Source organism: Shewanella sp. SG41-3 (assembly GCF_014164545.1).
Classification (GTDB): Bacteria; Pseudomonadota; Gammaproteobacteria; order Enterobacterales; family Shewanellaceae; genus Shewanella; species Shewanella vesiculosa.
The window spans coordinates 392626-507968 of sequence record NZ_JACJFJ010000003.1 but is presented as its reverse complement, the minus strand read 5'-3'; the positions used below and the strand labels follow the sequence as shown (position 1 = coordinate 507968).

At 42.3% G+C, this 115343-nt stretch carries 94 protein-coding genes (2 of these 94 only partly in view); 53 read left to right on the top strand and 41 right to left on the bottom strand.

From position 1 onward, the window contains the following. The 7 genes from H5164_RS08230 to H5164_RS08200 form a co-directional block, all read left to right on the top strand. Positions 1 to 2040: the 3' end of a YhdP family protein gene (locus tag H5164_RS08230; RefSeq protein ID WP_182755554.1), read on the top strand. The gene continues 2241 nt to the left of window position 1, outside the view; 2040 of the gene's 4281 nt are visible here — the last part of the coding sequence; the start codon falls outside the window, past its left edge; it ends in the stop codon at positions 2038 to 2040. Continuing rightward, positions 1964 to 2794 carry a carbon-nitrogen hydrolase family protein gene (locus H5164_RS08225; RefSeq protein ID WP_182755551.1) on the top strand — a complete coding sequence of 277 codons (831 nt, stop codon included), beginning with the start codon at positions 1964 to 1966 and terminating at the stop codon, positions 2792 to 2794. The genes H5164_RS08230 and H5164_RS08225 overlap by 77 nt, the downstream gene beginning before the upstream one ends. 66 nt (positions 2795 to 2860) lie before the next feature. Further along, complete coding sequence (gene tldD / locus H5164_RS08220) at positions 2861 to 4309, top strand: metalloprotease TldD (protein WP_124015307.1); 1449 nt, start codon at positions 2861 to 2863, stop codon at positions 4307 to 4309. A 199-nt stretch (positions 4310 to 4508) separates the two neighbouring features. Beyond that, complete coding sequence (locus H5164_RS08215) at positions 4509 to 5942, top strand: TolC family protein (RefSeq protein ID WP_259396770.1); 1434 nt, start codon at positions 4509 to 4511, stop codon at positions 5940 to 5942. Then, positions 5932 to 6921 carry an HlyD family secretion protein gene (locus tag H5164_RS08210; protein WP_124015306.1) on the top strand — a complete coding sequence of 330 codons (990 nt, stop codon included), beginning with the start codon at positions 5932 to 5934 and terminating at the stop codon, positions 6919 to 6921. Before H5164_RS08215 ends, H5164_RS08210 begins: the two co-directional genes overlap by 11 nt. Before the next feature lie 12 nt (positions 6922 to 6933). Continuing rightward, positions 6934 to 8103, top strand: coding sequence for an ABC transporter permease (locus H5164_RS08205; protein ID WP_182755549.1), 1170 nt, complete (start codon positions 6934 to 6936; stop codon positions 8101 to 8103). Beyond that, positions 8103 to 9248 (top strand): ABC transporter permease, encoded by a 1146-nt coding sequence (locus H5164_RS08200; RefSeq protein ID WP_182755547.1) that lies wholly within the window; start codon positions 8103 to 8105, stop codon positions 9246 to 9248. The genes H5164_RS08205 and H5164_RS08200 overlap by 1 nt, the downstream gene beginning before the upstream one ends. Positions 9249 to 9449: 201 nt before the next feature. On the opposite strand, the gene H5164_RS08195 is transcribed toward H5164_RS08200, so the two are convergent. Next, positions 9450 to 9962 carry a hypothetical protein gene (locus H5164_RS08195; RefSeq protein ID WP_124015303.1) on the bottom strand — a complete coding sequence of 171 codons (513 nt, stop codon included), beginning with the start codon at positions 9960 to 9962 and terminating at the stop codon, positions 9450 to 9452. A gap of 533 nt (positions 9963 to 10495) precedes the next feature. Between H5164_RS08195 and H5164_RS08190 the strand changes: the two genes are divergently transcribed. Then, the gene (locus H5164_RS08190) at positions 10496 to 10849 is read left to right on the top strand and encodes a hypothetical protein (RefSeq protein ID WP_182755545.1); all 354 of its coding nucleotides are present in this window, start codon (positions 10496 to 10498) and stop codon (positions 10847 to 10849) included. A gap of 172 nt (positions 10850 to 11021) precedes the next feature. Here H5164_RS08190 and H5164_RS08185 read toward each other — a convergent pair whose 3' ends face one another. From H5164_RS08185 to yjgA, 4 genes are all read right to left on the bottom strand, one after another. Next, complete coding sequence (locus H5164_RS08185; protein WP_124015301.1) at positions 11022 to 11912, bottom strand: LysR substrate-binding domain-containing protein; 891 nt, start codon at positions 11910 to 11912, stop codon at positions 11022 to 11024. 267 nt (positions 11913 to 12179) lie between these two features. Continuing rightward, positions 12180 to 12581, bottom strand: a complete 402-nt coding sequence (locus tag H5164_RS08180; protein ID WP_124015300.1) for a hypothetical protein — start codon at positions 12579 to 12581, stop codon at positions 12180 to 12182. A 203-nt stretch (positions 12582 to 12784) separates the two neighbouring features. Next, positions 12785 to 15265 (bottom strand): Ig-like domain-containing protein, encoded by a 2481-nt coding sequence (locus H5164_RS08175; RefSeq protein ID WP_182755543.1) that lies wholly within the window; start codon positions 15263 to 15265, stop codon positions 12785 to 12787. A gap of 45 nt (positions 15266 to 15310) precedes the next feature. Further along, positions 15311 to 15844: a ribosome biogenesis factor YjgA gene (yjgA, locus tag H5164_RS08170; protein ID WP_182741193.1), complete on the bottom strand. Its 534-nt coding sequence runs from the start codon at positions 15842 to 15844 to the stop codon at positions 15311 to 15313. Between the two features lie 159 nt (positions 15845 to 16003). On the opposite strand from yjgA, the gene pmbA reads away from it, so the two are divergent. Then, complete coding sequence (gene pmbA / locus H5164_RS08165) at positions 16004 to 17383, top strand: metalloprotease PmbA (RefSeq protein ID WP_182723529.1); 1380 nt, start codon at positions 16004 to 16006, stop codon at positions 17381 to 17383. 381 nt (positions 17384 to 17764) lie between these two features. Here the strand turns inward: pmbA and rimO are convergent, their stop codons facing one another. Both rimO and H5164_RS08155 read right to left on the bottom strand, forming a co-directional pair. Continuing rightward, positions 17765 to 19171 carry a 30S ribosomal protein S12 methylthiotransferase RimO gene (gene rimO / locus H5164_RS08160; RefSeq protein WP_182755541.1) on the bottom strand — a complete coding sequence of 469 codons (1407 nt, stop codon included), beginning with the start codon at positions 19169 to 19171 and terminating at the stop codon, positions 17765 to 17767. A gap of 241 nt (positions 19172 to 19412) precedes the next feature. Beyond that, positions 19413 to 20852, bottom strand: coding sequence for a methyl-accepting chemotaxis protein (locus tag H5164_RS08155; protein ID WP_182755539.1), 1440 nt, complete (start codon positions 20850 to 20852; stop codon positions 19413 to 19415). Between the two features lie 572 nt (positions 20853 to 21424). Between H5164_RS08155 and exeM the strand changes: the two genes are divergently transcribed. Then, positions 21425 to 24040 (top strand): extracellular exonuclease ExeM, encoded by a 2616-nt coding sequence (gene exeM, locus H5164_RS08150; protein WP_182755537.1) that lies wholly within the window; start codon positions 21425 to 21427, stop codon positions 24038 to 24040. A gap of 170 nt (positions 24041 to 24210) precedes the next feature. Here the strand turns inward: exeM and H5164_RS08145 are convergent, their stop codons facing one another. After that, positions 24211 to 25320 (bottom strand): phosphoribosylaminoimidazolesuccinocarboxamide synthase, encoded by a 1110-nt coding sequence (locus tag H5164_RS08145; RefSeq protein ID WP_182696882.1) that lies wholly within the window; start codon positions 25318 to 25320, stop codon positions 24211 to 24213. 210 nt (positions 25321 to 25530) lie between these two features. Between H5164_RS08145 and H5164_RS08140 the strand changes: the two genes are divergently transcribed. Further along, positions 25531 to 26499 (top strand): DMT family transporter, encoded by a 969-nt coding sequence (locus H5164_RS08140; RefSeq protein ID WP_182755535.1) that lies wholly within the window; start codon positions 25531 to 25533, stop codon positions 26497 to 26499. Between the two features lie 344 nt (positions 26500 to 26843). Here the strand turns inward: H5164_RS08140 and H5164_RS08135 are convergent, their stop codons facing one another. The 3 genes from H5164_RS08135 to uvrA all read right to left on the bottom strand — a co-directional run bounded on the left by H5164_RS08135 (position 26844) and on the right by uvrA (position 32864). Continuing rightward, positions 26844 to 28733: a DEAD/DEAH box helicase gene (locus tag H5164_RS08135; protein ID WP_124015291.1), complete on the bottom strand. Its 1890-nt coding sequence runs from the start codon at positions 28731 to 28733 to the stop codon at positions 26844 to 26846. A gap of 254 nt (positions 28734 to 28987) precedes the next feature. Beyond that, positions 28988 to 29971, bottom strand: a complete 984-nt coding sequence (locus H5164_RS08130) for a M20/M25/M40 family metallo-hydrolase (RefSeq protein WP_182755533.1) — start codon at positions 29969 to 29971, stop codon at positions 28988 to 28990. A gap of 40 nt (positions 29972 to 30011) precedes the next feature. Further along, on the bottom strand, positions 30012 to 32864 hold the full coding sequence (gene uvrA, locus H5164_RS08125; protein WP_182741186.1) for an excinuclease ABC subunit UvrA: 2853 nt from the start codon (positions 32862 to 32864) through the stop codon (positions 30012 to 30014). 255 nt (positions 32865 to 33119) lie between these two features. Between uvrA and H5164_RS08120 the strand changes: the two genes are divergently transcribed. Together H5164_RS08120 and ssb are read left to right on the top strand one after the other, a co-directional pair. Beyond that, entirely contained in the window at positions 33120 to 34487 is a 1368-nt protein-coding gene (locus H5164_RS08120; protein WP_124015288.1) for an MFS transporter, read from the top strand. 65 nt (positions 34488 to 34552) lie between these two features. Beyond that, positions 34553 to 35263, top strand: a complete 711-nt coding sequence (ssb, locus tag H5164_RS08115) for a single-stranded DNA-binding protein (protein ID WP_124015287.1) — start codon at positions 34553 to 34555, stop codon at positions 35261 to 35263. Positions 35264 to 35400: 137 nt separating this feature from the next. Here ssb and H5164_RS08110 read toward each other — a convergent pair whose 3' ends face one another. After that, positions 35401 to 36147, bottom strand: a complete 747-nt coding sequence (locus H5164_RS08110) for a phosphatase (protein WP_182741185.1) — start codon at positions 36145 to 36147, stop codon at positions 35401 to 35403. Between the two features lie 317 nt (positions 36148 to 36464). On the opposite strand from H5164_RS08110, the gene H5164_RS08105 reads away from it, so the two are divergent. The 9 genes from H5164_RS08105 (at position 36465) to H5164_RS08065 (ending at position 42281) form a co-directional block, all read left to right on the top strand. Next, entirely contained in the window at positions 36465 to 36683 is a 219-nt protein-coding gene (locus tag H5164_RS08105) for a DUF6500 family protein (protein ID WP_182755531.1), read from the top strand. A gap of 279 nt (positions 36684 to 36962) precedes the next feature. Further along, complete coding sequence (locus H5164_RS08100; RefSeq protein WP_182755529.1) at positions 36963 to 37751, top strand: VacJ family lipoprotein; 789 nt, start codon at positions 36963 to 36965, stop codon at positions 37749 to 37751. Between the two features lie 3 nt (positions 37752 to 37754). Next, entirely contained in the window at positions 37755 to 38156 is a 402-nt protein-coding gene (locus H5164_RS08095) for an ATP-binding protein (RefSeq protein ID WP_124015283.1), read from the top strand. Positions 38157 to 38162: 6 nt separating this feature from the next. Next, positions 38163 to 38492 carry an STAS domain-containing protein gene (locus tag H5164_RS08090; protein ID WP_124015282.1) on the top strand — a complete coding sequence of 110 codons (330 nt, stop codon included), beginning with the start codon at positions 38163 to 38165 and terminating at the stop codon, positions 38490 to 38492. Then, positions 38485 to 39282, top strand: coding sequence for an ABC transporter ATP-binding protein (locus tag H5164_RS08085; protein ID WP_182755527.1), 798 nt, complete (start codon positions 38485 to 38487; stop codon positions 39280 to 39282). Before H5164_RS08090 ends, H5164_RS08085 begins: the two co-directional genes overlap by 8 nt. Continuing rightward, the gene (locus H5164_RS08080) at positions 39282 to 40076 is read left to right on the top strand and encodes an ABC transporter permease (RefSeq protein WP_182696872.1); all 795 of its coding nucleotides are present in this window, start codon (positions 39282 to 39284) and stop codon (positions 40074 to 40076) included. The genes H5164_RS08085 and H5164_RS08080 overlap by 1 nt, the downstream gene beginning before the upstream one ends. A gap of 12 nt (positions 40077 to 40088) precedes the next feature. Next, positions 40089 to 40538 carry an outer membrane lipid asymmetry maintenance protein MlaD gene (mlaD, locus tag H5164_RS08075; protein WP_124015279.1) on the top strand — a complete coding sequence of 150 codons (450 nt, stop codon included), beginning with the start codon at positions 40089 to 40091 and terminating at the stop codon, positions 40536 to 40538. After that, complete coding sequence (locus tag H5164_RS08070; RefSeq protein WP_124015278.1) at positions 40538 to 41113, top strand: phospholipid-binding protein MlaC; 576 nt, start codon at positions 40538 to 40540, stop codon at positions 41111 to 41113. Before mlaD ends, H5164_RS08070 begins: the two co-directional genes overlap by 1 nt. Positions 41114 to 41123: 10 nt before the next feature. After that, entirely contained in the window at positions 41124 to 42281 is a 1158-nt protein-coding gene (locus H5164_RS08065) for a PP2C family protein-serine/threonine phosphatase (RefSeq protein ID WP_182696870.1), read from the top strand. 157 nt (positions 42282 to 42438) lie between these two features. Here the strand turns inward: H5164_RS08065 and hmpA are convergent, their stop codons facing one another. Further along, positions 42439 to 43620, bottom strand: a complete 1182-nt coding sequence (gene hmpA / locus H5164_RS08060) for an NO-inducible flavohemoprotein (RefSeq protein ID WP_182755525.1) — start codon at positions 43618 to 43620, stop codon at positions 42439 to 42441. 186 nt (positions 43621 to 43806) lie between these two features. Between hmpA and norR the strand changes: the two genes are divergently transcribed. Both norR and H5164_RS08050 read left to right on the top strand, forming a co-directional pair. Continuing rightward, entirely contained in the window at positions 43807 to 45387 is a 1581-nt protein-coding gene (gene norR, locus H5164_RS08055) for a nitric oxide reductase transcriptional regulator NorR (RefSeq protein ID WP_182755523.1), read from the top strand. 150 nt (positions 45388 to 45537) lie between these two features. Continuing rightward, positions 45538 to 46284 carry a DUF1499 domain-containing protein gene (locus H5164_RS08050; RefSeq protein ID WP_259396769.1) on the top strand — a complete coding sequence of 249 codons (747 nt, stop codon included), beginning with the start codon at positions 45538 to 45540 and terminating at the stop codon, positions 46282 to 46284. Positions 46285 to 46428: 144 nt separating this feature from the next. Here the strand turns inward: H5164_RS08050 and H5164_RS08045 are convergent, their stop codons facing one another. Continuing rightward, the gene (locus H5164_RS08045; RefSeq protein WP_182755518.1) at positions 46429 to 48165 is read right to left on the bottom strand and encodes a tannase/feruloyl esterase family alpha/beta hydrolase; all 1737 of its coding nucleotides are present in this window, start codon (positions 48163 to 48165) and stop codon (positions 46429 to 46431) included. Between the two features lie 335 nt (positions 48166 to 48500). Further along, positions 48501 to 49220 (bottom strand): FadR/GntR family transcriptional regulator, encoded by a 720-nt coding sequence (locus H5164_RS08040; protein WP_310736175.1) that lies wholly within the window; start codon positions 49218 to 49220, stop codon positions 48501 to 48503. 481 nt (positions 49221 to 49701) lie between these two features. Here H5164_RS08040 and H5164_RS08035 point away from each other — a divergent pair, with 481 nt between their 5' ends. From H5164_RS08035 to H5164_RS08025, 3 genes are all read left to right on the top strand, one after another. Then, positions 49702 to 51381, top strand: coding sequence for an FAD-binding protein (locus H5164_RS08035; RefSeq protein WP_124015271.1), 1680 nt, complete (start codon positions 49702 to 49704; stop codon positions 51379 to 51381). A 67-nt stretch (positions 51382 to 51448) separates the two neighbouring features. Further along, positions 51449 to 51805, top strand: a complete 357-nt coding sequence (locus tag H5164_RS08030) for a cytochrome c3 family protein (RefSeq protein WP_124015270.1) — start codon at positions 51449 to 51451, stop codon at positions 51803 to 51805. Positions 51806 to 51870: 65 nt separating this feature from the next. Further along, positions 51871 to 53124 (top strand): OprD family outer membrane porin, encoded by a 1254-nt coding sequence (locus H5164_RS08025; RefSeq protein WP_124015269.1) that lies wholly within the window; start codon positions 51871 to 51873, stop codon positions 53122 to 53124. Between the two features lie 204 nt (positions 53125 to 53328). On the opposite strand, the gene H5164_RS08020 is transcribed toward H5164_RS08025, so the two are convergent. After that, entirely contained in the window at positions 53329 to 53736 is a 408-nt protein-coding gene (locus H5164_RS08020) for a VOC family protein (protein WP_124015268.1), read from the bottom strand. A 289-nt stretch (positions 53737 to 54025) separates the two neighbouring features. Beyond that, on the bottom strand, positions 54026 to 55816 hold the full coding sequence (locus tag H5164_RS08015; protein WP_124015267.1) for a flavocytochrome c: 1791 nt from the start codon (positions 55814 to 55816) through the stop codon (positions 54026 to 54028). Between the two features lie 401 nt (positions 55817 to 56217). Between H5164_RS08015 and H5164_RS08010 the strand changes: the two genes are divergently transcribed. From H5164_RS08010 to dauA, 8 genes are all read left to right on the top strand, one after another. Next, the gene (locus H5164_RS08010) at positions 56218 to 58185 is read left to right on the top strand and encodes an ATP-binding protein (RefSeq protein WP_182755516.1); all 1968 of its coding nucleotides are present in this window, start codon (positions 56218 to 56220) and stop codon (positions 58183 to 58185) included. Beyond that, positions 58182 to 59561 (top strand): sigma-54 dependent transcriptional regulator, encoded by a 1380-nt coding sequence (locus tag H5164_RS08005; protein ID WP_182755514.1) that lies wholly within the window; start codon positions 58182 to 58184, stop codon positions 59559 to 59561. The genes H5164_RS08010 and H5164_RS08005 overlap by 4 nt, the downstream gene beginning before the upstream one ends. 175 nt (positions 59562 to 59736) lie before the next feature. Next, positions 59737 to 61140 (top strand): TolC family protein, encoded by a 1404-nt coding sequence (locus tag H5164_RS08000; protein ID WP_182755512.1) that lies wholly within the window; start codon positions 59737 to 59739, stop codon positions 61138 to 61140. Beyond that, positions 61130 to 62338 (top strand): efflux RND transporter periplasmic adaptor subunit, encoded by a 1209-nt coding sequence (locus H5164_RS07995; RefSeq protein ID WP_182755509.1) that lies wholly within the window; start codon positions 61130 to 61132, stop codon positions 62336 to 62338. Before H5164_RS08000 ends, H5164_RS07995 begins: the two co-directional genes overlap by 11 nt. 3 nt (positions 62339 to 62341) lie before the next feature. Continuing rightward, a complete protein-coding gene (locus H5164_RS07990; protein ID WP_182755507.1) occupies positions 62342 to 65503 on the top strand; it encodes an efflux RND transporter permease subunit in 3162 nt (1053 codons plus the stop codon). Between the two features lie 17 nt (positions 65504 to 65520). After that, the gene (locus H5164_RS07985) at positions 65521 to 66204 is read left to right on the top strand and encodes a response regulator transcription factor (protein WP_182755505.1); all 684 of its coding nucleotides are present in this window, start codon (positions 65521 to 65523) and stop codon (positions 66202 to 66204) included. Between the two features lie 12 nt (positions 66205 to 66216). Beyond that, the gene (locus H5164_RS07980; protein ID WP_182755503.1) at positions 66217 to 67473 is read left to right on the top strand and encodes a HAMP domain-containing sensor histidine kinase; all 1257 of its coding nucleotides are present in this window, start codon (positions 66217 to 66219) and stop codon (positions 67471 to 67473) included. A 270-nt stretch (positions 67474 to 67743) separates the two neighbouring features. Next, positions 67744 to 69465, top strand: coding sequence for a C4-dicarboxylic acid transporter DauA (gene dauA, locus H5164_RS07975; RefSeq protein WP_124015260.1), 1722 nt, complete (start codon positions 67744 to 67746; stop codon positions 69463 to 69465). Positions 69466 to 69528: 63 nt separating this feature from the next. Here dauA and H5164_RS07970 read toward each other — a convergent pair whose 3' ends face one another. The 3 genes from H5164_RS07970 to H5164_RS07960 form a co-directional block, all read right to left on the bottom strand. Continuing rightward, positions 69529 to 70044 (bottom strand): DUF6702 family protein, encoded by a 516-nt coding sequence (locus tag H5164_RS07970; RefSeq protein ID WP_182755501.1) that lies wholly within the window; start codon positions 70042 to 70044, stop codon positions 69529 to 69531. Then, positions 70044 to 72500, bottom strand: a complete 2457-nt coding sequence (locus H5164_RS07965; RefSeq protein ID WP_182755499.1) for a M1 family metallopeptidase — start codon at positions 72498 to 72500, stop codon at positions 70044 to 70046. The genes H5164_RS07970 and H5164_RS07965 overlap by 1 nt, the downstream gene beginning before the upstream one ends. 169 nt (positions 72501 to 72669) lie before the next feature. Next, entirely contained in the window at positions 72670 to 73461 is a 792-nt protein-coding gene (locus tag H5164_RS07960) for an ABC transporter substrate-binding protein (protein WP_182755497.1), read from the bottom strand. Between the two features lie 196 nt (positions 73462 to 73657). Here H5164_RS07960 and H5164_RS07955 point away from each other — a divergent pair, with 196 nt between their 5' ends. Together H5164_RS07955 and H5164_RS07950 are read left to right on the top strand one after the other, a co-directional pair. Next, the gene (locus H5164_RS07955) at positions 73658 to 74662 is read left to right on the top strand and encodes an NAD(P)H-quinone oxidoreductase (RefSeq protein WP_182755495.1); all 1005 of its coding nucleotides are present in this window, start codon (positions 73658 to 73660) and stop codon (positions 74660 to 74662) included. A 371-nt stretch (positions 74663 to 75033) separates the two neighbouring features. Then, on the top strand, positions 75034 to 75471 hold the full coding sequence (locus H5164_RS07950) for a hypothetical protein (RefSeq protein WP_124015255.1): 438 nt from the start codon (positions 75034 to 75036) through the stop codon (positions 75469 to 75471). 118 nt (positions 75472 to 75589) lie between these two features. Here the strand turns inward: H5164_RS07950 and H5164_RS07945 are convergent, their stop codons facing one another. From H5164_RS07945 to cutA, 6 genes are all read right to left on the bottom strand, one after another. Beyond that, positions 75590 to 76003, bottom strand: coding sequence for a DUF2391 family protein (locus H5164_RS07945; RefSeq protein ID WP_124015254.1), 414 nt, complete (start codon positions 76001 to 76003; stop codon positions 75590 to 75592). Further along, the gene (locus H5164_RS07940; RefSeq protein WP_124015253.1) at positions 75993 to 77027 is read right to left on the bottom strand and encodes an aldose epimerase family protein; all 1035 of its coding nucleotides are present in this window, start codon (positions 77025 to 77027) and stop codon (positions 75993 to 75995) included. Before H5164_RS07940 ends, H5164_RS07945 begins: the two co-directional genes overlap by 11 nt. Positions 77028 to 77052: 25 nt before the next feature. Continuing rightward, positions 77053 to 78195, bottom strand: coding sequence for a galactokinase (galK, locus tag H5164_RS07935; protein WP_182755493.1), 1143 nt, complete (start codon positions 78193 to 78195; stop codon positions 77053 to 77055). Between the two features lie 184 nt (positions 78196 to 78379). After that, positions 78380 to 80050 (bottom strand): cation:proton antiporter family protein, encoded by a 1671-nt coding sequence (locus tag H5164_RS07930; protein ID WP_182755491.1) that lies wholly within the window; start codon positions 80048 to 80050, stop codon positions 78380 to 78382. A 306-nt stretch (positions 80051 to 80356) separates the two neighbouring features. After that, on the bottom strand, positions 80357 to 82225 hold the full coding sequence (locus tag H5164_RS07925) for a protein-disulfide reductase DsbD (RefSeq protein WP_182755489.1): 1869 nt from the start codon (positions 82223 to 82225) through the stop codon (positions 80357 to 80359). Continuing rightward, positions 82222 to 82548, bottom strand: coding sequence for a divalent-cation tolerance protein CutA (gene cutA, locus H5164_RS07920; RefSeq protein ID WP_124015249.1), 327 nt, complete (start codon positions 82546 to 82548; stop codon positions 82222 to 82224). The genes H5164_RS07925 and cutA overlap by 4 nt, the downstream gene beginning before the upstream one ends. Positions 82549 to 82750: 202 nt before the next feature. Here cutA and H5164_RS07915 point away from each other — a divergent pair, with 202 nt between their 5' ends. After that, complete coding sequence (locus tag H5164_RS07915) at positions 82751 to 83398, top strand: FxsA family protein (protein WP_124015248.1); 648 nt, start codon at positions 82751 to 82753, stop codon at positions 83396 to 83398. A gap of 140 nt (positions 83399 to 83538) precedes the next feature. Here H5164_RS07915 and H5164_RS07910 read toward each other — a convergent pair whose 3' ends face one another. Further along, positions 83539 to 83898, bottom strand: a complete 360-nt coding sequence (locus tag H5164_RS07910) for a hypothetical protein (protein ID WP_124015247.1) — start codon at positions 83896 to 83898, stop codon at positions 83539 to 83541. 90 nt (positions 83899 to 83988) lie between these two features. Continuing rightward, on the bottom strand, positions 83989 to 85440 hold the full coding sequence (locus tag H5164_RS07905; RefSeq protein WP_182755487.1) for an MATE family efflux transporter: 1452 nt from the start codon (positions 85438 to 85440) through the stop codon (positions 83989 to 83991). A gap of 212 nt (positions 85441 to 85652) precedes the next feature. Here H5164_RS07905 and H5164_RS07900 point away from each other — a divergent pair, with 212 nt between their 5' ends. The 3 genes from H5164_RS07900 (at position 85653) to H5164_RS07890 (ending at position 90073) form a co-directional block, all read left to right on the top strand. After that, entirely contained in the window at positions 85653 to 85943 is a 291-nt protein-coding gene (locus H5164_RS07900) for a co-chaperone GroES (RefSeq protein ID WP_124015245.1), read from the top strand. A 57-nt stretch (positions 85944 to 86000) separates the two neighbouring features. Continuing rightward, a complete protein-coding gene (gene groL, locus H5164_RS07895) occupies positions 86001 to 87638 on the top strand; it encodes a chaperonin GroEL (protein WP_124015244.1) in 1638 nt (545 codons plus the stop codon). A 431-nt stretch (positions 87639 to 88069) separates the two neighbouring features. Next, positions 88070 to 90073, top strand: coding sequence for an ATP-binding protein (locus H5164_RS07890; protein ID WP_011639074.1), 2004 nt, complete (start codon positions 88070 to 88072; stop codon positions 90071 to 90073). 250 nt (positions 90074 to 90323) lie between these two features. On the opposite strand, the gene H5164_RS07885 is transcribed toward H5164_RS07890, so the two are convergent. Continuing rightward, the gene (locus tag H5164_RS07885) at positions 90324 to 91052 is read right to left on the bottom strand and encodes an NYN domain-containing protein (RefSeq protein WP_182696841.1); all 729 of its coding nucleotides are present in this window, start codon (positions 91050 to 91052) and stop codon (positions 90324 to 90326) included. Between the two features lie 34 nt (positions 91053 to 91086). Continuing rightward, on the bottom strand, positions 91087 to 92136 hold the full coding sequence (locus H5164_RS07880; RefSeq protein WP_182755485.1) for a nuclease-related domain-containing protein: 1050 nt from the start codon (positions 92134 to 92136) through the stop codon (positions 91087 to 91089). 289 nt (positions 92137 to 92425) lie between these two features. On the opposite strand from H5164_RS07880, the gene H5164_RS07875 reads away from it, so the two are divergent. After that, complete coding sequence (locus H5164_RS07875) at positions 92426 to 92662, top strand: helix-turn-helix domain-containing protein (RefSeq protein WP_124015241.1); 237 nt, start codon at positions 92426 to 92428, stop codon at positions 92660 to 92662. A 64-nt stretch (positions 92663 to 92726) separates the two neighbouring features. On the opposite strand, the gene H5164_RS07870 is transcribed toward H5164_RS07875, so the two are convergent. Continuing rightward, complete coding sequence (locus H5164_RS07870; protein ID WP_124015240.1) at positions 92727 to 93215, bottom strand: TIGR00645 family protein; 489 nt, start codon at positions 93213 to 93215, stop codon at positions 92727 to 92729. Between the two features lie 434 nt (positions 93216 to 93649). Between H5164_RS07870 and H5164_RS07865 the strand changes: the two genes are divergently transcribed. The 4 genes from H5164_RS07865 (at position 93650) to H5164_RS07850 (ending at position 97413) form a co-directional block, all read left to right on the top strand. Continuing rightward, on the top strand, positions 93650 to 94075 hold the full coding sequence (locus H5164_RS07865) for a hypothetical protein (protein ID WP_182741723.1): 426 nt from the start codon (positions 93650 to 93652) through the stop codon (positions 94073 to 94075). A 255-nt stretch (positions 94076 to 94330) separates the two neighbouring features. Next, positions 94331 to 95692 carry a malectin domain-containing carbohydrate-binding protein gene (locus H5164_RS07860; RefSeq protein ID WP_182755483.1) on the top strand — a complete coding sequence of 454 codons (1362 nt, stop codon included), beginning with the start codon at positions 94331 to 94333 and terminating at the stop codon, positions 95690 to 95692. A gap of 319 nt (positions 95693 to 96011) precedes the next feature. Next, positions 96012 to 96416, top strand: coding sequence for a hypothetical protein (locus H5164_RS07855; RefSeq protein WP_124015237.1), 405 nt, complete (start codon positions 96012 to 96014; stop codon positions 96414 to 96416). A 244-nt stretch (positions 96417 to 96660) separates the two neighbouring features. Continuing rightward, a complete protein-coding gene (locus tag H5164_RS07850; protein ID WP_182755482.1) occupies positions 96661 to 97413 on the top strand; it encodes a class I SAM-dependent methyltransferase in 753 nt (250 codons plus the stop codon). A gap of 141 nt (positions 97414 to 97554) precedes the next feature. On the opposite strand, the gene H5164_RS07845 is transcribed toward H5164_RS07850, so the two are convergent. From H5164_RS07845 to H5164_RS07825, 5 genes are all read right to left on the bottom strand, one after another. Then, the gene (locus H5164_RS07845) at positions 97555 to 98436 is read right to left on the bottom strand and encodes a hypothetical protein (protein WP_182755480.1); all 882 of its coding nucleotides are present in this window, start codon (positions 98434 to 98436) and stop codon (positions 97555 to 97557) included. A 362-nt stretch (positions 98437 to 98798) separates the two neighbouring features. Next, the gene (locus tag H5164_RS07840) at positions 98799 to 99077 is read right to left on the bottom strand and encodes a DNA polymerase III subunit epsilon (protein WP_124015235.1); all 279 of its coding nucleotides are present in this window, start codon (positions 99075 to 99077) and stop codon (positions 98799 to 98801) included. Positions 99078 to 99271: 194 nt separating this feature from the next. After that, positions 99272 to 100324 carry an alpha/beta hydrolase gene (locus H5164_RS07835; protein WP_182755478.1) on the bottom strand — a complete coding sequence of 351 codons (1053 nt, stop codon included), beginning with the start codon at positions 100322 to 100324 and terminating at the stop codon, positions 99272 to 99274. A 44-nt stretch (positions 100325 to 100368) separates the two neighbouring features. Further along, on the bottom strand, positions 100369 to 101139 hold the full coding sequence (locus tag H5164_RS07830; protein ID WP_182755476.1) for an SDR family oxidoreductase: 771 nt from the start codon (positions 101137 to 101139) through the stop codon (positions 100369 to 100371). Between the two features lie 62 nt (positions 101140 to 101201). After that, entirely contained in the window at positions 101202 to 102668 is a 1467-nt protein-coding gene (locus tag H5164_RS07825; RefSeq protein WP_182755474.1) for an NAD(P)/FAD-dependent oxidoreductase, read from the bottom strand. A gap of 176 nt (positions 102669 to 102844) precedes the next feature. Here H5164_RS07825 and H5164_RS07820 point away from each other — a divergent pair, with 176 nt between their 5' ends. After that, positions 102845 to 103852: an AraC family transcriptional regulator gene (locus H5164_RS07820; protein WP_182755472.1), complete on the top strand. Its 1008-nt coding sequence runs from the start codon at positions 102845 to 102847 to the stop codon at positions 103850 to 103852. A gap of 154 nt (positions 103853 to 104006) precedes the next feature. Here the strand turns inward: H5164_RS07820 and H5164_RS07815 are convergent, their stop codons facing one another. After that, the gene (locus tag H5164_RS07815; RefSeq protein WP_182755470.1) at positions 104007 to 104612 is read right to left on the bottom strand and encodes an excalibur calcium-binding domain-containing protein; all 606 of its coding nucleotides are present in this window, start codon (positions 104610 to 104612) and stop codon (positions 104007 to 104009) included. Between the two features lie 581 nt (positions 104613 to 105193). Here H5164_RS07815 and H5164_RS07810 point away from each other — a divergent pair. The 3 genes from H5164_RS07810 (at position 105194) to H5164_RS07800 (ending at position 107039) form a co-directional block, all read left to right on the top strand. Beyond that, on the top strand, positions 105194 to 105580 hold the full coding sequence (locus H5164_RS07810; protein ID WP_124015229.1) for a carboxymuconolactone decarboxylase family protein: 387 nt from the start codon (positions 105194 to 105196) through the stop codon (positions 105578 to 105580). 111 nt (positions 105581 to 105691) lie between these two features. Continuing rightward, positions 105692 to 106207, top strand: a complete 516-nt coding sequence (locus tag H5164_RS07805; RefSeq protein ID WP_124015228.1) for a hypothetical protein — start codon at positions 105692 to 105694, stop codon at positions 106205 to 106207. Positions 106208 to 106517: 310 nt separating this feature from the next. Continuing rightward, positions 106518 to 107039 (top strand): DUF1993 family protein, encoded by a 522-nt coding sequence (locus H5164_RS07800; RefSeq protein WP_124015227.1) that lies wholly within the window; start codon positions 106518 to 106520, stop codon positions 107037 to 107039. A gap of 113 nt (positions 107040 to 107152) precedes the next feature. Here H5164_RS07800 and H5164_RS07795 read toward each other — a convergent pair whose 3' ends face one another. Continuing rightward, positions 107153 to 108112 carry a DMT family transporter gene (locus H5164_RS07795; RefSeq protein ID WP_259396766.1) on the bottom strand — a complete coding sequence of 320 codons (960 nt, stop codon included), beginning with the start codon at positions 108110 to 108112 and terminating at the stop codon, positions 107153 to 107155. A 145-nt stretch (positions 108113 to 108257) separates the two neighbouring features. On the opposite strand from H5164_RS07795, the gene H5164_RS07790 reads away from it, so the two are divergent. Both H5164_RS07790 and H5164_RS07785 read left to right on the top strand, forming a co-directional pair. Continuing rightward, a complete protein-coding gene (locus H5164_RS07790; RefSeq protein WP_124015226.1) occupies positions 108258 to 108746 on the top strand; it encodes a MarR family winged helix-turn-helix transcriptional regulator in 489 nt (162 codons plus the stop codon). 615 nt (positions 108747 to 109361) lie between these two features. Next, positions 109362 to 112466, top strand: a complete 3105-nt coding sequence (locus H5164_RS07785; RefSeq protein ID WP_182755468.1) for a putative Ig domain-containing protein — start codon at positions 109362 to 109364, stop codon at positions 112464 to 112466. A 557-nt stretch (positions 112467 to 113023) separates the two neighbouring features. Here H5164_RS07785 and H5164_RS07780 read toward each other — a convergent pair. After that, the gene (locus H5164_RS07780; protein WP_124015225.1) at positions 113024 to 113275 is read right to left on the bottom strand and encodes a DUF2999 family protein; all 252 of its coding nucleotides are present in this window, start codon (positions 113273 to 113275) and stop codon (positions 113024 to 113026) included. A 279-nt stretch (positions 113276 to 113554) separates the two neighbouring features. Between H5164_RS07780 and H5164_RS07775 the strand changes: the two genes are divergently transcribed. Next, entirely contained in the window at positions 113555 to 114292 is a 738-nt protein-coding gene (locus tag H5164_RS07775) for a hypothetical protein (protein WP_124015224.1), read from the top strand. Positions 114293 to 114440: 148 nt separating this feature from the next. On the opposite strand, the gene H5164_RS07770 is transcribed toward H5164_RS07775, so the two are convergent. Then, positions 114441 to 114827 (bottom strand): hypothetical protein, encoded by a 387-nt coding sequence (locus tag H5164_RS07770; protein WP_182696824.1) that lies wholly within the window; start codon positions 114825 to 114827, stop codon positions 114441 to 114443. Next, a protein-coding gene (locus tag H5164_RS07765; RefSeq protein WP_182696823.1) for a S41 family peptidase crosses the window boundary here: on the bottom strand, positions 114827 to 115343 show its final stretch. 1055 nt of this gene lie beyond the right edge of the window; 517 of the gene's 1572 nt are visible here — the last part of the coding sequence; the start codon falls outside the window, past its right edge; the stop codon is at positions 114827 to 114829. Before H5164_RS07765 ends, H5164_RS07770 begins: the two co-directional genes overlap by 1 nt.

Here is a 115343-nt window from a genome sequence, read left to right as displayed (position 1 = left end):
AAAGGACGCTGGGATCTTGATGCCCTACCTGACAGTTTAGACAATCCACTGACTGAAACCTATCACGGAAACATGGACTGGAATGGCCAGTTAACTATGATTTTTGATCCTAGTGGCTACAGTTTACAAGTTTCTGCAAATTCCGATCTTGTTGGAACATCATTAGATTTACCTATCCCTTATGAAAAATCGGCCGCGGAACCGAAAACGCTCAGTGCAGAACTGATTGGCGATAACAAACAATCATCACTGAGCATTAAACTGGGTAATGATGTGGAGTTTTGGGGAGGATTTAATGCCGATAATGGCAGTCAACTGGCTTTTTATGATGTGATGATAGGTCGCCATTTTAGACTGGGTGACAGATTAAATAAGCAGTATGGGCACATACATGTAGATCTGCCTAAAGTTGACTTAGCGCAGTGGCTACCACTGATTAATCGCTTTAGTGCGACAGCAGAACCTGAAGTCGTGACCTCTTTGATACGAGACCGTATTTTAACTGTCGCCGAGTTGCCTGACACTGAGTTGCAACAACCCATTTCGCCTGCGGTTGATGCTAACCTTGCGACTCCGGCATTTCCGCCATTAGCGGGAATTCATGCCAATATTGGCCAATTAACCGTACTTGGGCAATCATTCGATAAATTGCATTTCGATGCTAAGCCAACCGAACATGTATGGCGCTTTGATGCTCAGTCACAACAGTTTGATGGCCGTATCGATTTTTATGCTAATTGGCGCGATCAAGGCATTAAAGTTGTCGCAAGCAAACTGCATTTATTGCCAACAGCCAGTGCAACAAAAAGTGATGATTTATCCCCGACTGTTATGCTACAAAATCTGCCTACGTTAGCGATAGATGTGGATGATTTTAGTGTAAATAATTTATCGCTCGGTCATTTAGTATTGCAAGGATTGCCCGTAGAACAAGGCTACCAATTCCAGACTCTTTCACTGACTAAGCCAACGGTAACATTGCAGGCAAATGGCTTATGGTCAGTTGATAATGGCACTGAAAAAACCTCGTTTGAGGTCAATTTACAGGCCGATAAGTTTGATGACCTCTCGACGATATTGAACATCAACCCTGGGCTAGAAGATGCGCCATTAGATCTCAATGGTCAGTTATCATGGCAAGGTGCACCTTATCATTTCATGCTCGATACACTTAACGGCCAGCTAAAATTTGAGTTAGGTAAAGGCCATTTATCTGAAATAAGCGATAAAGGTGCACGGGTATTTTCATTATTTAGTTTAGATTCATTATTACGCAAATTATCATTAGATTTCTCGGATGTGTTCGGTGAAGGCTTATACTTTAATCGCTTCAACGGCAACCTTGCGATTGATGATGGTGTAGTGAAAACCACAGATTCAGAAATGGATGCTATTGCGGGCAATATGCGCATACGCGGTTATACCGATCTCACCAGTCAAAGCTTAAATTATGATATTCGGTTTGTGCCGCAGCTTGCGTCGAGTGTACCAACCGTGGTGTTATTGAGTACCAGTGCATGGACTTTAGGTTTAGGGGCATTTGCCCTGACAAAAGTGTTAGAGCCCGTGATTGAAGTCATTTCTGAAATTCGTTTTCGAGTGACCGGCACCATGGACAATCCACAACTTGAAGAGCTTGAGCGTAAGAGTAAAGAAATTGAAATTCCACAAGCTATTTTACCGCAAGCCAATGAGTCGAGTGTTGAAACTCAGATTAAAACTGGAGTTGATTCTAATATCGAGCCCAAGCTTAAAAGTGATACCAAGGGCGAAAATGAAACTCAAGCCCCAGAGCAGAATAGGCAAGATAATGTACCGCCCAATACCACAGGGGCAATTAGCTCAATACCAACGAATCAGGTTTCTCGAATGATAAAGGCGCAAATGTACACCGACGCTTTATCAAGGGGCCAACACGCAGGCGACCCATTGGCTCATGTCGTTTCGCTACCAGGAGTGAGAGATGCAAATCAGCTTATTACAATGCCAAAGCAGTCGCGATGTCCAAGCCAATCTCGCGTTTGTCGACTCGCAGCTTAAAGACTTACCTCGAGAAGCCAATGAACCACAATTAGTGGTGTTACCTGAGTGTTGTTTATTGTTTGGTAGTCACGAAAGCCAGCAGCTTGAATATGCAGGTAGCCAGCATCAAAGCGAACTTAAAAACGCGTTAGCTTCGATGGCTAAAAAGTATCAAGTGTATTTTATTGCCGGCACTATTCCTATGCGTGCCGATGATGGTCGAGTCTTCAGCCGTTGTTATTTTTTTGATGATCATGGCGTCACCCTAGGTCATTACGATAAACTGCATTTATTCGACGTTGAGGTGAGTGATAACACCAAAACCTATCGTGAAAGTGATACCTTTCATCCAGGCGATCATATTAGTGTGATTGATACTCCGTTTGGCAAAGTCGGCTTAGCCATTTGTTATGATATTCGCTTTGGCGACATGTTTCGGGCTTTACGTTTAGCTGGAGCAGATTATATTGCTCTACCTTCTGCATTTACCAAAGTGACTGGGGAAGCGCATTGGCAAGTGTTATTGCAAGCCAGAGCGATTGAAACTCAATGTTATTTATTGGGCGCAGGCCAATGGGGACAGCATAATCAAGGCAGTCGAGAAACATGGGGGCACAGTATGATTGTTGATCCATGGGGCAGAGTTATTGCTGAACGAGCGACGGAATGTGGCTGGGTACAGGCTAAAGTCGATTTAGCGGAATTACAGCGCATTCGTCAACAAATGCCGCTGATGGGCCATAATCGATTTAGAGAGCCACAGCTGAAATAATACTGGCTGAGCCACGACTAACACTGAATTCGCAGTACGCGTTACCAATTAATAAAGAGAATTTTAATGCCATTTTTAACCCAAGTAGAGCAGAGTTTATTGCAAGATGGATTAACCTTAGACGGATTGCAAGGTTACTTAAATACCATTCATCAACACAATATCGATTTTTCAGACCTGTATTTCCAAGGTAGCCGTCATGAGTCTTGGGTTTTAGAAGATGGCATAGTCAAAGAAGGCAGTTTCCACATTGAGCGTGGTGTGGGTGTACGTGCTATTAGCGGTGAAAAAACCGGTTTTGCTTATGCCGACGAGATTACTCCAGCCGCTCTTGATGCCGCAGCGAAAGCCGCCCGTGGCATTGCCAGTGCCGGTGAGCAGCACAAGGTACAAGCCTTTAAGCGTCAAGCGGCACATAAACTCTATGACAGTGCCGATCCAATTGCGGCTATGGACGAAGTGAAGAAAATCGACTTGTTAAAGCAAGCCGATGCGTATATTCGTAGTTTAGACAGTCGTATTATTCAGGTTGTGGTGAGTTTATCTGGCGTGCATGAGGAAATATTGATCGCTGCCAGTGACGGTACATTGGCCGCAGATATTCGTCCATTAGTGCGTTTTAACTGTAGTGTTATTTTAGAAGATAACGGCAAGCGTGAACGCGGTAGTGCCGGTGGTGGTGGTCGTCACGATTACAGTGCCTTCTTAGCCACAGATGAAACTGGCTTACCACAGAGTTTTGAATTTGCTCGTGAAGCAGTGCGCCAAGCTCAAGTGAATGTTAATGCCATTGATGCTCCAGCAGGTGAAATGACCGTAGTGTTAGGTAACGGTTGGCCTGGTGTGTTATTGCACGAAGCGGTAGGTCATGGCTTAGAGGGTGACTTTAATCGCAAAGGCAGCAGCGCCTTTAGCGGTAAAATGGGCCAGCAAGTGGCATCGACATTAGTCACCATAGTCGATGATGGTACATTGGAAAATCGTCGTGGTTCATTAAGTATCGATGATGAAGGCGTGCCAACTCAAAAAACCACTTTGATTGAAAATGGTATTTTAACCGGCTACATGCAAGATAAGTTAAATGCGCGCTTAATGGGACAATTGCCTACGGGTAATGGTCGCCGCGAATCATATGCTCATTTACCTATGCCACGAATGACGAATACCTATATGAATGCCGGTGAATCAGACCCTGCAGACATTATCAAGTCAGTGAAGAAAGGCATCTATGCGCCCAACTTTGGTGGCGGCCAAGTCGATATCACTTCAGGTAAGTTTGTGTTCTCAGCTTCTGAAGCTTATTTGATTGAAGACGGTGAGGTAACTCAGGCAATTAAAGGTGCAACCTTAATTGGTAATGGCCCTGAAGCCATGGGATTAATTTCCATGGTTGGTAATGACTTAGCTCTAGATAAAGGCGTAGGCGTGTGCGGTAAAGACGGACAAAGCGTACCTGTTGGCGTGGGGCAACCAACATTGAAAATTGATCGTCTAACGGTTGGCGGTACCGCTTAAACGTTAGCCTATTTAGGCGTAAGTAGCCGGCTTACTGAGTGTTATGACTTGGTAAGCCGTTGTATATTTAAGGCTTATTTTGATAGTCTTGTTTATTTAAGGATATGTATAGTCAGGTTAATAATCTATGTGGCTGTGAAAATAACTGTTTTAAGTTATACTTCATCAAGGAATTAGAGTATTAACTCTAGAGGTGTTTATGGTTGCAAAGCGTCATAGTAGTCCACATAGCCAGAGGCGATTGAGCTTGGTGTTGTGTTCGAGTGTTTTTTTTGTTCATCTTAGTGTTTTCGCTGAGCCCATTACGTTTAGCAATGCTTGGCAGCAATTAACCCAAGTAAGCGATCATCTGCAAGCCAAAACCCAGCATGTTAACCGCGCCAAAGCCGAAGAAGACGCTGGTGATGCACTGAATTTCCCATCCTTGAATATTGCCGGTAGTTATACCCGTCTTGAAAAACCGATTGAACTTGACCTCAATGATCTTAATCCACTTGCCTCGTTTGATAGCAGTACCTTACCGCCAGCGCTTGGCGGTGCCCTAGCCAGTATTCCTAGTTCATTGTTTGTTACCCCTTTTACTGAGCAAGATGTATTTCGTGCCAGTTTGCAAGCCATGTGGCCGATTTACACTGGTGGTAAAATTACTGCTGCGCAAGGGATACATGCAGCACAAGTTTCTGAAACTGAACAAGAGTTGGCCCTAGCTCGGCGGGAGTTATTTCTGCAGTTAGTTGATCGTTACTATGCGGTGTCGGTGACAAAAACCTTAGTTGATACTCAAAATCAGTTGGTAGATTCGTTAGCGTTACATGTCAGCCATGCACAAAAATTGGAGCAACAAGGGCAAATAGCCAAAGTTGAACGCTTAAATGCCCAAGTCGCGTTAGAAAATGCCAAGGTCAATAGGGGTAAAAGCCAGCGTCAATATGAGATGGCCGAAATAGCTTTAGCGCGGATGTTGCATATTCCCTCAGTCGATCCTATTTCAGCGCTGTTTTTACTGGAACAGCAACCGTCATTGCCACAACTTAGCCAGCTGACGTTAACTCAGCATCCGGCATTAAAACTGCTTGAGGCTAAAGAAGCTCAAGCCAATGGCTTAGTGGACCTAGAAAAGGGCAGTTATTACCCCACAGTGTATTTATACGGTAACTATACCTTGTATGAAGATGACAGCTTATTTTCACAAGTGGAACCTGATTGGATGGTAGGTGTGGGTATGAGCATACCGCTGATAAGCCGTGATGGGCGCAGTGGTAAAGTACAAGCCGCCAAAAGTGCTTTATTGCAAGCTCGATACACTAAAGCACAAACAAAACAGGATTTAAGTTTACTGATCGATCAAAGTTATCGGCAAATGCTGCAAGCTAAAGAAGAAGCCGATGCGCTGAATACGTCGTTAGCGTTAGCGACTGAAAATTTACGTTTACGAGAGTTATCTTTCAATCAAGGCTTATCCACATCAATTGATAGGATCGATGCAGAGTTAAGCTTAACGGCGGTTAAAACTCAGCAATTAGGGGCTAAATATCGCTATATTCAAGCCTATGCCAAAGTGATGGCCATTAGTGGTCAAGTCGATGAATTTATTAACCGAACTCAACTTCAGGGGGCTGCTTATGCGGGCTAACAAGATCATCGCGGTCATTGCATTCGTGTTACTTATATTACTGTTGGGCTATGGCGTCATGCTGGCCTTTACGCCGCAACCTAGCGTGTTACAAGGGCAAATAGAAGCTCGTGAATACAACATCTCTTCTAAAGTGCCAGGGCGGGTAGAGCAGGTCTTAGTGCGCAAAGGCGATCAGGTTGATGTGGGCGATATTTTGTTTGCCATCAGCAGTCCTGAATTGGATGCTAAGCTAGTGCAGGCTCAAGGTGGTCTAGAAGCCGCAACCGCAATGCAGCAACAAGCGAATAATGGCGCAAGACAACAACAAGTCACAGCCGCTAAAGAGCAATGGTTAAAAGCTCAAGCTGCCACCGAGCTTAGTCTAAAAACATATCAGCGCATTGAAAATCTATTTGATGAAGGTGTTGTCGCAAGGCAAAAGCGCGATGAAGCTTATACCCAATGGCAGGCCGCTAAATATACTGAACAGGCAGCCTATGCCATGTATCAAATGACCGACGAAGGCGCACGCGATGAAACCAAAGCGGCTGCGGCAGGCAAGACTCGTATGGCAGAAGGTGCAGTTAACGAGGTGAATGCAATTTTAGCTGATAGCCAAATGCGTTCACCTAAAAAAGCTGAGGTGAGTGAAGTACTGTTACAAGCGGGTGAGTTAGCACCGAGTGGCTTTCCGGTAGTGAGCATTATTGATATGAGTGATGCTTGGGCTGTATTACAAGTGCGAGAAGATCAATTATTGCAATTTAAACAAGATCAAAGCGTGATGTTAGATATCCCCGCATTGCAGCAGCAAGTTGAATTTACCGTGTCGCACATCAGTGTGATGGGCAATTTTGCCACTTGGCGCTCCACTGAAAGTGGCCATGATTTTGATATGCGTACATTCGAGGTGGAACTGACACCTAAGCAGAAAATAGCCGATTTACGTGTTGGGATGTCGGTATTATTTCGCGCCGACAAGCTCAACGAACATTAATAAGGCTTGCTGATGAGGCATCTATTTCGGCGTGAATGGACAGTGTTATGGCATTCGCCTTGGCAACTCGCCTTGGTGAGCTATATTCCGCTCATCGGCGTACTTGCGCTGTGGTGGTTGTTCAGTGCAGGCTTGCCAAGACAGCTTCCGGTTGCCGTGGTTGACTTAGATAATAGCCAAATTAGTCGTATGCTTACCCGGCAATTATCGGCAAACGCCGTGGTTGCTCCTCGCGCATATGCTAATGAAGCATCAGCGATTGACGCTATGCGTAAAGTGGAAGTTTATGGTTTAGTTATTTTGCCTTATCAGCTTAACAAAGACCTATTAACATCCAAACAACCCACGATTGATATTCGCTATAACAGTCAATTTTTATTAGTTGGCAAGTTACTCTCTAGCCAACTACAACTCAGCCTTGCTGAGGGCTTAACGCATATTGGTGAAGTAAATTTATTGCTCAAAGGAGCCAATAAAGCCACAGTCGATGTGAGTTTAACGCCTATTAGTAATCAAACCACGGCACTATTTAATCGCAATAATAACTATGTCGGATTTCTGGTTCCTCCTATATTGATTGCATTGTGGCAGTTGCTGTCGATGCTGGTTTTTGTCAATAGTGTTAATGCGGAGCTGCTCCCGCAGGGTGAGCGTAACTATTTAGCCAAAGATTTTTGGGCTAAGGTGTGGGTTAAAATCCTGTTCTACAGTCCCATTATGCTTATTCATGGTGGCTTTATTCTGCTGTGGTTATACCATTATTTGGCGATGCCGATAGCGGGTTCGTTATGGCTTTTGGTATTGGCGCAGATGTTCATGCTCATGGCGTTGTGGTTGATCGTGTTATTTATTTTTATGCTGATGCGTGACAGTGCACGGGTGGTCAGCTTTTGTACTGCCTTATTTGCTCCTGCGTTTGCGTTTATGGGGATCACCTTTCCAGTTAATGATATGCCTTTATTGGCTAAATGGTGGCGCTTGATTATGCCATCAAGTCACTATATCGACTCTCATGTCAGTGTGGTGAGCTACGGGGTGAACTTGCCACAAGTGTTACTGCAAATCAGTTCATATTGGGGCTTTTTACTCTTAATCCCTTTGCTTTATGTGTTGGGGCGTCATGCTCAGAAAATACCGCCTCAAGTTCCCGTGAGCAAGTCAATTAGTCTGGGAGCCAAGTGATGAACTTCTGGCAGTTAATGGTTGCAGAATGCAAAGCGATACTGGCTGATAAAGCCATAGTCGTGACCTTATTTGGTGGCGTATTATTTTACTCAGTGCTTTATCCGTTACCGTATCTGCATCAGGTGCCGACAGAGCAGCAGATTGTGGTCGTTGATCATGATAATTCATCTCTCAGCCGATTGGTGACACGTCATGCCGATGCCAGTGCCAAGATAAAAGTGCTCGCTAATGTAAACAGTATTGACCAAGCCCAAGCTTGGATTGATGCTGGTAAAGCGCACGGTTTATTGGTTATCCCAGCGGATTTTAGGCGTAATTTGTTATTGGGCAAAGGCGCGACATTAAGTTACGGCGGTGATGCGAGTTACTTTTTAATTTATTCTGCGATTGTTGAAGGCTTAGTTTCTGCAGGTATTGATGCCAGTAAACACGTGCAAATGATAGGTTTGCTCGCCCGTGGACAAAACCCAGAGTTAGCGCAGCAAGCTGTTAATTCTATCCATATTAATTCGGTGCCGGCTTTTAACCCCAGTTTGGGTTATACCCCCTATGTGGTACCGGGTTTATTTTTATTAATTTTGCATCAAACCTTATTAATTGGCACAGGTATTTTGGGCGCAGGCCAATGGGGTAAACAGGGCTACTGGCAGCAAGTCCGGCCGGTGACCTTAGTGCTTGCAAGACTTAGTGTGTTTATGATGATTTATGCACTATTTAGTAGTTTCTACTTAGGCGCTTGTTTTTATTGGTATAAAGTCAGCGTGGTTGCCTCTGTGATTGAAGTAGGCTTATTTATGTTGCCCTTTTTATTGGCTACGGGGTCGTTAGGTATTTATCTCAGTAGTTTGTTCCGCCGGCGTGAATTACCCACCCAATTGTATTTACTGGTCTCTATGCCAATTTTATTTGTGTCAGGATTTGTGTGGCCAATTGCGTTGATTCCACAGCCATTGGTAGTGGCATCGCAAGTTATTCCTGCTGTGCCAGCGATTATGGGGATGCTTGAGTTAAATCAATTAGGGGCAGGTTGGTCGGCCGTGTTGCCTAAATGGCTGCAATTATGGGGCCTATTCGCCGTTTTTATCACTATGGCAATAGTGGCCATTGCACGTAAACAGCAAGATGTTAATACTCCATCATAGTATCGAGTGTAAATTAGTATCGAGTGTAAATGACAAAAAGGCTGTAGCAGTTTCACGTTCTGTCAATCAATTCTGCTAACAAAAATAGACAGGTATCGTATTGATTGACCTGTCTATTACTGCACATTCAGCAAGATGTACTAACAAAAAACTGTTTGGCTGATTGCATTGAACCGTGACGGTTTTTTGGTCTGGGTCCAATTACATCATTCCGTCTTGTGTGCTGGTTAATGATGCTTGTAAACGTTCAACGTTATGCTGATAAATACTGCTGTTATCCACTTTTGCCGCATATTTAAAATCAGCTAATGCACCTAATTTGTCATTATTGATTAACTTCATTATGCCGCGATTATTGTAGGCATAAGCACGCTCTACCATTGATGCAATTGCGACTTGAGTACGGGCACTTTTCACTGCAGCATCACAGGCTTTTTCGGCATTTTCCATGTCAGATAATTGCACGTAACCTGCACATAAGTTCACATTGCGAGAATAGTCATCCACTGTGTATTTACTTGCAGACAATGTTGCTGTGAGCCCTTGCTGAACATCACCAGATTGCAATGCGTTAACACCTGGTACATCTTCAATTAATACCATTTTGTAGGCATTGCTATTGATGTGATGGCCTTGTTCGTCAGCCATAACACTTGTCGATGCTGTCAGTATTAATGTGGCACTCATTAGGCCGTTAACTATGCTTTTTTTCATGATGTCGCTCCCTTAAACGTTTACGTAGCGCCGCGCTACAGATGAACTTTAGTCAAAAGGACTAAAGCCGACAAACGATAAAAAACGCATTAATAGATTAAAAAAATTCACTTATATCGACAAGTTAATCAAGCTTAGTGCAGTGATGGTGAGCGACTTAGGTATTTTATCGTGTTTATCTTGATTGATTGTTGCGATGCTTTATTTAACATCACTCAATAGATACTGCTGATCGGTGGCCCGTACTTTTGTTTATGACTTGATGTCACAGTTAAGTTGTTGGCAAAAAGAGTCATTTATGCTGAGGTTTGCTTTTTTGGAGTGAATCTTAGATTATCAAACTAGACATGTTGCTCCTCTCGCTTTCTTTTTGCGCTGACCATTTTTAAATATCAAGCATGATATTGACCGCCAAAAAATTGCTAGACTTTGCCATATAAAAGAAAGACAAGAAGGACGAGACAGACGATGTTCGCTGCCTCTTCACTATATTTAGCCACTGCATACAGCGGTATTTTATCAGCGGAAACATAATGAAACTTTTGTATAAAATTGTATTTTCGGTAACTGTTTTTTTGGTTGTGCTCTATTACTCGAGTTTTTATATTTTACCGAGTATCACAATAGTAAATAATTCGGGAGCCGAGATCACTCTGGCTGAAATTGATTTACCCAGTACTCATTTGGATTTTGGCTCAATTGAACAAGGCACGAGTAATACGCTTCATTATGCTCTAACGCAACAACGAGATGGGGTCTATACCTATAGAATCGACGCTAAAGATTTAGCGGTGTATCACGGTAGTTGTGGTTACGTTACCAATAACGAACTTCATAAGCGTGTTGTGATTTATATCGCCAGTGATGCGCAAGTTGTGTGTAAATAGGTATAAAAAAGTCACATTACTGCGAGTTTTAATCGCTAGGATTGCTTAATTCAACCTATGACAAGCCGTTATTTTAGCTGCACCACGATTTTTAATCATTTTCATGGCTCATGTGAAAACTGCTTTTATCTCAATCTGAGCCAGATATCCTAAGCCCTTCAACTTTTGACACCTAACGGCTTTCATCGTGAAAGCTTTTAAGGATCCAGTCTATTAGCAATTGCACTTCTGGGCGCTGCTGTTCATTGGAATGGCGGGTGAGATAATAGCGGTCATGACTATAAAGTGGCTGGGGGAATAATGGAATCAGGATTTTGTTATCAAACCACGCTTGGCTGATAGGCAGGGGGATTAATGCTACACCAAGCCCTTGCTCTGCCGCTCGCGCGACACTGAACATACTGTCTAATTGAATAATTTGTTTGGGTTTGAATTGCTCAAAGCCGATATTGTCAGCCCATTGATGCCATGCGTAGGGTCTGGCTTTATGCAATATCAACGGCACCTTGGTTAACGCTTTAAAGCCTTGTGATGATAGCTCAGAGTGGAGCTGTGCATTACATGCTGGCATATACGTTATTGGAAATAGGTCATATACATTGTCGCTAGGCTGCTGTTTACCCGAGAGCATAATCGATACATCAGTGTGTTTTATCACATCACTGCGCGATTTAATCGTTTCGAGTTTAAGGTTGATATTGGGGTATTTGGATGACCAGCCAATAAGTTTAGGCATAAACAGCTCGCTAGCGAAAAACTCAGGCATTGAAATACTGACTTCGAGCATTCTGTCTGATTGATTAAATTCACTGACAGTGTTGACCAGTTGCTGCATCACTGGCTCGATCGCTTGGTAAAACCGTGCACCAACTTCAGTTAATGCAACCGAGCGGGTTTGACGGATAAACAAGCTTAGATTGAGGGTTTCTTCCAATTGCTTAATTTGGTGGCTAACGGCAGATGGTGTGAGGTACAGCTTTTTAGCCGTCTCTTTAAAACTTAAGCATTCAGCTGCGACGCAAAAGCAACGTAGGCCACGCATTGAGGTGTGTAAAGGAAGCATTTAATTCTCAGCAAGGACTAATTAAGTCATTTAATGGAGTAACAGTGTCGACTAAGCAGTAGTGCATTTTTATTATCATTATTGTGAAAGCAAAGATCAGACCATGCTTTAAAGTCTTATTTAAACAAAGTACTAACACATGTGGTATTTATATTTTGAGTTGCTTTAGTGCTTAAACTAATAAACATCGCACCATCTCAGTGCAATGTTTTTAGCACTTTGGTCATCAGGAGGTAAGCAGGGCTAGGGCTTATGGCTGCTACTCGATTAGAAGTACAATGTTTCTAGCTTAGTGCCATCAATAAAGATATCGCACTTATCAGCGGTGCTTGATTTTGCAGATTGGATAATACTCGCTACCACGCCAAAGCTACCGCCTTGATCGCCTAATACCGAACCGAAATAGCAATCACCTTTTACAGCCATGCCTTTGAACTTAGCGTTAAGATGCTGGGTTGGGGTCATTGGTGGGAATCGACCTTGCATGATCGTGTCACCATTAGCGATTAACTGTAGCTTGTTTTTTTCTTTGTCGTATATGCCACCAAAAATGATGGTTTGGTCATTCACTACCACAGTTTTGTTTTGTGCAACGATAGGGGGTTTAGCGGCACAAGCGCTAAGAAGCACGCCTGCGGTCAAAGTAGAAAGTATAAAAAGTTTGCGCATTATTATTCCTTAGTATGCGTCGAGAGGCGTATTCTGGCCCTCGAATGAGTAAACTAGCCCTGTTTACCTATTTGGATTCAACGTTATGCACAGTGGAGTTCCATAGTGCACAACGTGCTTATTGTAACAACTTATCAACGAATTCCAATAATAAAAACAGCCTGCTAAAAGAGCAGGCTGTTTAGTCACTCTAGAGCAGTCTTTTATAACAAGCTGACATAAAACTTCAGTTCAGTGACCACACCTTTAGGCGTCGTTGCTGTCAGTGTTACTTGGCTGGTGCCAGGTGTACCGATATTTTTGAGGGTAAAGGTGGTTGATGTTCCCCCCGCCGATGTTGCGTTCGGTACGCTGTAGCCAGAGAACTGCAACTCACCTTCAGTGCTGGCAACGGTTAAGATGGTACCTGAAGGTAATATTTGCTTGGCACTATCTGTTAACACCACAGTAAACGTCGATATTGCATTTAATCCGATAGGTTGAATATCACTGGTGTAATCGTTAATCACAGCGTCATCTTGACTCACAACAAACGTCGCATTAGAGCCTGACATAGTTAACACCAATGCTTTACGAATATAGGTGGTCGTGGCAGTGCTATCACATAAGCTGCCTTCACACTGAGGGCCGTTAAATTTACCATCAGCCGCTTGATACGCAGTACTGGCTTGAATATTAAAATATGGCTCACCTAAGTCATGGGTGCGAGACTCATTGTCATCCCTAAAAGCATCAGGTAAATCAACAAAACCACCATTATGGTAAGTTTCAACATCCATACCATCACCACTACACGCAATTGACGTTGTGCCATTTAAACAACCATTAACCACGCCGCCATCAGCAGCATCAAACACATTGTTACCGTTGGTATCGAAAAAAGTTTCGTGCCCTAAGGCATAAGCCATAATTGTGACACGGTGATCGCTTACTCGTGGCGATGCCGATGTCCAAATAACTGAACAGCGGCCATCTGCAATAGTACACGATGGCTCAATTTGTCCACCTTCAGCGGTGAAGTTGATGGTCGTGTCATCTGGTGCCGGGTTACCAAAACTGTCAGAGGCATAAGCGGTAATGGTCACTTGCTCGCCATTGTAGTCACCCGCTTCAGGATTGCCGTTTGACCTTGAAATACTAAATCCTAGCTGCTGTGGTATTCCGGTATTGACGGTGAGTTGCTCTGATTGGCTGGTAATGGTTTTATTCGTGTCAGCATCAGTTGTTGATGCCATTACCCGGACAGGTGTTGGAATCGTACCGGCTTGAACGCGAACGCTGACCAAGCCCTGAGCGTTAGTAATACTGCTATCTGTTACTGCGCCATTAGCAAATTGTAAACCGCCAACTGTAGTATCTAGACTAAAGTTTACTTGTTGTTGAGCAGCAGGTTGACCATTCGCACTAGAAACTAAAAAGGTGACTAAGGATGATTCAGTTGAGCCTGTGCCGCCTGAACCTTTGATACGGATTTGGCTTGGGTCAGCTGACACAAAACTCACGTTAGATAAGGTCTGACGGGCTAAAATAAAAGGTAAGCTTGCGTTTAAGCTACTGCCATTCACAGTAGTGGTCGCGATGATAGTGTCATTGCGTTCACTATTACCACTGCAACTAACATCAGAAAATGTTGAGCTTGCTGAGCCAGATAAGCTGGTGATAGGTGAGTCGAGTGAGGCATTATCATTGAAGGAACAGTCTGAGCTAAAGCTAATACTGGTCGGGCTTTGTAGGCGAGTCATATTGCCAACTGTGTCTTCGCTGACGAGCGTCGCGGTAACCCCAAAAGTGCCACCGGCGCTAATGGTATAACTACCATCCGCTGCTGCCGTTAGTGTTGTGGCTAATTCTCCTTCGACAAACTCACCATTAGCATCAATGGATCCCATTTTTACGATGCCAGCAGTGGCAATGTCGTCAGTCGCTAACACTTCATAAGCGCTAGTACTGCTGAGGGTTACCCCTTGATATTCTGTTGTGGCTGTTAATAAACTGGCGCCTAACTCTGATGCTGACGGAGTATAATTAAGAGTGGCGATACCTGAAGCTTTAGTCAGAGCAGTCGCGGGCGTTAACGTCGCACTACCGGCATTGAATGTGACAATTTGGTTAGCAATACCTTGGTTATTACTGTCGGTAAGTAACGCGCTGAGTTGCACTGTTTTATCAAGATTAAAGCGGGTAATTGGACCTGTAGCATCTGTAATTGAAGCTGTTAATTGAATCGCTTCAGCAGGAATACTTGTGGTGTATTCTTTAAATTGATAATTGCGACTCGCGCTAACTGAGTCAGCATCGCTTGGTGAATAAGTTGCGCTAAGAATACCAGCCTCGATGCCGCCAGATGTGACAATCGTAGTCGCAAGGCCGGAAGATAATGTTAATGCGCTAGCGGGTGTGACTGTGGCAGTGCTAGTACTGAATGTAATCAGGGCTCCGCTGACGTTAGCATTACCGAGTTTGAGATGTGCAACGGCACAAAAACTGCCATCGATATCAAAAATCAGAGATTCAGTACTGGCATCACATTGGCCATTGACGACATTTTGATAGCTTACAGTAATACTGTAACTGCCATTTGACGTGTCAGCATCGGTGCCATCCGCAGCACCGTTGCAACCTGTAAATAGCAACACTGAAGTTAATAGTAACATTAGTGTGCGAGTCATCATTTTTAGCCGCATTAGCAATATCCTTATTCTATTAAACAGACTATTTTTGAAATGGCCCTAGTCTTTGATTTCAGCTCTTAAATACTTATATAGCTCTTTAGACGATTTTGATTCTGGGCCTTTAGCCAGTTCTTTATTCGCTTGGCGGATCAGTTGACGCAGTTTTTGACGATCAAGTTGTGGATGTAAATCCAGAAGTACTTGAACCTCGTCATCACCATTTGCTAATAAACGCTCGCGCATCTTTTCAAAAATCTGTATTTGAGCAGCTTCATTATTGTTTTTGTTCAACACTTTATCGAGTGCTGCTTCAATAGGTTCATGCTCGTATCCACGCATCAATTTACCAATGTATTGCAAATGGCGGCGATAGGCTTCGGTTTTTTGCTTAATCAGTTTTGATTTTAGAATCGCATCATATAAGAATTCATCTAAACCCATTTTGTCTAATTGAGTTTTGCTCAGGGCCACTAAACGCATGCCAAGTGCTTGAGCATCCTCACTTTCTTTTTTAACGCCTGTTCTGCTGACATAGTTGTCATCATTATCATAGGGCTGCTGAAACAGTTCAGAATCGCCAACAATTTTCATAGTCATAAACCTCAAGTCAATATGCGTTAATGATAGCATTTATTTGGCCTAGAATATGCAGAATTTATTGATGATAGTGAGCGATATAAATGCACGGTTATCAATCGCCAATTGAATTTGATATGCTAGCGGCAACTAGACTAATCAAAGAGTAATTTTGTGGCTTCTCATCCTTCTTCAGCGCCTAGCGCAACTGAACCAACACCTAGAATTGATTCTGAATTATCTGCGTTAAAAGATGCTGTCGCTGTCGCGTTAGAATACGCAAAAGTGTTAGGCACTTCGGCCGCTGAAGTGGCTATTAGTAAGCAGCAAGGTTTGTCGGTTTCTACCCGTGAAAAAGAAGTTGAAACCGTTGAGTTTAATAAAGACGGTGCGTTAGGCATTACCATTTACCGCGATGGTCGCAAAGGCAGCTCATCTACCTCGGACTTAAGCCCAGAGGCGATTCGCCAAGCGGTAAAAGCCGCCGATGGTATTGCAAAATATACCTCAGAGGATCCTTTTAGTGGCTTGGCTGATCCCGCTTTGATGGCGCAAGATATTCGCGATTTAGAGTTATACCATCCACACGATATCGATGCAGAAGAGCTGGCACAGCTGGCTATTCGCGCTGAAGAAGCCAGTTTATCAGTTGATAGTCGTATTCGAAATTCAGACGGCGCCAGCGCTAATGCGCATACAGCTGCCAGAGTGTATGGCAATAGCCATGGGTTTCTTAATGGCTATTGCAGCTCTCGTTACAGTTTGAGCTGTGTGGTGATAGGCGAAGAATCTGATGGCAATTTACAGCGTGACTATGACTATACCGTTGCGCGTAAGTACAGTGATTTATTGTCTCCAGAAGCCGTTGGTTTACAAGCGGCAAACAAAACTTTAAGCCGTTTAGATGCACGTAAAATTGCCACCGCGAAAATGCCGGTGCTATTTGCGCCAGAAATTGCTACTGGCCTGATGGGCCATTTAATTGGTGCGATCAGTGGCAGCAGTATTTACCGTAAGTCGAGCTTCTTAATGGAGGCATTGAATACCCAAATATTCCCAGACTGGTTTAGCATCGAAGAGCAGCCACATTTGTTAGGTGCTTTAGCCAGCGCTAATTATGACAGCGAAGGTGTCGCTACCCAAGATCGGCGTATTATTGATCGCGGCCAATTAGAAACTTACTTATTAACCAGTTATTCTGCACGTAAGCTAGGTATGACCAATACAGGTCATGCTGGTGGTATTTATAACTGGACCTTAAGCCATTCAAACCAAACATTTGATGACTTGGTCAAAACCATGAATACTGGCTTAATTGTTACCGAAGTAATGGGCCAAGGCGTTAATGGCGTTACGGGTGATTATTCTCGCGGCGCGGCCGGCTTCTATGTTGAAAATGGCGAAGTGCTATACCCAGTAGAAGAGATCACCATAGCGGGTAATTTAAAAGACATGTTTATGGGAATACAAGGTGTAGGTAAAGATCGCGATTTACGTTCATCAATCCGTACCGGCGGAATTTTACTGAGCGAGATGAAAATCGCGGGGAATTAACCCCTTTTGCTGAACAACGCATTTATGGTTTAAATGCAAACAATGAAAGCCTCTTATCTAATTGATTAAGAGGCTTTTTTTAGCTTTAATTTGGCTCTTGAGCTTTATCACTCTACTTTACCTTTCTTGACAGTCGTTTACAGGCAAGGGGTGTCATAACTCTTGCAAATGTAACTAGATGGTTAATGGAGTAAATATGTTTCACAAAAAAATAAGTCGATTGATGATAATGTCTGCAATGGGAGTCTTGTTATTAGGCTGTGGCTCAGGCAGTGAAGAGAGTAGTGATGATGTTGCTTGATGAGTAAATAAGCTCAAACAAAAAGCCGATATCAATGATATCGGCTTTTTATGTAGAGCATGCATTACAACTGAGGAGGATTAATCTTCGACTTTCACGCCCCACACGTCGTGCTCATCGGCATGAATAATCTGTACCCATACTTGATCACCTGGCTGGACGTCAAACTCGTCGGTTAAATAGACCTTTCCGTCAATTTCTGGCGCGTCCATGTATGAGCGGCCAACTGCGCCTTCGGTGTTTACTTCATCAATTAGAATGAGATATTCTTGCCCAATTCGAGCTTGCAATTTGTCGGCACTAATTTGTGCTTGCGCAGCCATAAAGCGCTGTAATCTGTCTTCCATAACATCATCAGGGACATGGTCTGGTAAGTCGTTGGCCTTAGCACCTTTAACCGGCGAGTATTTAAAACAACCGACGCGATCAAGTTGTGCGGCTTCTAAAAAGTCGAGTAACTCTTCAAACTCTGCTTCAGTTTCACCCGGGAAGCCAACAATAAAGGTCGAACGAATCACTAATTCTGGGCAAATCTCGCGCCATTTAGCAATGCGTTCTAATACTTTGTCTGAACTACCAGGACGTTTCATTAGTTTCAGTATGCGTTTATTGGCATGCTGAAACGGAATGTCTAAATACGGTAAAATACTACCTTGTGCCATTAATGGAATGATGTCATCCACATGTGGGTAAGGGTAAACATAATGCAAACGTACCCACACACCTTGTTTGGCTAACTGCTCACAAAGCTGCTGCATATGGGTTTTAACTGGCATACCATCCCAAAAAGCGGTTTTATGTTTTACATCAACGCCATAAGCAGAGGTGTCTTGCGAAATAATCAGTAATTCTTTCACGCCAGCATTCACGAGACGTTGTGCTTCACCTAATACGTCACCAATAGGGCGAGAGTCTAGATCACCGCGCATTGAAGGGATAATGCAGAAAGTACAGCGGTGATTACAGCCTTCGGATATTTTCAAATAGGCGTAATGTTTAGGGGTCAGTTTGATGCCGTGATCAGGCACTAAATCAATTAATGGATTATGTTTTGGTTTCTCAACATGCAGGTGAACTTGCTTTAACACTTCATCATAAGCATGAGGGCCAGTCACCCCTAAAACATTAGGATGAAGTTCGATAATTTCGTCTTTCTTTACCCCTAAACAACCCGTCACTAACACTTTACCGTTTGCCGCTAATGCTTCACCTATGGTCTCTAAAGACTCTTGTACTGCACTATCGATAAAGCCACATGTATTGACAATTACCAGATCGGCATTATCGTAACTGTTGGTGACATCATAACCTTCAGTGCGCAACTGTGTCAGGATCCGTTCAGAGTCGACAAGGTTTTTGGGGCAACCCAATGAAACAAATCCAATACGATTACCGGTGGTTTCTGTGTTCAGGCTATTGGCCTTAAGTGTTTTTACCGGAATGTCTAACGTGGTGGTTTGCTTGGGTTTAAAAGTTTCAACTGTCATATGATCTCACACATAAAGTTAACGATATTGGTGGGGATGTCAAAGTGGGCGGATTATACCTGAACGGGCTAAAAGGTATAGATCCATTTAGCGTGAAAAGTATACTCATAAACAGTATGTAAAGTATAGGTGATCGCGGATGTTAGCTGATGGCAAAATACAAAAACGACGGATAATGTTAACCATTACCCGTCGTTTTTAATCTTGCATAGATATAGGAGTAAACCTATTTGTAAATAAGTTAATTTGTGCGGTATTGGCTTAAAATCTTACCTAAATCAGTTGATGCTTTTGATAGTTCTTTAACACCGCTTGAAGACTGTTGCGATAAACCTCTAATAATATTTGATTTCTGTCTTATTTCAGTCAGTTCTTTAGCAATATCATTGGCTACGGCACTTTGTTCTTCTGATGACGTTGAAATTTGGAAGCTCATGTCCATAATCGATTTCGATGATTCTGAAATGGCATTAATATCGGTACCAATATTGGCAATTAGATCGCTACTGGTCTGTGCTTGCTTGACGGTATCGCGAGTAATACTGTCGATATTGAGTGTTTCACTTTGCAGTAATTCAATCATTTTATGAATTTCAACCGTTGCTGCTTGAGTACGACCGGCAAGGGTTCTTACTTCGTCTGCAACCACAGCAAAACCACGACCCATCTCACCAGCACGCGCCGCTTCAATGGCTGCGTTTAATGCCAGTAAGTTGGTTTGATCTGAAATGGCATTAATCGTGGTAATGACTTCATTAATATTGGTGGCATTGACTTTTAAGGTAGTGACCGAGTTTGAAGTTTGTTCAATGTAGCTAGATAACTGCTTAATCTCATTAATGGCACGTTTTGCTCGGTCATAACTCTGGCGTGTGTATTCTGAATCTTGTTCCACTCTTTGGGTCGAATTACGGGCAATATTCGACACTTCTGCCGCAGATGCGGTCATTTCTTCCATTGCCGTAGCGACTGAGTCGAGCGAAGCATACTGTAAGTCAATTTGTTCAGCACTTTGTACTGCATCATTGGCAAATGAGCTGGAAGTGGTTTGCAATGTTCCGGCACTTTTTTTCACAGCAACAACAAGTTCAGTTAATGTGTCCATGGCTTTGTCTAGTGCGCAGCCAATGGTACCGAACTCATCACGACCAGGATGGAAACCTAAACGAGAGGTTAAATCACCTTTGGCAATTTTTTCTGTGGTACTCCACAACACCCATAGGGCACCACCAATAAAGGTGGCATTCCAGTAAATCACCAATGCAAACGGTAGCACCCACAAGAATGATAGCAATAACGAAACTAATGCAGCTTGCTTAGCCGTGGCTTCTTGGCCATAGACTGATTCACTCATCGCATAATATTGGTTATTTAATGTATAAACGGCAGTAACAGTATCTTGTTGGCGTGAGCTGGTTTGCAAACGACCCGATACTTGTAAGCCGAGACTTGAGGCTTGATCTAGCTGATTGGTCGCATCAAGTGCTTGTACTGTAGCGGCCGTTTTTTGCTCTAAAACATGCAGAGATTGCTGCTCAATGTTGTCTATTTTACTAAAGTAACTGCTAAACGATACGCTTGATAAAATGATGAGGAATAGTCCGAAAATCGTCCAAAACTTATCGTTAATGGACATTTTGATGAAGAGTTTATCGATATTTCTGAAATCAACTTCTTTCATGGTTTTAGTACCTAAACCTGTAAATACAATAAATTTGAATACTAGATGAGCCGTTAGTGTTTTGATACTAATAGTCAGCGTGGCAGTATTTTTTTGTGACCAATATGGCATTGGTTCATGTTCAATATCGACAATAACACGAATAACTTAAATGAATTATCTATGTCGACAGCTCATCCGGTGTCTGCCATGTCAATCAGCCAATATTAGCGTAATAGTTAGCTAAAAGCCTTACATTTTCAAGCTGATGTTACGCCAAAAAATCCAATATGAAACAAATAATTCTATTTTTAATTTTATTTTCAACAGAATTGTTACAAAACTTATCTTGTTAAGTTGTCATTATGTCTAGTCGTGTTCTGAGTCTAGTTATTGTTTTATTTGATGTATTTCTTTTATTCGCAGATGTCGTTTTTCTGTAAGGATAAAATTACTTGTTAATCAATCAGATATCAAATTTATTTACCTCATTAATGTGATCTATGTTCTTTTTTCTGTAAACAAACTTTGGGACAATCGCGCCGCATATTACAAAAAAATAGCATTTATATTACAAAATATGGGGTTACAAAATGAAAGGACTGACTAAACTAACGGCGGTTTCACTCGCAGTTGCTGCAGCATTGCCTATGATGGCAAATGCAGATGTATTGATAAGTGAATACGTTGAGGGTAGTGCAAATAATAAAGCGATTGAACTGTACAACAACAGTGATGTTGCGGTTGATTTAACAGGTTACAAATTAGTTCGTTATAAAGACGGCGATACAGCAGCGCTAGATATGGTTGAGTTAACCGATTCGATAGCCGCAAAAAGTGTCAAAGTGATTTTGCACACAAGTGCAGCGATTACCTTACCGGCAGCCACAGACTCTATGACCGGCAACTTGTACTTTAATGGTGGCGATGCTGTTGGTCTATTAAAAGACGGTGTGTTAGTTGATGTAATTGGTGAAATACCAACGCCAAGTGGCTGGGGGTTAGATGCCACCTTCCAACGTAATTTAGATAACTTAACGGCTAGCACTACCTATGATGCTACCCAGTGGGTTGAATTAGAAAAAGACACTTTCAGTGGTTTAGGTTCGCTTGATGCTGCGGTTGCGCCAGAGCCATCTACATTTACCTGTAATGGTGCAACGCTAACTAATATTTATGACGTTCAAGGTGCTGGAGATGCAAGTCCTTTACTTGCCGAGGGGAGTTTTTCATCCGCTAACGAAGTAACCGTAAAAGGGATAGTTACTGCCAGAAGTGACAGTTTATACAAAGGTTTCTTTATTCAAGACATGCAAGGTGATAACTCACCTTATACTTCTGACGGTATTTTTGTTTTCATGAACCAAGCGGCACCAGACACGATTCAGCCCGGCGCTGAAGTGTGTGTGCAAGGTAAAGTCAGTGAGTATTACGGCTCAACTCAGATAGACATTAAAGACGATCAAAAATTTGAAGTGGGAGCAATGGGTGACGTACCTGCTGCCAGTGCATTTTATGTTGCCGATGGTGAAACGCTTGCACAAGCATTAGAACGTGTTGAAGGCATGAAAGTGAAGCTAGATGCAGGTAGCGAGATGAAAATTTCTCGTACCTTTAGTTTCGATTATGATTCATACCGCAATAATATGATGTTGTCTCATAAAGCGCCATTAATGAAGCCTACTCAAGTGTTTGAACCAAATTCAGCCGATGCAATCGCACTCGGTAAAGCGAATGCGGTAAATCAGTTATTTGTAGAGTCTGACTTCAAAGCAAAAGACGGTGAAGTGCCTTACTTCCCTGACTTTAATGCTGAGACCGGTTATATCCGTGTGGGCGATCAGCTCACAAACCTTGAAGGTGTGATTGGTTATAGCTACAACTCATACCGAATTTTAGCGACCAACACCATTACAGCGGGTGATTTTATCCGTGTAAATGATCGCACTGATGCGCCGACTGTGGCAGACATGGGTGACATTCGCGTCGCTAGCTTTAACGTATTGAATTTCTTTAACGATGCTGTTGGCGGTGATGCCAATCCATCAAACAGTAACCGTGGCGCGCTAACGGAAGAGGAAATGGTTCTGCAACGCACTAAGATTGTGTCTGCGCTAGTGGCCATGAATGCTGATGTTGTTGGCTTAATGGAAATCGCTAACAATGGCTTTGGTGAGCTAAGTGCTGTGCAAAATTTAGTTGATGCACTGAATGCTGAATTAACCGATGAGCAAGCATATCGCTTTATCGAAATTGCAGATGCGGACAAATACGACGGTAAGTTTATTGGTACTGATGCCATTACCGTTGGTATGTTATATCGCCCAGCGCGCATCACTTTAGACGGCGCAGCAAAAGTTATTGCAACGCCTGAGCAACATGCTGCAGAAGGCGCTCAAACTCGCGAGAAAGATGGTGTGGTTGAGAAAAGCCCTAGTTCTGATAAGTTCCAACGTCACAGCTTAGTGCAAACGTTTAGTATTAATGATGAAAAACTGACCGTCGTTGTTAACCACCTAAAATCGAAAGGTTCAGGTTGTATCGAAGACTGGGCTGAGTTTAATGAAAATGCTGAGCCAGCAGACATGCAAGGCAAGTGTAATGCTTTCCGTGTATCAGCGGCTAAAGTATTGGGTGAGTCATTAAAAGATGTCGAAGGCGATATACTGGTTATTGGTGATTTAAATGCTTATGGCAAAGAAGATCCAGTTGCAGTATTGACTAACTATGATGCGTCAACCACAGATCATGTTATCCGCACCGCGTCTTGGACCACTTTAAACGGTAAAGTGTACGAGCGTGAAGGCAGTGTAATTGATAAAGGTTATGGGTTAATTAACTTAAACACTCAAGCTCATGGTGCAACGACTTACTCATACAGCTACAACGGTGAGTTAGGTAACTTAGACCATGCACTAGGTAATGCGAGCTTAGCAGCTAAGTTAGTCGATATTGACGACTGGCACATCAACTCAGTTGAATCTAACCTGTTTGAATATGGTAGTAAATACACTGGTGATTTGGTTAAGTCTGAAAGTGCATTCTCAGCTTCTGACCATGACCCTGTGATCATTGCACTAAGCTACCCTGCGCCAGTAACACCAACGCCTACGCCAACACCAGAGCCTGTTCAAGACAGTGACGGTGGTAGTTTAGGTTACTTCGCATTGATGTTATTAGGTGCACTAGGCTTACGCCGTCGTAGTTAATAATGATGTGTTAATCGGTATCGTAGTTAATTGATGATAAATAAAAAAGGATGACAGCTGTCATCCTTTTTTTATGAGCCATGGTGTATAAACCCGTTACGGCTATTGCGTGCTATGTGCAGATTCGCACACATAAAAAAGGCGCCTAAGCGCCTTTTTGTTAAGCAAACTCAGATTGATTCAATTAAATCATACTGTTCACGTAACACTTTAATAATGTCAGCTTTTGGATTCGCAGGTAATGGAATCGTGGCTCCAGTTACTTTTTCAGCCACACCAATATAAGTGCGTGATACGCTCATCATAGCCTCTAACGGCAAGTCGTTGTCACGGGCAAGCGCTTCACGTTCTGGCATTCTGTCTTTGTTTAATAAAATGTCGGCATCGTCAAAATGGTTTAACAAGAATTGACGGAAACCTTCTTTGGAATTTTCAACAATCTTACCTTCGCGATAAGCTGCGCCATCCCAAATACGTGATGAATCAGGGGTGCCAACTTCATCCATGTAAATGAGTTTAGCGTTGCCGTCTTTATCGTTGACATAGCCAAACTCGAATTTGGTATCGACAAACACTTGGTCAAGTTTGGCTAGCGCATCAGATATTACCTTAAAGCCTTGCTTGAGCAGAACTTCATACAGGTCGATATCTTGTGGTTTTTCAAAGCCAAATGCTTGGTAGTTGGCTTCAATATCACTGCGACTAATATTAACGTCATCCTGTGCTGGCACACCAGGAATACCGGTTAAAATACCTTTGGTAGACGGGGTGATTAGCAGTTCAGGTAGCTTTTGATCTTTGCTTAAGCCTTCTGGCAGGGTGATGCCACAAAAGACTCGTTCACCTTTTGAATAAGCACGCCACATTGAACCCGTTATGTACTGACGGCAAATCGCTTCCACTTTAATCGGGCGAGCTTTTTGAACGATCCACACAAAAGGGTGTGGAATGTCTAAAATGTGGCTATCGGCTAGACCATTTTCAGCGAACAAGCCAAACCAATGATTAGAAATGGCATTGAGTGCTGCTCCTTTACCCGGGATCCCCTGCAAGTTACCTTCGCCATGAAAAATGCAGTCAAATGCAGAAATGCGATCACTGATCACCATAATCGCCAGTGGAGTATCTTCAGGTACATCGTAACCTTTGTCGCGAATTAAGCGGCGGCTATCAGCATCTGTTAACCAGTAAACACTGCGAACTTTGCCACTGTGAACAGGCTTGTCGGTACGAATAGGTAAATCATTGTTAACTGCAAGAACGGAATCAGCAAGACTCATGCGAGTGTTCCTTAGGTTGAAGGGCGTATAGGGTTTTTATGGCGGCTATTTTACCTGCATTAAACGGGTTTGCCACGGGAAAGGGTGAGTTGAAATAGGCTTTTTTGTTATGCGAACAATCTTTGGGTAGTTTAGCAATATCTTGTTCAAGACTTTGTGAGGTTAATCAGGCAAAATTCATTTCCTAAATAGTGTTTGGAATAACAACAATTGAACAGCGAACAAGAAAATATTAATAACCGTTTGGGGCTGATATTCGTGTCTATTGCGGTATTTTTCTGGGGTATTTTGCCGATTGCGTTAAAGCTATCCGGTGGTTTTATTACCCCAGTTACCCTGACTTGGTTTCGGTTTGTTATGGCATTAGTGGTGACCTTGTTAATTCAATGGCGCTTAGGTGCATTACGCCAATTTGCAGGACTGCCGGCAGCGATATGGATGAAATTGGTATTAGCTGGGGTATTGTTGATGTGCAACTACGTATCGTTTGTGTATTCATTAGGCTATTTAGCCCCAGGCACTGCGCAGCTTAATTTTCAAACCGCACCGTTTTTTTTAGCCTTTGGCGGGGTGCTGTTTTTTAAAGAACGCTTTAACGCATTTCAACTGAGTTGTTTTGCCACCCTAGGATTGGGGATGTTGATGTTTTTCCATCCACAGCTCGATTTAAACCAAGCCAGCGATCATCAAGTATTGATTGGCATTATGATTGTGCAATTTTCGGTGATGTCGTGGACCAGTTATGCATTATTGCAGAAATCGGTAAGTCAGCGGTTATCACCCAGTAATGTGCTGTTATTTATTTACGCATTAGGCATTGTGCTTATGGCGCCATTTAGTGATTTTAGTCAGTTTGAAGCAATGACATTAAACCAATGGTGGATCGTCCTGTTTTGTGGTGCCAACACCTTGATTGCATATGGCTGTTTTGGTCAAGCAATGCAATATTGGCCCACGGCACAAGTCAGTGCCATGTTGGCATTAACACCGGTATTGAGTTTTACTGCGACAGAAGTTGTGGTCAATCTTGGTTGGTGGAGCGGGGTATTTGCCGGTGCCGATATTGATGTGTTGTCATTTGCTGGCATCGTTATGATTGTGTGCTCGGTGTTTGCCGTGCAAATTGTCCCCTTGTATCAAAAGCGTAAGCAGGCCAAAGCGTTAATGACTGTACTGTAAATAGTCGCTAGGCATTAACTATGTTGCGCGAGGTAATAAAGCATTAAACCAAATGCGCTAAATAGTGTGCCGCCAATTATCATCATTCATAGCAAGGTTTTATCTTGCTTGGCTGATTTTGTAGCGTCAAGGAATGTCGAGCCAAATATCTGTGCAACGACGAGTAAAAAATCCATTTAGATTACCTATCGGGTTAATTCATTCGAGAATGATAATATTGCCTACATTCCTGTTGTAGCCAAATTAATTAGTGTTAACTGTTAGTTTTTTTGAACCAAGACTATGTTGTAGAAAACAAAAATGGAGCCCTTAGGCTCCATTTTTTGTGTCATTCAACTGAATGATTAACCGTTGTCACGTGGCTTACGTGGACGACGTTCTGCACTTGCAGGGCGGTCACTAGCCGGACGATCACCCGCTGGGCGGTCAGTACGTGGACGGTCACTACGAGCACGATCACTACGTGGACGACGTGGAGCGCCTGCGCCGCGAGTCGTGTCAGCGAACACTTCATCACCCGCTTCACGAATGTTTAAAGGACGACCACAAACACGCACTTTTCTTAGGTGTGAAAGGATGTCTTTAGGCATTCCGTCTGGTAAATCAACTGTTGTGACTTGATCAAACAATTGGATTTGACCAATGAAACGGCTGTCGATGTTTGCTTCGTTAGCAATTGCACCAACGATGTTACCTACACCAACACCATTTTCACGACCTACATCGATAACATAACGATTCATTTTCACGTCTGGGTTATCTTTTAAGCCTTCTGCATCACCAAAGCTGTTTGGTGCTGGTCGGCTGCTACGCTCGCCACGGTCACTGCGTTCACGACGTGGACGATCGCCACGGTCGCTATTGCGGTCACCACGGTCGCTACTACCACGTTCGTCACGTGAATCACGTTGACGCTCGGTAATAGTCGGTAACTGTAGTGGACGTTCTTGCTGTACTTGTTGTAACAAAGCAGCAGCCAGTAAATCGGTATCAACTTCAAGTTGTTGACATAATTCTGCGACAGCGTTTTTCATGAAATCTAAGTCACCGTTGATGGTTTCTTGGATTTGCTCGCCTAAACGAGATAAACGACGCTCTGCAACTGATTCAGGGCTAGGTACTTTCATTGGCGAAATACGGCTGTTTGTAGCACGTTCGATAGTGCGTAACATGCGCATTTCACGATTGGTTACAAATAGAATTGCCATACCAGTACGACCAGCACGACCAGTACGACCGATACGGTGTACATAGGCTTCTGAATCATAAGGAATATCGTAGTTTACTACGTGACCAATACGTTCAACGTCTAGACCACGTGCCGCAACGTCAGTCGCGATTAAAATATCTAACTTGCCGCGCTTAAGCTGCTCTACAGCACGCTCACGAGCTTGCTGATTCATGTCACCATGCAATGGCGATGAAGCATAACCACGGGCTTCTAATTTTTCTGCTAATTCAACACAGCTGTTACGGGTACGAACGAAGATGATAATACCTTCAGTATTTTCAACTTCTAAAACACGTACTAACGCTTCTAGTTTATTGTGTTGTGATACTTGCACATAACGTTGGTCAATAGACTCAACCGTTGTCTGGCTAGACGCGATGCTGATATTTACTGGGTTAGATAAGTGCTTAGCTGCAACGCGCTTAATTTGCTCAGGCATAGTCGCTGAGAATAATGCAAGTTGGCTATCAGCAGGCTTGTGCTCTAATACCCATTCGATATCGTCGATGAAGCCCATTTTTAGCATTTCATCGGCTTCGTCTAATACTAATGCTTTTAAGCTATCTAGTTTTAATGTGCCACGACGCATGTGATCCATTACACGACCTGGAGTACCAACAATCACTTGTGGTCCACGCTTGAGGGCGTTTAATTGTTGTTGCATGCTTTGACCACCGTAAATCGGTAGTACGTGGAAGCCTTTCATGAATTTGGCATAACTACCAAATGCTTCGGCAACTTGAACCGCTAATTCGCGGGTTGGAGCTAACACCAAAATCTGTGGAGCATTGATTTTCATGTCGATTTTGTTTAGTAAGGGCAGGGCAAATGCGCCTGTTTTACCAGTACCAGTTTGTGCTTGACCGATAATATCTTTACCAGCCATAAGCGGGTCGATACTCGCAGCTTGAATTGGAGTTGGGTTTTCATAACCTAACTCGTCAAGCGAACGCAACAAAGACTCAGACAGGCCGAGTTCGCGGAAAGTTCTTTCAGATGACATTGAGTTGTAGCCTTGTGGATGCGCACGAAGTTCGGAAGCTCGTGCTAAAGTTTCACAGACAGAAAATCAACCCCGTGTCGATTTCCCGCGCCGATAAGGGGGCGTATTATAGCAGCAAGATTGCAAGTTGACCACGTAAAAACTGAAAATAAACATTAATTTGGCCATTAAAGCTGAAGATTGGCCTGATTCTTGATTTTTAAAATCTGTTAATTGGTTGAAAAGTGAACACTTGTTGTCGCAGGTTAAGCGATTTATGGGGCTTTGGTCAGCTTATCGATACTGATCATTTGATACACTGTTTCAGCAACCGCCACGATAAAGTCTATGTCTAAAGTATCGATTGTGTCTTCGGGTGTATGGTATTGAGCATGCGGTGGCACCCCAAAGTACACCCAAGGATAACCCGCTTGGTGAAATGGATAATGATCAGATGCCCTAAGCCAGTCGGTTTTATTCATCCTTCCACTTAACAAATTGCTGCGATGAGTCTTAATGCATAATTGAGTTTTTTGCATTAATTCTTGCTCAATCGATTCAAAATCAACTAGGTTTTTCTGGCCTTCCATGTAAATGGCTTTGCGACGATCGGGATGACCTATCATGTCTAAATTGATGCTCAGTTCAATTTCCATTTGTGGATATTGTTGTAATAAGGCAACTAAAGCATAGCTACCATATAGGCCGGGCTCTTCTGCGTCAGTAGCCACTAGCATTAAGTTCACATCATCTAACGGCGGATCACCTTGCCATTGGGCTGCAATCGCCATCATTCCTGCAATACCTGATGCATTATCATCGGCTCCTGGATAGCGTTTGCTGGCTGTTTGACCTAAGTGATCGAAGTGGGCAGTAATGACTCGCCATCGGTTGGAATTGGTTTTTGCCGCAATAGTGGCAATGATATTGACTCCTGAGGCGGTCGAAAATTGATAATCATAACTAAATGGTACGGCAAATGTTGCTTGCCAGGGTTGTAATCCCATTTCAGTAAAGCGTTTGATTAAGAACTCTTGCGTGAGGCGAGCACCTTGCGTGGCGGTTTTGCGCCCTTGAAATTCTGCAGTGGTTAAGATTGAGATATCTTGGGTGATTTGTTGATGAGCATCGGGCCAGCTGCTTAGCATAGCTGATGAGCATTCGCGCGGCGTTTGACTACAGCCGCTGAGTAAGGCTATTGATAAGCCACACCATAAGCCAAAGCTAACCACCTTAAAACAAGTTTGAGCAGTAAACATGGGTGTTATCTCCTCTTATTTGCTTAAGGTGGCGGCTTGGTTATTTCATTTTTGCACGTTGTTTGTGAAGCGCCAACATTGGCTTTAAAAATCTAGCGGTATGCGATTGAGGATGTTCAGCTACATCTTCTGGAGTGCCAGCAGCTAAAATCATGCCGCCGCCAGCGCCACCTTCAGGGCCTAAATCAATAATCCAATCTGCGGTTTTTATCACATCTAAATTATGTTCAATCACTACCACAGTGTTGCCATGAGATTTCAAGCGATGCAGTACATCTAACAATAGTTGAATGTCGGCAAAGTGCAGCCCTGTAGTGGGTTCATCCAAAATATACAAGGTTTTTCCGGTATCGCGTTTAGACAACTCTTTAGCCAGTTTTACTCGTTGAGCTTCACCCCCAGACAAGGTCGTTGCACTTTGGCCTAAGCGAATATACGCCAAGCCGACATCGATTAAGGTTTGCAGTTTACGTGCAATAGAGGGGATGGCATCAAAATAGACGCGAGCATCTTCAACGGTCATCTGCAGTACTTCGTGAATGTTTTTGCCTTTGTATTTTACTTCTAAGGTTTCACGGTTATAACGCTTACCTTTACACGAATCGCAAGGCACATAAACATCAGGTAGAAAGTGCATTTCGACTTTAATTAAACCATCACCTTGGCAGGCTTCACAACGACCGCCTTTGACGTTAAACGAGAAGCGCCCCACTTGATAACCCCGGGTACGTGATTCTTGCGTGCCAGCAAACAGCTCACGGATTGGGGTAAAAATACCGGTATAGGTAGCAGGGTTTGAACGCGGTGTGCGACCAATGGGGCTTTGGTCAATATCAACGACTTTGTCACAATGCTCCATGCCTTCAATGCTTCTATAAGGCGCAGGTTCATCGACGGTAGCGCCATTGAGCATCCTATGGGCTATTTTAAAGAAGGTGTCGTTAATCAGTGTCGATTTACCTGAGCCAGATACCCCGGTAATACAGGTAAATAAGCCAACAGGTATGGTTAAATCAACATCTCTTAGGTTATTACCCGATGCGCCAAATAGTTCAATCACTTGTTTTGGGTTCATCGGCGTGCGCTCGTCACTAATGTGAATTTGCTTTTTACCGGAAATATACTGACCCGTGACCGATGCTTCACAGTTAAGAATGTCTTCTAAGGTACCGTCACAAATGACTTCGCCGCCATGCACGCCAGCACCTGGGCCGATATCAATAACATGGTCTGCAAGGCGAATAGCATCTTCGTCGTGTTCAACCACAATGACGGTATTGCCCAAATCACGTAGGTGAATAAGAGTTTGCAGTAAGCGTTCATTATCGCGTTGATGCAAACCAATTGACGGTTCGTCCAGCACGTACATTACGCCTACTAGCCCGGCACCGATTTGGCTGGCTAAGCGAATGCGTTGCGCTTCGCCACCTGATAAGGTTTCTGCTGATCGCGATAAGCTCAAATAGTTAAGGCCAACATTAACCAAAAAGCCTAAACGTTGGCTGATCTCTTTTAATATTTTTTCGGCAATCTGTGCACGTTGCCCTGCAAACTCAACTGTGTCGAAATACTGTTTGGCTTCGCCAATTGACCAAGTGGTGAGCTGCGGTAGATTTAGTTCGCCAATAAACACGTTACGGGCTTCTTCACGTAAGCGCGAACCACTACAGCTGTTACACGGTTGCATATTAATAAATTTAGACAACTCATCGCGCACCGAATTACTTTCGGTTTCGCGGTAGCGGCGATCCATATTATTTAAAATGCCTTCAAACGGATGGTTACGCACCACCACATCACCGCGATCGTTGATGTATTTAAAGGCAATACTTTGTTTGCCTGAACCGTATAGAACAATCTTTTTGATTTTGTCACTCAGCTCGGCATAGGGTTTTTCAACGTCGAACTTATAATGCTCGGCGAGTGAGCTGAGCATTTGAAAATAATAAAAGTTGCGTCTGTCCCAACCTCTAATGGCGCCACCGGCTAAGGATAATTCATCGTTAGCGATCACTCGGTCGGGATCAAAAAACTGCTGTACACCTAAACCGTCACAGGTTTGGCAAGCCCCAGCGGGATTGTTAAACGAAAAGATCCGCGGCTCAAGTTCTGCCATCGAATAGCCACAGTGCGGACAGGCAAAGTTAGCCGAAAAAATCAGTTCTTCTTTACTGCTATCTTCCATACTGGCTATTTTGGCAATACCGCCAGACAGCTCTAATGCAGTTTCAAATGACTCCGCTAAACGCTGTTTCATGTCTTCACGTACTTTGAAGCGGTCAACGACCACTTCAATAGTGTGTTTAATGTGTAAATCTAATGTTGGTGGATCGGTTAAGTCACACACCTCGCCATCAATACGCGCACGGATATATCCCTGAGCTGATAAGCTTTCCAGCAGTTTAACGTGTTCGCCTTTACGATCATTAACCACAGGCGCGAGCAGCATTTGGCGACTGTCTGCTGGCATGGCCAACACTTTATCAACCATTTGGCTAACCGTTTGCGCCGACAAAGGCTGATTATGTGTTGGACAGCGTGGTTCGCCCACTCGGGCAAACAGCAAGCGTAAGTAGTCATAGATTTCGGTAATAGTACCGACCGTTGAACGCGGATTATGTGAAGTGGATTTTTGTTCAATTGAAATGGCGGGGCTTAAGCCTTCAATATGATCGACATCAGGTTTTTCCATTAAGCTCAAGAATTGACGTGCATAGGCCGACAGCGATTCAACATAGCGACGTTGGCCTTCTGCATACAAGGTATCGAAGGCTAATGATGATTTTCCTGAACCGGATAACCCAGTTATCACAATAAGTTTGTCACGGGGAATGGTTAGATTGATATTTTTAAGATTGTGGGTTCGGGCACCGCGTATTTCAATTTTATCCATCGTTTCACTCTATGACTTATGTAAATAAAACAGCGATCAGTATCGCATAGTTTGTTAGCTGACTTCATATCAATTTTGATTAAGTCGATTTTATGGTACGCATCGAACCGCGCTAAAGTTCAGGACTAAAATTTAACATGTACAAATAAAAGACCTTATATACAAAACTGTGATTTCCTTTTGAGCTAATTTATGGCGCTGTGATAATATGCGCATCTTATAATATTGTTGAATGACTTATCGAAGGGCAACAGCATGGCCAGTAATGGACTGTCGGGTATGGAGAAAAAGGTCGCATTTTCGTTAGCCAGTGTGTTTGGCTTACGCATGATGGGCTTGTTTATGATTATGCCTGTCTTCGCGCTGTATGGTCAGCATTTAGAAGGTTTCTCGCCGCTTTGGGTTGGTATTGCCATTGGTGCCTACGGATTAACTCAAGCTTTTTTACAGATCCCTATGGGGATTTTGTCCGACAAATACGGACGAAAGCCAATTATTCTTGGTGGTTTAGTCTTGTTTGCCATTGGGAGTTTAATTGCTGCATCGTCTGACCATATTTACGGTGTGGTGTTTGGCCGCGCAGTACAAGGTATGGGCGCCATTGCTGCGGCAGTGCTAGCACTTGCAGCCGACTTAACCCGAGACGAACAACGTACCAAAGTCATGGCCATTATCGGCATGTGCATTGGTTTTTCATTCGCCTTGTCGTTATTAGTTGGACCGATTGTAGCGCAATACATGGGCTTAACTGGGCTATTTTTGTTAACAGCGGTGTTAGCGGTATTGGGGATGTTGATAGTGCAGTTTTTTGTGCCTAATCCTATTCGCCATGCGCCTAAAGGCGATACCGTCGCGACACCGACAAAACTTAAACGTATGTTGCAAGACCCGCAGCTGTTTCGCTTAGATGCTGGGATTTTTATTCTGCATTTAGTGCTCACCGCTGTGTTTGTTGCATTGCCGCTCGATTTAGTTGATGCCGGCTTAGTGAAAGAAAAACATTGGATGCTATATTTCCCCGCTTTTGTTGGTGCCTTTTTCTTAATGGTGCCATTAATCATTATTGGGGTTAAACGCAACAATACTAAAACCATGTTTCAAATCGCGTTGATCATCATGATGGTATCACTGGCGGCGATGGGGCTTTATGCCAACAACCTCTGGGTGTTAAGTGGCGCCGTGGTATTATTTTTTACCGGTTTTAATTACCTTGAAGCATCATTGCCGAGTTTAATTGCTAAGTTTTGTCCTGTCGGCGATAAAGGGTCGGCTATGGGCGTGTATTCAACCAGCCAGTTTTTAGGTGCATTCTGTGGCGGCATGTTAGGCGGCGGAGCCTATCAACTTGTTGGCGCTTCTGGGGTATTTTTTGTCGCATTAGGGCTAATGTGCGTGTGGTTATTGTTAACTATAGGCATGCAAAAACCTGTGTTATTGAAAAGCTATACGCTTGAAGCAACAGTAAAAGATAAATCCGACGCACAAAATATGGCCAGTAGTTTGTCGCAGCTAATCGGTGTTGTCGAGGCCATAGTCGTGCTTGAAGATAAAGTGGCTTATTTAAAGGTCGATGATAAATTCAATTTAAGCGAAGCGCGAGCTGTGTTAGGCTCTGTGAATTAGATCGTGTTGATCGTACAGCTTAGTATTCAGATAAAGTAAACAGATAAAAATCTCAGGAGATTTCGATGGCCAGTCGTGGTGTGAATAAAGTAATTTTGGTAGGTAACTTAGGTAAAGATCCTGAGGTTCGTTACATGCCAAACGGCAACGCCGTAGCCAACTTTACTATAGCGACAAGTGAGTCGTGGAAAGACCAGCAAGGTCAAATGCAAGAACGTACTGAGTGGCATAACATTGTGATGTATCGCCGTCTTGCAGAAATTGCTGGCGAGTACTTAAAAAAAGGTTCTAAAGTTTATTTAGAAGGCAAATTGCAAACCAGTAAATGGCAAGATCAGGCTACCGGTCAAGACCGGTACAAGACTGAAATTAACGCCATGGAAATGCAAATGTTAGACAGCCGCAACTCTGGTGATAACAGCGGTGGTGGTCAATATCAGGGACAAGGTCAAAGCTCGGGACAAAACATGGGACAACAACAGTCTCGTCCTGCACCGGCTCCTCAAGCTCGTCCGCCACAAGCACAATACAATCAAGCAGCACCTGCCACAGGTAATGCAGCTTACCAAGCTCAGCCAAATGCCGGTCAGCAAGGCGGTTATCAGCAACAGGCTGCGCCAGCACAACAAGCTGCACCAGCTTACGCACCAAAGCCAGCGGCACCACAGGGTAATTTCCAACCACAAAATGCCCCTGCACAGCGTCCAGCTCCACAGCCACAGCAAAATTTCACCCCAGATTTAGATGAAGGTTGGGATGACGATATCCCGTTCTAGGACACATGATTTATCGTGTTAACTAAACCTTTAAGGCCTGCTTTTGCAGGCCTTTTTTATGTCAGATAACTAAGATAACTGTGTCTTTCACAGTATTTTGAGGGGCAATGTCACAGTGCCGTTTGGAATAGGGTCAGCTAATCGATTAAAGCAGAGTATTCGTCAAGTGACTTATGACCTCTAGCCGTCAGGAAGCTCAACAACGCTTCAGGGCTTCGGTTTAGTAAGCGTTCAATTGGAAACGCGACTGTTTCAATGACCTCAACAGCTTTTTCAAACTCGCCTAAGCTAAACGCGACATGAGAATCAGAGCCCATAACCAGCAGTCCACCGGCTTCTTTTACGGCATTAGCAATTTCAATACAATTTGGTGCACTGCCTTTTCTAGAGGCTAAAAAAGAGGAGTTATTTATCTCTAGTGCCACGTTATATTTTGCTGCGGCCGCGGCAACACGCTGAATATCGATGGGATACGCGGGATTGCCAGGATGAGTAATGATGTCGACATTACCGCTTGCAATCGCATTGATTAGCGCCGTGGTGTGAGCCTCTTTGGTTGATGGCGGAAAAACGGGTTCATGAAAACCTGCCAATACAATATCGAGTTCTTTTAAATAATCGCCAAAAAAGTCAATTTCGCCATGCTCATTTTTGATATTAGCTTCAATGCCGCGCAGTACACCAATGCCATCAACAATTCGAGGTAACACTTTCATATTCACAAAGTGCCAAAAATGGGGAGCGTCAGCCATATCTGGACCATGATCGGTAATGGCGAATAACTTAAGCCCTTTGGTTTTCGCAACAGACAGGTAATCGTATAAGGTACTATAGGCGTGAGACGACGCTATAGTATGAGCGTGAGTATCAACAAGGAATTTCATGGCGAGTCTCATTGTCCAAATTAAAGAATGTAGATATTCAGTCTACTCCGTTACGTGACTGTTCTCTATGATCACTCCAGCTAAAATAGTAAACCCTCTCATTAAATGAAACGTTATATTAATACTTCGACGACAAGTATAACGATGATTTAACAGTTTATTTATTGTTTAGCGTTGATTACTTTTTTAGCATAGTACTGTTGATTATTGTATTGGTTACTCTAAGGCGATGTGCTAAACATAGCACTATCTGTGTATCAGATATTAATAAGATATAGGCTATTTTTAGTCAGTTAATTTTAAGTGAAGAGGACATAATGAGAGCCGAACTAAGAGCAAAAATCATCGAAGTGTGTGATAAGAAAATGGCCTTGAAAGGCGATAACGTCGGTTTGTCATTTTATGCTTTCTTTACCAATAAAAATGATAATCCGGCACTATTGATGGAAGCGGCAACATGGTGGATTGAAACCCATCAACTAGACCATTTTGTCAAAGCCCATAAAATTAAACACATGGTGAATAATGGCTTGTAATCATCTGCAGCACTTATACGCTAGGGGTCATCATTAATTCAATAAGCCATCTCGATAGTAAGCCTACTGATGCCTTGATTGATGAGCGGTTGCATATTGTGAACTCAATGATCGAATAAATTATTTTTGAACGATCAATCAAATTGTATTTATCGTTTGCATGGTTTTAATGTTATATTTTCAATCTTGAGCACAATTAGCTGAGCTAAATATGATGCTCACTACCAATATAGGTAGCAGATTTTTTCAATTTAAAAGCTGGAGTTATGAGTGAAAGTGATGGGGCGATTAGTTGTGATTGTAGGCACTTTACTCTTGTTAAGTGGGTGTGCTACTACCTCAACACCGGGCGATCCGTTCGAAGCGGTTAATCGAAAAAGCTGGGATTTTAATTACCAGGTTATGGATAAATATGCGTTAAAACCAGCAGCCCAAGGCTATGAAAACGTTCCTCAGCCTATCCGACAAGGGGTGACTAACCTTTTATCAAATCTCAGTGAACCGCTTTACGCATTAAATAACCTCTTGCAATGGAAAGTGACTGACAGTGGTAGCAGCGTGTTACGTTTTGTCGTCAACACAACAATCGGCTTAGTCGGTATTTTTGATCCTGCTACAGACATGGGACTGGCTAAAAAAGAAGAAACATTCGCACAAACCTTTGGTGTTTGGGGGATCGGTAATGGACCATTCATTATGTGGCCTGTTTATGGAGCCAGCACGGCACGTAATACCGTCGGTGATTTTGTTGATATTTTTGTCTATCCCTTGTCTATTCTGACATTTGAGCAAAGAGCGGGGAAATTTGTGCTTGAAGGATTAGACAGTAGGATTGAATTTCAGCAATATGAACCTATCTTAGATAAGTCATTAGATCCTTATGGCTATGTTAAAGACGTCTATCTACAGCGAGATGCGCACTTAGTCAGTGACGGAAAAGTAGATGAGGCTGATACAGAAGAATTTGATCTAGAGTTCGATGACGAACTATTAGATGATGAGCTATTAGATGAAGCTCCAGTAGATAAAAAAATAGGCGATCAAACTGATATAAAAAATACGGACTAGCCCATGTCAAACATCAAAACGTTTTCATCTTGTACAAGTGAATTAAAAAATATTCGCCAATTTGTGGAACATGCTTGCCAAGACTTTCCCTTTCGCGAAGATAAAGTTAATGAAATCGTATTAGCCGTTGATGAGGCTTGCGCCAATGTGATTCGCCATGGTTACCACATGTCGAAAAAAGGCTGTTTAGAGATAGAGATCAGCAGTGACCATGAACATGCGCGATTTGTGATTAAAGATGTGTGTTCGCAGATTACTGATAAACAATTAATACCGCCAGAAAACAATTTATGTGAACCGGGTGGCCTAGGCCTTTGCTTGATCCATTATGTGGCAGAAACCGTAAGATTGCTCCCACATAAAGGTAAAGGTAATTGGTTAGAATTGACGGTTAAATTTGAGTGATATGAAATGAATATTGAAATTGAGCAACAAAATAATTATCAAGTCGTTAAGCTTTATGGTGAAGTCGATCTGAGCAATTCACGCAGCATTAAACTCGACATCATCAAATTAATTAAGAGTAAAAATAACGTTATTGTCGATTTTACCCATCTGCAATATATCGATAGCTCAGGAATGGCGTCATTAGTTGAGGCGTTTAATGAGGCCAAAGAAAACCATACTGAGTTTCATATTGTTGGTGCTAATGGTTCGCCGCTTCAAGTATTGCAATTAACCCGCTTAAACACAGTGTTTAACTTAGCGGATTCAGTAGGTGCTGTAACTCACAATGGTTAAGCCTATTATTACCGTAGAGCATTTGTTTGCCCAGTATGGTGACACCCAAGTACTTAAGGATGTCAATTTAGAGGTCAACCCCGGAGAGATTCTGGTGGTGATGGGCGGTTCAGGCTCAGGTAAAAGTACTTTACTCAATCACATGCTTGGGCTTAAAACACCGGTTTCTGGCACTATCACGATTGATGGTGTGAATATTTTTACGGCTAAAAGTAAGCAATTACGTCATTTACGTCAAAAAATGGGTGTCGCTTTTCAAGGTGGCGCACTGCTGAGCTCGTTGACTGTGGCCGATAATGTCAGGTTACCCTTAGAGCAGAATACTTCTTTAGACACCCAAACTATCGATATTATGGTGCGGATGAAGCTTGAACTCATGAATATGGCCGGCACTGGTCATATGATGCCCTCTGAATTATCAGGTGGCATGTTAAAGCGTGCCGGCTTAGCTAGAGCGGTTATCATGGACCCTAAGTTACTGTTTTTTGATGAACCGTCGGCAGGACTTGATCCGACTACCGCAGTAGAGTTGGATGAGCTTATTTTAACCTTAAGAGATGCCATGAACATGACCATAGTGGTGGTGACTCATGAGCTTGAAAGTGTGTTTAAAATTGCCGATCGTGTGGTGGTATTGTTTAACGGCGAAGTCGTGGCAAATGGCACGGTTGACGAGATTAAAAATTCGCCAGATGAACGTATTCAAAATATGATTAACCGCCAACCTAATACTTACCGAGACGATGGCGAGGTTTACTTCAATCGACTGTTAGATAAGGACAATATTTAATGACCGCCTTATTTAATGCGATCAGTAATCTGGGCGCCGCAACACGAAAAAATATCGACAGTTTAGGCCTAGCGACAATGTTTTTACTGCGCATTGTCAGCAGCCTATTTACTGGGCTGGTGTCATTTAAACAAGTGCTCAAGCAAATATACTTTATCGGTAATCGGTCTTTAATCGTCATTATTGTCGCAGCATTATTTACTGGCATGGTGGTGGCGCTGCAATTTTACGACACCTTAGTGCGCTTTGGATCGGTGGATTTGTTGGGTTCGGCAGTGGCCTTGAGTTTGATTAAAGAACTGGGCCCGGTAATGACTGCATTGATGCTGATTGCGCGAGTAGGCTCTGCTACCTGCTCTGAAATTGGTATTATGCGCAATGAGCAGCAGTTTGATGCGCTTGATTGCATGGCGATTAACAGCTATCGCTATGTTATGTTGCCACGTTTACTTGCCGCGTTAATTTGTGTGCCTATTCTAACGGCAGTGTTCGACCTGGTTGGGATAAGCGGTGGTTATATCGTTGGCGTTCACATCCAAGGCGAAAACCCCGGTGCATATATTCAAGGTGTGCTGGATACGATTAGCTTTAAAGATGTGCTGGTTGGTCAAATAAAGTCGTTGGTATTTGGTTTATTTATTATGTGGATACCTTTGTATTACGGCTTTTACTTACACCTGAATCAAAAAAATATGGGCGCTGAAGGCGTCAGTAATGGCACCACTCAGGCAGTGGTAATGAGTGCAATTATTATGCTATTTAGTGACTACATCGTTAGCTCATTAGCGCTATAACTCGAGGTAACAATGAAAAACAATTACGTCAATTTTCTCGTCGGCCTGTTTGTGCTGTGCGGGATTGGAGCCTTGGTATTTATGTCTGTTACCATTGGCGGGGCATCGATTTCTAATAGCGGTCAATATACCTTAGTCGCTAAATTTGAAAACTCTTCAGGTTTAAAAGAGGGGGCTTTTGTTGAAATGTCCGGTGTAAGGGTTGGGTTAATTAAATCGATTAAGTACGACCCTAAAGCGTATGAATCTGTGGTTACAGTGTCATTAGATAACAGCATTACCGTGCCAGATGATTCTGTCGCGTCTATTCGTACATCTGGGATTATCGGTGACAGGTTTCTTAAAATATCCAGCGGTGGATCAGACATCAATATGGAAGATGGTGATGAGTTTATTGATACAGAATCATCAATTAGCATCGAAGAATTAGTTAGTAAATATATGTTTAGTCAGGATAAATAATGAAATCTATAATAGCTTTAATCATAATGTTAGTGATGCCGTCTGTAGCTTTAGCAGCACAAGGACCGACAGATCGGGTTAAATTGGGTGTGTCAGATATCATTAGTATTGCTTCTGATAGTGCTTTGTCTGTTGAACAAAAAAAACAATCGCTCAGTGATGTGATTGAAAAACATGTGGATATTCAAGCGTCTGCGCAACGCGTATTAGGTAAGTATTGGAGAGAAGCAAGCGATAGCGAAAAGCGTCAATTTATGGTGTTGTTAAAAGGCGTGCTAGTCGATACTTATATTGTATTGTTAGAAAAATATGACAATGAAACAGTTGCTTACACTGGCGAGACCATCAAGAAAAAAGTCTATGCAACGGTAGATACCGACATTCATACCAAAGACAATATCATTCCAGTTTCTTACCAGCTTTATCAGCGCAATGATGAATGGAAAATTTACGATTTTGTAGCGGAAGGCCTATCAATGATCCGTACCTTTAGTAAAGACTATCAAAGTACCTTAAAGAAAAGTGGTGTTTCTGGTTTAAATGAAGCCCTTGCTGCTAAATTAGCCCAAAAGTAAGGTCTTCCCTTTGAGTATAGACAGAGCATTAGCTAATAATATCATTGATGAAACCTTGTGGTTTAAAACCACCTTGGCGCTCACGTTAACTGAGTTTAATTATTATCTCATTAAGAAAAATGGCCAAATTAGCTGTAATTTTTCATCCTTGTGTGATCAACATTACACTAACCTGTATAAACAGTTTCAAGCATTGTCGTTACAGCACAGTACCATTGAGATATTGCCATTAAATGATGATGGCAAGACGTCTTGGGCACTGCCTTTTGGTAAAGATTCGAGCTTATTTGACTGTATCATTTTGCTCGATTTGCCTGCCAATGTAGAGTCGCATCATGTTAGTGCATTGTATTTCAAGCTTTTATATCAGCTAAAAAGTTTTCAATTCTCTGAAGCATCTTCACAGCTCAATGCCGCTCAAGTATGGATCCGCGATGAGATAGAAGAGATTACCCGCTTACAACAGCTAATGTTGCCAGACAAAGGTATTGAACTAAGCTCCGTTAAAATGGCCTACACCTACAAAGCAATGAAAGGCGCTGGTGGCGATTATTTAGATATTGTCGATCTCGGTAAAAGTCGTCCTGACATTCAAGGTGATATAGGAATGATTATTGCCGACGTATCGGGGCATGGCCCAGCCGCTGCCGTAGAGACAGCAATGATAGATGCGATTTTACGCACCTTTGAGCCGAAGAACTTATCCAGTAGCTCTTCAGAAGTACTCAATTATATCAATCAACACTTTTTCACTAAAAAGCCCCGCGGCAGTTTTTTAACCGCCACAGTGCTTCGTTATAATTGTAAAGACAAAGAGCTCATTTATGCCAATGCTGGTCATCCGCATGCGTACTTGAAAAAAGCCAATCGACTGGTTGCTCTAGATCAGGGCGGGATACCGATAGGTGTACTGCGTGAGCAAAATTGGGATACCTACAGGGTTAGCGTGGATGTTGGTGATATCTTGTTTGTTTATACTGATGTTGTCATCGAAACTCAAAATGCCCAAAAAGAGTTATTTGGCTTTGATCGCTTAGAAAAAGCCATTAGTGCCGCCCCCGATGAACCCGAAGCTATGCTGGAGTATCTTGAACAGCAAATGAAACTATTTTGCGGTTTTTCAGAGTTTCAGGATGACTTAACCATGTGTGCTATCCAGTTTATTTAAGTTAATAGAGTATTTTATCATTGAGAAGATGAAGATTGGGATGACGATATCCCGTTTTAGGGCATATCCAGTCGCAGGTTTAATCGTTTTTATCGATAACTAAAAAGCCCTGAGTTAACGCTCAGGGCTTTTTCTATCTTACGGGTTTGTTGGGTGATTAAGCGCTTAATGCTTCAGTTGGGCCAAAGAATTCATAATGAATTTGGTTTTCTGGTATACCTAAGCTGGTGGCGATAGCTAATGCTGCTTTCATAAAGCCAGTAGGGCCAAGTAGGTAAAATTCTACATCGCGGTCTGCAGGCAGTTGCTCCGCAATCAATGATGTATCGATGAAGCCTGTCGCATGAGGTTGGCAATATTGTCCTGGTTGGCTGTAAACATACAACGGCTTGATGTGGTCATGGGTTAAGGCTAGTTGATCAACATGGTGTTTAAACGCATGAACATCACTATTAAGAGCTGCATGAATAAAGCGAATATCACGGCCTGAACCAGCTTCAGTATTGAGCATACTAATCGCAGGCGTAATGCCCACACCGCCGGTGAGTAAAATTAACGGTTTGGTATTTTTGCGTAAAGTGAAATCGCCACTTGGGGCACGTAATTTCACTTTATCACCTAACTGAATGTGGTTATGTAAGTGATTTGATACCACACCATTAGGTTCACGCTTGACGCTAATTCTTAAGTAATCTTTGCCTGCCGCGTCAGATAAACTGTAGTTACGACGCATTGATACGCCATCGATATCATCAAATACCAAGGTTAGAAATTGACCGGCTTCAAAACTTGGCAAACCTTTATCATCAAATGGTTGAAAGTAGAATGAGGTAATCACTGAACTTTCATCTACACGTTTTATTAAAATAAACTCACGCTCGCCGCGCCAGCCACCAGTTTTCTGTTCGTTCTGTGTATAAATTGACTCTTCAGCCGCAATTAATATGCTGGCTAACTGACCGTAAGCTTTGGCCCAAGCATCAATCACTTCGTCTGTTGCAGCATCGCCGAGTACGGCTTTAATGGCCTGTAATAAACAGCTGCCAACCGCATCATATTGGTGCGGCAATATACCTAGTGCGGTATGCTTTTGGACAATTTTACTGACCGCAGCGCTTAAATTACCTAGCTCATCAATATTGGCACCATAAGCAATCACAGCGTTAGCCAGTGCTTTAGGTTGAGTGCCTTTAGCTTGGTTAGTTTGATTGAAATAAGGCAATACTTCAGGATGCTGGGCAAACAGTAATGGATAGAAATGGCTGGTAATGTCATTGGCGTAAAGTTGTAACGCGGGGACAGTGGCCTTAATAATTTGAACAGTTGCAGTGTCTAACATTCATGATTCCTTTTTGGGGAGTAAATAGCGATAAGCTTCAATCAATTACCTTGTATACCTAGACATTACACAGAACGTGCCAACATTTATCACACTGATTTTAAACATATAAATTTTATAAAGGTTAAATTGACCTAGATCAATAAGTGTGTCAAATTAACCTAAATTAGGTTTATTTGACTTATTATGAATATTGTTCCCTTTATCGACATTGTAGAAGACTTAAATCGTGACTTAATAAAATCGGAGCGTTACTTGCGGCTGATTTTAGCGATTCAACGCGCCATTCCGTGCGATGTTGTAGCCTTACTGAAGCTTAAACAGGATCATTTGGTGCCTGTAGCTGTGGTGGGCTTAAAGCAAGAAGCGTTAGCGCGACAATTTTCGATTAACCACCATCCACGCTTGCAGCAAATTTTAACTAACCCACACATTACCCGCTTCGATGCCGACTCAACACTGCCCGATCCCTATGACGGTTTAGTCGATGATGGCAGTGAACAATTGCACGTGCATGACTGCATGGGTAGCACCATTTATATCGATGGTAAAGCCTGGGGCGTTTTAACCTTAGACGCTATGCAAGCAGGTAGTTTTGATTCGCTTAATCCAACTGAAACCCGTGCTTATATTGCTGCTGTGGCCGCTGCGATTAGTACCAGTGAACATATTGAAGCGTTAGAAATTCAAGTTGAACGTAATCATCAAGTGGCACAGTGCATGTTAGCGACTGCAGGGCCGTCGAGCATTATTGGTAACAGTGGCGCAATTACGGATTTATTGTCAGAGATAAATACTGTTGCCGCCAGCGATCTATCGGTATTAATTACCGGGGAAACTGGTGTGGGTAAAGAGTTGGTTGCCAAAAGCATTCATCAACAATCACGTCGTAGCGAGCAACCGTTAGTGCAAATTAACTGTGCAGCACTGCCAGAAAGCATCGTTGAAAGTGAACTCTTTGGTCATGTAAAAGGTGCCTATTCTGGTGCGGTAAGCGATCGTCGGGGCCGCTTTGAGCTTGCCGATGGCGGCACATTATTTTTAGATGAAGTGGGTGAATTACCGTTAGCGGTACAAGCTAAGTTATTGCGTGCATTGCAAAATGGTGAAATTCAGCGTGTTGGTAGCGACAATATTATTGTGGTGGATGTCAGAATTATTGCTGCAACTAATCGTAATTTGCAGCTAGAAGTTAAAGAAGGTAGGTTTAGAGCTGACTTGTATCATCGTTTAAGTGTTTATCCACTGCCAGTGCCAGCATTACGAGATCGCGATAAAGACGTTATTTTATTGGCAGGCTATTTTTTAGAAAAAAGCCAACATCAACTTGGGGTCGCGAAACTGAGGTTGCAACAAAGCGCGATTAATCAATTAGCCCAATATCATTGGCCTGGCAATGTGCGTGAGTTAGAGCACTTGCTTAGTCGCGCTGCCTTAAGGGCCATTAGTGAACAAGGTCGTCATGCTAGTATTATTAGTATTAGCCCTGTGCATCTGGGGTCAGAGTTTATGGCGAGTCATTCTGAAGCACCACAGCAAACCGCGATGGAGAGTCAATCCACCAATGATTCAACGGCTACGTTATCCCAAGTGATAACCCAAGGACTGCGTGATGCCACCGATGAGTATCAGCGGCAAGCCATACAAACAGTATTCTTGACTGAGCGAGGTAACTTAGCTGCAGTTGCAAGGTCCTTAAAGCTAGATAGAAGTAATTTAATTCGTACCATGCGTCGTTTAGCGCTTGATCCTAATACGGGTGAGTAAAGCGAAACAACACTGGTTAAGTCAGTAAACGGTTCGAGCTTATCTTATTGAGTCAGAATATTTTTTTGTTGTTTGAGAAATTTATTAGCACAAATTCAGGTCAATGTAAGTTGAGTTAGATAAATTAGGATTACCTAAAGGATGAATGTGATGCAAAAAAGCAGTTTAAGTAATATTGCGTTAGTGGTGGCATTGGTTGCAGTAGCACTTGCCGTATTAATGGTATTTGGATCGACAATAGGATTATGGGATCCCATAGTCGGCTTCATGGCCAGCCGTAATTACAATAACTTGCTGGGATATGTTGTCGTCGTGATTGGGTTAGTGGCATTAATTACCAGCTTTACCATTAAGCAAAACAGTCGTGCTAAAGGTAAAGGGCTTATCAATTCGACCATAGCGTTAGTGCTTGGATTAGGCATATTGGCGCCGAGTATTGTGGCATTGGTTATTGAGCCAGTTAAATACCCACCTATTCACGATATAACCACTAATACCCAATCGCCACCGCAATTCGAATTTTTAACTGACAGTCGTGAAGGCGCTAAAAACAGCTTAGTTTATGGTGGCCCTGAAATCGCTGCGCAGCAACTGCAAGCTTTTCCTAATATTAACCCTATAGTGTCAGACTTAACCGCTGATGCGGCTTATCAAAAGGCACTTATGGTTGCGGAGTCAATGGGTTGGACTATTGTCGCTCAAGACCCAAAGGCACGTCGTTTTGAAAGTACCTCAAGAACCCCATTTTTTAACTTCGCAGACGATATTGTTGTGGTCGTGTCTCTATTAGAGCAGGGTAGCCGTATTGATTTACGCAGTGTATCGCGGGTTGGAATCGGCGATCGCGGTGTCAATGCACAACGCATTCAAGAATTTAGCCTGCGGTTTGCTGAATAAATTAAGTCGCAGGTTTTAACAAGTAAAAGCAGCATAGAATGCTCCTTTTACTTGTTAGCTATTAAATAAAGAGGTGCCCAAATGCGTTACCGTGATGGATATCTTGTTCCACAATCTAGTGCGTCATTATGTGGCTTATTGTTTCTATTGCTCAGGAGTCACGCAGATAAAGTTAACTGCATCTTCCATGTTACCTGTACCGCTATAGGTTGCCACTTGTGGGAAAGGGCATAATGGTCTTGTCCGTGTTTTAGACCAGTTAGCGGGTAACTCAGTATTTTCAGAACGAACAGAAGCATTTATGCTCTCAGGTGCTTGCCCTTGTTCTACCCATGCAACGAGAGAGTCAAGCATGTCAAAGCGGTCTGTAGCTAACCCCTTACCACAATGGTTCATACCAGGGACTAAATATAAGCGAGCAAACTCGTCGGCTTGATTTTCATTGGCGTTCTGCAAGCCTTTGTACCAGTTAACTGTATCGTTAGGTGAAAATACTGCGTCAGAAGTACCATGAACGACCATTATCTTAGCGCCACGATCTCTCAATACAGTCAGATCAGTTGGATTTGGTGGTGTCATGAATGTCATACCTGACTGGGTGTAAGTATCATCAATCGCATAAATACGCTCAACATCGGTATCCATATCAAAAGGCATCACAAATTCATATGCACCGAGTTCCGTTGAACCATTATAAGGGGTTGGTGCGGTTGAGAATATAAATGCCACAGCGCCTGGATCTCTCATCATCGCCATGAAAAATTCCCAGTTATAATAATCATTGGTGCCCATGCCCGCATCATAAGGGAAGTCTGAATAAATGGCCGCATCTGTATTGCTATTTCGTGGCCCAGACATAATGTTTGTCATTACAGACTTCTGCGCAGCAGTTAAACATGTGCCATCTCGGTCAGCAGGACAGGTTGGCACATCTCGATCTAAATCAAATGCATCTTGGCAACCATAAGTATCTTGTACCATTCCGTCGCTTGCGCCATCTAATGCGTCACATTGCTGTGCGACTTTACTTGAAACGAGTGCAAACTCTTCTTGGGTGAAGCCATTTTGTAAAGATGCGAGCACATTTTCGACGTCAATATCTACTAGGCTTGAATATTGCTGAATACCATAAAGCTGCGAAACAGCTGCTTTGGGTAAGTTGAACCCTGGGTTACCCACTAAGAAACCATCATATAAATCGGCATAGCGTGTTGCGGCAACCATGGTATGGCGTCCACCGTTTGAGCAACCTCCAAAGTAAGAACGATCAGGCTGTTTACCATATGCGGTTTCAATTAAAGATTTAGCCATTGGCGTGAGTTCGGCAACCGCATTGTAGCCATAATCTAAGCGTGCCTGAGGATCTAGCCCAAACATGGGTGCTGCTGATGCGTGTCCGGTGTCGGAACTGATGACTGCAAAGCCTTTGTTTAGCGCACCAGAATCCTTGCTTGCAGATGTAAGGAAACGACCAACGGCTTTTTGCACTTTACCATCTAAGCCGCCATTGGCTTGGTAATAAAAACGGCCATTCCAGTCTGACGGTAAACGCATTTCAAAACCAATAGCGTACTCGGCATCACCATCCATCCCTATGCCAGTTCTTTCGTTCATTTTCCCTGTGATTAAACAATGTGAAGGAGACGGGTAAATTTCGCCTGCGTCATATTCCACATCACCCGCGGGGATGAGTTCTGCACTGATAATTGTAGTGTCGGCATAATTGAACTCAGTTGCGAGTGTTGCACAACTGGTGATACTTGCAGGTATGGCGGCCTCAAGTTGTGGAATGCCTTCCGAAGATGAGTCACTATTGCAGCCGTAAAGAGCAATACACAAAGGTGCTAAAGCTAAGGGAATCCATAGATTTTCCGTTTTCATATTAATCCTCATTGTTCATACCTGAATGGTAATATGTTAAACGTATAACATATGATTTGCAGGGTAAATACTGATAAGAATTTAATGACTAATGGGTCTCAGTTTCTACATTGTTGGGAAATAGATCGCAGTTGGTTTGACAAAACAGAAATTTAAGCAGCTTTTAACTAAGATAAATACTTTGCTAGCAATGTGATAATGTCATTTGGATTGGCTGAGGTGTTTTGTACAGAGGCTGCAAATCTTGTTGAGCTTTGTTTTACTATGGGTATAAAAACAGACTCATGAATAAACATGAACCTGCGTATAATCAAGACTGTACAGTATAATAATGCTTATTTTTCAGTGTCTCTATAATCTTTTTCTACAGCGTTGAGCCTTAGGGTAAATGCTTGTAAGTGTGTGCGCATTTCTGCCTCAGCTTGTTGACCGTCTTGTGCGATAACCGCTGCAATAATTGCGTCATGAAGGCCTACTGGATGGACTTTGTCATGGCTAGGTTCAAATTTTGAAGTTGCATTACTGATAACTTGCAACAGAGATTTGACGATAGCCGCGAGAAAACGATTTCCTGACATATCAGCTAAAATATAATGCACTTTCTGGCGTGAATAAACGGTATCAGAATAGTCTAATATGTGTTCTTCACAGCGAGAGGCCTCACGTAATTTTTCTGCCAGTTCAGGGGTGCAATTTTGCGCTGCTAATTTAGCCACCATAGGCTCAATTTGTAATCGTGCCTCGCAGACTTCGGCGAATGACATTTTTTCCATGATGAACAATTCCTGACACACATTAGTCAGTCGTTCAAATGTCATCAGTTTTACGAAAGCGCCACCCATCGCACCTTGTTTAATTTCTACAAGGCCACTCGCTTCAAGTCCTTTAATTGCTTCTCGCACTACAGTGCGACTTATTTGAAACAATTCAATGAGTTCTCGTTCGGATGGTAGTTTATCACCAGCTAAATACTTACCTTCAAAAATAGCATTCTTTAGTTGGTTTCCTATTTCATCGGAAGCTTTCATGTGTTTGACTGAGGTAAAGTTAACCAAGTTCAGTGTCCTAAATTTGTTCTGGTTTATATTCTATCATGCTCATACATATGCTTAATAGTTATGCTGATGAAATATCCTTGTTTTCCCGCTCCTATTTATGCGTCACAACTGCTTGTAAGTATATGACTCAAATTCGATTATTTGCTTTCTGTTGATATTCATCTGTTGAATTTCTCTCATCGGTAATGCCTATTATATTTTTGTTGTTAGAAAGTCACAAAATCACTTTTTTTTGAGAGCTACTCCATAGATGTAATAACTATCCCTTTATGGGTAATATCATATGTCATACATTTAACGTATCAAATTTGGGGTTAACATTAACTATTATCATATTAAGACTTTTCCCCACTTTCTGAGCGAACCCTACTTTTGATGCAAGTAGAACACAGTAGCTCTGTACGGTTATGAGCGGGTCCAATATCGCAGTTAATGCTGTTGGACCCATTGTGACAGTGAGGGCAAAAGGAGTATGACAATGAGTAATAATGATTCAAAGAAGCCGGAAGCAATCGATCAATACACCGCGAATGTCCTGCAAAATGGTATTTCACGACGTAGCTTTTTAACTCGTGCTGCAGTGGGTACTGGCGCAGTTGCATTTACCGGTCTAAGTGGCGGAATGGCTTCTGCTGCAACAGATGAAGCCTGCCAAAACGCAGCTAAAAGTTCAGATGGCGGCGCAACGTTAGAGTTTATGCCTAAGCCGAAACCGATTTCTGACAGACTGATCGTATCGACACAAACGTTCGACGTGGTTGTGGTTGGTGCCGGTGCTTCAGGTGTTCCTGCGGCACTATCAGCGGCTGAGAATGGCGCTAAAGTTGCGGTATTACAAAAACAAGCGATTGTCGTTTCTCAAGGTAACACAGGTTCTGGTATTGATTTGGCCAACAGCGATAAGGCTGGTGTCGAAGCCATGGTTAGCCGTTTAATGAGCGACAGTGCTCACCGTTGTCACCCTGAACTTGTTAGAGAATGGGCGTATAACTCTGGTGAGGCAGTTTCTTGGGTTATCGATCGTGCTAAAAAAGGTGGCGCGCAAATCGTAGACCAAGGCACTAAAGTGCAACATGGTATTCGTGGTGTCACTGAACATAAGCTCAATTTTGTGACCTCATTTTGTGGCCCTAAGCCATATACCACAGGTGACGGCATGCGTGATTTAGCTAAAGTAGCTGAAAAAGCGGGTGTTAAATTCTTCTTCAACATGCCTGCACAACAACTAATCCAAGATGAATCTGGCAAAGTTATTGGTGTTATTGCCAAAGACCGTGATGGCAAATACCACAAATACCTTGCTAAAAAAGGTGTGATTTTGTCGTCTGGTGATTATCAGAATAACGAAGCAATGTGTAACTTCTTCATTCCTGATTTGAAGCATTTTGAACGCAAGCAAATGGATCGTACTGGCGATGGTTTCTCTATGGCTTACTGGGCCGGTGGCGTAATCGAACCTATCGGTCATACCAAAATGTTGCACGATTTTGATGCCGGTCCAGCTTCAATGTGTGATATGCCATTCCTTGCTGTTAACCGCAAAGGTAATCGTTTCGTCAATGAAACGGTTGAAATGTCATTGATGAATAACTACCTACGTGATGCAGAAAATGCGGGTAACTACTCTCAAGTCTTTGATTCTAACTACATGGACCAAGCTGCTAACTGGCCTGGAAAACTGTACTCACCTGAAGAAATGAAAATCTATATGCCTGAAGATCCAGCGCCTAAGGTCGGCGTGTTTGCATCTCAGACAAATACCTACTCAGCCAATACCTTGGAAGAGCTTGCAGTAAAACTGGAATGTGACCCTAAAACCTTCGTTGCCAATGTTAAGCGCTATAACGAGCTTTGCAAAACCGGTAAAGATGACGATTTTGGTAAGCCTTCATCAAAAATGCTTCCTGTTGTTAAAGCCCCTTTCTATGGCATTCACCGCCGCATGCGTATCTCAACCCTCTGTTCAGGAATGCTAGTCGATAAAAATCATCAAGCGCTTGATGCTGATGGCAACAAAATTGGCGGCTTATTCGTTATCGGTAACTTAGGTGGTGGCTTCTATGGTGGCGTTGATTACCCACTGACTGTATTCGGATTGTCACTAGGACGTTGTTATACGTTTGGCTACTTAGCAGGTAGGTATGTGGCCAAGCTATAAAACGAACACCCAGTTAAATGGATGCCTGACACTTGGCAACCTTCCCAATGAATAATGGAATAACACAATGAAGAAATTAACACTGCGCAACATCATGCTTTGTCTTGCATTGAGCTTTTTCGCAAGCGGTGCAATGGCAAACAATAACACCTTATTGGATCAAACTCATGCGGCTAAAGGACTCAAATGTGCTAGCTGCCACGGTAAAGCTGAAATTCGTGAACCTGTGACTATGTCTAAATGCGTGACATGTCATAACACCCAAAAGCTAGCAGCCAAAACCAAGAATGTGAAACCTACAAATCCACATGAAAATCGTCATTTTGGCACTGAAACTGACTGCCTTAAATGTCACAGCGTACACCAAAAGTCAGAGAACTACTGTGGCAGTTGCCACCTTCGTTTTGACTTTGTTGTGCCATAAGTCGGCCATTTGGCACCTTAATATCTCGACCATAAGAAAACTTAACAATAATTAGGATGAGAAAAATGATGATGAAAACAAAACTACTACCTTTGGTTGTGGCATGCCTAGCAGCAAGCCCAGCCTTTGCGGCCGAGCCAATGGCCAATTTATTTAATGACGGCAGTGTAAATGGTCAATTTCAATTATTTGACTTCCAACGTAACTTTGATGGCGATAGTACTGATCGACGTGATACATCATTCGGTGGTCTTTTCTACCTGCGATCCGGAGAAGCTAACGGTATAAGCTTTGGCAGTTCATTTGCTTCAGCTAACCCAATTTGGGATGCAAACGATGATGGTCTGTATGGCCTTGTTGGTGGTGGAGCGCCGGGCTCTAAGGTTGAACGTACATCTGTTAACCGTTTGCAAGAATACTTTGTTAGCGGCAACTGGTACGACACTAAAATAGTGGTTGGTGCGCAAGAGTTACGAACTCCCATGATGAACCCGTTCCCATTAAGAGCAATCCCGTTCACCTATCGCGGTGCCAGTATTAAGAATACCTCAATTGAGAACTTGGGCGTGTCAGCGCTGTATATCACTGATTACATGGGCTGGACCAACGAAGAGTTTGCTAGTGTGGCTGATGGTATCCGGGGGGAATTTGCACGTAAGGGCGTTTTCATCGATGTTGAAGACAACCCTATTTACGCCTTAGGTTTAGATTACAATCTGCCGTTAAATGCGGTCAAAGCCAAAACCAGTCTGTGGTACTACTCCATGGAAGACGTTTACAATCAGTATCATGTGAAATTGGACATGAGCGGTAAAATGGGCGCTGCCAACTGGTACTTCATTCCGTCTTATTTAAAACAAGACTCTACAGGTAAGCTAGATCAGAGCGCTGCACAGTTTGACACTTACCAGGCTGGGTTCCATTTAGGGATGAAATGGAGTGGGTTTGATGCCACGATTAAGTACGCAAAAACCGGTGATGGCGATGTTGTTGCCCCATTTGGTGATGAAAAAGTGATCATTCAGCAGGTGGTTCAGTCTTCGCGTGCTAATGAAGAAGGTTACGGTGCTCAGCTAGCATACAACTTTGCACCTGACTCTGCTCTCAGTGGTGTGAGCACATATCTTAACTGGGCTAGTTATCAGATTGATGGTGATTCAAGTAAAGACATTGATGAAACCGACTTGTCTGTTACTTACGATCTTTCTCAGTTTGTAAATGGTCTAAGTGTACGCGCACGTCATGCCATTGTTAATTACTCTACAGGCGATGACCTAACTGACACTCGTTTTTACGTCTACTATAAATTTGCTTTGTAATTGGGTTACAGCATATAGACTAGCTCTAAAATAGAGTGACGTTTTGTTAAGCCAGTTGGAATATCCAACTGGCTTTTTTATGTCAGTTAGCTTGCACAATATGTGGTTTAGGTTGTCAGCATAAAATGATTTACGCTGATTTCCTCGGTGTAAGAATCAAGTGTGTCGTTATAATTTTGCTGGAATTATGAATGGTTTAATTATCTATTTCGGATGTTTATCATTTAACTGCAGTAAATCCCAAAGATTGCCATAAAGATCTTCAAATACCGCCACAGTGCCATAGTCTTGCTCTTGAGGCGGGCGCACAAACTTAATCCCATCAAGTTGCATGCGGTTATAGTCGCGCCAAAAGTCATCGGTATTCAAAAAAAGAAATACCCGTCCGCCAGCTTGGTTACCAATAAAATCATGTTGCTCTGGTTTTGATGCCCGCGCTAACAGCAAAGATACCCCGTTTGAACCCGGAGGTGCGACTACAACCCAGCGTTTGTCTTGTTCTGCTTGATAGGTGTCTTCAATCAATTCAAACTTCAATTTATTGACATAAAAATCGATGGCTTCATCGTAATCATTCACCACTAGCGCGATGTGAACTATAGACTGTTTCATTATTATCCTTTGATAGCTTTGTAAGTTAGCGTTGTATATTAGCTAGTGAGTTAATGCAAAATTTACTGTGCCATCGATTATGCATTAATTAACCTGAACTCGGGATAACAAATGCCTCGCAAACAGCCCTTTGCCTTGCTAACTGCGTTATTTTTTACATGAGAAGACTTGCAACAGGCCCGCTATTGACGCGTTAATTGGTTAGGTTTGGAGATATTGACGCATAAAAAAAGCCACAGTAATGAACTGTGGCTTACTGATACTAGCGAGTCAGTTAATTCTAAATCGATTAGTTCTTTTTAGAATATTTTGCCGCTTCTTCACCTGCTAAGCGACCGAAGGTGATGATGCCTGAAATTGCATTGCCACCTAAGCGGTTAGCACCATGAACACCACCAGTGACTTCACCAGCGCCATACAAGCCAGGTATAACCTGTTTCTGAGCATTCATGACTTCAGTTTTGGTGTCGATCATCACGCCACCCATAGTGTGGTGAACCCCAGGTGTCACTTCGATTGCATAGTAGTTACCTTCGTTTAGTGCACGAGGTAGATTTGGACGCTCAAAATCAGTGTCTTTACCGCTGCTCACTAAGCTATTATAACGTGCAACTGTTTCGGTTAACGCTTTACCGTCAATACCTTCCATCTTGCCTAATTTCACTAAGCTGTCTGCCGATGGTGCAACACCTAAACCAATATACTTATCGATTTTAGACAGTGATTTACGTACAGAGTCATCAAAAATCAAATAAGCTGATTTACCCGTTTGCGCTAAGATTGCCGCAGATGCTTTATCACGAGTGGTAATTTCGTTGACGAAACGCTTACCTTCACGGTTAACCAAAATCGCACCATTACCACGTACCGCTTCAGTGACCATTACGCCACCTTTTACTGATAGTGTTGGATGAGCTTGGATGTATTCCATGTCTTTCAAAGCGCCACCGGCATTTTCAGCCACATCCAGACCATCACCTACAGCACCAGGTTGGTTAGTAGAGATAAAGCCTTTTAATGAAGGATCAAGCTTAGCGACACGTTCGTTATTTTTAGCGAAACCACCCGTTGCTAAGATGACTGCATCGGCTTTCACCCAGTAGTAACCTTTATACATTCCCTTAACCAGAATACCTTTCACTTTGCCGCTGTCATCTTTAAGTACTTCAATGCCACGAGTGTTCATGCGTAAGTCGATATTGCGTTTTACGGCATTATCATAAAGCACTTGAACAACATGAGCACCCACACCTGCGCCACCAGTTGGACGGTGTGCACGCTTAACCGATGCACCACCCATCATGCCAACATCGGTTAAATCGGCGCCCATTTTGGTCATCCAATCAACTGAGCCTTTAGAGTGTGAGCTTAAGACTTCAACTAATGCTGGATCGTTTATATCACGGCCGCCTTTCATGGTGTCTTTGAACATTAGCTCAGGGCTATCTTTAATTTCTTTGGCTTTTTGTTGATCAGTCCAAGCAGCGTTCATACCACCTGCAGCCAATTTAGCGTTACCGCCGATAACAGGCTCTTTTTCAATCAGAATGACTTTCGCACCATTATCTGTTGCCGATATTGCCGCAGAGAAACCTGCGCCACCAGAACCAACAACCACTACATCAACCGTATCGTGAGGTGCACTAGCAAGAGCAGCCTGACGTTCTGCTTTATCTTTGGCCAGTTCAGCAATAGTGGGTTCGTCACGTTTCCATTTTTTAGCATATGGCATATTGAAATCGAAGCTGTGGCAAGAATCACAGTACACCATCGATTTTTCGTGCGCGCTGTGACATGAGGTACAAGCCACTTCACCGGGAAAATGTGAAGCATGAGCATTGTAATGTTCATGTTTTGTGGTTTCAGCCACTTCAGCTAAAGTGCCATGGCAAGAAACACATTGGGCATTTTCATAGGTTAAGCTGTCGTTTGATAGCTCGCCATCTGGAGTATGACAGCTATCACACTCTTGGTTTTGCTCATGGAATTCAGCTAAGTTATCAGCCGCAACAGCGTTGCCCATTAGGCCTGCTGTGCCCATTAGCGTGGCAAGGCAGACTGCAAGTTTCATTTTTTTCATTTTTGCTCCTCCTTCTAAACCTAATGATGCTTAGTTGATTAGGTATAAAAGCCAGTTATTGTTTTAGTGTGGCTGAAGTGAGATCACTTCACTTTAAAAGTTCGGTCTAAAATTAGGTGTTAAGTTGTTCAGCGGTTACTTCTGCTTACCTTAATCTTTATCCATGCCACTAAAACCAGCAATAAGATAAACACCAGCAGTGACAGAAATGACAACTCAATCACAAGCATGAAAAGGTGCTATGCAAAGATGCATAGCTATAAGGGCGTGTATGCACTTTTGCATAGCTTATGTGGCGCTAGATCACATCGAATTAATATTTAGGTAAAAGGTACATAATGATTTACTAATTCGCGGAATGCGGCACAGTTTCAAATGAGCGAAATAGTTAATATCGCAGTATGAAGATCCTATTACTATTAGTTATTACCCTCACTTTTCCTGCATTCGCGCAAGACAGCATTGTGCTAGGTGTGCATTCAAAAACAGCGCCATTAGAGTGGCGTAATAACGGAGTGGATCAAGGATTTAACATTGAGTTGATGGATAGAATTGGTCAGCTTACTAACAAGCGCATTCTTGTGCGGCGTAAGAGTTTTCAGCAATTAGTTCAAGATGTGTATAACCCTAACAGTGATATTGACGTGATTGTTGTGGTGAGCCCGGTGAACATGGATCGCAAGTTAGCTCAATCTGATCCTATCTATGCCACCCACGCTAAAGCTTATACTTTGCAGGGTAAGGGGTTAATTAACAGTTGGGCAGATTTAATTGGTAAGCGGGTGGCCATTAAAAAAGGCGCTTTTGTTGATGTGTTTTTATCTGACCATTTGCAAAATTTCGACCGCGTGGATGTTGATTTGTATGAAACCGGTTTTCAATTACTGATTAAAAATCAAGTCGACGTGGTGATTGCTGAAAGCTTTGTTGCGCGGCGTTTACTTCCGCTGTATCCATCGGTGCGCAGTTCGAGTGATGCACTCATTTATGGCGCGTTTAATTTTGTCGCTAATGAGTCGAAAACAGAACTCATGTATCAAATTAATGAAGCGCTTAGGCAGTTAAAATTATCAGGCGAATACGACCGACTGGTTAATAAATGGTTTGGTACCGGGCGTGAAAAAGTGGATTTAACCTCTTCTGAAAAGCGCATGTTTGCTCTAGCCATTTTAGTGGCGATTATTTCTGCTATCGGGATGATTTTCACCGGATTGATAAGCGCTAGTTTACGCCGTCATACTAAAGCCCTTGATGCCGAACTCATTCAGCGCAGGCGCATTGAAGCTGAGATATCTGAATTATCTAAACAGTTCCAATCTGTTCTCGATGGCATCCCCAATGGCGTAACCATAGTAAACCAAGACTTGCAGCATTTATGGAGTAACGATAACAATATTCATTTGTTAGATTCAGCAGCATTTTACTATATCGACAACCATGCATTTGTTCTTAAAACGGCGGTGCTCGAGGTACTCTCTAGCCAAACCCCTTTGATTGCAGAGATGCGCTATCAACAGCAGTTTTGGCAATTACAAATCCATCCTATTGCAGAAAAACAAGTGGTGATTCTACTTGAGGAAACCACTGAACAGCATAGATTGAGGCAAGCAAATGAAGAAGTTAGCCGCTTAGCGTCACTAGGCGAGTTGTCTGCGGGAATTGCTCATGAAATCAATAATCCAACCGGCCTGATTGTGCATGCGGTATCATTATTTACCGCGGCCTTAAAAGACTTAACCCCAGCAGCAAGGCACTATCAGCAACAAAATCCTTTTTGGCTTATTGCAGGATTACCCCCAGATGTTGCCATTGAAGAGCTTCAGTACAGTTGCGGCTCTATTGAAGAGGGCGCCAAACGTATCAGCCGAATTGTTAATGACTTAAAACGTTATGCCATGCCGCACATTGCCGATCAATATGCTCGAGTATGCCTAAATGACGTGGTTCAAGTTGCCCAGCGTCTTACTGCCAATCAAACCAAGGTCCATCAGATCAGCATGAGGTTATGTCAACCTAGTCCTATAATTAAGGGCGATGCGCAACAGTTACATCAGGTATTAATCAACCTTATTCAAAATGCTTGTCATGCCTGCACTGAACAACATGGCGAGATTATTATAGAAACTCGCATTGCTGGCAATACGGCAATATTGAGCATTATCGATAACGGTTGCGGCATGAATAGCGCCACGCTCAAACGTATTACCGAGCCCTTTTTTACCACCCGTCGCAACGAGGGCGGCAGTGGTTTGGGTTTATCGGTATGCAGCAAAATAATTAAAGAGCATCAAGGCGAAATGCAGATGCAGTCGAGTATAGGCAAAGGCACGCAAATTAGTCTGATTTTTACATTGGAACAATACATATGAAACTGGCCAGAAATATTCTGTTAATCGACGACGAAGCCGCCTGGTTACGCACACTCGCGATAACCCTTAACCGTCTCGTTCCTGAGGCTGACATAGATACTTGTCTAGACAGCCGTCAAGTACACAGCCGCTTACAAGTGGGTGATTATGCGCTAGTACTGGTCGATCTTACTATGCCATTTCACTCTGGCGAAGAGCTATTAGCGATGATCCGCAGTGACTTTCCCAATACTCGGGTGATTATTGTGACTGGGGTGAATGAGGTTGATACCGCAGTGCGCTGTATTAAAAATGGCGCTTATGACTACTTTATCAAAACAGACAATGTCGATAATCTCGCGCGTACGGTACGCCGAGCGCTAGAAGTGGTTGGGCTTGAAAGAAACTACCTGCATATCAAAGAAAAATTCTTAAGTCGTACTTTAGATAACCCGCAAGCGTTCAATAATATTTTAACTTGCGAGCCACAGTTATTAGATCAATTTCGTTATCTTGAAGCCGTATCTTGTAGCCCTGAACCCTTGCTAATTTATGGTGAAAGCGGCACTGGCAAAAGCGAGTTCGCCAAATCTTGCCATGCGCTTTATAACCCGAATGAACCTTTTATTAGCATTAATCTTGCCGGTATTAGTAGCGAGTCCTTTGAGCAAAAAATGAGTGGCCAGCTGTATCATCACCATAATGGCGAGCTTGAAGCGGTTGCAGGCCTATTGCATCAAGTAGGAAGTGGGGTGCTGTATTTGAATGAAATAGGCGCGTTGCCTCTGGATGCACAAGTTAAGCTATTAGCGCTGTTAGACACTAAACAATATTACCCTTTAGGCAGCGACACCGCTTATCCGGTTAAATGTAAGTTTGTGGTATCGACTCAAGATGACTTACTCAAACTACACCAAGCAGGTGAGCTTAGAAGCGATTTACTCTACCGCTTACGGGCTCATAAAATTAAATTACCACCGTTAGCAGAACGGCAGTTAGACATTGCTATGTTAATCAATCATTTCATCGCTCTTGCTGCCGCTGAAATGAATCTACCTGCGCCTATTCAGCCTCCCGATTTAGCGCCCAAGCTCGCCAGTTATGATTTTCCTGGTAACCTTCATGAACTCAAAGGCATGGTTTTTGATGCTGTGAGCAGAAGTGATGGCATAGCGCTTAATACCTCTGCTTTTATGGAAGCGATTAATGAACACAAGTCATTAACGGCAGCGCCGCAAGATCGCATTATTTTTCCCAAACAACTGCCCACGATAGCGCAGATGAACCAAGCACTAATGGACGAAGCCATGAGCCGCACTGCCAATAACCAAACCGCAGCAGCGCAAATACTGGGTATTAGTCAAAGTGCGCTGAGCCGCCGACTTAAAGGGAGTTAGAGCTAAATACAGAATATTTATAAATATAATTTTGTTCGTATTTACGCTTTTCGCATTTCAATATGGCTCCTTGAGATTCATTTACCTAACAACGTTCACCTTAACCTCGCCTTAACCCCTCCATCGGTATGCTGGTGCCATTATTGTGTAATACACAGGTTTGGGGATGCAGTTGATGATGGTAAAACCGGCGCTACGAAAAGCGATGCTGGCACTGATGGTGACGAGCCTGTTGGGCTGCAGCAGTGTCGATAATGTCAATTACGCTGACCGAGCCAGTCAAGCTGAGGCGGATACGAGCCAACGTTTAATTGAGCAGTTGCTGCTGGCCTCAAAGACACAAGATGTGCCGACACAATCGATAGCGCGTTTAACTGACTTAGTTAATGTGCCTGAGTTGCAGAGCTTTATATCTGCTGCTTTGCAGAATAACCCTAGTTTGCAACAAAGCGTAGTGGCATTGAAAATGGCCTATGCCCAACACGGTATTACTTCTGCTAGCCGTTTGCCGTCAGTAGATGCCAGCTTTAGCGGCACTTCAACCGAAGACAGCGATGACAGTTATACCACTGATATTACCGTGAGTTGGGAGCTGGATTTATGGCAAAAAATTGCTGACAGCAGCAACGCTGCATTAAAAGACATTGCCAGCACGCAAGCCAGTCTTCAAAGCGCGCAAGACTTAGTCGCCGCCAACGTGATGCGCAGTTGGTTAGACATTAGCCTTAAACAACAACTTGTGGCGATTGAAACCCAGCGTTTAACGGTATTAGACAACAATAAAGCACTTATTTTAGCGCGTTATCGTGTTGGCTTAGGCAGTTTAGAAGATCTCGATAATGCCAATACTAGTGTCGCCAGTACACAAGCTACCTTAGCCGATTATCAACAACAGCTTGCCCAAAGCAAGCGTGATTTGACCTTGCTTACAGGGCAATGGACCGGCAACGATTTAGCGGTAAACATTACTGCGGAATTTCCTGCAGTGTTGAATCCCATTAACTCACTAGGGCAACAAAATCTAAGTCAACGTCCTGATATTAAAACTGCATTTTACAATATTGAAGCCGAAGTATTACGTACCGATGCCGCCTATAAGGCTATGCTGCCGTCGATCAGTTTATCAGCCAGTTTGACCGACATGGCGCAGTCGCCAACAGATGCATTACTCACCGGACCTTTATGGAGTGTGCTGGGGCAATTATCTGCGCCCTTGTTCCAAGGTGGCAAATTATCATCACAAGCTGAGTTAGCCCAATTAACCACAGAGCAGCGCTATTGGGTCTATCAAGAAACCCTATTAAATGCGGTTAACGAAGTGGAAAACACTGTGGGCCAAGAATACTCCCTCGCCAAACAACAACAGCATTTAATTGAAGCGCAACTCAGCGCCGAGCGCAGTTTTGTCAGTTACGAGCAAAAGTATCGTCAAGGCTTAGTCGACATTTTTGATTTACTAACCGTGCAACAGCAAACCTTTGATGTTGAAGCGCAACTTGCTAACACCATTTATAACCGTCTTATAAACCGTATTGATTTAGGCCTAGCGTTGGGCTTAGGGGTATTACATGAAGTTTAATCGTCTAAACGTTATTGTCACCGTATTATCATTGGGCAGTATTTTTGCTACCTTAGGTTATACCGTCTCGCAATTACCGCCTGCGCCTAACCAACAAGCATCCGCTACAGAGCAACCTATTAACCCAGTGGCGAGTACAGCAGCAATCTCATTATTACCTCAAGTGGGGGTAGTGGCTGTCAACGGACAACAATATCAAGCTGAAGTCATCGGTTTTGGTGAAGCAAGACCACGTTATGAACTCACGCTAAGCGCCGAAGTAAGCGGTAAGATTGACAGTGTTCATCGTCAATTTGAATCCGGTCTGGTGATTAAAAAAGGCACAGTATTAGGCCAAATTAATGATATCAGTTATCAGCAAGCATTAACGCAAGCGCAAACCGATGTCGCCCAGGCTGAGCTCGATTTACTCGAGGAACAACGCCAAGGTGAACAAGCAAAATCAGAATGGTTACGTTCAGGTTTTTCTGGTGAGCCTGAATCACCGTTAGTGCTCAGAACACCACAATTAGCCCAAGCGACTGCCGCATTAGAGAACGCCAAGTTAATCCTTAAAAAAGCTAAGCAAGATGTGGCTTATACCAAGATTACTGCGCCATTTGATGCGCTAGTGGTGAGTCGTGATATTCAGCCCGGAAGTTATGTACAAACCGGCACCCAACTGGGCACTTTATACAGCGTTGCAGACGTTGAAATTAATGTGCCATTGTCAGATTTACAGTGGCAAAACCTGCCAGAGTTTGACAATGCACAGCTTGCTAAAACCCCTTGGGATGTCACCTTGTACAGCGCCGATGGCCGTAACCAGTGGCAAGGTTATATTGAGCGGGTTGAACAACATTTAACCCAAACTAGTCGTCAACGTTCATTAATTGTGGTGGTCGACAATCCACTCACGCAACAAACTCACTTGTATCCAGGCACCTTTGTTAAAGCACAAATCAACGGCAAATCATTAAGTGATTTATGGCAATTACCGTCGTCGGCTATTTCACAACAAGGTGATATTTGGTTTATCAATGATAGCAGTCAATTGGCTAAATCAGCTGCCAATATCGCCTTTGAAAAAGACGGTTTTGTGTATGTATTGCCTATTGTTAGTGAGCAAAGAGGTCGACCGAGCTTAATCCAAATTGTTAAGCGCCCTTTAAGCAGCTTTAAAGTGGGCACTAAGGTGCTTGCTAAGTTAGAGGTTTAAGCCATGTCGGGATCTCAATCTACACATTCAGGGGCGATAGCCTGGTTTGCTAGAAATTCAGTAGCGGCTAACTTGCTATTAATTGCCATGATAATCGTGGGTCTTTTCTCCTTAGGCAGCTTACGCAAAGAGGCCTTTCCGAGTTTAGAACCCGACAGGGTGACAGTGTCGGTGACTTACGACAGTGGCGACCCAGTGCTGGCTGAAGAAGGCATAGCAATTAAAATTGAAGATGCATTAGAAACCGTGCCGGGCATAAAACGGATAACGTCAACATCCAACGCCAATGGCAGTAGTGTGATAATTGAGAAAACCAGCGCTTATGATTTAGACACTTTACTCACTGATATTAAAACCAATGTCGATGCGATTTATAACTTTCCTAGTGAAGCTGAAAAACCCGTTATTGATAAAATGCGCATGCAAGATCATGCCTTGTGGATTGAGATCTACGGCGATGCTGACCGCGCGACGTTGCAGGCATTAGCCGAACAACTTAAATCGGATTTATTAAGTCAGTCAGCTATTCACGATCTCGAGATTAAAGCCAAAGCTGAGCCGATGATTTCTATAGAAATTGATGAAGCTAAGTTGCAAGCCTATGGACTGACGTTTGCCTCCGTGGCCAGTGCTGTGAATGCCGAATCGTCAGCATCCATTTCGACTAGCCTATATAACGACAACAAAACCGTGCGGCTAAAAGTATCACAGCAAGCTTACCAATTAGATGATTTTATGGCGATTCCGGTGATCACCAACAGTCAAGGTTCGCTGATAACCTTAGGTGATATTGCGACTATTAAAGACGGTTTTGCCGACGATACCTTTGTGTTGTCGCGTTATAACCAAGCTAACTCAAGCGCGATTGAAATTGTGATGGACGAAAATGGCGATATTGTTGATATTGTAGAGCAAGCTAAGCAAGTCGTCGAAAAATGGCGCAGCTCTAATGTATTACCCGACAACGTCAGTATTGCTACTTGGCATGACAAAAGCACGCTGATTATCGAACGCTTAAGCTTATTGGTTAAAAATGCCTTGAGTGGTATCGCTTTGGTATTCATTATTTTAGCGTTATTTTTAAACTTGCGAGTGGCATTTTGGGTTGCTGCAGGGTTACCGTTTGTGTTCTTCGGCACCTTGTTTTTTATGAGCAATACTTTTGCTGGCTTAAGCCTAAATGAAATGACCACTTTTGGATTTATTATGGCGCTGGGGATTGTCGTCGATGATGCCGTGGTGGTGGGCGAGAGTGTTTATAGCACTCGGCAAAAATACGGCGACAACATCGACAACACTATCAAAGGTACTTTAAAAGTGGCGACCCCAACGATATTTGGTGTGTTAACCACAGTAGTCGCTTTTGTTGCCTTAGCTAATGTTGAAGGTAATTTAGGGCAGATTTATGCCCAGTTTGGTACTGTCGTCGCCATTTGTTTGATGTTGTCGTTGGTTGAATCTAAATTTATTCTACCGTCACATTTAGCGCATATTAATACTCAAAAAAGTGCCAAGAAATCATGGTTTAATCATATCCAACATGCTGCCGATAGTGGCTTGCAGTGGTTTAGTCGAGTGATTTATCAGCCACTTATTGAGTTTGCATTACGGTTTCGTTATGCGGTGGTATTGCTGTTTATCGCACTGTTTATTGTGGTTGCAGGTATGCCGATAACGGGTAGTGTGCGAGTAGCATTTTTCCCTGATATTGCTGGCGACACTGTTGTTGCCGACTTTTCGATGCAAAATGACGCCAGTTTTGGCCAGACCTATAAAAATTTAATGACCTTAGAAACTGCTGCAAAACAAGTCGATGCTCAGCTGGTGGCCGAACAACAGCATAATAAGGACAGCTATTTAACCAGTTTGCATGTTATGGCAAGCAGCAGTGACTCGGGCCAAGTTCAGGTTGAGTTAGCGCCAGACAGTCCTTATAGCCTCAAAGAATTTAGCCAAAAATGGCTTGAGCTTGTTGGCCAAATGGAAGGCATAAAAAAGCTGAAAATATTATCGAAGCAAGAAATGCTCGATAATTTTAAAGTGGAAATTAAAGCCAGCGATACCGATTCCGTCTTTGCTGTTGGCCAAGCGATAAAAGCGCAGCTAGAAACCATGGATGGCGTCAGTGGTATCGATAACAATTTAGACATAGGCGAGCCGCAATATCGTTTTGAATTATCCGCGCAAGGTCGTGCCCTAGGATTTGACACCGAAACCTTATCGAGCCAGATATTGCAGTCATTTGGCGGCGGTGTAGTACAGCGTTTTCAACGTGGTAAAGATGAGGTAAAAGTTCGAGTACGTTACCCTGATGAAGATCGTCAAACCATCGAAGATATTAAGCTTGCCAATGTTCGAACTAGCGACGGTACTATTGTGCCATTAAGCCACGTGGCGCAGATTTTTAATGATTACCAACCGTCGAACATTACCCGTATTGACAGTCAACGGGCGGTATACATCAGTGCTGTACTAGACAAAGATAAAATTGCCTCAAACGAGCTTGTTAGTCAGCTAAAGCAGACGTTAGTGCCGCAGTTAGCAGTGCAATACCCCGGTGTGAGTTTCAATTTTGCCGGTGAAGCTGAGCAACAAGCTGAAACCACAAGTTCGATAGGGTCGATGTTTGTGCTGGCGTTAATTGCCATTTATGCCTTGCTAGCCATCCCGTTAAAATCATACATACAACCGGTGATTATCATGACCGCGATTCCGTTTGGTATTGTTGGCGCCATTTTAGGCCATTGGTGGAATGACTTAACCATTAGTATTTTATCGTTAAATGGTATTTTGGCCTTAAGTGGCGTGGTGGTAAACGACAGTCTATTGCTGGTATCGCGCTATAACGAGTTGATTAAAGAAGAGGGTTTGTCGGTACACGATGCTATTGTTGAGTCATGTACCAGCCGGCTTCGTGCGGTATTGCTTACCTCAGTGACGACCTTTGCTGGTTTAGCACCTTTGTTAGGCGAAACCTCATCACAAGCACAGTTTTTAATACCTGCTGCGGCAGCGCTGGGTTATGGTATTTTATTTGCTACCGTCATCACCTTGATTTTGACGCCATCTTTGTTGCTCATTCAATGTGAGTCAAAAGCATTTATCAATCACGTTATGGCTAAACTGCGCCCAAATCATCATAAGACTAGCTCAGTGGCGTCGTAAACCGAGGAATATATTCGATGTTCACCGACAAGTTGCAGTTGTTATTGGTTGAAGACGATCTTGATTTAGCTACGGCGGTGATCGATTACCTAGAGCTAGAAGGTATTCTTTGTGACCATTCTGCCAATGGCAGTGCAGGGCTGAATCTGATTTTACTCAATCGCTATGATGCAGTGATATTGGATTTGAACTTACCTAAAATGAACGGTTTGCAAGTGTGTGAATCTTTGCGGCTGCAAGGTATCGATGTACCAGTACTCATGCTTACCGCGCGCGACACGCTTAACGATAAGCTCGACGGCTTTGCCAAAGGTGCTGATGATTACCTCATTAAGCCGTTTGCAATGGAAGAGCTCATTGTACGCATTCGAGTATTATCCCGTCGCCGAAGTGGTCAAGCTATGCGCCTGACCGTGGCCGATTTGGTCCTCGATTTGCAGCAGAAGCAGGCATTTCGCAATGGAGTAGGCTTAAAGCTATCGCCGACAGCGTTTAAAATTTTAGACGTGTTAATACGAGCGAGCCCTAACCCTGTGTCGCGTGAAAAACTGATGCAAAGTGTGTGGGGAGATGACCAACCAGACAGTAATAGTTTAAAAGTACACATGTTTAATTTACGTAAACACCTTGATGGCAACCAGGAACTCAAGTTGCTGCATACCGTTAGTGGTCATGGTTTTGCCATTAAAGATAACCAGTAGGATAGCCATTAGATGAAATTAACTCCGAGCCTGCGAATTTTTGTACTACTGGTCATGTTGTTTACTGGTATTAGTACCATTTTAATTTTATCGATGCTCAGTGTGCACTATTTTATTTCTGGTATGGACCAAATCTTACAATCTACCATGTACGCTCAAGCACAAGATCAACAGGTTATCGATGGTCAGCCGAAAACATCACATTTTTTTACGGTGGCTTCACGTTGGCAAGACCTACCCGAAGAGATCCAACAAAATATTAAGTCTGAGCCTAGCGAGTCTAACGTCTTGTATAAAAAAATTATTGGCGGCTCGCCCATTACGCCCCCTGTAAAAGGCTTTTTTGTTATAAAAGTGCTTAAAGGCAATGAGGTGCGATATGTCTCCAGTATTTTTGACAGTAAAGCTGGCACTATGTCTCCTCCTAAAGGCATTCCCTTTTTTGTGGTGATATTAGCGACTGCAATTTTAGGTATTGTGATGTTTACTATCGTGTTGATGTTAATGATGCGAAAAGTGGCGCGGCCAATGAAGCGTTTAAGAACTTGGGCGAAAGGATTAAATAGCCAGCAATTAGCTCAGCCAATACCCGACTTTCATTTTAGCGAATTAAATACCTTAGCCGATATTGTTAAAACGAGTTTAGGCACTGTGCAGGAAAGCTTAGATCGTGAGCAACAATTTTTAGGCTATGCCAGCCATGAGTTACGCACCCCAATAGCGGTTATTCGGACTAATACTGAATTACTGCAAAAGCTGATAAGCAAAGGTGGTAGCGCTGAAAAGCAAGCCCAAGTGCTTAACCGTATTGAACGTGCAGGGCTCACCATGACAGATCTCACCGAAACCTTATTGTGGTTAACCCGGCGCGAAGGTAAAAGCTTACCCTTGAACGACGTTAATCTGGGTCAGCTTATTCGTCAGCTTGTGCAAGAGTTAAGGTATTTAATCCACGGCAAAAATATTGAAATCAGTATTGAAACCGATGACTCAACTCATCAACTGCCTGATACTCTCTGTCGAATTATTATCACCAATATAATCCGTAATGCTTTACAGCACACTATTGAGGGCAGCGTAACCATTCGTCAATCGTCCAGATTGGTGAGTATCGCTAATCAGTGTGACTCTTATGCAGATAGCTTTGAAGAGCTCGGCTTTGGTTTAGGGCTTGAGTTAACCACTAGACTCATTACGCAATATGACTGGGATTATCAAAATCTAGATACTAATCGCGGCCACAAAGTGTCTATCGATTTTAGCCGTTAAAATTGCTCTTTAACATTAGGCTACAGGGGGAAGGTAGCCATTGTTTACACTATCAATCACTATGAATATCTACCTAGCTAAAGCCAGCGACACCATCGCTGGCTTTTTTGCGGGTCATTTGTGATTACGTCAATTCAGATAAAACCAATCGTTATAATGTGATTATAATTACATTATCATTAGGTGTTAACTTAATTCGATTGTACTGCAAAGTAATCGGCCTATAATGAGGGGTATCTTGACGCCGTACTAGGTTATGGGATCGCTGCAATGAAATACCTCACACATTTATTTTCTCTTCGTATTGGGCATGCGCTCAGAGAGTCGTTAAAAGACGCTCCCTACAAAGCCAATGCATTCTCTAAAGATTTATTAGCTGGTTTAACGGTTGGCATTATTGCCATTCCACTGGCGATGGCACTGGCAATTGCTATTGGTGTTGCACCGCAATACGGATTATATACCGCCATTATTGCCGGGTTTATTATCCCGCTGACCGGTGGATCACGTTATAGCGTATCTGGCCCGACTGCGGCGTTTGTGGTGATCCTTTACCCCATAGTGCATCAATATGGTCTGTCTGGATTATTGCTAGCGAGTATTTTGTCTGGAGTGATACTCATCGCTATGGCGTTGTTACGCCTAGGTCGCTATATCCAATATATCCCTGAGTCAGTCACCTTAGGGTTTACCGGCGGTATTGCGGTAGTGATTGCTGTGCTGCAAGTTAAAGATTTTTTCGGTCTAAGCATCAGTGACATGCCTGAAAATTTTGTCGGTAAAGTTGCCGTATTAACGCAAGAATTACCGACATTGTCATTGCCGACACTGGTGGTGGGGTTAAGTGCGTTAGTGATGTTTATTTTGTGGCCTAAGCTCAAGTTACCTGTGCCAGCACATCTTCCGGCTGTGGTGGTTGCTAGTCTGGTGGCGCTAGTGCTCAATCAGCAAGGCTTTCCTGTTGCGACGATTGGTTCTACTTTTAGTTTTACTTTCGCCGATGGTTCAATTGGCGCCGGTATTCCATCCATGTTGCCTGATTTTCAATGGCCTTGGCTGCGGACCCAGTCGGGCGAATTACCTATTGAACTCAGTTGGCAATTGGCTAGCGATTTATTATCGGCGGCATTTGCGATTGCCATGTTGGGGGCAATTGAATCATTACTGTGTGCTGTGGTGCTCGACGGCATGTCGGGTAAAAAGCACAGTGCTAATAGCGAACTGCTCGGCCAAGGTATCGGTAACATTATCGCGCCATTTTTTGGCGGTATTACTGCTACAGCGGCCATTGCTCGTTCAGCGGCTAATTATAAAGCTGGCGCGGTGAGTCCGGTAGCAGCGATGATCCATGCACTGGTGGTATTAGTGTCTTTGTTATCGCTGAGTACTATTTTGGCGTATATCCCCATGGCGGGCATGTCGGCATTACTCATTATGGTGGCTTGGAATATGAGCGAAGCCCCTAAGATTGTGCATCTTATAAAAAAAGCGCCCGCAAGCGAGGTGCTGGTATTGCTGGTGTGCTTGTTATTGACCATCTTCTTCGACATGGTGATTGCGATCAGTGCGGGGATCATTTTGGCGTCGTTGTTGTTCATGAAACAAGTGGCTGATATGACCAAGGTGCAAGACATTAGCGAGCAGAAAAAGCATATTCATGTTGAATTACCGCCGCGTTGGAAAGTCTTTAAAATCAATGGTCCGTTATTTTTTGCCGCCGCGGACAGTGTCTTTGGTGAGTTGGCGCATTTGAGCGCTGATCAAGATGGGGTGGTGTTGTATTTCGATGGGGTGTCTATCTTAGATTCTGGTGGTGTTTCTGCATTGTACAAGTATATTGCGAAATGTAAGCACCACAATACCCGAGTATTGCTCGCGGATTTTCAATTTCAGCCACTTAAAACCTTAGCTAAAGCAGGCTTTAAGCCAGATGGCGTGCAGTGTGTTACTTACTCAACCTTGGCCGATGCACTCGATGATGTGGTCAGATAGAAATAAAAAAGCGCCCTACTGAACATCAATAGGGCGCTGGATATTGGCTCGAGCTATCAGTGTTTATTCGCTGGCTTTTGCCACTTCAATGTAATGCCAAGAATCTGCAATATGCAGTCTTGCTGAGGATACGTGTTTATTGCGCTCAACATTAATGTGGTTAGTTTGTTCTGACCACAATTCTTGAAGGGTCGTCATCTTAAGATAAAACCCCTCCATATTAGTGGTGATCGGTGTTTCCTGATAAACCCACAAATACTTACCCTGTAACTCAGTGCCCACATAGGTCAGGGTTAACGGATGTTGCTGCTGATCCTGCATCGAAAATGTCGATATAGCGTAATATGCAAAAGCTTCACGACTCACGGGATCGCTAATCAAATCGGCATTGCTATCTATTACTTGTTGAGCAGCATGCTCAGCGTCGTGCAAGTAAAATCGATGCTGAATTTCCAGCATACCGCTGCGCTGATTAAACACAATACTGGTGTAGGCTTCTTTTTGCTGGTGGCCATGGGCTTGGCCAGCCAATAAACTTAAGCCAATAACACTCAGTAATATTAGAACCAATTGACGCATTACTTTTTCTTCACTTTAATTTCAGGATCTTTCAGGGCTTCTTTATTGTCATGCATGATATCGCGATACTTATTACCCTTACGCTCTTCCTCTTTAAAGGCTTCAATGCGTGATGGGATAATTTGACGAGGATAATAGTTATTTTCAATATCCACATCGGCAGTTTCGCCGCGACGATCAACCACAGCAGACACTAATACATTATCTTTGTCGGTCACAATCAGTTTACTGACTTCAAACGGTGAGCGGCGCCAAATTTCAGCTGGCAGCACCAATGACTCGGTATCACCATTTTCAAACGTGAGTTCGAGCAAAATTGGCATCACTAAACCACCAAGATTGGAGAAGTTAAACACATAGTAGTTTTTATCTTCTTTCAATGCCCGCGCCAAGACTTGTTGCTCCCACGGATCCAGTTCGGCGTGTTTTTTGTTGTACTTGTTACGATCTTTATTGGTGACGCTGAATTGATCATGTTGGTCATGATAATCAGTATTACCTGGATTAAGTTCTACCCAGGTTTTTTGGCCACTTTGTTGATTACGTTCAACCGAATAAGGCATAGGTTTATCGTTATAATCTTGGCGACGACGATCAAAATCAATATCAGGATTATTGCTGTCTAAGCGCAGTTTATAAATACGATCTAGCGAGATATCGACATGATCTGTGGTGTAAAACCAGCCACGGAAAAACCAATCTAAATCAACCCCAGAGGCTTCTTCCATGGTGCGGAAAAAGTCGCTTGGTGTCGGGCGCTTATTCATCCAACGACGGCTGTACTCTTGAAAGGCAAAATCAAATAGCTCACGGCCTAATATCACTTCACGCAAAATGTTTAATGCAACAGCAGGTTTAATGTAGGCATTAGGACCAAGCTGCAACACACTGTCTGACTGAGTCATAATCGGAACTTGGACATTAGACTTCATGTATTCAATAACATCAGTTGGCTCACGTCCCCAAGATAAATTAGGATCCCATTCGCGGGTGGCAATGCCGTCTAAAAAGCTGTTTATGCCTTCATCCATCCAAGTCCATTGACGCTCGTCCGAGTTGACTATCATCGGAAAATAGTTATGACCGACTTCGTGGATCACCACGCCGATTAAGAATTGTTTTTCAGCCAAGGTGTATGTGCGACTGCCATCTTCATGCCAAATAGTACGTGGGCCATTAAAGCTGATCATCGGGTATTCCATGCCGCCAACGGGACCATTAACACTGATCGCTGCAGGGTAGGGATAATCGAAGGTAAAGCGTGAATAGACTTCAAGTGTATGAATCACTGCCGCTGTTGAATATTGCTGCCACAGTTCGCCACCCTCTTTAGGATAAAACGACATCGCCATTACATGTGGATTTTGGCTGTTTTTTTGTTGGTAGCCTTGAGCGTCCCAGATAAATTTACGTGATGATGCCCAAGCAAAGTCGCGCACATTTTCGGCTTTAAAATGCCAGGTTTTAGTGCCTTTGGCTGTACTCGATTCATTGGCTAGAGCTTCGTCTTTAGAAACAATAAATACTGGTTTGTCAGCTTTTTTGGCGCTATCTAAACGCTTGAGTTGTTCAGATGACAGCACGCTTTTACTGTTTTGGAGCACGCCGGTAGCGGCCACAATATGGTCACTAGGTACTGTCATGCTCACATCGTAATTACCAAACTCGAGCGTAAACTCGCCGCTGCCTAAGAATTCTTTGTTATGCCATGCTTCGTAATCTGAATAACTGGCGACTCGCGGAAACCACTGCGCTAATAAGAAGATGTCATTGCCGCCTTCACGATTATCGTCTGGAAAATGCTCATATCCAGAGCGAGCACCTACGGCATCTTCTTCTAAAATATTGTAGCCGTAATTAATGCGCAGTTGCGTCGATTGCTTGCTGTTTAGGGGGGTCGGTAAGTCGACCCGCATTTGAGCGCCAACTATGGTGTATTTCAGTGGTTTTTTATTGGCACCGGTTACCGCCGCAATTTGGTAACCCAAGTTATTGTCGGCTAAAAATTGTTGGCGACGAAGATCTTGCAGGCTGATCTTTGCAAATGCGCTATCGCCATAAGTGTTCTCAGCCCTAACGCTCCCATCAACCCCATAAAAGGCGCTGCTTCGTTCAGCAATTGAGTCAGATTTAAAACGATTTTGTTCTAATTGGAACCACAGATATTTAAGCGTATACGGAGAATTATTATGATAGGTAATGACTTGCTCACCTTGAATAGCACGCTTTTGTTCATCTAATGTGACATTGATTTTATAATCTACTTGTTGTTGCCAATATTCTTTACCTGGTTCGCCAGCAGCATTGCGATAATCATTTGGTGTGGGAAGGCTCTCTTCAAGTTGACGAAATTTGTCGTCGAACCGACCTTTACTTTGGACAATTTCTGAAGCCGAACTGGTGAAGATTGCTGAACTGGTCAATGCCAATATCAGCAAGTGAAGATACACGCGCATAAATACTCCTATGACTTCAGCAAGCTGATGCCATTAATCCCAAAATGATGATTTATTATTTTTTTGTTGGCGCAGTGTAACGAAAATGACAAGGTTATGCAGTGAGAAGAATGTTACTAAGTTTTGCACCTTGCTGATGCCAATTCCCTCTGGCATAAAAACAGCGAGTTTAATCAAAGATAGGTAAAAACTTTTGCAGGTTTTTATAGCGGGCGTCGGCTGAGGTGACTTCCGGTAATATTTTGTATTTATCCATAATTTGCTTATATTCGCCATTGGCTTTTAGCATCTGTATGCCGCGGTCAAAAGCGCTCACATAGGCTTTATTTTGCGGGTTAAAACCAATATATAAAGGAACCGGTTTACCTATAGTGCCTGCATAACGAAGTTGTTGATTTAAGTTTAGTTGACTTGCGGTGTACTCAATGACATTTTTGTTGTCGATAATCACCGAGTGGCGGCCTTTTATAAGGCGAATAATGTTCATCGCGATAGGGTCATTACCCGAGGCAAAATAGGTGCTCGGGTGGGAGTTAAGCCATGTATCCAGTTCTTTGCCATATTGGTAGCCAGTGACAACGGCAACCTGTTGGGTATTATTGAGGTCGGATATTTGCTCAAATGACTCAGTGCTGTCAACTAGAGTATAAAAGTCGTTACTTTTATAGCCCACAATCACATCATTACTCAGTAATTGATAGTTGCCTATCGCTTTTTTAGACAATCCAATAACAGCATCGACATTGTTCCTTTGAAGTTCAAGCATGACTCGTTTAAAAGGGGCTATCATAAATTCAACAGGTTGATTTTGAATTTCAAAAGCGCGACGAGTCAATTCCACAACATAACCAGTGTTAGTATCACAGGCATAGGGACACCAAATATCTGAGGCAATACGAATTGGCGCGGCATGGGCGTGAATACTGAAAACAGACAGTAAAATGAACAGGTACTTTAGCAAGTATTGTGCTCCATGGGATGAACGGGCGCGTATAGTAATTGTTTAAAGTGAAGAGGCAATCTTTTTTTGATTAAAAAAGATACTATTTAAGTATTTACTAACAAATATGTTCATATTGTGAACAGCTACAGTGTGCCAATAACAGATAATTAACATTGGTTACTTTTTAACTGCAATTAACCGAGAGAATATTTTTATGGCGACATTAGATAGACAATTTACTCATGTGATGGTTGAGCTACCTGGCGAACCAAGCGTGATGACCATGGCACAATCAACGCTTGCGATGCCATCTGCGGGTCAAGTGACGATTAAGGTCCATGCTGCTGGAGTGAATGGCCCAGACATTAAACAGCGTGTGGGGGCTTATCCACCGCCAGCAGATGCTAGTCCAATCCTAGGTTTAGAAGTGGCCGGTGAAATTGTTGCCGTGGCAGATGATGTAACTCAGTGGCAGGTCGGCGACAAAGTGTGTGCGTTAGTGCCTGGTGGTGGTTATGCCGAGTTGGTTAACACTTATGCTGCCCATTGCTTACCTATTCCTACCGGTTACAGTTACGTACAAGCGGCAGCTCTGCCAGAAACCTTTTTTACCGTGTGGGGTAACTTATTTATTCGTGGCGGGCTTAAAGCAGGTGAAACCGTACTGATCCATGGTGGATCTGGCGGTATCGGCACGACCGCAATCCAAATGGCCAGTTGCTTAGGTGCTAAGGTATTTGCGACTTCTGGTAGCGCTGAAAAATGCCAATATTGTTTGGATCAAGGGGCCAGTGTGGCCATTAATTATAATGAAGAGCATTTTGTCGAACCTATCTTGGCGGCAACGGATGGCCTAGGGGTCAATGTGATTATGGACATTGCTGGTGGCGACTTTATTAATGAAAATCTCAAAGCCATAGCCACTGATGGGCGTATGGTGTCCGTCGCGATGCAACGGGGTCCTCAGGCAAATGTAGATATTTTTCGCATTATGGCAAAACGGGTAGTGTGGACAGGTTCAACATTACGACCACAAAGCGTGCAAAATAAAGCGCAAATTGCTCAAGGCTTAGCGCAATATGTATGGCCATTATTAAACAGTGGTGAAATGAGTATTCCTGTAGATAGCGTATTTGCTTTTGCTCAAGTCGTCGAGGCACATCAGCGTATGGAATCTGGGCAACATAAAGGCAAGATTGTATTAAATCTACAAGCCTAAGCCGCGGCGTTATGTGTGTGCCGATCCATTCGGAATATTTATCAGCATATATTTTGCTAAAAAACTTGAAGCTTGATTTTTTTAAGCTAAAGTCGTCAAGACAAAGTGGTTAGCCTAAAAGTGGCTAATTGCCTTTGTGGACGATTATTTTGTGAGAAAAAAGACAGTAAAGTGTTAAAAATCGACTACGACGGACATTTTTATGCGATTACTTGAAAAAATCATCGTTTTAGGCATTGATTCTCAGAAATATTCTGTTTAAATACCCACGTAAATACAGAACAAATAATCGTGTTGTAGATTGGCTGTTTTATTAGCCATCAAGCTGCATCATTTTTAGGATATGTGTTGATTTAAGGGCGTTAGCATATATGTATAACACAGCAAAAAAACAGGTTTGGTTTGGTGAATTAAGAACATCAAAAGGTAATACTATTGTTGTTCATGATAACCAACTGCCACAAGCGTCTCCAGGGCGCATCTACTTTTACAATACAATTCGTAATACGATTGTTGAGTATGTAGAAGACATCGTTAAAGTGAATTTACATGACTTAGATGATGAGCAAACAAAAGCGGCAATCGCTGAGTTTAATGATGCTTGGAAAGCGGCACGTGCTGAGTTTATGTTAAAGCATCAATCACGTATCGACTTGTCAAAAGTACCAGACACAGCGCCTCCTCGTAAGGCTAAACCAGTGCCAGAACCAGATGAAGTTATTGATTCAGATGATGACATTCCAGAATTTGATGACTCAGATGATGACGATGACAGCTTTGATGAAATAGGTGATAGCATAGACGATTAATTCTGTGCAATACATTAAGTTTTAGACTTAATGTATTGTGTGATTAGTCGCATTACTGGTTTATATTGGTCATAGATTGACAACGTCATAAGCAATAATTTTTTATTGCTTATGACGTTTATTCTTTGTCAAAACTATCAACAATAATTGCGCCCATCGATGCGGGCATCGCAATTAATATCATCCGCTTAAATGCTAAAATGGGATCGTCCCATAACGGCAATTTATCTAATGCTAAAAGCACTATTCCCACGACTAATAACGTCAATATATAGGCAGCAACAACTCGTAATAGAAATGCTTGTCTGCGCTTAATAATATTGGCCTGAAATACACTCTGGTAGGCAAATAAGGCAATAAACGCTAGCGACAGTACCACGATCAAGACCAAATTTAAGCTTGGTAAGCTGGCTGATAAATGCCAAGCTTCTTCAGAAAATGCAATCGGCACCGACAGGGCAAAAGCCCCTATGGCAATTTGGCCAATGTCTTCAGCATTAAAATTAGATTTAACAGGCGGATTATTCTGCATCAAACTGATATCGAGTGATGTGATGATAAACGTGTCCCGGTTTTACCCACACATCACCAGCTAAGTCTGGTTGATTAGGTGAATCAGGTAGCATCTGCGGTTCAATACACACGGCTTGGTGATCGCAAAGTGGACGTTGTTTTTTACCAATAGTGCCTTGCAAAAAATTAGCCCCGTAAACTTGTACGCCGGGTTGGTTAGTATAAACCGTCATACTGCGGCCACTATTTGGGCTGGCTAAGCAACCAAAACGTTGCAAGTCTGCCCCTGGGTTATCTAACACATAACAATGATCAAAACCTTTAGTGGCGGCTAATGCTGCGCGCTCTGTCTGCACCGACATTGGTGTAGGTACAGCCATATCTAAATCGCTGCCTGCGGTAGCTTGCATTGACGTTGGTATGCCAACATCATTCATTGTGAGGTAATGTTTAGCATCCACTTGTAGAGTATGTTGAGCATTGGTGTCGCTACGATTACCGTCTAAATTAAAGTAGCTATGCTGGGTTAAACTGATGGGGCAGGCTTTATCTGTGCTGGCCAGCATTTCAATGTACACATTGTTACCCGCTAAGCGGTAATCGAGCTGTACGGTGCAATTACCTGGAAACCCCATGTCGCCGTCAGGGCTTTTTAAGGTTAAGCGCATGCCATCACTTAATGGCCCAAGCTGCCATAATTTGCGATTAAACCCCTCCGCGCCACCATGTAAACAGTTAGTCGCTTGATTAATACTCAGTGAGTATTGTTGGCCATTATATTGAGTTTTACCATTGGCAATTCGATTGCTATAACGTCCTGCAATCGCACCTAAATGTGCTTGTTGGGCTAAATAATCTTCGGCGCTGTCGCAACCTAAGACAATATTTTTACGTTCACCATTGCGATCGGGAGTCCATAATGATCGAATAATACCGCCTAAACTTAATACTTCGAGTGCGATGATGCCATTATCGATTCTTACCCGTTCAATCTCTCCACCACGGGGATCTTGCCAAGGTTCCAATACACTAAAACGTACCATTTATGCTTCCCACTTTTGTAAAATATTAACTGATGCGTCCTGCACCGCCACTTGCTGAACACAAGTATATTGTTGCTTCGATACCTGTTTGCTTAAAATATTGCTTTTCAACCACATTAATCACCTCATCGGTGAGATCATGATTAACCAGAGCTAATACACAGCCATCGCTCATCCGCACACCGCCTTGTTCGCCGATCAGCGATGCAACCATAGTCACCAAGCAATCGATTTCTGGGGTAATAATCTCAAAGTCATCACGCATTGAAACTTGAGACTGCGCCATTAACTCACTAAAACGAGCAATATTATTCTGTTGTAATGCTCGGGCTGCATTACTGGTGCGTTGGTTTTCAGTGATCACATGGCGAGTACGGCGAAACTGTTCATCACTCAATACATCTTTATTGAGATTCAGTTGGGCGAGTGATAAATCGCGTAGAGAATCGAGGCCAAGTATCGTAGTGATCTGACTGCATTCTTGTTTGCGCTGTTCAAACTGCTGTGTAAAAACATGACGATCTTGTTTTATATCAATCACAATCAAGCTTAATTCTTCAGGCAATAGCACAGCTTCGCTTTCTAGTTCTAAGCAATCAATCAATAAGGCATGATCGGGCTCTGCCATCGCACTGATAATTTGGTCCATCATGCCGCAATTTAATTGCATAAATTGGCTTTCACCGCGCTGTGCTAATTGGGCAATAGCAATAGGTGATAAATGTAATTGGCTGGCATTACTGATAGCAGTACCAAAAGCGATTTCCAGTGCTGCTGAAGATGATAAACCTGCCCCAAGCGGCACATCACCGACAATCGCTAAGTCTAAGCCTTTTGCCTGTAAACCTGATTGGTTCATTGCGGCTGTAACGCCCTTTAAATAATGGCTCCAATCATCGCCAGCAGCTAAGGTTCCTTCTTCGCCAAAGTACCATTGTTTAATGTGCCCCGGAAAAGCGGTACTGACCGCGCGAAATAAATCATCATCGCGATGCTTTACAGCAATAACAGTATGAAAATTAATGGCGGCAGGTAATGCGAGGCCTTCGTTATAGTCAGTATGTTCGCCCATAATGTTAACTCGCCCGGGCGCTTGGTATAAATCATCGGGCTTAGTGCCAAAAGTTTGCACGAATAATTTAGTCGCGCGTTGAGCAGGGTTTGACATACTTCAAAAAATCCAACAAAGGGTGACAAGAAAAAGTCTTATTAGTGGAGTTATAGCATGACTTTACTCGATCTGTAACTGTGATTTGTTTATCCGACGCAAAATTGAAAATACGTTGTGGAAAACAAAAACGCCTAGAGATATTTCTAGGCGTTTTAAATGGATCGCAACTTAGGGACAGATTTTATGATGTTGACTTAACGGGCTGCTCATCTGCCGCGATAGCGTGATTCTCATTGGTTATTTCGCCGGCGGATTCAGATGCGTTGACTGATGGCGAATCAAGTAGCTCTTTAATCACATGGTCAACAAAACCTCTACCTGCTGCTTCATACAAGTTGTACACAGTATTCACACCTGAGTCTTTTAACGAATCGGCGTCTTCTGTGTATTGTACAATGGCGCTGATTTTACCTTCGTAATTTAATCTTTTCAGTTGTTGAACGGCAAACAAGTTACCGACGTGATTTGGCATTGCCAGTAAAACCAACTCTAAATTAGGAGCCCGTTCGAGCTTTTCCCAAAAATCGGTATCGCCAGCATCGCCTTGAACGACATTACGACCTTGATTGCGATGAAAGTCGACCAGCTCTTGTTTATGCTCAATACCTAATATTTCGCCTATGTATTTTGAACGTAACTCATCATAAGCACCTGAACCAATTCGGCCCATACCTAAAATTAAGAAGCGTGGATTACCAATTGGGATCTGGCGATCTTCAGGGTGCAAAGGATGGCGTTCTAGTTTCATTAGTCTGGTTTGATAACGTAAATAAATCTTCGCGACGCTGTTATTCAGCGGTGCTGCAAATAAGAAACTAATGCTTAAGGCGACCGCAATAATAATCAGCCATTGTGGTGGTAACCAACCTTTTTGCGCCGCAACAGCAGCTACAATTAAACCAAACTCACTGTAGTTACCTAAGTTAAATGAGGCTAATAACGAGGTGCGCGAACGTAATTTAAAGCGGGTTAGCAAGTAGATAAACATAACAATCTTAACCGGGATTAACACAACTAAAATAGCGGCTAAGCCGATATCTGCCAGTGTCGGCAAACCGTTTAAACCAATGGTTAAGAAAAATGCGACTAAGAATAGCTCTTTAAAGAAATAAATCGATTTAGCTAACTCAGATGATTTAGCATGTCCTGCGAGTAAAATCCCCACAATTAGAGCGCCTAAATCTGGCTTTAAACCTACGGCTTCAAATAGCCATGCGCCCACAACTAAGGCCATGACTAGGCCAAATAACACTAACATTTCACCGTGGCCTACTCGGTCAAACACTTTGTATATCAGTGGCTTTGCTAATGGGAGTAACAACAAGGCAAAGGCCCAAACAGATGGAATGTTACCTTTGGAAATGGTTAAAAATATTACCGCGAAGATATCTTGCATAATTAAGATACCAATCGCTACTCGGCCATATAGAGACTGCATATCACCGCTGTCTTCAAGTACTTTTACCGCAAATACGGTACTTGAAAAACTCAGAGCAAACGCTACTAGCATCAGTTGATTAAAGCTAAACCCATCTAGTTGCTCAATGCCTAAAAAGCCTAATACCTTAAGTACAGGTACAAAAAACAGAATTGAACCGATTAAATGCAAACTTGAACCAGCCCATACTTCGGCTTTAAAAAGACTCTTTAGATCAAGTTTAAGGCCAATGGAAAACAGCAGTAAGGTAACGCCTAAGTCGGCAAGCTGTTGCAAAATAGGCAAGCTAGTGTCTTTAATTCCTAAGGTAAATAATACAAAACCAGCAGCAAGATAACCTATGAGTGGCGGTAAACCAACACGGCTAACCAACATACCGCAAAGCAGAGTGATAATAAGGATAGCGGGTTCCATAAAACTCCTTAGATGAGGAATATAAAAATTATATTGTATAAGAAAAAGGTTAACTTACGGTGACTTTAATACCACAAAAGCAAAAAACAGCATCTTTAGTGATTAAAGATACTGTTTTATATTGTGTTCTAGGCAAAGATTTTACTAACAGATTGTCTTTATAACTGCACTTAACACCCTACTTACAGCTAAGTATGATGATCAACATAGCCTGTTAGGTAACTTATTTAGTCAATAAAGTGAATGCATTATATTTGCCGTGTAGATATCGCGCATTGCGTTAATGCGCGATATTACTCAGGCGATTTATTTTGCTAAAAGGATATCTAAATGGGCTGCAAAGTCTTTTGGTCCCATAAATCCGGTTACCCGTAAATCTTCACGTTGTTTGCCGTCGGTATTGAACATTAATAATGTCGGTAAACCCAATACGCCATAATGCTCTAGCAACTCAATATCAATATCATCACTGGCAGTCACGTCCGCTTGTAATAACACCATTTTTTTCATCCGTGCTTCTACATCAGCATTTTTAAAGGTAATGGCTTCAAACTCTTTACAAGCCACACACCAGTCGGCATATAAATCTAACATTACCGTTTTGCCGCTAATACTGGCTTTATCTAATTCTACTTCTAAATCGTCTAGCGATTTAATGCGGATAAAGTGATTCGCTTCGGTTTTGGTTTTACCTTCAACACCCGCTTGGTTCATCTGCACAGAGGTATGGCCAAAGCCAGCCATCATTGCTTGGAAACCATAAGAGAAGCTTGCCATTAACGCCAACAATAGCAGTACTCCACGGGTGCTTTGTTTCCAGTTAAACTCTGACAATCTATTTTGATGCATTAAGTAAGCAATTAAGCTGATTGCCCATACAGACCAGAGTAAATCGGATACTAAACCTGGCCAAATGCGGCCAATCATCACGATAGACACTGAAATCAGCAAGAAGCCAAAGATGGTTTTAATAATGTCCATCCAAGCCCCTGCGCGAGGTAAAATTTTACCACCGGAAGTGCCAATAACTAATAACGGTAAGCCCATGCCCATACTCAGGACATATAGGGCTAAAAAACCTTGTAGCAAGTCGCCAGACTGCGCCACGTAAATAAGCACGCCAGATAATGGCGCTGTGGTGCAAGGTGAGGCGACTAAGCCTGAAATCACGCCCATCATGAACACGCCAATCAGGTTGCCACCTTTTTGGTTGTTCGACATTGAGTTCATTTTTTCCTGCCATTTAGATGGCAGTTTTAAATCGTACATGCCAAACATCGACAAACTCAGCAATACAAACATCACTGCTAAGAAAATCAAAATTGCAGGGTGTTGCAAGGCTGCTTGAAACTTAAGTCCAGCAGAGGCAACAACTAGTCCGAGTAAGGAGTAAGTAATCGCCATGCCTTGTACATAGGCCATAGAGAGGGTGAAGGCTTTGGCCGTTGACAATTTTTGGCCTTGGCCAACAATAATGCCCGATAAAATAGGGTACATAGGGAACACGCATGGTGTTAATGCTAAGCCGATACCTAAACCAAAGAAAATTACTAAGGTCCACAACAGGCTATCGTTTTGCAGCATTTGGTTTAACGTGTCTTGCTCAGTGATAGGGGTTGCAGGAGCATCAGTTGCATTGGTTAGGTTTGCTGATTGCGTGTCATCAGGGGCGCCAATCACTTTTTTGCTGACTATCTTGCCATCATTCGCTTCAATGGCTGATAAGGTTACATCACGCTTGGTCGGTGGGTAACACAAAGTACCTTCAGCACAACCCATAAAGGTGACATGAAACACCGCACCTTCTTGGGCTTCTTTAAATGCAATCGGAATTTCAACGAACGAGTAAAACACCTCTTGGTCGCCAAAATATTCGTCATGGTGGTTTTTACCATGAGGTAATTCAATATCACCAATAACTGCACCATCGACAGAAAACTGCAGCTTGTCGCGGTATAGATAATAACCCTCAGCAATCACAAAGTTGATTTTGAGCTGATTACCTTGTTGCTGGTAGTCAAACACAAAAGCATCGTTGACCTTCATTAATTCAGGTTCACTGCTTAAAAAGCTGAATTTATTCCCCAAGGCATTCGCGCTGTGTGCCACTGGCGCGAGGAGGATTGATGACATCAGTAACAGAGATGTTAGGCATAGTGCGACGATTTTTTTCATGATGGTGAGTTGTCTTTTATCCATTGTAAATAAGGGCCAAAACCACCGATAATCGGAGTGGCAATGAATTCTGGTACTTCATAAGGATGCATTTTGATCACGAGTTGTTCAATTGAATGATAATCAGATGCCATACATTTTATTTGTATTGGTACTTCATTTGACTGACAAATTTTATTGTCCCAGCGATAAATTGACTCAACGGCTTGGCCTATTTGTACGCATGCTGCCAATTTCGCTTCGACTAATTTTGTCGCAATACCTGCAGCAACCTCAGCATTTGGGCAAGAGGTTAAAATAAGTAGCTGTTCAGGTTTATACATAAGTTGTCTTAAAGTTTACTTAAGTTAAAGGCGTTATACTGCAACGCATTACAGTACGATGTTTTAGCATCATTTTCATTAAACTGAGATGATATTCGTGACGCGTCTTGAAAATAGACCCGTTCACCCCCATTTAAGTTTCATCGGCAACAGTTATTTTATCGGTCGCCACTCTATCAAAAAGCGATCATTAGAGGCCAATATGTTTTTTATTTTATTATTAATATTTGTTTTAGTACCCGTTATAGAGCTCAATGTACTCATTGAAGTTGCCAGTTCAATTGGCTCATGGACTACCGTCGCCTTGGTACTTTTTACAGCCGTTGTTGGTGTGTCATTGGTACGTAGCCAAGGGTTAAGTACGTTAATGAGCGTGCAACAAAAATTAGCTCGTGGTGAAGCACCCGGACAAGAAATTGTTGAAGGCATGATGCTTGCCGCCGCCGGGGTGTTATTGCTTATTCCTGGTTTTGTGACCGACTTTATTGGTTTAATTCTATTAACCCCATTAACCCGCTCTCCCATTGCCGCGTTTTTATATAAGCGTATGCAATTGCGTGTGGTCGCCAATGGTGGTTTTAAACCTGGTTTTGGTGGCCAAAGTCCTTTCGGACAATCGGGTCCTTTTGCGGGGCAAAAGCCATTTGATCAGCAGGGTAATACCTTCGACGGTGATTTTGAGCATAAAAATGATCGCCCACGTAGCCATCAAATTGAGCATGAGCAACATGATGTTGATGTGAGTGAAAACCCGCCTCAAGATAAGCATGCCAAAACGGATCACAATCAGGATGACGATATTATTGATGTTGAGCCGATTAAGCCAAAAGACGACCACAAACCGTCTTAATCGCACTAAACGAATTTAATCTTTGATCAACGTTATCTGCAGTGTTGGTTGACGGAATACCGCGTTTTGATGACAGATAAGAATAAGCAGCCGATTGATGCAGATGCATTACTCGGCTGTTTTTGTGTTTATTGCGGTTTTTATTTTTGTAGCTGAAGCTGCTTGTCTTGCTGCGCGCCTAACCAAAATGCACTAATAATGCTTAAGCCCCAGTTGGCCAAAAACACCCAAGTTAAGGCTGACATGCTGGCACCTGCAGTGTCGAGTGCCGCCCCAGAGACAGCTGCATAAATGGAGCTTAAATCATTGCCAATCTCACCGGCCAAAATTTGCTCAGCAATCACTTGGGCGCGGCTAATTATCTGGTTCATTATCACCAACACGCACAGCAAACTGACACTGATAAACCCCCAGCCGAGTAGCTTTTTCCCTAACCAGAGTTGGCCACTGCCAGGGCAAATAATGCCAGAGAGCATGGCGGCATAAATGGACTTTTTCATCATAAACCAGATTTATTGCGTTCAAATATAAGCTTATTAATCACCTTAGCGCGATTAAAAAGCAAGTTCGGCGGCCATTATTAACACAGTTTAATATTCACTGAGGCGAGTGCTTGGCTTGGTTGCATCGACTTGATCGTCCGATGTAGCTGCATCGTCAGATGCGGTGTGATTAGCGTTATCTGGGCAAGGCACAGCATGCTTAATCTTTTCGGGTTCGCTAATTTTAGTCGCCAGATAATAACAAGCTATACCCATTAACGTATTGGCGATGGGGAGTGCCAATAAAATCCCTTTCACGCCACCAATATAAGAGCCTAGCGCCGCCAGCGGTAGCATCAATAACATTAAGCGGCATAAGTTAATTACCAGTGAACTCAAGGGTCTATGATAAGCATTTAAGCTAGTGGCAACCATAATCACAATAGCAAGCGGCCCATAAGAGACAGGCAATATCATAATATAAAAACTCAGCCATTCGATAACCAGTGGGTCATGAGTAAATAGCCCGGCAATAGACTCAGCATAAAAAAACAGCGGAATAAACAATAACGTTTGAAACACAAATGCAAACCGCAATGACATCAATAAGGCTTTTTTAGCGCGATCATGTTGCCCAGCACCTAAGTTTTGCGCAATAAACGGCATTAAACTCGACGACAGCGCCATCACCACAATCAACAATACCGACTCTAGGCGAATACCGGCACCAAATGCGGCCACACCAGCATGATCAATTCGGGCCAACATCGCCATAATAATGCCGTTGGCAATCGGATTAATCACATTCATTAATGCTGCCGGGCGGGCAATATGCGATAAGACTTTCCAGTGTAAAATTAACCGGCCAACATCAAAGTCTGCAAACTGCACCAGTTTACGTTTGACAATGATCAGGTAGCCCGACAGCGACATGGCCACCACCCAAGACAGTGTTGTCGCAATCGCTGCGCCTTGGATTTCAAGTCGTGGAAAAGGCCCAATACCGAAGATAAGTAGCGGGTCGAGGAGCAAATTAACAATCGCGGCTAACATCATAATTTTAGCCGGAGAATGAGTGTCACCCGTGGCGCGTAATGCTTGATTACCCACCATTAATAACACCAGCGCTGGAGCGCCTAAATACCAGTACCACATGTAGTCATTAATGAGCGGCAAACTGGCGTTATTAGCACCCAGTAAACTGAACACGGGTTCTATAAAGATGCAACCGAGAATCGATAAGCCCCAAATAATCACAAAGGTCATACACAAGGCGTCATATAAAAACACTCTGGATTCGGGCGCATGCCCAGAACCAATCAAGCGACCTAAATTGGTCGACACGCCAGCGCCAATGCCAATACCAATACTGGAAATGACTAAGGTTATCGGGAAGGTAAAGCTGACTGCCGCGAGCGATTCTGTGCCTAACTGACTGATAAAAAAGATGTCTACCAGACTGCCACCAAGAATGGTCATAATCCCAATCAGGTTCGGTAAGGTCATGTTAAGCAGCACACGACCAATTGGCGCTGTGAGCAACCCGTGTCTGTCTTTCATCAATTCTCAGCTTTGATATTTTAACGGAGCCGAATTCTATCAGGATTAGCGTTACTTTAATAAAACAGACTTAAAAAAAGTAGAGTTTTTTTTAAAATTCCCCTTGGATCTGCGACTAACCACCCCCATATCACATGCATCAAGGGGAAAACCCTTATTTGTTAGTCAATAGCCTCGCTTTTTGGGCATCAAATCATTAGGAGAGTTCATAGATGAATATTCGTCCATTACATGACCGCGTTATCGTTAAACGTTTAGAAGTTGAATCTAAATCTGCAGGTGGCATCGTGCTTACAGGCAGCGCAGCAGAAAAATCAACTCGCGGTGAAATCCTTGCTGTAGGCAACGGTCGTATTTCAGAAAATGGCACAGTTACTCCACTTGACGTTAAAGTGGGCGACGTAGTGATCTTCAATGAAGGTTACGGCGTTAAGAAAGAAAAAATTGACGGTGAAGAAGTCTTAATCCTGTCAGAAGCTGACCTGATGGCAGTAGTAGGCTAAGCCTCACGCATCAATCGACTTTCCACTTAATCATTAAATTTAAAGGAACATCAAAAAATGGCAGCAAAAGAAGTCTTATTTGGTAACGACGCACGCGTAAAAATGCTTGCAGGCGTTAACATCCTAGCCAACGCAGTTAAAGTAACCTTAGGCCCTAAAGGTCGTAACGTTGTTTTAGATAAAAGCTTTGGTTCGCCAATGATCACCAAAGATGGTGTGTCAGTGGCTAAAGAAATCGAACTAACAGACAAGTTCGAAAACATGGGCGCACAAATGGTCAAAGAAGTTGCTTCTAAAGCCAATGATGCTGCCGGTGACGGTACCACTACTGCAACAGTATTAGCACAAGCTATTGTTGTTGAAGGCCTAAAAGCAGTTGCAGCGGGTATGAACCCAATGGACCTTAAGCGCGGTATCGACAAAGCGGTTATCGCAGCCGTTGCTGAACTTAAACTACTTTCTCAAGAGTGTTCAGACACTAAAGCCATTGCTCAAGTAGGTACCATTTCTGCTAACTCTGACGAGTCAATCGGCGACATCATTGCCACCGCAATGGAAAAAGTCGGTAAAGAAGGCGTTATCACAGTTGAAGAAGGCCAAGCGCTTGAAAACGAATTAGACGTTGTTGAAGGTATGCAGTTTGACCGTGGTTACCTATCACCATACTTCATCAACAAGCCAGAAACTGGCAGCATTGAATTAGACAGCCCATTCATTTTATTAGTAGACAAAAAAGTTTCTAATATCCGTGAATTGCTACCAATCCTTGAAGGTCTAGCGAAAACAGGTAAGCCATTGCTTATCGTTGCAGAAGACGTTGAAGGCGAAGCATTAGCCACACTCGTTGTGAACAACATGCGTGGCATCGTTAAAGTAGCTGCTGTTAAAGCACCTGGTTTTGGCGACCGTCGTAAAGCAATGCTACAAGACGTTGCAATCTTAACTGGCGGTACTGTTATCGCTGAAGAAATCGGTCTAGAACTTGAAAAAGCGACTCTAGAAGATTTAGGTACAGCTAAGCGCGTCATCATCACTAAAGATAACACTACTATCATCGACGGCAGTGGCGACCAAGTGCAAATTTCTGCACGTGTTTCGCAAATCAAACAACAAGTTGAAGAGTCAACTTCAGACTACGACAAAGAAAAGCTTCAAGAGCGTATGGCTAAGTTAGCTGGCGGTGTTGCAGTCATCAAAGTTGGCGCAGCAACCGAAGTTGAAATGAAAGAGAAAAAAGCGCGCGTAGAAGATGCATTACATGCAACTCGCGCAGCGGTTGAAGAAGGTGTGGTCGCCGGTGGTGGTGTTGCCCTTGTTCGCGTAGCAAGCAAAATTAAAGATGTTGAAGTATTGAACGAAGACCAAAAGCACGGTGTAGTGATTGCACTACGTGCTATGGAAGCGCCATTACGTCAAATCGCAACTAACGCTGGTCAAGAAGCATCAGTTGTTGCTAACACTGTTAAAAACGGTGAAGGTAACTTCGGTTACAACGCGGGTAACGACACCTACGGTGACATGTTAGAAATGGGTATCCTAGACCCAACTAAAGTGACTCGTAGCGCGTTACAGTTCGCCGCATCTATTGCTGGTCTTATGATCACAACAGAAGCGATGATTGCTGAAGTACCACAAGATTCTGCGCCAGATATGGGCGGAATGGGTGGTATGGGCGGAATGGGCGGCATGATGTAATCTAACTGGTTAAAATCAGTTATAGCGGCGTTACTTTGCCACTCACGTAGAAAAACACTACGCTTCGTGACAAAAAGCCTTGCTCTAAGCTGATTTTTCCTGCGTTAGATCAAGTGTTGTTTCAAGCCTAAAAGCTTAAAGCCAAACTTCTTGTAAAAGAAAAGAGAAAGCCTCGATACTTAACAGTATCGGGGCTTTTTTTTGATATTTTGGGAATTTAAGAGCAGAATCATTCTGATTACTATCGGGAACTTCACTTTAAATATGCTTCTTTTACTCATGAGTTATAACATACTGCACCGTATGTGAATCGATGGAATGAAGAAGCTATCTATGCTACAAAGTCGTCTACAAACAATGATGAGTCGTTATGTTATTAACTATACAAAAGCTTAGTAATTTCATTTAAGGTGTCAAAAAATAGGGATATTATGAGTAATGTAAATATTAGACGTGCTGTCGATAATATAAAATCAGGGATTAACGTATACACACCTTTAGTTGAGTTAATTGTTAATGCAATCCAAGCCATTGAAATGGGATCCACCCAAGGTGGGAAGGTTGAGGTTCTCATAAAACGAGCTTCTCAACTGCAACTCGACTCTAATAACCTTCAGGAAGTCATAGGTTTTATAGTAAAGGATAATGGTATAGGTTTTACTGACAATAATAGAGATTCATTCGATACTTTATATTCGGCTCATAAAATTGCTATTGGTGGTAAAGGCTTTGGGCGATTTACCTGCTTAAAATATTTTGATGATTTAATTATTTCTAGCAATTATATTTTAGGTGATACTAAGCTTAATCGATCGTTTAAGATGGGTAAAGCTAATGATATTATAGAAGACGAAAAAATTGTGCCTGCTGAGTTTATTAAATCAGGAACAGTTGCAGAGTTAAAATCAATAAAATCATCAAAATTTATTGACAAAAAGAGCTCGACTATTGCACGAACATTATTTGAAAAACTTCTTCCTTATTTTTGTACCGATGGCTACCAATGCCCTGTTGTTGAATTAAGGGATGAAGCTAGTGATAAGATCATTTCTTTAAATGATTTTCTAGTAAATGAAGGCCGTGGTTCAATTGTAGAATTACCAACGTTTAATCAAAAATTCTTATTGACTGAAAATAATGGTGTTCAACAAATTTTTTGTGCTCGCGTTTTTAAGTTTTACTCCCCTAAACAGCAAAAAAGCCAAGTTAATTTAGTTGCTCATAAGAGGACTGTAACTTCTACGCAAATTCAAAATTATATTCCTGAATTTTCAGAAGAGTTTAATGAAACAATTGGAGCCGGTGTTGTTAGAAACTTTATCTTAAAAGTATATGTTTTTTCATCTTTCTTAGATGAGCATGTTTCACTAGAACGTGGCAATTTTGATTTTCATAAAGATAATGATATGCAATATGGTATTTCACAATCTCAAATAGAAGAGCAAGCAGTGAAAACAGCTCTCGAGGTGGTAAGCGAAGAGGTTGATGAACGCACAAGCAAAAAGCAAAGGTTTGTGGTTGATTATATTAATAAAGAAGCGCCTTGGCATGTGCTCATGCTGGACAGTGTTGATTTGTCTAGCTTACCTATGAATCCATCAGAGGAACAAATAGAACTGACCTTCCAAAAAGCGAAGTTTTATATTGAAGACGAACTAAAAAAGGATGTTAAAGTGATTCTCGCTTCTGATGATAGTGAGTCATTACATGATAAAGCGGCTAATATATTAGATCGTATCTCTGAATCTAACAAAAATGATTTAGCACATTATGTTGCCCTTAGGCGTAGTGTGATCGATATTTTTAAGAAAAGTTTGGAAGCAAACGAAAATGGTAGTTTTTCAAATGAAGGAGTTGTGCATGATATTATATTTCCACGCAAAGGGAATTCAATTAAAACACCTTTTCAAGAACACAACCTATGGCTTATTGATGAAAGGTTAAACTTTACTGAATACTTATCGTCAGATTTACCATTGGAAGGTCATTTATCTGATAGGCCTGACTTGTTAGCTTATGATAAAAGAGTGGTGTTTAGAGGGGAAAACGAAGCTAGCAATCCAGTTATGGTATTCGAGTTTAAGAAACCAAAGCGTAATGACTTTGCTAATCCTTCTTCAAAAGATGATCCTGTAAAGCAGATCATCCGTTACGTGCGTAAAATTCGTGATGGTTATTTCGAAACGCCAGAAGGTCGTGAGATTAATATTGAATCTAACACACCATTTTATGGTTATGTGGTCTGTGATTTTGATGTGAAAGTAAGAGATTGGTTAGAAGAAGAACATGATTTCAAACCTATGCCTGATAGAAAGGGCTATTTCAAATGGCATGCAAGTCTCAATTTATATATTGAAGTATTAAGCTGGGATAAATTATTAAAAGACGCTGGTATGCGAAATAAATTATTTTTCCACAAGTTAGGTATAATTTGAAATTAGCAGTGCCACGCATTGTTAAATCTTAGAAGTAAGCTCTAAAGTCAGCAAGTTACGCTGATGCTGAAAGGTGAACCATGAGTATTTGCGAGATGACCGTCCATCCCATGGACGGGATGTTCGAGCCCTAATGGATGAGTTTACGGCGTGTCGGTGAGTGAATGTCATGGTGAGCCTGTCATAGTAGTCAATTCGTTACGAAATTATCGTTGTAAACTATTACTAAATTATCTCGAGACAATAATAGTTATTTCCCCTTACCGTTTGCCGTTTTATGCCTTTTTTTGTCTTTTACCCAAATGACTGAGCCGTTGGTTTTTTTCATATCAAAAAGATCTATAGATGCGAATAAATCACTCAGCTTCTTGAAGCCATAATTACGTTGATCAAACGAGGCATGATTAGAAATATGAGTACCTATAGGTCCTAACATTGCCCATCCGTCATCTTCCTCTACAGCTTCAATAGCTTGCCTCAATAAACTGATGAGCTTTGTGTTCTTGTTTAAGCTTTTAGTGGCTGTAGGTAATGGAATATCTTCACTTGGGTCATCATCGAGAAATAAAAATCGAGAACAACTATTCACAAATGGCATAGGAGCTTTGCGCTCTCCAAACCCGATGATGGTTTTACCATCAGCCAGTGCTCTAGTGACTAAGGGGGTAAAATCGCAATCTGATGAGACTAAACAAATAACATCTACATCTTTTGTATATAAAACATCCATAACATCAATAACCAGTGCCATGTCTGTGGCGTTTTTACCTTTAGTTAAATCGAATTGCTGGATGGGTTGAATTGCATACTCATGCAGCACATCTTCCCAAGTTTTTAAATTAGCGTTTTTCCAATTACCGTAAGCCTTACGTATATTTACCACACCATAGCGAGCAAGTTCTGATAACACTTTATCAATTTTCTTAGCAGGAGCATTATCAGCATCAATAAATACTGCGATTTTATCCTTATCTTTCATGTTGACGTCCTAGTCTGAGGATCAGAGTTAATGATTAAATAATTCGTTTTTCAAACCCACAATCTACACAATTCAAGGTGTAGGTTTCTTTGCGCTTGGTGACCTTAGTATTTTTATTTTGGCATTGTGGGCAGGGTAGTTTCATCGATGTGTTTTTACTGCACTGGTTGCAGTTGATGTAGTAACCGAATTTGCCATACATCGGGGTGTATTGTGTTGATTCACCGCAATGTTTGCAGCTTATTATGGGGTGTTGATCATGCGCGAATGCTGCTACTGGTGCAAGTATTGCGACAGTAGATTGAACTAGATGATGAGTGGGCGCTGATGCTGGTTTAGGCCCTTGCTCAAGCTCTGGTTTAAATTCTGGTGTATTTGGTATCGGTTGGATTTGCTTTTGTTGTGCCGGAGCAGCTTCAGTTTGCTGAGTATTTGAATCGATATGTTGGCTAATAAGAAATTGGCCAATTGAATCGAGTTCTTGCTGACTAAAGTCTGGTCGAGTGTCGGTGACGCTGACCAAGCGGATCAGTTTGTGTTTAAGATTCATGATATCTTTGAGTTCATCGACCAAAAATTCAGTTTTATACAGTTTGTCCGAAATCTCTTTGGGCATGGTTTTTCGGTCGATCACAGCATTACTGGATACCGCACATAAATAATGCCAGCAGCGTCCATTGAAGCCTTGCTGCTTTATACCCAGTAACTTACCTAATATGTCATTCTTATGATGCTTGAGCATTTCTTGCAACAAGGCTTGTTGCAGCTCAACTTGCTTGATTGGCGAAGACATACCTGACCATTGGTTGTTATAACTGCGTGTCCATTCGCCTTGTTTGTTCACTTTAACGTGACCTTTAATGCTTTTTGATTCAATTAGCACAAAGCCATAGGTGTAAACGATCAAGTGATCGATTTGAGCCGTTTCATCATTAAAGCTAAATTTGAAGTCGTTAATAACCAGTACTTCGGGATGATCTTTAAATGCACGGCGTAAGAAGAAAGCTACATCCTGTTCCTGTTTTTGACCCGCAATCGTTTGCGGCGTTTTGGTCATTTGTAGTGTTTTAGTTTTAAGAATCATTTACCAACAGCATCCATTCATAACTTGATAATAATCAAGCTCATAATATCTATGATGCTGATAAAAAAGCCAGTGTTAATTTTAAACGTATGGCGTAATCGATTCGATAGTGTAACAACCTACACTTATAACTCGTTTGGCGACTTAGATAATTAAAAAGTGTACTTAACTATACTTTTGTTGATCTTGACAGAAGAGATTACAATAAAGTGTAGGTTGTTACACTTTACTGTTGAAATATCAAGCATTCAGAGCTAAAGTGTAGCAAAGTACACTTTGGACTAACGTTATGACACCTGCACTTAATCAACAATCTTTAGGCTTACTCATTAAAGAAACCAGAAAAAATGCAGCACTGACTCAAGATGTGGCGGCGATGCTGTGTGGCGTGACCAAAAAGACTTTGATCCGTGTTGAGAAAGGCAATGATGTTTATATTTCGACAGTGTTCAAAATTCTTAATGGTCTGGGGATTAGTATTGATATAGCGCAGAATCATAATGCTGATCCTAAAGTGTGGTACTAATCGATAGTAAATAAAAAGCCCTGATGCTGTTATGTATCAGGGCTTTTTATTTGGAGATGGATGGTTATTTTCGCGTAATCTTATCCAGATATCCCATGGCGAAGGCCGATAACACGAAGGTGATGTGGATGAGTAGATACCACATGATCTTGTCGTTTTCGATGTTTTCGGCATTCATAAATACTTTGAGTAGGTGAATCGATGAAATCGCCACAATAGAGGCGGCAACTTTGTTTTTAAGTGAACCTGAATCCATCTTGCCTAGCCAGCTGAGCTTTTCACTGTTTTCGCCCACATCAAGCTGTGATACGAAGTTTTCATAACCTGAAAACATCACCATGATGAGCAGGCCTCCGACTAAGGTGATGTCGATGAGTGATAGGGTGATCAACACCAAATCAACTTCTGCGATGGTGAAAATAATGGGTATGATGTGAAAGATCTCTTGAAAGAACTTTATGCCTAAGGCGAGTAAGACTAAGCTTAATCCTAAATAAATAGGCGCCATGATCCAGCGCGATGCATACATCAATCTTTCAAACACTTTTTCCATAAAAAATTTAACCCTTCAGATAAAATACGCTAGAAATCAATCGAACCACTCATGGTAAAACAATAACATGATGAACTTTAGCTGTGCTTGCATACTGTAGCAAGCATGTTGAGGTGTCATCTATACACTTTGCGCGATGCATAGTGTATTTCATAATGTCTGTAGACGTTAGGTTTTTGTGGGTGTGAGCCTAGGGGGAAGTCATTTTTTGGCCGCAAACCTTATAAGAGCTTGATATGGGTAATGTGAGTTATTCGATGTCGATAACGGTTGTTTGTGTATTTATACCCCCCTGTTGATTTAGCTAAAGCGAATAAAATCAATTGATTAATCAGTATGGTTACCGTTAACTAAATCCGTCTTTGTCCCTGTTTTCTAAAGGTTTTAGCATCAAAGTCGATATAAATATTAGCCTGCTATGCAAGGAGCAACCATTGAATATTTTAGGCGTAAACTCAACGACTTCGGTGACAGATAACCTGCAAAAAGTGTCAGTTAGATTACGATCTACTATTGCACCACAGGGGACATTGAACACTCAAGTTGAAGCGACAGATAAGGTGTCTATTTCAAATGAGGCGCAAAAAAAGCTGTCTTCTGAATTAAGTTCTACAATGCGTAATAATGCACGTGGTGCAACATCACCGCAGACAAAGCAAGTCGATACGCGCACTGAAATAGAAAAGAAAATTGATCAGTTAAAAGAAGATATTAAAGAGTTACAAGCGCAACGTCGAGAGTTGATTGGTGACAATTCAGAAGAAGCTGAATTGCAGCGAAAAGTGTTAGATCATCAAATTACTATGCTTAATACACAGCTCATTTCCTTATTTAAAATACAAAAGGAAGCGCAGAAATAATCTACTGGTGTTAGAGCCTGACGTATGAGACAGAGTGTAATCGGCAAGCGTAAACGGTATTGCGCCATCCTCATTTATTCTGTTTTACTCCTAAATATTTAATTGATCCATTTAATGTTTTTCTCATTAATGACCTGTAATTCGGCTCGGATATTTTGTTTATGTTCTCCGTTCAAGTGCAGCCAGTTACATATTGTTTACATAAGGTGTTGCGTTTATCATCGGTATTCGCTGACGTATTTATGGAATAACATAATGGAATATCGCAACATGCTGCTGGTCGCCAGCACCTCTCTTCTGTTAGCTGCCTGCAGTCAACACACGTTCAAAATACCTGAAGCTCAAACTCAACATCATCAAGCTAATCCTTCGGACCAAATAGTCTGGGCTATTAATAGTGGCGGCGATGCCTATCTTTCTTCAGACGGGATTCAATATCAGGCTGACGCTATAAAAATGGCCAGTGGCGATGCGAGTCATGTTGTTATCGCCAAGGGGACGATACTTGGCACTCAAGATCCAAACTTGTATTTGTCTTCTCGCCAGGGTGAAACTATTGCTTACCAGCAGCCACTAGTGAATGGTACTTATAGTGTGACGTTACGCTTTGCCGAAGACCAATGGACCCAGAAAGGCAAAAGACAGTTCTCGGTGTGGATTGAGGGCCAGCAGCGTATTCCTGTTATTGATGTCGTTAACGATCGCGACGGGCGTAATATGACCTCCTATGACATCAGTGTGCCAAATGTTGAGCTTGCAGATGGTCAATTGAATATTGATTTCAAAGCCGTAACCGGCAACGCCAGCATTAGTGCCATTGTGGTTCGTAAACCTTATCAGGTAGATAAAGACTGGCACCTGGTGTGGCAAGATGAGTTTAATCAGAATGGCCGAGTCGATGAGACTAAGTGGAACTATGAGCTGTGGGCACCCAAACGCGTTAATGAAGAACTGCAACGCTATACTGATCGCAGCGAAAACGTGCGTCAACAAGGCGGAAATTTGATCATTGAAGCGCGACGTGATTTCTTTCAAGGTGATGAATACTCGTCGGCGCGCATTACTTCAGCCGGTAAAGGCGATTTACTTTATGGGCGAGTGGAAGTGAGGGCTAAACTGCCTGACGGCTTAGGCACTTGGCCAGCGATTTGGATGATGCCAAGTGATTTTGATGCTTATGCCGAATCCTGTGAAGACCCTACCGATAAACAAAAACTGTGTAATAGCTGGCCGAATTCTGGCGAGATAGACATTTTGGAGCACGTTGGTTTTGACGAGGGGCGCATACATTCTACTATGCACAATAAAGCCTTTTTCTGGAAAAACTTTAAGCAACGCAAAGGCGCGCTTTATGAGCCGGATGTTACCCATAACTTTCATCTGTATGCGATGGAATGGAGCCCAGAGCGCATAGATGTGTTTATCGATGACACTCTATATTTTTCGTATATCAATGATCACCAAGGCTGGCAATCATGGCCGTTTGATAAACCGTTTCATGTCATTCTTAATATTGCCGTAGGCGGTGGATGGGGTGGTATTAAAGGGGTGGCCGACGATATCTGGCCGAAACAAATGCTAATTGATTACGTACGTTTGTATCAAAAAAGTCACTAACCTGAACTCTAACCGATTGATATTTTGAGTGCTCTTTAGCAAAACCTCAACAGATAAAGTGGCATTAATTCAATGCAATTAGATAGGCACATCGAAAAAGTGTTAGATAAAGACTAGCGATAAAATTGAGCGAAGTGATTAATAGGCACATCGAATAATAGATACCTTTACCATTAAGAAGAGATCCGTCAATGTAAACGTTATAGCCATTTAAATAATCTGCTGATTATCGCAGCCATTTTTAATCTAGGCCTCAGGTTGGTTGATTACACTTGTTACTTAGTGATGTATTTTAACTTTAAAAGAAGGACTTATCGTTATGGATAAACATAATTTACACGCAGCTCGTAAAATACCTTGGGTTGCGATAAGTGTCATTGCATCCATAGCCTTGCTGCTTGGACTCTTGCTCATGCTGATGCCCAAGGGGTTTAAAGGTACTCACGAGCAAATCGGTACGGGTAAGCCTGCGGTAGTCTTTGTTTATAATCCTAACCTTGTGTCGAGTACCACCCAGACTGAACAGATGAATGAAGCTCGCTCTCATCTTGGTGATAACGTGTTTTTTCTGCTTGCCAGAGAAGCTACTCCTGAGGGAGAGGCGTTCATCGCTAAATACCGAGCGAGACCTAATGAGCTATTACTCTTTGACTCAGCAGGAGTCCTAATTAAAAGACAAGCTGCGGTGATAGGTGCGAATGAGCTCATGCTGTGGGTACGTTAGCCATTTAACGTAATAGTTATCAGTGATTAATTGAGATATTAAGTAAAACGCTAAAAAAAGCCTCGCTATAGAAGGGGAACGGGGGGGCTTTTAGCATTTGGGCTTATCTTGCTTAGGGACGATTTACTTTGTTGTTAGCCTTTAGAGAATAGTCGTTAGTGATTTCTCATTCCTTATTTCTCAATCGTGCGATTTGATATATGATGCGCCACCCTAAATTTGCCTATGTCGCCGATCCCTTTATATGTCTACCAATGCCCTTTATACCGATTTGTCCGGTTATTACGATTTAATGTGCTGTGACATTAACTATCAGCAGCAAAGCAATAGCATAGTGCGCTTGCATCAGTTGTTGGGTAACAGCGGTAAACAGCATTTAGATTTAGCCTGTGGTACTGGGCCGCACGTGAGGCATTTCATCGATTTAGGGTTTCAAAGCAGTGGTCTGGATATCAATCAACCTATGCTCGATATTGCGATGCGTCGTTGTCCTGAAGCGCAGTTTAGTTTGCAAAATATGACTGAGTTTTATGTTGACCAAAAACTCGATTTGATCACCTGTTTTTTGTACTCCATTCATTACTCACCAGGTACCGAGGCGCTTAAAGCCTGCATTGCGAGTGTGTATAAAGCATTAAATACTGGTGGCCTGTTTTGTTTCAACACAGTTGATAAACATAAAATCAATAACAAGGCGTCAGTGCGCCACAGCGCCGAGTTTGCGGGCAGCCAGTTTGTGTTTGAATCTGGCTGGCATTATCAGGGGGAGGGTGAAATGCAGTCGCTTAATGTCAGCATTGCCAAAACTGATGCTGATAAGACTCAGCAATGGCAAGATTCCCATGCGATGGTCGCCACCAGTTTTACTGAACTCGAAGCCTTGTTAAGCCCGTATTTCGAGGTGCAAATTTTTGAACATGATTACGACAAAATTATCCCGTGGGATTTAGCTTCAGGCAACGCCTTGTTTGTGTGTACGAAACGTGAGATTGAGTAGCTAAGGTTTTTCACGGTCATTCGCTATTGCTAGTGAGCCGGAATACAGATTTTTATGCCATGATATTGCTATTTGATGGACGAGTACCCTGTGGTTTTCGCCCGGTCATTTTGAGCATAACCTTGATGCTAAATAGATATTTTAGTGACAGATATACTGATAAATGTATTTATCATCAAGCTGCTTTTCAGACATAACAAAGGCGCAATCACCGCTAGCAAGTGTTCGGATGTACGCTTCAAACTTATCTTTTTCATCCATATCAGCAAAATGAAAAACACCTGTCGCAGATTTGCTCGTCATGGGTATTGAGTTGTTAAATCCATCTCGGCCCCCGTGAATCACAAATGAACTGGTGACAATATTAAGCGATACATTCAAGAAGCTATTCTGTGGCTGATTAAGTTCCTCAGTTGAATTGAAATCAATCGTTAAGAACACTCCCAAATCATTCATACTAGGGATTTGTATTGCCTTTAATGCCATGTAACTTGCTGATTTTAATGCTGGAATATACTCTTTGAAATAAACATCATAAAGATCATTACGCAAATAACTTGTCCGCAGGAAGTCATAAATACTGCCATTGCCGTCAATATGACCAGCATAAACAAGGTGCTTTTCAGCATCAGCTGTAGTTGTTTTAGCGATTGAGGTGGACTGAATCCTAGCCAGTTGTAATTGATTTTTCCGTTCAGCTTTTTTGATGATACTGACTAATTCATCTGTATATGAATAAAGTGAATTCACTTCGCGTTGTTCAATCGTCGACATGTCGATGGGATGAACAATAGGTGTTGCATGGCGATTTTGTTCAACTCGATATTTTTGAGCGGCCTTATTTTTAATATCAACCACTATGATGTAAGGCAGCGTAAACTCTACAGCCCCTTTTAGGGCGGTTTGACTCATAGATAATTCTGAGCAATCTTTACAAACCAATGTCTTAACGCTTGCGAAAACATCTGTAGATAATCCACACGCGAGTAGTGCGATACAAAGCTTAAATAACATCCATTTCATCTACAAAATCCTTATTTATCTATAGTAAAACTATAATAAAGCAAACAACGAGAGCTGTCGGTCAGAGTTAATAAGTGGACAGATTAAGCTTTTTAACAATGATTTGGAATGGATAAAGAAGGGGATATTTTTTAAACGGGTTCAAGATAAGCAGATTGTTGTTTAGTTAACAAGATTTGTTTTATGTAAAATGCTTATTGAAGTGAGTTGCGGATTAAGTGCTGTAGTGTTTTATGGTTATAAGGCTGTTCGCTAGCAAACTTCACCAGTTTCAAGTACCTATTTATATTGGCTTAAGTGTATAAAAATAGGTATTTGAATATGGCCAGCCATCATCAGTAACAATGGCTGTTGATGAGGGATTACTGTGCGGTATCAGTAAATTCTGCTTGAACCTTGTCTAATTCTTGCTGGTTTTTAAGCTCGGTTTGTTGCTGTTTTTTAATGCTGACTTCTTCTACTAGTGCCGCTTGTCTTTGTTTAAGGCTGTGTTTCTCATCTTTGGTTAGAAACTTAAACGCTTTTTCATTGGCAAGTGCATACGCAACGACATCTTCGCCTTTTACTCTGCGTTCATCCACTCGTTTTGAAAAACGATCGTTATCTCGAGCTTTGCGCTCTTCGGCATTTAACTTACTCATTGGTGTATCCTCATTAGTTAATCACGGTAGGCTTCACTACGCTCAGTCAAATAAATGAGATGCACATTCATAAAGCTGATCGGCGCATTTTAGCATAAGTTGGCTTGTTAGCCTGTAATACATGGCGTCTGAGTAAACTTTATCATCTGTTGATGGCTTCTAGAGGCGGTTCAGCTATCTGTTACCTGTAATGTTCAATCATTAAAGCTGTTTAAAGCCATCGCGATATCATGAGTCGCTTGTTTAGCGCGCGCACTGAGTTTTGTGATTGAAATAAAGCCATGCATGCAATCGTCATAATGCTGGTGTTGTGTATTGATGCCTGCCGCTTTTAGGCGCTGGGCATATGCAATGCCGTCGTCTCTTAATGGATCGTAACCTAGGGTTAATATGTAGCTTTTTGGCGATTCGCTGATGTCTTTTGCCTGTAGTGGGCTCACTAATGGCAGGGTGACTTCGTCGAGAGAATTCAAATAATGCAGCCTGAAATAATCCATTAAATCGCGGGTGAGTATTAACTGCTTATTGAAACGGCGATAAGACTCGGTCAAACCTTGCAAGTCGACCATTGGGTAGATCAAAAATTGAAATGCAGGTGTTACTTTGGCCTGTACTGGTAGTGACGTTTGTAATGAATTTAAGCCGATAATACAAGCCAGATATCCGCCTGCGCTATCACCACCCACACCGATATATTGTGGATTGATCTTCAGTTGTTGATGATTGTCATTGATATAGTTCCACGCCTCGATGGCATCACAAATCGGGATTGGAAATTTATGTTCTGGGGCCAGTCGATAGCCAACTGAGATGATGTTCATCTTGCCGTGTTTAGCCAGATAGCGGCAAAAGTGATCGTGGGTGTTAATACTGCCAATAACGCCGCCGCCACCATGAAAGTACACTAAGGTTTTTTGAGGCTTGTTAGCGCTAGGACAGTAAATGCGTAGCTTGATGGTGTTATTGATGTGCAGGTTATCAGCTGTGTCTGTGGCATCGCCGCGATGATTCGTGCTCACTGGAATGACTAACTCGCCAATCTTGTCCATTTCAATTTTAGTCAGCCCAAGTACTCGATCCATCGCTAGAAATACATACCTGAATAATGTTACTGGCAATTTGTATAACGGCGCTAATGATAACCACTTGGCGACCATTAATTGTTTAGCTTCAAGCTGGGATGCTTGCAGTGGTTTGCCTGGTAGCGGTTCGTTTAGTGATGATGTTGGTTGATTAAGGTTATCCATTTCTATGGCCTTTTTATTATTGTTAACTGATTAGAACCACATGTTTATCGACTTAACCACTTCATCACCAAGCGATTGATAAACGTAGGTGATACGTTACTTAATCGATGCAATAGGCCATAAAAAACACTGACCGTTCTATGGGTTTTAGGGTGTTTCACTTGTTTATCAATCACAGCGACTACGTGTTCAGCAGTAATGTTCACACCGAGTCGTTGCATGACTTTGGCGGTGTGTTTCTGTGCCTTAAGCATATTGGTTGCCACAAAAGGCGGCATGACATCACATACTCTTATGCCGTACTTTTGCCACTCAAGTTCCAGCGCCTCGGTAAGCGCTTTTACGGCAAACTTACTCGCCGAATAGCTGGCTAATTCTGGTACGCCATAATCGCTACTGGCTGATGACATATTGATAATAGTACTCGTGCCAGTATTTTTTAAATATGGCAATGCAGCATGACACAGATTCATGACCCCGATGACATTGACACTTAATGTACGCTGATGATGTTCTATAGAGATGTCTTCAAATGGGCCAATTTCCAATATGCCGGCATTGTTAAGTAATACCGCCAAGCAATGATTATGTTCCGCACAAAATGTAGCCATAGCGTGTTGTACTTGTGACACATCAGTGACATCCAGCTGAAACAAGCGTATTCGAGTTCTATCCCATATTTCGGTGGCTTGTGTTAATTGCGCTAAATTGATGTCGGCCATACCGACCCAATAGCCCTTTTTATGAAAGTGCCGAGCAGCGGCTAAGCCAATCCCTGAAGCCGCGCCAGTAATAAATATCGTGTTGTTATTCATGATAAAACCTGGTTACTTTTAGTACGAGTGAATCAGTACAAGTGAAAAGGTGGCTAAGCCAATTAGAATGACCGGGTATTAAGGTGTTCCATCTGCGGCTGTTTCATTTCATCAACCCAGCGCTGCCAAGTGTAGGGCCATAAAATGGGGTCGCCATCGGCATCTAAATACCAGCTTTGGCATCCTCCAACCCAGCTAGTGCCCTTTAACCCTTCTTTTACGTAGGCATTAAAATCGTCAATGGCTTGTTGTTTGGCTTCAAACTCATCAAATTGATGCTCACGCCATTTATCGATCAATTTAATCACGTAGTCAGTTTGAACCTCGCTCATGGCGATAACCGAAAAGTTACCAATGGGGGTGTTGGGGCCGAGCATTAAAAAGAAGTTAGGGTAGTCGCTGAGTAACATTGACCGATATGCTTTAATTTTATGAGCCCACGCCTTATCAATGTGCAAATTGTTGCGGCCAATTAGATTCATTGGGCGCATAAAATTAAATGCATTAAACCCTGTCGACAGCACCAATACATCGAGGTCATGGTGTGTACCGTCTTTAGTGATAATGCCTGTTGCAGTTATGCGTTCAATGGCCTCTGTTATTAACTCAGCATTGGGTTTTTGAATGGCTTTATAAAAAGTGGTGTTGATAATGACCCGTTTGCAGCCTACTTGATAATGAGGTCGCAGCTTTTCGCGTAAAGTTTGGTCTTGAATGCTTAATCTTAAGTTGGCTTTACACAAAAAATTTAACACATGTTTTTGGATAAAGTGTCCAGTTACTGCTTTGGTAAAAAAATGTTCTAGAAAAAACTTACCGGTATTGCGATGAATTTTGGTAATGATGGGAAAGCGAGCCATCAGTTTGCGGCTGGTTTTTGAAAAGGTAAAATCGGGTAAGTGCATTAACCATTGTGGTGTGCGCTGAAAAACCGAGACCTTAGCACCAGTATTAATCAATTCAGGAATGGCTTGTGCCGCCGTTGACCCAGTACCGATTACCCCAACCCGAGTTGAGGCAGATATATCGACGTCGTGGTTCCATTGGGCGGTATGAAATGTGGTGCCTTTAAAATCAGCTAATCCAGGAATGTCTGGAAATTGCGGATGGTGCAAAATGCCTGTGGCACACACAATAAAATCAGCGATATAGGTTTGCTGTTGGCTGGTTTTTACTGTCCATTTGCCATTGGCATAGTGTGCATCGGTAACCGCTTCGTTAAAGCGTATGTCTCGTTTAACCTCATACTTATCTGCCACATGCTCAAAATATTGTTTAATCTCTGGTCCATGGGCGAAAAATCGGCTCCAATTTGGATTGGGTTCAAATGAATAGGTATACATGTGAGCGGGTACATCACAGGCCGCACCTGGATAGGTATTTTCGCGCCACGTTCCGCCCACAGAGCCTTTTTTCTCCAGCACTACAATGTCAGTAATACCAGCTTGACGCAGTTTGATGGCCATTAAAATGCCCGTCATACCTGCACCAATGATCACCACCGCAGGGTTTCGTTTAACTTGGGTCATGCGGACCTCAATGATTGTTATTTTTAATTATGACTTTGAATGGCCATTTAGCTACACGATCATTCAAAGATTGTTAACCAATGATGTTATCTGTCCAGCATAGGAAATTGGGCTTGATTGATCTAGCGTCTAAATAGACGTATATTTGTGATTTTAAGACATTACGGCTATCAATTATGACATTTCGCAGTATTACCAGTGTGCAGATTATCGTTGCCCATGGCATTGAGCTGGGTATTGATGAGAATGTTTTACTGCAAGGGTCGGGTTTAACCAGTGCTCAATTAGCTGACCATGAGCGGCTGATTGAAGATAAGCAAGAGTTACAGGTGTTAAATAACCTAATGCTTACTACTCAATGCCCAGTTAAAGTAGGAATGGAATTAGGCTGCCGTTATCACCTGACCAGTTATGGCATTATGGGGTATGCCCTGTTGGCCAGCAGTACTGCGAGAAAGGCGATTGAATTTGGCTTGCGGTATCTAGATTTAACCTATGTTTTTTCTCAGATAACATTAACTGAGCTTAACGACGATTTATCCTTAAGGTTCTCGTGCGACATTGCAGGTAAGTTAGGTGAGCTCGTATTAGTCAGAGACATGTTGGGCGCGGCGATGATCCAACGAGAAGTATTTGAACGTAACGGCTTACCGATAAAATTGCAGTTTATGTCGCCTCAGCCTGTAGGCTTGTGCCTAGCAGATATAAAGCAAAAACTCGGAGCTGAAATTCAATTTAATGCCAATTATAATGGCTTTTCTGGACTAGCCCCGCTATTGGATTTGCCCTTGGTAAAAGCCAATGAAGCCACCGCCAGATTATGTGAAGCGCAATGCAGCCAGTTACTGCAACAAAAACAAAACTGGAAACCTATCGCCAAGTTGGTCAAAGACACCTTAGTGCACTTAGGCTTAACAGCATCAATGGAAGACATCGCCCAGCATTTAGCCCGTACGACTCGCACTTTACATCGTCAACTCAAACTAGAACAAACCAGTTGGCGCCAAGTACGTGATGATGTGCGTTTTGGCATCGCTGAGGAACTGCTGCTAAAGCCGATGCAACTTGATGAAATTGCTGAGCGACTTGGTTTTAGTGATGGGGCTAATTTTAGCCACAGCTTTAAGCGCTGCAAAAACATTACCCCAAGCCAGTATCGCAAGCAGGCAACAAAACAGCGATAGCCAGCTGTTCTTCATAGCTAAAGGCTAGCTAGAATCTCAAGCCTTAGACCTTAGGCTTTAGACCTCAAATCTAAAGACTCTTACCTAGAACTTAGAGCTTAGAACAAGTGGCTGTTAGCCAGAACCTGCTTTCTATGACTGCATCACCTCATGTTTAATTACAGAACTGCCTTTCACATGGAACTCCATCGTTATTTCCGTCCATCTGTGTACCTGGGCAGTTACGGATATAAAAGGTTGCTTCTGCACATGAGCGCATTTGGCTACAGTGGGTTTTACCAGCTTCGCATCTGAACTGTGGTTGTAGATTGATTGAGCTTGGTTTTGATACGGTTGGTGTCCACTGCATCTGCTCAACATCTTCATTGGTCAGCACTGGCGTAGCGGTCATTTTTTGATATTGTTTATAACCGAAAATACCAACCCCAAGCAGGATAATAAGCATGATTACGCGCCCAAATACTGGGCTTGAGCGGTAGTTGTCGTCATGATGAGATGGGCTTTTTCGATGATGTTGACTGGTGTGAGACGCTGGACGAATGCTGTTGGACACCACCGCGACGCCTTCTATACTGGCTTTTACGGCTTTGACTTTACCGTCGGGCTGGTTCTCACGATGAAATAGGATCTCATCGCCAACAATGGGCTTTCTGGCCATGTGTTTTAAGGTTGAAATGTGAATAAAGACATCTTGATTATCACCGGTTTCTGGCTTGATAAAACCAAAGCCTTTTTCGGTATTCCAACGAACCGATACCAATCCGCATTGAAGTTTGCTCTTTTAGCGAAAATTATTAGTGTGCTATTCGAGACAGTCATTTGAGGGCATGGTTGCTCCACGTCAAAAATGACTAACAAAGAAGAGTGCCCTAATAAATTCGCCCTTCGGGGCGGTGTCATAACACCAATTACTACCTCAAATGCCTTAAATGTAGCTTGCTACACCAGCAGTCATTTGAATTGTACTTGGCACTTTGACGCCGCCTAAAATAGATCACACTTCAATAAGGATTGGTATAATGCCTCTTTCCATGGCGATTCTTTCCTTGATGGTCATTCAGTTATTAAAAAATCATACTTTAGAATCATGCTTTTAAATCAGTAACATAATACCTACAATCACAGTGTTTTAGCCAGTTATTTGATTGGACTTTGTGAGCGGTCGATAAAACATAGTCGATATGTTTACCTACTCAGGGAAAAAATGAATTGATATCGACTTGGGCAATGTATCAACTTGCTACAACAAAAACGTGGTGTTATTTAAGATTAAGTTTAACGTGTATATAGACGGTATTATTTTTAATGAATTGACCAACACAACAATAGAGGGGGCTACTGATGAATGATGAGCAATACCAAAAAGGACTTGAGGTACGTCGCAAGGTGATGGGGGATGCTTATGTCGATAAAGCGCTCAGCAATGTCACTGATTTTACCCAGCCACTGCAAGACTTAGTGACCGCAAATTGTTGGGGAGAAGTCTGGGTTCGTGATGCTATTTCTAAGCAAACTCGCAGTCTTATCACTATTGCCACACTGGCGGCTTTAAAAGCTCCAACTGAATTAAAAGGTCATGTTAGAGGGGCATTACGTAATGGGTGTTCCATTGCTGAAATTCAGGAGGTATTACTGCATTCAACAGTCTATTGCGGCATGCCAGCGGGAATTGAAGCCTTTCGGGCAGCAAAAGAAGCGATAGAGGAATGGGCTATAGAAAATAGCTAGCACTGAGTTATCTATTAACTTTTTAGCCCAAATGATTGTGTGTAAAAGCACTAATCTTTTTTTAGATTGTTACGTATAACAGGATCTAATACTTATCCAAAAGGACTTAAAATGCGTTATTTAATGATTATTGCAAGCTTATTACTGCTCAGCGCTTGCAGCACGAGTTATCCAAATCAGGCCATTACTGGGCAAACTTTTCCATCGGTGTCAGGCCAAAATCTTGAAGGGCAATCTATGACCTTGCCTGATGATTTAAAAGGTGAAACTGCGCTATTACTGATCGGTTATAAACAAGATTCACAGTTTGATATTGATCGCTGGTTAATTGGCTTAGACATGACCGAAACGCAAGTATCGGTATTTGAAGTGCCAACCATACAGGGATTGTTTCCTAGAATGTTCAGCACCTTTATAGACAGTGGTATGCGTGCAGGCATCCCTAAGCCACTTTGGAAAGGTGTTGTTACTGTCTATAAAGATGGTGAAAAAGTACAAGCATTTACCGGTAATGAAAAACCAAACAATGCGCGGGTGGTGCTATTAGATGGCCAAGGTAAAGTGATTTACTTTTATGACCAAGGCTTCTCTGTTGATGCACTTAATCAGTTAAGAGCCTTGCTTTAATCGCGCAAAAGGTAGTGTATAAATCGATCGAGATATCAATTATATCAGCCTCTTTACTGCCATATTTGAGACCAGTAAGTGACATCTTGATAAAATATGACCTGATATATATCAACAATATGATGGCCGTGATGATTTGCTAAATGCTTTATTGAGTTTGTATCGTTGGAGCTTTGCTCATAAAAGTCTCTGGTTAGCGTTAAATGAGGCTAATGAGGTCTAAATATCTTCGACTGGGTTGTAATCTCATCGGTTATCACTAATTATCTAAGCGCTGCTAAGTTTGCAGCTCTCAATTGAGGACTTTGCCATGCTGTACGATTTGACTGTAGTGCAATTCAGCAAAATGCTGAATAACTTAAATAATATTCTTGATAAGGCCGAGGTATTTGCCGCCTTTAAAAAGGTCGATATGGCAGTATTGCTGAACTCTCGCTTAGCGGCAGATCAATTTAATCTTACTCGCCAGATTCAGATAGCCTGTGACACGGCTAAAGTTGGTGTTGCCAGATTAACCGGTAATTTAGAGACTATGCCTAAGCATGATGATACTGAAACGACACTTGAAGAGTTGCGTCAACGCATTGCTTCAGTCATTGAGTATATTAATGGTTTTAGCGAAGCCGACTTCGCTCACGCTGCCACTATCCATGTGTCACAACCTCGCTGGGCAGGTAAATATCTAACAGGCTATGAATTTGCTATTGAACATGCCATTCCTAATCTCTATTTTCATGTCACTACGGCCTACGCAATATTGCGCCACAACGGTGTTGAAGTGGGTAAGAAAGACTACTTAGGTGATATGCCTTATAAAGTCCCTGTTATTTAGTAAAGTACTCGTTATCGGCTATTGAGGATACATCCACTAATGTAGCGTTTGTATCCTTTAATAGCTGCGCCCAGAAGCCACTGTCTAAGCCATGTATTGACTTGCTTTTTACACTAGCTTTTGGGCATTTTTGTTTTACTCAGATGATTTAATTCGCTATTACTCTGCTCAATAATCAATTGTTTATTTGCATTTGATGCGGTAATTTTTTGGCGTAGCAACTGAATCAAGGTTGGCGCAATAGAGGCTAAAATCATGCCACACATCAATAAATATTGATGTGGTGTGTATGATTCACCCATTAACACAAAACCACAGGCAATACCTGCTATTGGGTTGGCTATGCCGCCAAAAGTAAAGTCGACAACCGACATTCGTTGCAATAACCACACATACATACTGTAACCGAGTACAGTGTTGAGTAATATTATCCAGCTTATGCCGAAGCCATTAGTCAGACTAAATTGCTTGACCACACTGAGATATTGTTCAGGTGAAAATAGTGCCTGAATGCCTGCGGCAACCAATAATAATGCTCCGCCGATAATGAGCTGCCAGGTAAGTATGGTCCACCAATGAATGCGTGAGCCCAGTGCTTTGGTGATCGTGCTGCCGATAATAATACAGCTAATAGCCGCCAGCATCGCCATTAACCCAATAGGATTTAAACTAATAGTGCTGGGGTCAAATAGCATCCACGCTAGAGCAATTAAGATCGCGCCACAAAAGGCTTGCGGCAGATTAGGGCGTTTTTTACTGCTTACCCAATGAAATAGCATCGCGAAAACGGGCACTGAAATCATCCCTATACCAGAGATGGCCGACGGAAGTGTTAGTGCCATAATAAATATTAAACTGAAAAACACCGCAATATTAATCGCACCGAGTTTTATCAAAATAGACCAGTCGGCTTGTTGGGGCTTAGTCGGTTTGATTGCCAATAAAATGAGTCCAGCAGGCAATGCACGCAGAGCACCGAGTAATAACGCTGGCCAGTCAGGTAAAGTGAGCTGGGTCATCGCATAAGTGGTACCCCAAAAAAAGGCTGGGATCATGGCGAGTAAAATATTCATAAACTACCTTAGCATTAAATATCTTCATATAAAGATAAGTGTCAATTCTGGACTGCTAAGTTATCTTTGTAAAGTATCTTTTTATGAAGTATCTTTATGTTAAGTATTTTGTAAGTGATTCAATCGTTAAGATTAAGGGTGTTAAATGGAGGATATCGATAGAGTTGTGGCGCAGTGGGGTGAACAGAAGCCGCATTTAGATACTGCACCAATGGCAATACTTGGGCGTTTTTTACGTTTACAAAAACACATTGAAGCTGAAATATCTACTTGTCATAAATTGTTTGGCCTGACCATGGGGGAATTTGATGTACTGGCTACATTACGACGTGCAGGCCTGCCTTATACCTTAACCCCTTCAGTGCTTTTGTCATCTATGATGTTAACCTCTGGCGCGATGACAAATCGCTTAGATAAACTAGAATCTAAAGATTTAATTGCACGTGTACACAGCACTGAAGACAGGCGTAGCGTATCCGTAGCTTTGACTGAAAAAGGACTTGCCACGATAGATGAAGCGATTGAGGCACATGTCCGCATTCAACATCAGCTGGTGGCAAACCTTTCAGATTCTGAACTACCCGAGCTCAACCAATTACTCAAAACTTGGTTAGCTGGCTTTGAAGGCAATTAATAGCGGCTGTGATCAGATAACCCCAGATTGGGAGAATAAACGATTATCACACAGCCCTTTGTGCTGCTAACTTCGTTGTATTGACTTGTCATCGATCCGCTATTAATACAGTTATTAATATTTGGAGATGCCTTGTTAGCAAAACAAATAGCAATTTTGATATAAAATTGGTGAAATATTCTGATTTTAGCTTATTTATCCCTCTCCTTAACCCGAATTTGGGTTAAACAGTCAGCTTCTTAAGATGCTGGTATTTTTTGTCAGTGCATTTTGAAAGGCTGTGTTGCGATTTAGCCACTTTACATTTTAAAAAGCCGTTGATGATTGTTAGCTATTCTGTTCATTGGCTTTATAGGTTTTAGATATATACAAAGGTTATGTAAGTATAACCAACAGCTAGAGGTTAATGAATGAGTTGTTTACCAATAAACTCATAAGTTAATGAACCGCAGTTATTTATGTTGCATTCTTGTTTCTGCATCTGTATTTTTCCTCTACATTATTGCATAATGCTGAGTCTTTTATTTAGACAAACGTATTAATTATGACGAACATTGTGTCGGCTTGTATTTATAGTTGAAAAGTCGGTAATGATTTTGTCTCTAAGCAATGCCAGTGGCAGCATTGCTGGTAGTTATTAAAAATAAATGGATGTTATTAATGTTTAAAACTAAATCTAGTGCTTGGCTGGCAATGTTCGGTCTTCTTGTATCAATAAAATCTTATGGCGTTGTCTTTGACGAAGCGCAAACAAATGTTATTAAAGATAAAATGCAGCATAGTATATCTGTTTCTAATATTGGTTTGGTTGAAGAAGGCCGTATTCATAATATCAATAAAGTTTATTCTGCTGGCAGGATTGCGGTTGGAACAGAATCAAAATATATTCATAACTTCTTGGCAAATAGTGATAACACTATTAGTTATTATGGTAAGCAAGCTCTGGTTACTGATGATAATTACTACGGTATTAATATTACGTTGAGCCCGGATGGCAAGTTTTTGTATGTAATATCTATAATTGACTCATCTTATCAATTGACTGTAATGAAGTTCGATGTCGATACAAAATATTGGGTTGAGCAGTTCAGCTATAGTGCGCTAAATGGACAAACTATTACAAATAATGATGTTATTGAAATATCAGAAAGTGGTAATTATCTATTTATCAGAAACCAATATGAACGGTATGTTTCGATAACAAAACGAGACGCTGCCACTGGCGAACTTGTTGCAGTAAAATTACTAGGTGATAGCGATAATATTCCATCACAGATAGATGATATTGAATTTGATGATAGTAATAATATTTTATTACTATCTGGTGAAGGCCGAGATTACAATTCGACAGATCCTCTCGTTGCTTATCAATTAAATCCTATTGACAATACCGTTGCGGAAATTTCTCGAGTCTCACGGAATAGCAGTTATCAATCAATTTCAAATATATTGTATGACCAGTCTACAGGTAATATATTTACTTCAGACAATAATGAAATTACGGTATATCGTCTAGATGTGGCAGGAGAGACATTGACACTCAAGTATAATGCTAATTCATACATTGCTTTCAATACAAATTCATATATTTCTTCAGCATCACTTTCTCTGGTTGGTAGTAAATTGTTAGTTCAAAGAACTAGTAATACAGGCAAGCTTTATAACTTCAACGATGGTGTATCACCCTCTTTTACGTTGGATAAAACGGTGGCAACAAATGTGTTACTTAGTTCTCTTAGTCGAGGAGATAAACTTGGCTGGAGACTAAACAATGAGAAAGTTGAGCTCTATGCATCTGCTGATAATTTTTATGATTACAGCAAAGTAAGTAGCATAAAAGATGGCCAGCAAAATTTACCTCACTTGGCCAATGGCTATAGCCGTAATGTGTTTATTGAGTCGTTGGGGATTATAGTTGTCATAGATGCAGATGGTATTACGTCGATTAGTGCTGATCCAGCGGCAAAGACATCGTTATTTTCTGCAAATTGGACCCAGTTTGGTATTGGGCAGAATGTTACGCCTGATATTCAGAGCCTATCTGTTCATGGTGATGAGATATTCATCGCGGGACGTAACTTTTCCGATAACAACTATTGGGAAAATAATAAGTATATAGCATTGAAAGTGGCTGTCGATGGAACTGTTTCAGGTGGACTTAAGTCTCTTATATCATCAGGTAATCCATTATATTACACAGATAATGCCGTATTTAACAAAGCTAATAATTTAGCAATATTCAGTAACGAAGATAACAATTATATCTTCGTTAGTATTGATGCGGATAACAATGCTACCTTGATTGATGTACTTGATACCTCTCTTTTAGGGAATAGCTATTATCGTCAGGTAGGCTTTGTTGGTGGCAAGCCGTATGTGTGGGACAGAAGTGCATCGAAACTTTACTGGATCGATTTAGACCTCGCTAATAAGGATGTTGATGTAGAAGAAGTCATTGACCTTTCTGGTTCAGTTCCTACTGAGTCATCGGTATTGGCAAATGAGGGCAACATCTATTTCGTTAGTCGTGACGCGATAAGCAGTTATAAGGTTAATACTGATTTTAGCTTGTCATTTATGTCGGTTTCTTTTATTTCAGGCATTAATAACCATAATTTGGTGTTTGTCTCACAGGACTATGTGGTAAGTACCGATTATTATGCTCTTTATACATATGCGGTGGACAGAGATAGCGGTAGTTGGAAGTTACTTGCAACTACTCCAGCCAGCGATTATGGAATATCATATTTTCAGAACTATAACGTATTTTATGCCGATGGCTTGAAGCAGAAAGCTATTTTTGGTGCACAAGCGGGCGACTCAGCCGTTGGATTTATGATTGCCGACTTCTCCTCAAGTCCAGTATTGAAGGCCGCTATAATGCCTGTATTGGCAAACGAGGGAGAAAAGGTTGAGCTGAATATCGCCGATTTTGTTTTTGACGCTGATAGTGATGATGTACTTACTTATAGCCCTACTAGTCTTCCCGCTGATGCAATGTTGAGTGAGACGGGTCTGCTTACCCTTGAAACCAAAAGTAGTGACTCAGGTGATTTAAATATCTTGGTGACTGACAGCAGAGATATGACATTGACAATATTAGTGCCTTTCTATGCTAACACTGCGCCTCTTATAGGGACCATCGATAAGTACTGGGTTAATCCTGGCGAAAATATTGTTTTGGATCTCGCTGGTTCAGTTACCGATCCTGAAGGGCAGAGCTTCACTTTTGCTAAAGATGATGGCTCCGAGCTTGAGGTTAATCCCCATGGTTTGGTTTATGGGAAATTGATCGCTGCCGGCGAACACAAGGTGCTGGCGACAGTGACAGATAGTCTTGGGGCTAAGGCATCTTTGTCTGCCATAGTTCAAGTCAATTCGGCACCTAAGTCCATCAGCTTGAGTCCTCTTTCTATCAAGACTGCTGAAGCAGTTATTCTAGATGTTGCGAGTTCATTTACCGATGCTGATGGCCATATTATGAGTTTCACTGCTGAAGGGTTACCTGTTGGGATTAGTATCAGTCCGGAAGGCAATGTAACGGGAAGTACTACTACAAGCGGTAAGATGACCGCTTTGGTGACAGCGACGGATTCAATGGGGCTAAGCAGTAATGCGATACTTGTCATTAATGTAACAGATGGGGATTCTGGTGGCGGTAGTTTGGGGTATATTGCGTTATTACTTTTACCTTTAGCACTACGTCGGAAATTTTATTAAGTACTTTTATCAATAATTTTACTGGTCAATAGTCGATCTATTTTAAGCGATTTTTTAAGCTTGAATCACAGGCGATAAACATAGTGACTGGTGATACCGTAAATAATCCTCCATATAGGGGGATTACTTAATAACTAAGGTGTTGTTTAAGGTTAAGTTGACGGTGTGGTCCAACACTACTCTCGATATTATAAAAATGCGGTTTATTCACTCTATCACAATGAATAGTTTGGAAAGTATAACTAAGGAATCGCTCGTTCCTAAGCTCCAATAATTAATCAACTCCACAGAGCAAGGTAGTAAGTTAAGTCGGGTTTCGTTAAACGGCAATATGAATCTGCTGCTGAACTAATTCACTTCCGCAGTTAATAGAAGCCCACCAACTTATAGAGCGATAGAAAAAGAACTTAATAGTTACGATTTCTCGAACTCTGAAATAAAAAGACAATTCAAACTGTTTATGCAGCGCGTTAGTAACAAACCGATGAAAGCAAAAAACGGCCAGCATCTTAGGATACTGGCCGTTTTTGTTTATGCGTTTTGTAATAGCTTAGCGCTTATGGTTGTAGCTGTGCTTTTGCCGCTTCAACTTTAGAAAAATCTAAGCCAAGTTCTACAACTGCTTCTTTGATTAAAGCTGGGTTTTGCATCACCATGCCCATTAGCTGTTGTAGCTTTTCCGCAGGAATGCCTAATTGACCAATAGTTGCCATTGCTGCAAATGGGTTTTCAGTTAACGTCTGGAACAGCTCATTAATTTGTACGTCACTGATATTGTGTTCTTTGAAGATGGCAATAATAGGATTCATTGCGTTACCTTGTAAATGTTAATTGAGTAAGCTGTGATTTTATCATGATTTAGTCTGTAGAGGGCAAGATAGCGATTGCACAATCTTACTGACAAAATGATTCAGCAGGTTTTGACTTTGGTTAGTCTCTTAGCAAGATTGAACTGAGTGTCGTTTATACGTTACATCATTCGATAAATGATTGAGTTTACTACTCCGGTGTTTATACTGTTCTCGTTTTAGCGTGTTGCTTTGCTGATTTAAGACTACTTTTTATATGGATTTGTTACGGACGTTGATATGGATATTGAAACCCTCTGCACTGTGTTAGTGCTGCTCCAACCCCTTGTTGTATATTATGCCTTTTATAAAAATACTGGCGTAACCACCAAAGATAATGAGTTTAATCAATCTTTTTTGGTAATTTCTCCTAGTTTTGCCTTCTTTTATTTAGACCAATATTGGTATGCACTCAGTTTGCTGGTTGGCGTGGCATTGCTCGGTTTGTTATTGGCAATGATAGTGGATCGTAAAGCCAGTCATCCGATTGATTACGGCGGGCTGGTTTCATTTATGCTTGCTTGGTTGATTATATTTGGTATAGGTCATTGGATTGCAGGTTTCTTCCCCGACTCAAGCAGTACTGAGGTTGACGATACAATAGCGCTGACTGATATCACGCAAGGGGGTTATTCAGCATTAACCAGTTCACTGTATTACTTCTTGATTATGCTGGGAGTGTTTTTTGTCCGTATTATAGAGAAAAAATATTTCACAAAGGATAATCTCAGTAGTTTGTTGTTGTTTATCAGCAGTGTTGTTGGTGGCGTGTTACCTATGGTGGGTGACTATTTTATCTTGAGCATAGTGATAAACTTTTTTATCTTATTTTATATGAGTGTCGCCATTATTCGCTTGGATGATACCGGTCCTTCAAGTGGTTCGGTGACTTTTATATTTAGTTATCTATTTATGATGGGGGCTAGCTTAGCCATCATGATAAAAGGCGGGTATTGGCTTTACAGCTTGATGAGTTAACTGCGGCATGATCGATAGGCTGCATGTTATTAACTAGAGTCGATAGTCCCAAAAAAAAAGCCAGAACACATATGTAGATGTGTTCTGGCTTTTTTAGTTAGTTTTAATCAATGGTATTAGCCATCAACTTTGTACAATAAGCAACCTGCTATGGTTTCTCGACCTGACAACGTACTTGCGATAATTTGACCGTCTTGCCGGTTTGTACATGACGTAATAGGCAATTATCGCCTTGTTTTAACAGTTGCACTGCGTCCGGAATTTCAGTGCTGCGCCCCATGATCAATAAGCCGTTAGCATCTTTATGCTGAGCACGCTCAATCACTTCTTGGCTGTATTGAGTAAAAGCCTTATCGGCGATTAATACATTGCTGGCGTCCAGTAAGCTTGCTATCGCTTGTTGTAATTCAGCGTGGGTTTGGCTGCTAGGGTTTGTCAGCATTGCCGCTTGTAACGGTAATGGCGCCTCTTTTGCTGTCGCCCCACAGCCGCTCACTGTCAATACTGCCAGAATACCAATGAATTGCTTTTGCATTATTGCTCCAAAGCCAATGGCGTGAGAATACGGTTGTTTTTCAGTACATTTTGGTTGCGCGTGTCTTGCAACATAAAGCCTGGATCGACAAAGGATTCTCGAGCTGGCGCGCGTGCTACAGCTGAAGCCGTCGCTGGGCAGCGGTTATTATTGCGATAAAACAATGCTGCACTGAGAAGTCTTTCGTTGGTATCACCCAAAGCATGTCCAAGATCATCTTCTAGAACACAACCTGGCACTTCACTGTCTAGGGTAGGATTGGCTGATGGTATAAATCCGTCAGAATACTCACCAAAGCCTTTGTCATTAACCCCTTTAAACTGAATGGTAAAGTAGGTTGTGGCACAGTTACTGGTTGGGTAAAAGCCATAAGGCTTACCGCAGGTTGTATCACCCAATTGAATTACCTCAATATTAATGCCGCGAAGGGCATTCATTAAGGCTTCGCTGGCAGAACAGGTGCCAGGGGTTGTTAATACAAATACTCGCTTAAGGTTTAGCGTGGGCAGCGATAAT

What these genes read in the sequence shown, in the direction of transcription:
- H5164_RS08225 (WP_182755551.1), top strand. Translation starts at nt 1,964, where the DNA reads ATGCAAATCAGCTTATTACAATGCCAAAGCAGTCGCGATGTCCAAGCC.
- tldD (WP_124015307.1), top strand. Translation starts at nt 2,861, where the DNA reads ATGCCATTTTTAACCCAAGTAGAGCAGAGTTTATTGCAAGATGGATTA.
- H5164_RS08215 (WP_259396770.1), top strand. Translation starts at nt 4,509, where the DNA reads ATGGTTGCAAAGCGTCATAGTAGTCCACATAGCCAGAGGCGATTGAGC.
- H5164_RS08210 (WP_124015306.1), top strand. Translation starts at nt 5,932, where the DNA reads ATGCGGGCTAACAAGATCATCGCGGTCATTGCATTCGTGTTACTTATA.
- H5164_RS08205 (WP_182755549.1), top strand. Translation starts at nt 6,934, where the DNA reads ATGAGGCATCTATTTCGGCGTGAATGGACAGTGTTATGGCATTCGCCT.
- H5164_RS08200 (WP_182755547.1), top strand. Translation starts at nt 8,103, where the DNA reads ATGAACTTCTGGCAGTTAATGGTTGCAGAATGCAAAGCGATACTGGCT.
- H5164_RS08195 (WP_124015303.1), bottom strand. Translation starts at nt 9,962, where the DNA reads ATGAAAAAAAGCATAGTTAACGGCCTAATGAGTGCCACATTAATACTG.
- H5164_RS08190 (WP_182755545.1), top strand. Translation starts at nt 10,496, where the DNA reads ATGAAACTTTTGTATAAAATTGTATTTTCGGTAACTGTTTTTTTGGTT.
- H5164_RS08185 (WP_124015301.1), bottom strand. Translation starts at nt 11,912, where the DNA reads ATGCTTCCTTTACACACCTCAATGCGTGGCCTACGTTGCTTTTGCGTC.
- H5164_RS08180 (WP_124015300.1), bottom strand. Translation starts at nt 12,581, where the DNA reads ATGCGCAAACTTTTTATACTTTCTACTTTGACCGCAGGCGTGCTTCTT.
- H5164_RS08175 (WP_182755543.1), bottom strand. Translation starts at nt 15,265, where the DNA reads ATGCGGCTAAAAATGATGACTCGCACACTAATGTTACTATTAACTTCA.
- yjgA (WP_182741193.1), bottom strand. Translation starts at nt 15,844, where the DNA reads ATGAAAATTGTTGGCGATTCTGAACTGTTTCAGCAGCCCTATGATAAT.
- rimO (WP_182755541.1), bottom strand. Translation starts at nt 19,171, where the DNA reads ATGACAGTTGAAACTTTTAAACCCAAGCAAACCACCACGTTAGACATT.
- H5164_RS08155 (WP_182755539.1), bottom strand. Translation starts at nt 20,852, where the DNA reads ATGAAAGAAGTTGATTTCAGAAATATCGATAAACTCTTCATCAAAATG.
- exeM (WP_182755537.1), top strand. Translation starts at nt 21,425, where the DNA reads ATGAAAGGACTGACTAAACTAACGGCGGTTTCACTCGCAGTTGCTGCA.
- H5164_RS08145 (WP_182696882.1), bottom strand. Translation starts at nt 25,320, where the DNA reads ATGAGTCTTGCTGATTCCGTTCTTGCAGTTAACAATGATTTACCTATT.
- H5164_RS08135 (WP_124015291.1), bottom strand. Translation starts at nt 28,733, where the DNA reads ATGTCATCTGAAAGAACTTTCCGCGAACTCGGCCTGTCTGAGTCTTTG.
- H5164_RS08130 (WP_182755533.1), bottom strand. Translation starts at nt 29,971, where the DNA reads ATGTTTACTGCTCAAACTTGTTTTAAGGTGGTTAGCTTTGGCTTATGG.
- uvrA (WP_182741186.1), bottom strand. Translation starts at nt 32,864, where the DNA reads ATGGATAAAATTGAAATACGCGGTGCCCGAACCCACAATCTTAAAAAT.
- H5164_RS08120 (WP_124015288.1), top strand. Translation starts at nt 33,120, where the DNA reads ATGGCCAGTAATGGACTGTCGGGTATGGAGAAAAAGGTCGCATTTTCG.
- ssb (WP_124015287.1), top strand. Translation starts at nt 34,553, where the DNA reads ATGGCCAGTCGTGGTGTGAATAAAGTAATTTTGGTAGGTAACTTAGGT.
- H5164_RS08110 (WP_182741185.1), bottom strand. Translation starts at nt 36,147, where the DNA reads ATGAAATTCCTTGTTGATACTCACGCTCATACTATAGCGTCGTCTCAC.
- H5164_RS08105 (WP_182755531.1), top strand. Translation starts at nt 36,465, where the DNA reads ATGAGAGCCGAACTAAGAGCAAAAATCATCGAAGTGTGTGATAAGAAA.
- H5164_RS08100 (WP_182755529.1), top strand. Translation starts at nt 36,963, where the DNA reads ATGGGGCGATTAGTTGTGATTGTAGGCACTTTACTCTTGTTAAGTGGG.
- H5164_RS08095 (WP_124015283.1), top strand. Translation starts at nt 37,755, where the DNA reads ATGTCAAACATCAAAACGTTTTCATCTTGTACAAGTGAATTAAAAAAT.
- H5164_RS08090 (WP_124015282.1), top strand. Translation starts at nt 38,163, where the DNA reads ATGAATATTGAAATTGAGCAACAAAATAATTATCAAGTCGTTAAGCTT.
- H5164_RS08085 (WP_182755527.1), top strand. Translation starts at nt 38,485, where the DNA reads ATGGTTAAGCCTATTATTACCGTAGAGCATTTGTTTGCCCAGTATGGT.
- H5164_RS08080 (WP_182696872.1), top strand. Translation starts at nt 39,282, where the DNA reads ATGACCGCCTTATTTAATGCGATCAGTAATCTGGGCGCCGCAACACGA.
- mlaD (WP_124015279.1), top strand. Translation starts at nt 40,089, where the DNA reads ATGAAAAACAATTACGTCAATTTTCTCGTCGGCCTGTTTGTGCTGTGC.
- H5164_RS08070 (WP_124015278.1), top strand. Translation starts at nt 40,538, where the DNA reads ATGAAATCTATAATAGCTTTAATCATAATGTTAGTGATGCCGTCTGTA.
- hmpA (WP_182755525.1), bottom strand. Translation starts at nt 43,620, where the DNA reads ATGTTAGACACTGCAACTGTTCAAATTATTAAGGCCACTGTCCCCGCG.
- norR (WP_182755523.1), top strand. Translation starts at nt 43,807, where the DNA reads ATGAATATTGTTCCCTTTATCGACATTGTAGAAGACTTAAATCGTGAC.
- H5164_RS08050 (WP_259396769.1), top strand. Translation starts at nt 45,538, where the DNA reads ATGCAAAAAAGCAGTTTAAGTAATATTGCGTTAGTGGTGGCATTGGTT.
- H5164_RS08045 (WP_182755518.1), bottom strand. Translation starts at nt 48,165, where the DNA reads ATGAAAACGGAAAATCTATGGATTCCCTTAGCTTTAGCACCTTTGTGT.
- H5164_RS08035 (WP_124015271.1), top strand. Translation starts at nt 49,702, where the DNA reads ATGAGTAATAATGATTCAAAGAAGCCGGAAGCAATCGATCAATACACC.
- H5164_RS08030 (WP_124015270.1), top strand. Translation starts at nt 51,449, where the DNA reads ATGAAGAAATTAACACTGCGCAACATCATGCTTTGTCTTGCATTGAGC.
- H5164_RS08025 (WP_124015269.1), top strand. Translation starts at nt 51,871, where the DNA reads ATGATGATGAAAACAAAACTACTACCTTTGGTTGTGGCATGCCTAGCA.
- H5164_RS08020 (WP_124015268.1), bottom strand. Translation starts at nt 53,736, where the DNA reads ATGAAACAGTCTATAGTTCACATCGCGCTAGTGGTGAATGATTACGAT.
- H5164_RS08015 (WP_124015267.1), bottom strand. Translation starts at nt 55,816, where the DNA reads ATGAAAAAAATGAAACTTGCAGTCTGCCTTGCCACGCTAATGGGCACA.
- H5164_RS08010 (WP_182755516.1), top strand. Translation starts at nt 56,218, where the DNA reads ATGAAGATCCTATTACTATTAGTTATTACCCTCACTTTTCCTGCATTC.
- H5164_RS08005 (WP_182755514.1), top strand. Translation starts at nt 58,182, where the DNA reads ATGAAACTGGCCAGAAATATTCTGTTAATCGACGACGAAGCCGCCTGG.
- H5164_RS08000 (WP_182755512.1), top strand. Translation starts at nt 59,737, where the DNA reads ATGATGGTAAAACCGGCGCTACGAAAAGCGATGCTGGCACTGATGGTG.
- H5164_RS07995 (WP_182755509.1), top strand. Translation starts at nt 61,130, where the DNA reads ATGAAGTTTAATCGTCTAAACGTTATTGTCACCGTATTATCATTGGGC.
- H5164_RS07990 (WP_182755507.1), top strand. Translation starts at nt 62,342, where the DNA reads ATGTCGGGATCTCAATCTACACATTCAGGGGCGATAGCCTGGTTTGCT.
- H5164_RS07985 (WP_182755505.1), top strand. Translation starts at nt 65,521, where the DNA reads ATGTTCACCGACAAGTTGCAGTTGTTATTGGTTGAAGACGATCTTGAT.
- H5164_RS07980 (WP_182755503.1), top strand. Translation starts at nt 66,217, where the DNA reads ATGAAATTAACTCCGAGCCTGCGAATTTTTGTACTACTGGTCATGTTG.
- dauA (WP_124015260.1), top strand. Translation starts at nt 67,744, where the DNA reads ATGAAATACCTCACACATTTATTTTCTCTTCGTATTGGGCATGCGCTC.
- H5164_RS07970 (WP_182755501.1), bottom strand. Translation starts at nt 70,044, where the DNA reads ATGCGTCAATTGGTTCTAATATTACTGAGTGTTATTGGCTTAAGTTTA.
- H5164_RS07965 (WP_182755499.1), bottom strand. Translation starts at nt 72,500, where the DNA reads ATGCGCGTGTATCTTCACTTGCTGATATTGGCATTGACCAGTTCAGCA.
- H5164_RS07955 (WP_182755495.1), top strand. Translation starts at nt 73,658, where the DNA reads ATGGCGACATTAGATAGACAATTTACTCATGTGATGGTTGAGCTACCT.
- H5164_RS07950 (WP_124015255.1), top strand. Translation starts at nt 75,034, where the DNA reads ATGTATAACACAGCAAAAAAACAGGTTTGGTTTGGTGAATTAAGAACA.
- H5164_RS07945 (WP_124015254.1), bottom strand. Translation starts at nt 76,003, where the DNA reads ATGCAGAATAATCCGCCTGTTAAATCTAATTTTAATGCTGAAGACATT.
- H5164_RS07940 (WP_124015253.1), bottom strand. Translation starts at nt 77,027, where the DNA reads ATGGTACGTTTTAGTGTATTGGAACCTTGGCAAGATCCCCGTGGTGGA.
- galK (WP_182755493.1), bottom strand. Translation starts at nt 78,195, where the DNA reads ATGTCAAACCCTGCTCAACGCGCGACTAAATTATTCGTGCAAACTTTT.
- H5164_RS07930 (WP_182755491.1), bottom strand. Translation starts at nt 80,050, where the DNA reads ATGGAACCCGCTATCCTTATTATCACTCTGCTTTGCGGTATGTTGGTT.
- H5164_RS07925 (WP_182755489.1), bottom strand. Translation starts at nt 82,225, where the DNA reads ATGAAAAAAATCGTCGCACTATGCCTAACATCTCTGTTACTGATGTCA.
- cutA (WP_124015249.1), bottom strand. Translation starts at nt 82,548, where the DNA reads ATGTATAAACCTGAACAGCTACTTATTTTAACCTCTTGCCCAAATGCT.
- H5164_RS07915 (WP_124015248.1), top strand. Translation starts at nt 82,751, where the DNA reads ATGTTTTTTATTTTATTATTAATATTTGTTTTAGTACCCGTTATAGAG.
- H5164_RS07910 (WP_124015247.1), bottom strand. Translation starts at nt 83,898, where the DNA reads ATGAAAAAGTCCATTTATGCCGCCATGCTCTCTGGCATTATTTGCCCT.
- H5164_RS07905 (WP_182755487.1), bottom strand. Translation starts at nt 85,440, where the DNA reads ATGAAAGACAGACACGGGTTGCTCACAGCGCCAATTGGTCGTGTGCTG.
- H5164_RS07900 (WP_124015245.1), top strand. Translation starts at nt 85,653, where the DNA reads ATGAATATTCGTCCATTACATGACCGCGTTATCGTTAAACGTTTAGAA.
- groL (WP_124015244.1), top strand. Translation starts at nt 86,001, where the DNA reads ATGGCAGCAAAAGAAGTCTTATTTGGTAACGACGCACGCGTAAAAATG.
- H5164_RS07890 (WP_011639074.1), top strand. Translation starts at nt 88,070, where the DNA reads ATGAGTAATGTAAATATTAGACGTGCTGTCGATAATATAAAATCAGGG.
- H5164_RS07885 (WP_182696841.1), bottom strand. Translation starts at nt 91,052, where the DNA reads ATGAAAGATAAGGATAAAATCGCAGTATTTATTGATGCTGATAATGCT.
- H5164_RS07880 (WP_182755485.1), bottom strand. Translation starts at nt 92,136, where the DNA reads ATGATTCTTAAAACTAAAACACTACAAATGACCAAAACGCCGCAAACG.
- H5164_RS07875 (WP_124015241.1), top strand. Translation starts at nt 92,426, where the DNA reads ATGACACCTGCACTTAATCAACAATCTTTAGGCTTACTCATTAAAGAA.
- H5164_RS07870 (WP_124015240.1), bottom strand. Translation starts at nt 93,215, where the DNA reads ATGGAAAAAGTGTTTGAAAGATTGATGTATGCATCGCGCTGGATCATG.
- H5164_RS07860 (WP_182755483.1), top strand. Translation starts at nt 94,331, where the DNA reads ATGGAATATCGCAACATGCTGCTGGTCGCCAGCACCTCTCTTCTGTTA.
- H5164_RS07855 (WP_124015237.1), top strand. Translation starts at nt 96,012, where the DNA reads ATGGATAAACATAATTTACACGCAGCTCGTAAAATACCTTGGGTTGCG.
- H5164_RS07850 (WP_182755482.1), top strand. Translation starts at nt 96,661, where the DNA reads ATGTCTACCAATGCCCTTTATACCGATTTGTCCGGTTATTACGATTTA.
- H5164_RS07845 (WP_182755480.1), bottom strand. Translation starts at nt 98,436, where the DNA reads ATGAAATGGATGTTATTTAAGCTTTGTATCGCACTACTCGCGTGTGGA.
- H5164_RS07840 (WP_124015235.1), bottom strand. Translation starts at nt 99,077, where the DNA reads ATGAGTAAGTTAAATGCCGAAGAGCGCAAAGCTCGAGATAACGATCGT.
- H5164_RS07835 (WP_182755478.1), bottom strand. Translation starts at nt 100,324, where the DNA reads ATGGATAACCTTAATCAACCAACATCATCACTAAACGAACCGCTACCA.
- H5164_RS07830 (WP_182755476.1), bottom strand. Translation starts at nt 101,139, where the DNA reads ATGAATAACAACACGATATTTATTACTGGCGCGGCTTCAGGGATTGGC.
- H5164_RS07825 (WP_182755474.1), bottom strand. Translation starts at nt 102,668, where the DNA reads ATGACCCAAGTTAAACGAAACCCTGCGGTGGTGATCATTGGTGCAGGT.
- H5164_RS07820 (WP_182755472.1), top strand. Translation starts at nt 102,845, where the DNA reads ATGACATTTCGCAGTATTACCAGTGTGCAGATTATCGTTGCCCATGGC.
- H5164_RS07810 (WP_124015229.1), top strand. Translation starts at nt 105,194, where the DNA reads ATGAATGATGAGCAATACCAAAAAGGACTTGAGGTACGTCGCAAGGTG.
- H5164_RS07805 (WP_124015228.1), top strand. Translation starts at nt 105,692, where the DNA reads ATGCGTTATTTAATGATTATTGCAAGCTTATTACTGCTCAGCGCTTGC.
- H5164_RS07800 (WP_124015227.1), top strand. Translation starts at nt 106,518, where the DNA reads ATGCTGTACGATTTGACTGTAGTGCAATTCAGCAAAATGCTGAATAAC.
- H5164_RS07795 (WP_259396766.1), bottom strand. Translation starts at nt 108,112, where the DNA reads ATGAATATTTTACTCGCCATGATCCCAGCCTTTTTTTGGGGTACCACT.
- H5164_RS07790 (WP_124015226.1), top strand. Translation starts at nt 108,258, where the DNA reads ATGGAGGATATCGATAGAGTTGTGGCGCAGTGGGGTGAACAGAAGCCG.
- H5164_RS07780 (WP_124015225.1), bottom strand. Translation starts at nt 113,275, where the DNA reads ATGAATCCTATTATTGCCATCTTCAAAGAACACAATATCAGTGACGTA.
- H5164_RS07775 (WP_124015224.1), top strand. Translation starts at nt 113,555, where the DNA reads ATGGATATTGAAACCCTCTGCACTGTGTTAGTGCTGCTCCAACCCCTT.
- H5164_RS07770 (WP_182696824.1), bottom strand. Translation starts at nt 114,827, where the DNA reads ATGCAAAAGCAATTCATTGGTATTCTGGCAGTATTGACAGTGAGCGGC.